This is a genomic window from Coriobacteriia bacterium, assembly GCA_003149935.1.
Classification (GTDB): domain Bacteria; phylum Actinomycetota; class Coriobacteriia; order Coriobacteriales; family QAMH01; genus QAMH01.
On record QAMH01000002.1, the window covers coordinates 1 to 82,026 of the forward strand.

Annotated in this window: 59 protein-coding genes and 2 rRNA genes; 21 read left to right on the top strand and 40 right to left on the bottom strand. The window is 59.5% G+C overall.

Going from position 1 to position 82,026, the window contains the following annotated elements; translation table 11 throughout:
* Both DBY20_00315 and DBY20_00320 read right to left on the bottom strand, forming a co-directional pair.
* A partial coding sequence (locus DBY20_00315; protein PWL80183.1) for an anaerobic ribonucleoside-triphosphate reductase occupies nt 1-369 on the bottom strand: 369 nt, incomplete at its 3' end.
* Between the two features lie 593 nt (nt 370-962).
* Entirely contained in the window at nt 963-2,300 is a 1,338-nt protein-coding gene (locus DBY20_00320) for an NADP-specific glutamate dehydrogenase (protein PWL80184.1), read from the bottom strand.
* Between the two features lie 200 nt (nt 2,301-2,500).
* Between DBY20_00320 and DBY20_00325 the strand changes: the two genes are divergently transcribed.
* From DBY20_00325 to DBY20_00355, 7 genes are all read left to right on the top strand, one after another.
* A complete protein-coding gene (locus DBY20_00325) occupies nt 2,501-3,835 on the top strand; it encodes a hypothetical protein (protein ID PWL80185.1) in 1,335 nt (444 codons plus the stop codon).
* A 6-nt stretch (nt 3,836-3,841) separates the two neighbouring features.
* Nucleotides 3,842-5,125, top strand: a complete 1,284-nt coding sequence (locus tag DBY20_00330; GenBank protein ID PWL80186.1) for a hypothetical protein — start codon at nt 3,842-3,844, stop codon at nt 5,123-5,125.
* A gap of 46 nt (nt 5,126-5,171) precedes the next feature.
* Nucleotides 5,172-6,608, top strand: coding sequence for a dicarboxylate/amino acid:cation symporter (locus DBY20_00335; GenBank protein ID PWL80187.1), 1,437 nt, complete (start codon nt 5,172-5,174; stop codon nt 6,606-6,608).
* The gene (locus DBY20_00340) at nt 6,373-7,425 is read left to right on the top strand and encodes a hypothetical protein (protein PWL80188.1); all 1,053 of its coding nucleotides are present in this window, start codon (nt 6,373-6,375) and stop codon (nt 7,423-7,425) included. Before DBY20_00335 ends, DBY20_00340 begins: the two co-directional genes overlap by 236 nt.
* Before the next feature lie 232 nt (nt 7,426-7,657).
* Complete coding sequence (locus tag DBY20_00345; GenBank protein PWL80189.1) at nt 7,658-8,521, top strand: molybdenum ABC transporter substrate-binding protein; 864 nt, start codon at nt 7,658-7,660, stop codon at nt 8,519-8,521.
* A 177-nt stretch (nt 8,522-8,698) separates the two neighbouring features.
* A complete protein-coding gene (gene modB / locus DBY20_00350; protein PWL80190.1) occupies nt 8,699-10,228 on the top strand; it encodes a molybdate ABC transporter permease subunit in 1,530 nt (509 codons plus the stop codon).
* Nucleotides 10,225-11,337 (top strand): ABC transporter, encoded by a 1,113-nt coding sequence (locus tag DBY20_00355; GenBank protein ID PWL80191.1) that lies wholly within the window; start codon nt 10,225-10,227, stop codon nt 11,335-11,337. Before modB ends, DBY20_00355 begins: the two co-directional genes overlap by 4 nt.
* Before the next feature lie 56 nt (nt 11,338-11,393).
* Here DBY20_00355 and DBY20_00360 read toward each other — a convergent pair whose 3' ends face one another.
* The 7 genes from DBY20_00360 to DBY20_00390 form a co-directional block, all read right to left on the bottom strand.
* A complete protein-coding gene (locus DBY20_00360; GenBank protein ID PWL80192.1) occupies nt 11,394-12,296 on the bottom strand; it encodes a polysulfide reductase in 903 nt (300 codons plus the stop codon).
* Nucleotides 12,297-12,310: 14 nt separating this feature from the next.
* The gene (locus tag DBY20_00365; protein PWL80193.1) at nt 12,311-13,273 is read right to left on the bottom strand and encodes a 4Fe-4S ferredoxin; all 963 of its coding nucleotides are present in this window, start codon (nt 13,271-13,273) and stop codon (nt 12,311-12,313) included.
* Entirely contained in the window at nt 13,243-16,440 is a 3,198-nt protein-coding gene (fdnG, locus tag DBY20_00370; protein ID PWL80194.1) for a formate dehydrogenase-N subunit alpha, read from the bottom strand. The genes DBY20_00365 and fdnG overlap by 31 nt, the downstream gene beginning before the upstream one ends.
* A 95-nt stretch (nt 16,441-16,535) precedes the next feature.
* The gene (gene narI, locus DBY20_00375; GenBank protein ID PWL80239.1) at nt 16,536-17,294 is read right to left on the bottom strand and encodes a respiratory nitrate reductase subunit gamma; all 759 of its coding nucleotides are present in this window, start codon (nt 17,292-17,294) and stop codon (nt 16,536-16,538) included.
* Nucleotides 17,295-17,299: 5 nt separating this feature from the next.
* Complete coding sequence (gene narH, locus DBY20_00380) at nt 17,300-18,898, bottom strand: nitrate reductase subunit beta (GenBank protein ID PWL80195.1); 1,599 nt, start codon at nt 18,896-18,898, stop codon at nt 17,300-17,302.
* Nucleotides 18,899-18,926: 28 nt separating this feature from the next.
* On the bottom strand, nt 18,927-22,715 hold the full coding sequence (locus DBY20_00385) for a nitrate reductase subunit alpha (protein ID PWL80196.1): 3,789 nt from the start codon (nt 22,713-22,715) through the stop codon (nt 18,927-18,929).
* A 100-nt stretch (nt 22,716-22,815) separates the two neighbouring features.
* The gene (locus DBY20_00390) at nt 22,816-24,108 is read right to left on the bottom strand and encodes an MFS transporter (GenBank protein ID PWL80197.1); all 1,293 of its coding nucleotides are present in this window, start codon (nt 24,106-24,108) and stop codon (nt 22,816-22,818) included.
* A gap of 243 nt (nt 24,109-24,351) precedes the next feature.
* Here DBY20_00390 and narJ point away from each other — a divergent pair, with 243 nt between their 5' ends.
* Nucleotides 24,352-24,990, top strand: a complete 639-nt coding sequence (narJ, locus tag DBY20_00395; protein ID PWL80198.1) for a nitrate reductase molybdenum cofactor assembly chaperone — start codon at nt 24,352-24,354, stop codon at nt 24,988-24,990.
* Between the two features lie 9 nt (nt 24,991-24,999).
* Here the strand turns inward: narJ and DBY20_00400 are convergent, their stop codons facing one another.
* Nucleotides 25,000-25,848, bottom strand: coding sequence for a formate transporter FocA (locus tag DBY20_00400; protein ID PWL80199.1), 849 nt, complete (start codon nt 25,846-25,848; stop codon nt 25,000-25,002).
* A 157-nt stretch (nt 25,849-26,005) separates the two neighbouring features.
* Between DBY20_00400 and DBY20_00405 the strand changes: the two genes are divergently transcribed.
* A complete protein-coding gene (locus DBY20_00405; protein PWL80200.1) occupies nt 26,006-27,025 on the top strand; it encodes a hypothetical protein in 1,020 nt (339 codons plus the stop codon).
* Nucleotides 27,026-27,096: 71 nt separating this feature from the next.
* Here DBY20_00405 and DBY20_00410 read toward each other — a convergent pair whose 3' ends face one another.
* The 3 genes from DBY20_00410 to DBY20_00420 form a co-directional block, all read right to left on the bottom strand.
* The gene (locus tag DBY20_00410; protein PWL80201.1) at nt 27,097-28,287 is read right to left on the bottom strand and encodes an IS30 family transposase; all 1,191 of its coding nucleotides are present in this window, start codon (nt 28,285-28,287) and stop codon (nt 27,097-27,099) included.
* Between the two features lie 121 nt (nt 28,288-28,408).
* Complete coding sequence (gene feoB, locus DBY20_00415) at nt 28,409-30,859, bottom strand: ferrous iron transport protein B (GenBank protein PWL80202.1); 2,451 nt, start codon at nt 30,857-30,859, stop codon at nt 28,409-28,411.
* 313 nt (nt 30,860-31,172) lie between these two features.
* On the bottom strand, nt 31,173-31,721 hold the full coding sequence (locus DBY20_00420) for a M48 family peptidase (protein ID PWL80203.1): 549 nt from the start codon (nt 31,719-31,721) through the stop codon (nt 31,173-31,175).
* A 251-nt stretch (nt 31,722-31,972) separates the two neighbouring features.
* On the opposite strand from DBY20_00420, the gene DBY20_00425 reads away from it, so the two are divergent.
* A complete protein-coding gene (locus tag DBY20_00425) occupies nt 31,973-32,869 on the top strand; it encodes a patatin family protein (protein ID PWL80204.1) in 897 nt (298 codons plus the stop codon).
* A gap of 3 nt (nt 32,870-32,872) precedes the next feature.
* Here the strand turns inward: DBY20_00425 and nrdG are convergent, their stop codons facing one another.
* The 3 genes from nrdG to DBY20_00440 all read right to left on the bottom strand — a co-directional run bounded on the left by nrdG (nt 32,873) and on the right by DBY20_00440 (nt 37,651).
* Nucleotides 32,873-33,421 (bottom strand): anaerobic ribonucleoside-triphosphate reductase activating protein, encoded by a 549-nt coding sequence (nrdG, locus tag DBY20_00430; GenBank protein ID PWL80205.1) that lies wholly within the window; start codon nt 33,419-33,421, stop codon nt 32,873-32,875.
* Between the two features lie 76 nt (nt 33,422-33,497).
* Nucleotides 33,498-35,720: an anaerobic ribonucleoside-triphosphate reductase gene (locus DBY20_00435; protein ID PWL80206.1), complete on the bottom strand. Its 2,223-nt coding sequence runs from the start codon at nt 35,718-35,720 to the stop codon at nt 33,498-33,500.
* Nucleotides 35,721-36,313: 593 nt separating this feature from the next.
* A complete protein-coding gene (locus tag DBY20_00440; protein ID PWL80207.1) occupies nt 36,314-37,651 on the bottom strand; it encodes an NADP-specific glutamate dehydrogenase in 1,338 nt (445 codons plus the stop codon).
* A gap of 200 nt (nt 37,652-37,851) precedes the next feature.
* Between DBY20_00440 and DBY20_00445 the strand changes: the two genes are divergently transcribed.
* The 4 genes from DBY20_00445 to DBY20_00460 are packed head-to-tail and all read left to right on the top strand — an operon-like array spanning nt 37,852 to nt 42,776.
* Nucleotides 37,852-39,186: a hypothetical protein gene (locus DBY20_00445; GenBank protein ID PWL80208.1), complete on the top strand. Its 1,335-nt coding sequence runs from the start codon at nt 37,852-37,854 to the stop codon at nt 39,184-39,186.
* Nucleotides 39,187-39,192: 6 nt separating this feature from the next.
* Nucleotides 39,193-40,476, top strand: coding sequence for a hypothetical protein (locus DBY20_00450; GenBank protein PWL80209.1), 1,284 nt, complete (start codon nt 39,193-39,195; stop codon nt 40,474-40,476).
* Between the two features lie 46 nt (nt 40,477-40,522).
* The gene (locus DBY20_00455) at nt 40,523-41,959 is read left to right on the top strand and encodes a dicarboxylate/amino acid:cation symporter (GenBank protein ID PWL80210.1); all 1,437 of its coding nucleotides are present in this window, start codon (nt 40,523-40,525) and stop codon (nt 41,957-41,959) included.
* Nucleotides 41,724-42,776, top strand: a complete 1,053-nt coding sequence (locus DBY20_00460) for a hypothetical protein (protein PWL80211.1) — start codon at nt 41,724-41,726, stop codon at nt 42,774-42,776. Before DBY20_00455 ends, DBY20_00460 begins: the two co-directional genes overlap by 236 nt.
* 127 nt (nt 42,777-42,903) lie before the next feature.
* Here DBY20_00460 and DBY20_00465 read toward each other — a convergent pair whose 3' ends face one another.
* The 3 genes from DBY20_00465 to DBY20_00475 are packed head-to-tail and all read right to left on the bottom strand — an operon-like array spanning nt 42,904 to nt 45,871.
* Nucleotides 42,904-43,641 carry a hypothetical protein gene (locus DBY20_00465; GenBank protein ID PWL80212.1) on the bottom strand — a complete coding sequence of 246 codons (738 nt, stop codon included), beginning with the start codon at nt 43,639-43,641 and terminating at the stop codon, nt 42,904-42,906.
* Nucleotides 43,638-45,125 (bottom strand): iron-sulfur cluster-binding protein, encoded by a 1,488-nt coding sequence (locus DBY20_00470; GenBank protein ID PWL80213.1) that lies wholly within the window; start codon nt 45,123-45,125, stop codon nt 43,638-43,640. The genes DBY20_00465 and DBY20_00470 overlap by 4 nt, the downstream gene beginning before the upstream one ends.
* Nucleotides 45,126-45,127: 2 nt before the next feature.
* Nucleotides 45,128-45,871, bottom strand: a complete 744-nt coding sequence (locus DBY20_00475; GenBank protein ID PWL80214.1) for a hypothetical protein — start codon at nt 45,869-45,871, stop codon at nt 45,128-45,130.
* Between the two features lie 184 nt (nt 45,872-46,055).
* Between DBY20_00475 and DBY20_00480 the strand changes: the two genes are divergently transcribed.
* Both DBY20_00480 and DBY20_00485 read left to right on the top strand, forming a co-directional pair.
* A complete protein-coding gene (locus tag DBY20_00480) occupies nt 46,056-47,390 on the top strand; it encodes a serine/threonine transporter SstT (GenBank protein PWL80215.1) in 1,335 nt (444 codons plus the stop codon).
* Between the two features lie 15 nt (nt 47,391-47,405).
* Nucleotides 47,406-49,010 carry a hypothetical protein gene (locus DBY20_00485; protein ID PWL80216.1) on the top strand — a complete coding sequence of 535 codons (1,605 nt, stop codon included), beginning with the start codon at nt 47,406-47,408 and terminating at the stop codon, nt 49,008-49,010.
* 319 nt (nt 49,011-49,329) lie between these two features.
* On the opposite strand, the gene DBY20_00490 is transcribed toward DBY20_00485, so the two are convergent.
* From DBY20_00490 to DBY20_00500, 3 genes are all read right to left on the bottom strand, one after another.
* Nucleotides 49,330-50,631 carry a hypothetical protein gene (locus DBY20_00490; GenBank protein PWL80217.1) on the bottom strand — a complete coding sequence of 434 codons (1,302 nt, stop codon included), beginning with the start codon at nt 50,629-50,631 and terminating at the stop codon, nt 49,330-49,332.
* Between the two features lie 124 nt (nt 50,632-50,755).
* Complete coding sequence (locus DBY20_00495) at nt 50,756-51,109, bottom strand: oxidoreductase (GenBank protein ID PWL80218.1); 354 nt, start codon at nt 51,107-51,109, stop codon at nt 50,756-50,758.
* A gap of 30 nt (nt 51,110-51,139) precedes the next feature.
* A complete protein-coding gene (locus tag DBY20_00500; GenBank protein ID PWL80219.1) occupies nt 51,140-53,545 on the bottom strand; it encodes a dehydrogenase in 2,406 nt (801 codons plus the stop codon).
* A 212-nt stretch (nt 53,546-53,757) separates the two neighbouring features.
* On the opposite strand from DBY20_00500, the gene DBY20_00505 reads away from it, so the two are divergent.
* The 3 genes from DBY20_00505 (at nt 53,758) to DBY20_00515 (ending at nt 56,257) form a co-directional block, all read left to right on the top strand.
* Entirely contained in the window at nt 53,758-54,963 is a 1,206-nt protein-coding gene (locus tag DBY20_00505; GenBank protein PWL80220.1) for a hypothetical protein, read from the top strand.
* A 629-nt stretch (nt 54,964-55,592) separates the two neighbouring features.
* Nucleotides 55,593-55,928 (top strand): AbrB/MazE/SpoVT family DNA-binding domain-containing protein, encoded by a 336-nt coding sequence (locus DBY20_00510; protein ID PWL80221.1) that lies wholly within the window; start codon nt 55,593-55,595, stop codon nt 55,926-55,928.
* Nucleotides 55,922-56,257, top strand: a complete 336-nt coding sequence (locus tag DBY20_00515; GenBank protein PWL80222.1) for a type II toxin-antitoxin system PemK/MazF family toxin — start codon at nt 55,922-55,924, stop codon at nt 56,255-56,257. The genes DBY20_00510 and DBY20_00515 overlap by 7 nt, the downstream gene beginning before the upstream one ends.
* An 85-nt stretch (nt 56,258-56,342) precedes the next feature.
* On the opposite strand, the gene DBY20_00520 is transcribed toward DBY20_00515, so the two are convergent.
* The 4 genes from DBY20_00520 to DBY20_00535 form a co-directional block, all read right to left on the bottom strand.
* Complete coding sequence (locus DBY20_00520; protein PWL80223.1) at nt 56,343-57,647, bottom strand: amidohydrolase; 1,305 nt, start codon at nt 57,645-57,647, stop codon at nt 56,343-56,345.
* A 105-nt stretch (nt 57,648-57,752) separates the two neighbouring features.
* A complete protein-coding gene (locus DBY20_00525) occupies nt 57,753-59,789 on the bottom strand; it encodes a DUF3641 domain-containing protein (protein ID PWL80224.1) in 2,037 nt (678 codons plus the stop codon).
* Between the two features lie 2 nt (nt 59,790-59,791).
* Nucleotides 59,792-60,940 carry a GTPase (G3E family) gene (locus DBY20_00530; protein ID PWL80240.1) on the bottom strand — a complete coding sequence of 383 codons (1,149 nt, stop codon included), beginning with the start codon at nt 60,938-60,940 and terminating at the stop codon, nt 59,792-59,794.
* A gap of 59 nt (nt 60,941-60,999) precedes the next feature.
* Nucleotides 61,000-62,151, bottom strand: a complete 1,152-nt coding sequence (locus tag DBY20_00535) for a methyltransferase type 11 (GenBank protein ID PWL80225.1) — start codon at nt 62,149-62,151, stop codon at nt 61,000-61,002.
* A gap of 274 nt (nt 62,152-62,425) precedes the next feature.
* Between DBY20_00535 and DBY20_00540 the strand changes: the two genes are divergently transcribed.
* Nucleotides 62,426-62,869, top strand: a complete 444-nt coding sequence (locus DBY20_00540) for a transcriptional regulator (GenBank protein PWL80226.1) — start codon at nt 62,426-62,428, stop codon at nt 62,867-62,869.
* Nucleotides 62,870-62,954: 85 nt separating this feature from the next.
* Here DBY20_00540 and DBY20_00545 read toward each other — a convergent pair whose 3' ends face one another.
* The 5 genes from DBY20_00545 to DBY20_00565 all read right to left on the bottom strand — a co-directional run bounded on the left by DBY20_00545 (nt 62,955) and on the right by DBY20_00565 (nt 72,904).
* Complete coding sequence (locus DBY20_00545; GenBank protein PWL80227.1) at nt 62,955-64,385, bottom strand: glutamate synthase subunit beta; 1,431 nt, start codon at nt 64,383-64,385, stop codon at nt 62,955-62,957.
* A gap of 1 nt (nt 64,386) precedes the next feature.
* Nucleotides 64,387-69,012, bottom strand: a complete 4,626-nt coding sequence (locus DBY20_00550) for a glutamate synthase large subunit (protein ID PWL80228.1) — start codon at nt 69,010-69,012, stop codon at nt 64,387-64,389.
* 170 nt (nt 69,013-69,182) lie between these two features.
* The gene (gene xerD, locus DBY20_00555) at nt 69,183-70,112 is read right to left on the bottom strand and encodes a site-specific tyrosine recombinase XerD (protein PWL80241.1); all 930 of its coding nucleotides are present in this window, start codon (nt 70,110-70,112) and stop codon (nt 69,183-69,185) included.
* 26 nt (nt 70,113-70,138) lie between these two features.
* Nucleotides 70,139-71,269: a peptidase gene (locus tag DBY20_00560; GenBank protein PWL80229.1), complete on the bottom strand. Its 1,131-nt coding sequence runs from the start codon at nt 71,267-71,269 to the stop codon at nt 70,139-70,141.
* 9 nt (nt 71,270-71,278) lie between these two features.
* Nucleotides 71,279-72,904, bottom strand: a complete 1,626-nt coding sequence (locus DBY20_00565; protein PWL80230.1) for a CTP synthase — start codon at nt 72,902-72,904, stop codon at nt 71,279-71,281.
* Between the two features lie 230 nt (nt 72,905-73,134).
* Here DBY20_00565 and mviN point away from each other — a divergent pair, with 230 nt between their 5' ends.
* Entirely contained in the window at nt 73,135-74,757 is a 1,623-nt protein-coding gene (gene mviN / locus DBY20_00570; GenBank protein PWL80231.1) for a murein biosynthesis integral membrane protein MurJ, read from the top strand.
* Nucleotides 74,758-74,851: 94 nt separating this feature from the next.
* Here the strand turns inward: mviN and DBY20_00575 are convergent, their stop codons facing one another.
* From DBY20_00575 to DBY20_00615, 9 genes are all read right to left on the bottom strand, one after another.
* Entirely contained in the window at nt 74,852-75,859 is a 1,008-nt protein-coding gene (locus DBY20_00575; protein ID PWL80232.1) for a hypothetical protein, read from the bottom strand.
* Between the two features lie 135 nt (nt 75,860-75,994).
* Nucleotides 75,995-76,498 (bottom strand): hypothetical protein, encoded by a 504-nt coding sequence (locus DBY20_00580; GenBank protein PWL80233.1) that lies wholly within the window; start codon nt 76,496-76,498, stop codon nt 75,995-75,997.
* A gap of 57 nt (nt 76,499-76,555) precedes the next feature.
* Nucleotides 76,556-77,419 (bottom strand): peptide chain release factor N(5)-glutamine methyltransferase, encoded by an 864-nt coding sequence (gene prmC / locus DBY20_00585; GenBank protein ID PWL80234.1) that lies wholly within the window; start codon nt 77,417-77,419, stop codon nt 76,556-76,558.
* Between the two features lie 4 nt (nt 77,420-77,423).
* A complete protein-coding gene (locus DBY20_00590; GenBank protein ID PWL80235.1) occupies nt 77,424-78,506 on the bottom strand; it encodes a peptide chain release factor 1 in 1,083 nt (360 codons plus the stop codon).
* 15 nt (nt 78,507-78,521) lie between these two features.
* A complete protein-coding gene (locus tag DBY20_00595; protein ID PWL80236.1) occupies nt 78,522-79,547 on the bottom strand; it encodes a glycosyl transferase in 1,026 nt (341 codons plus the stop codon).
* Between the two features lie 29 nt (nt 79,548-79,576).
* Entirely contained in the window at nt 79,577-80,578 is a 1,002-nt protein-coding gene (locus DBY20_00600; GenBank protein ID PWL80237.1) for a phosphate acetyltransferase, read from the bottom strand.
* A 236-nt stretch (nt 80,579-80,814) separates the two neighbouring features.
* Nucleotides 80,815-81,171 carry a hypothetical protein gene (locus tag DBY20_00605; GenBank protein ID PWL80238.1) on the bottom strand — a complete coding sequence of 119 codons (357 nt, stop codon included), beginning with the start codon at nt 81,169-81,171 and terminating at the stop codon, nt 80,815-80,817.
* A 301-nt stretch (nt 81,172-81,472) separates the two neighbouring features.
* Nucleotides 81,473-81,588: ribosomal RNA gene (gene rrf, locus DBY20_00610) — 5S ribosomal RNA — on the bottom strand.
* Nucleotides 81,589-81,677: 89 nt separating this feature from the next.
* Nucleotides 81,678-82,026 (bottom strand): 23S ribosomal RNA (locus tag DBY20_00615); the annotation flags it as partial.

Sequence of the window (82,026 nt, forward strand, 5' to 3'; positions counted from 1 at the left end):
AGGGTTCTTGTTGGAGTTCTCCTGCTTGACTTCCTCGTTGTTGCACTCGATAAGCGTGAGGATCTTGTCATCGGTGGTGTTGCTCTGACGCTTGAGGTTCTGGAGATAGCGGTAGATGATGTACTTGCGCGCGACCTCGAACTTGTCGAGCGCCATGATCTCATCCTCGACCATATCCTGGATTTCCTCGACCGAGACCGTGTGGCCTGCGGCCTTGCAGGCATCCTCGACGTTGAGGGCCGCATACTCGATTTGGCGCGCCGTCAGACGCTCGTCTTCGGGAACTTCCCCGTTTGCTGCTTCGATTGCGTTGGCGATCTTCGAAAGATCGAAGACTGCCTCCGAGCCGTTTCGTTTGATGATTTTCATGTTTCCCTCATGTCCCTCGTGTTCGAGTTTTTGTATGCAACGTTTTTGCGTGTGCAAGTGTGATTGCTCGATTCAGAATAGACCATATCTTGTGTTTGGGACGCCTGAAAATCCACAATATCTTGTGGATAAATTAGCTTGACATCACAAGATTTGGTATTTTCACAGGTAAAACGTATCAGGGAAGTAGATAAGCAACCTGTAACAGCTTGAAAAAAATTTCGACGAAATCCACCAACGGAAGCTCGAGTATCTTGGTCATTTACGGCGAAATAATAAGTTCCACAACTGACTAAGATATTTGGGCGTTTGAAGAATCTTGTTCGCTGTCGTGGATAGCTCATATTTTGCACGAGGCGAATCACGTAGAAAATCCGCAAGTTCGCGGTCAGAACACATCCTACCCGTGTGACCAACTTATAGGGCCCTAAAAAGGAGGGAAGACAATTGTCGCCGGAGCAGTTTTGTCTTGAGAATGAGGCAGTTGCTCTGAGCAACTGCCTCATTCTCGCCCCGGAACATTTCCCGTTTCAAAAAGAAGGGGGGGATGACGCACGCATCTCCCCTTCCCGCAAATCTCTATGGTGTCGTGACTAGACGATACCCTGGGCCATCATCGCGTCGGCAACCTTGAGGAAGCCCGCAATGTTCGCACCCATGACGTAGTTGCCCTCGTGGCCGTACTCGCGTGCGGCATCGTCAGCGGCATGGAAGATGCCCTGCATGATGCCCTTGAGCTTCGCATCGACCTCTTCGAAGGTCCAGGAGAGACGCTCGGAGTTCTGGCTCATTTCCAGGCCGCTCGTGGCAACGCCACCGGCATTGGCGGCCTTGCCCGGGAAGAACGCGACGCCGTTTTGCTGCAGGTACTGAGTCGCCTCGAGCGTAGTCGGCATGTTCGCGCCCTCGGTGAGAATCTTGCAACCGTTGGCGACAAGGTTCTTGGCATCCTCGATATGCACCTCGTTCTGCGTCGCACACGGCATGGCGATGTCGCAGGGGGTGACCCACACGCCGGCGCCCTCGTGGTATTCGACGGTCGCATGGTCGCAGCGCTTCGCGTACTCGCTCAGGCGACCGCGCTCGACTTCCTTGATCTGCTTGACAAGTTCAAGGTCGATGCCGGACGGGTCGTAGACCCAGCCCGTGGAATCGGACATGGTGACGACGGTCGCGCCGAGCTGCGTGGCCTTCTCGCAGGCATAGATGGCGACGTTGCCCGAACCGGACAGGCACACCGTCTTGCCCTTGTAGGAATCGTTGTTGCAGTTGAGGTACTCCTCGGTGAAGTACACGGCACCGTAGCCGGTTGCCTCGGTGCGAGCCAGCGAACCACCGTAGGAGAGGCCCTTGCCCGTGAGCACGCCAGTCCACTCGTTGCGGATGCGCTTGTACTGGCCGAACATGAAGCCAATCTCGCGCGCGCCCGTGCCAATGTCACCAGCCGGGACATCGGTATCGGCACCGATGTGACGCTGCAGCTCGGTCATGAAGGACTGGCAGAAGCGCATGACCTCACCATCGCTGCGACCCTTGGGATCGAAATCGCAGCCACCCTTGCCGCCGCCCATCGGCAGCGTGGTGAGGCTGTTCTTGAAGACCTGCTCGAAGCCGAGGAACTTGAGGATGGAGAGGTTCACGCTCGGATGCAGGCGCAGGCCACCCTTGTAGGGGCCGATGGCGCTGTTGAACTGCACGCGGAACGCACGATTGACCTGAACCTTGCCGTCGTCATCCACCCACGGCACGCGGAAGGTGATGATGCGCTCGGGCTCGACGATGCGCTCGAGCAGACCGGCCTCCTCGTACTCGGGATGGGCTTCGATGACGGGCTCGAGAGATTCGAGAACCTCGGTCACGGCCTGGATGAACTCAGGCTGGTCGGCGTCCTTTGCCTTGACCTGTTCGATAATGCGCTGTACGTAACTCACGGTTTTCTCCTTGTCTATGACGGGACGCGTGCATTATAGGTTTTGAAGTTCCCATAACGTTGCCGAATTAATGAAATCGAAACATTCGCGACACTACCATCGGATGGCAAACTGGACGCGTTATGGCACCCCGCATGTGCCATATCATGCAAAACTTGACACGCATGCTCAGACACGTGAAGTGACAGAGGACGGGGATAATGTCATCTGTCACCCGAGACCAGACAAAAGTGCTCCGGCGACAATTGTCTGGTCTCGCATCTGTCTGGTCTCGCCGTCCCTCGAGCATCATCCACCGTGGTAAAGTAGCAGAACATACGTTTTGGGGAGGAACCATGAGCCTGCTTCAATCTAGCGACGAATACTGGGAGTTCCTGGGACAGTGCACGCGGTGCGGACATTGCACGCAGGCCTGCGAGTCGCTCACCATGGCCGACATGACGCTCGGTGACATCGCCAAGGGTCTGCTGGATGCCCAGCGCAATGCCAGCTCAGCCGAGGAGCTTGCCATCGAGCTCGCCAGCAATCCACAGCTTACCCAGGCGGTGCGCAGCTGCTTCTTCTGCACCACCTGCAAAAACACCTGCTTCGCGCACAACAACGTCTCCGCCCTCATATACCACGCGCGTGACGACTACCAAAAGCTCGGTCTCATTCCCCGTGACACCTACTCGAGCGTCGAGGTCGATCGTGAATGGGATATCTTCACCGCCTATCGCGCCATCTACGGTATCGACCTTACCGACCTCACGCGCCATATCGAGACCGCGAACCATGACGCCGCGACGGACTGCGAAATCGCGTTCTTCCCCGGCTGCTCGCTTGCAGCCTACGCGCCCGAACTCACGCGCGAGATCTTCGAGACGCTCGACGAGTTGGGCGGCAAGGCGACGATGATCGACCATTGCTGCGGATCGCCCCTCAAGAGCGCCGGCTTCTTTGACCGCGCCGAGGCGCTCTGCGACCGCAACTGCGCCGAAATCGCCTCTTCGGGAGCCCACACGCTCGTCTGCGTATGCCCTGGCTGCAAAAACGCCATGCAGGCCGCCCTCGACCGCAATGGCATGGACGTGCGTGCCGTGAGCCTCTCGGCGTTCCTCCTCGAGCACGGCTTCACGCCCAAGCATCCGCTTCCCGAGGGGAATTACTGCATGTCCAAGGCATGCCAAGACCGTGATGGCAGCTGCTTGGATGCCACCCTGGAGGTGCTCGGCCTCGACGGAGACACCGTCGAAATCTTCCACGGCTGCTGCGGCGCCGGCGGTGCGGTCAACTCGTTTGAGCCCGACCGCGTGGACGGCCAGACCGAGCTGAAGCTCTCCTTCGCGCCCGAGGGTTCGACCGTCGTGACCATGTGCCCCACTTGCACCTATACCTATGCCTTCTACCTGATGAACCACCCGCGCGGGCTCGGCAACAAGCACTATGCCGAGCTGCTCTTCGACACCCAAATAGATTGGGACCTCGTCTACGCGCAACTCTCGGGCATGTGGACGGGCGAGTACGGTCCGTGGCTTTCGCAAGTCTTCGCATAGAAGGGGATGATGAGCATGAACGCACATGAGATGACAGACGCGGCTCCCGTTGCCATCATCGGCTTTGGCGCTGCTGGCTTCAACACCGCCGTCGGCTTGCGAACGAACGGGTACACGGGCCCCATACGCGTGTTTTCAGACATCGAAACGCTTCCCTACAGCCCCATACTCACTTCCTACTACGCGGGCGGAGAGCTCGATTACGAGGAATGCTTCCCGTGGAGCCAGGCCGAGATCGACGAACTCGGCCTCGACATCGTGCAGGAAGGTCCCGTCATCAAACTCGATACCAAGGACCATCTCGTATATACGAGCCAAAACTCCTATCCGTACTCCAAGTGCGTCATCGCGTCGGGCTCCGTCCCCACGCCCGTCGGCTTCCCACGCGATTGCGGCTATGCTCCCCTCATGCTCAGGACCATGGACGACGCCGAACGCCTCAAGGCCGCCATCACTAACTCCGGCTGCAAGCGCATGCTCGTGAGCGGTACTTCCATGGTCTCTCTCAAGACGGTCGAGGCGTGCCTCAACCGCGGCGTGGAGGTCACGCTTGTCGGCATCATGGACCACGTGCTCGACATGAACGCACTGCCCCAGGCAGCCGAGCGTTTCGAGCGGGGCCTCGTCGCGCAGGGCGTCACCCTCAAGCTCGCCAACCCCATCAAGGCGGTCGAGGTCATCGATGATGCCACCCACCCCCTCGGCCGTCGCCTCGAGGTCACGTTTGCCGATGGCGATGTCGAGAGCTTTGACGAAATCTTCGTCGCCCACGGCATGCGCAACAACCTCGGCTTCGTCGAGGAAGGGTCCCTCGCGATGGATCGTGGCATCATAGTCGACGAGTTCATGCGCTCAAGCGACCCGGACGTCTATGCCGCCGGTGACGTCGTGCAGGCGACCGAGCTCATCAGCGGCGAGAAGCGCATCGTCGGCATCTGGAAGAACGCTGCGCTCCAAGGCGCATGCGCAGGCCGGGCAATTGCCGCCGAGCTTGCCGGCAACGAGCCTTCACGGCCCTGTCTCGAATCGCTCGCGATGAACACCATCTGCGTACGCGAGACGCTTTTCATCTCAGCCGGCACCATCATGCTCGATGACAATAGTCGCGTGGAGACGGAAGTCGACGACACCATGACCGTCGTGCGCATCTTCGAGGGCGACGGCGACACGCGGCGCCTCATAGGCTTCAACATCGCATGCGATGTAGACGAGCCAGGCGGGGATGCCTACGACCTGGGCGCCATGCTCACCATGCGCATACGCGAGGACTGCTCCCGAGCGGGGAAATGAGACACTTGCTCAGAGCAAAGTCTCGTTTTGCAGAGAAGGATGAGAGATGACCGATAAGAAAGCCCGTCGCTTCAACCTGACCACGTGGATACTCATATCGCTTGTCGCGGGCATCATCGTGGGCCTCGCGTGCAGCTATCTCATTCCGGCTGGCTCACCCGCCGATGACATCTTCATCGAGGGCATCTGCTATGTCTGCGGCCAATGGTTCGTGCGCCTCATGCAGATGCTCGTCGTGCCACTTGTCTTCTGCTCGATCGTCTGCGGCGCGGCGTCCATGAGCGACCCCAAGATGCTCGGAAAGGTCGGCATCGGCACCATCGCAATCTACCTGCTCACCACGGCGCTTGCCGTCGTCATCGCCATCATGCTCGCCGAAGTCTGCAAACCGGGCATGGGGCTTGACATGGCAGCCGTCGTCACCGTCGAGCCAACCGTGACGACGACCGAGCAAACCTTCGCCGACATGCTCATCAACATCATTCCCAAGAACGTCGTGACGGCGATGAACAACGGCGACATGCTTCCCATCATCTTTTTCGCCCTCATGCTCGGCTTCATCTTGGGACGTCTTGGCAAGAAGGTCGCCACGGTCAATCGCTTCTTCACGCAGTTCAACGCCATCATGATGAAGATGATCGGCGTCATCTTGCGCGTCGCCCCCATCGGCATCTTCTGCCTCATCACGCGCACCTTCTGCAATCTGGGCATCTCGGGCGTACTGCCCATGGTCAAGTTCATCGGCACCGTGTACCTCGGACTTGCCGTGCAGCTGCTCGTCGTCTATATGCTCATCCTCTTCATCGGCACGCGCCTCAACCCCTTCCACTTCCTGCACAAGTTCTGGCCGGTCATGGCATTCGCGTTCTCCACGAGCTCGAGCAACGCCACCATCCCGCTCAACATGGAGACGCTCGAGAAGAAGATGGGTGTCGATAACCGCGTCGCCTCCTTCACCATCCCGCTGGGCGCCACCATCAACATGGACGGTACCGCCATCATGCAGGGTGCCGCCGTCGTCTTCATTGCCCAGGCATTTGGCATTGACCTCACGTTCGCCGCACTCGTCACCGTCGTGCTCACGGCCGTGACCGCCTCCATCGGCACGGCCGGCGTACCCGGCGTGGGCACTATCATGCTCGCCATGGTCTTCGACTCCATCGGGCTTCCCGCCGAGGGCGTCGCAATGATCATGGGCATCGACCGCCTCCTCGACATGGGTCGTACTGCCATCAACATCACGGGCGATGCCGTCGTCACAACCGTCATGGCGAACTTTGTCAGATTGCTCGACAAGGACGTGTACCGCAACAAAGACTACGGTGCGATCAGCGAGTCGGAGCTCGATGCGCCGACCGATCCCGTCGATTATGATGAGTTTACCGAACATGGCGATCCCACCGAGGTCGGCGAGCAGGGAGAGCCTGATCGATTCAAGGACATGGACTACCCACGTGTCGGCAAGGGAGCAGATGATGAGTAACTACCAAGTTGAGGACCTGATCCTCGAGCATGACGAGAAACGCATTTTCGGTCGCATCTATCTTCCCGACGAAGCCGCGAATGGCAAGCGCGTGCCGCTCGTGATCTGCGCCCATGGCTTCGGCGGCAACAACGAGTCCTGCGAAGCCTACGCACGCGAGTTCGCAAAACGCGGCTATGCGGCCTACTGCCTCGATTTCTGCGGTGCGGCTAACTCCAAATCGAGCGGCGATACGAGCGAGATGACCATCTTCACCGAGCAGGCTGATATGGAGGATTCCTACACGGAGCTTGCAGAGCTCGGCTACGTCGATCTCAATAACGTCTTCCTCTTTGGCATGAGCATGGGTGGCGCCGTTGCCGCACTTGCTGCCGCAAACAAGAGCAACCTCATCAAGGGTCTCATTCTGCTTTATCCCGCCTTCAGCATCCCCGGCGACGTACGACGCGCGTGGCCCAATCGCGATGAGTTTCCCGAGAGCTTTGGCATCTTCAACGCCGAGGTCGGTCGTGCCTTCATCGAGGCAATCTATGACTTCGACTTTTACGAGCACATCACCAAATACGCCGGTCCCGTACTTATCTTGCACGGCATGAGCGACGACATCGTCGCATCGGGCTATTCCGTACGCGCCGTCAACATCTACCCACGCGCAGATCTCGAGCTCATCGGAGAGGTCGGTCACGGCTTTACGGGCGGTGCCTTCAAGTACGCCGTACGCAAGATCGTCGGCTTCCTCGATGAAGAGGCCGATCTTCCCGACGAGTCAGGCCTTAACGGCGACCTGAACTTCAAAGGCGGCGGGATGTTCGGCTAAGCACAACGCGGGCTTGCTTTCGCACCCGATGAGACACATTGGACAGGTACATCTGTCTCATTGCATGCAATGAGACAGATGTACCTGTCCAATGTGTCTCATTCGCCATCGACCCGTCACCGAAAAGTTTATTCATCAGAAAAAATAATAATTGCCAAATTTATATCCTGCTGTAAATATAATCTCATTACAGAACAGTTATCTGTTCGTGAAGCACAGCAAGGAGGATTTCATGAGAAAAAGCAAACTCGCCAAGGTGCTGACATGCGGCGTGGTGGCCGCGGGCCTTATCGCCACCCTGGGCCTCACGGCTTGCGGCGGTTCGAACGCGAGCTCGTCGGCGAGCTCGAATGTGGAGTTGCAGGTCTTTGCAGCTAACTCGCTTTCCAAGGCCATGGACGAAGCCCAGGAGCTCTACACGCAGCAGACGGGCGTGACCTTCGCCGACACGCAGTACAAGGCATCCGGCGAGCTCAACGAGATGCTCAAAGCTGGCTCCTATGCCGACCTCGAGATTACCGCTTCCAAGGGCACCATGGATACGGCGGTGCAGGAAGGCTACGTGGATGAGTCCACGCGTACCGACATGTTCACCAACGAACTCGTCATCGTCGCCAAGGAGGACTCCGCCCTTCAAGATGTCACCCTTCAGCAAATCGCCAGCGGCGACCTCACCGTCTGCGTAGGCGATGACTCCGTTCCGGCCGGCAACTATGCCGCCCAGGCACTTTCCACCGTTGGCGCCTACCAGCCGCCCGCAGCTGACGCCAGCAAAAGTGGCAAGGACATCTCTGGCAAGGGCGGTCGGTACGTGGGCATCACCCCCATCCTGCAGACGTCGGTCGGCAACGTGTGCAAGCAGGCGGAAAACGGCGATGTTGACGTCGCCATCGTCTACAGCTCCGACGTATACCGCTTTGGCGGCGTGAAGGTTGTCGGCATCATCCCCGATGACACCCACAAGGCCATCGTCTATCCCGGTGCCGTGTGCAAGGACTCCAAGAACGCGCAGGCTGCCAACGACTTCATGCAGTGGTGCATCACCGACCCCGATGCCCAGAAGATCTTCCAGAAGTGGGGCTTTGACCTCTCCTAATCCATAGGAATCATTGCTGCGGCGCGGATGACCCATCGGTTATCCGCGCCGCTTGCGTATAACCTCGTTTCAGATTATTTGCAAAGGCATATAATCCTGTTATCCCATCAGGAAAAAGATTGGCAGTCGCACGGAGACGCCCTGTCAATCCCTTCGAGACGACAAGGACTGGCACCCATGGTTCTGGGGAGCTTCATACAACGTGGGCTTGGTTTCATGCTTGCCCTTGTGCTTGCGATCACCGCGCTCTCGTGCGTCATGCCGTGCCCGGCAGCCGCCACCGATGACGAGCTCGGCAGCGTGGACAGCCCTGCCGTCGACAACGCAGGCGAACAGCAGACCGTCAACGGGGTCACCGTCTCCGCCGAGGGGGACAGCGCTCTCATCGAAGGATGCAGCTTCGGCATCAACGATTTCTACCGTGCCCAGGCCGGCTCCAACAAGGCGGTCGGCGACAGGTACTGGGGCTATAACTACTACATCGGCACTGAGCCTGACAATCTCTCGGTCATATCAACCGGCGATTACGCCGTGGTCTACATTCCCAAGGCAACCCAGGAGGCCTTCGGCTTCCTCTACGATAACCACAACGACCAGGATTACATCAAGCGTTACTTCACCGCCTTGGACGACGCGAACGCGAAGGGTTCCTCGCGACTCTCCAACGTCTCCAAATGGTATTTCACCGAACAGCAGTCCTTCGAGGTGAATGGCGTCGTCTTCAACTTCGATCAGGAACTCGACGAAGGGCGCTACTACGCCTACATCATTGGCTCTGATGGCAGCGACGTGACCAGCAAGGCAAGCAGCAACCAGGTCAGACTCGACTTTGCCGACTTCGCTCGAGCCGTGCCGCCCTCGGACGTGCAAATCGTCCAGGCGAGCACGGGCCTTGCATGGCTTGCAAACTTCCTCGCGACCATGGACTACAGTCCGCTATGGGTTACCTTGCGCACGACGCTCATCGCCATTGTGTTCATCTTCATCCTGGGTCTCGCAGCCGCCTACTTCACGATGCGCATCTCGCCGCGCGCTCAGTCCATCTTCGACGCGATCTTCACCATCCCCATGGTGTTGCCACCCACGGTCTGCGGCTTCTTGCTGCTCCTTGCCTTCGGTCGTTCCACGCCCGTAGGCCAGTGGTTCATCGACGTGGGATTCCCCCTCGTCTTCAGCTGGCAGGCAACGGTCATTGCAGCAGTCGTCGTAGCCTTTCCGCTCATGTACCGCAGCTCGCGCGGCGCCTTCGAGAACCTCGATCCCAACATGCTCGATGCGGCGCGTACGCTCGGCTGGTCGAACCTGCGCATCTTCTTCAAGCTCATGCTGCCGCTTGCCTGGTCCTCCATCGCCGCGGCTACGGTGCTCGCCTATGCGCGTGCATTGGGCGAGTTTGGCGCGACGCTGTTCCTCGCGGGCAATTACGCAGGCGTCACACGCACCATCCCCATCGCCATCTACTTCGAGTGGATGAACGGTAACACGGACATCGCCATCTTCTGGACCATCGTCATCATCATCTTCAGCTTCATCGTCATCATGTTCATCAACCTGTGGTCGAGCAGGACGACAAAGTACCGTCGCAGGCAGACAAGCAAGAAGAAGCACGGTGCAGACCACGGCACGCACACGCCACACCTGGAAGGCGGCCTGGAGTCCGCCATCGCGACCGAAGACGCCGGACTGCCCGAGGGGGCGCGCTCATGAGCCTGCAGATGGACTTCAGAAAATCCCTTGGCGATTTCTCCCTCGACGTGAGCGTCGAAGCCGGTATGGAGACGCTCGGCTTCCTCGGTGCCTCGGGTTGCGGCAAGAGCCTCACGATGCGCTGTATCGCGGGTATCGAAACGCCTGACGAGGGACGTATCGTCGTGAACGACACCGTCTACTTCGACTCCGCCGCAAAGGTCAACCTGAGTCCCCAGCAGCGCAAAACGGCTTTGCTCTTCCAGAACTACATGCTCTTTCCCAACATGACCATCGAGCAGAACGTAGCAGCAGGCATACCCAAGACGGTGAGCAAGGGTGATCGTGACGCCATCGTCACGACCGAACTCAGGCGCTTCAGCCTCGAGGGCTTTAGCAAGCGCTACCCCGCCCAGCTCTCCGGTGGCCAGCAGCAGCGCGTGGCTCTTGCACGCATGCTCGCGGCACGGCCCGGCATTCTCATGCTCGACGAGCCGTTCTCCGCGCTTGACTCGCATCTCAAGAGTGTGCTCGAGCAAAACCTCGTTGACCTCTTCGAGGCCTTTGAGGGGACCATCCTCTACGTGAGCCACGACATAGACGAAGCGCTGCGCTTCTGCGACCGCATCGCCGTAGTCGATGACGGTCACATACTCGAGATCGATTCGAACGACGAGCTCGTGAACAACCCGCAATCCGAGGCGGCCCTCAAGCTCTCGGGCTGCAAGAACACCACGCCCGTCATCAAGGCCGACGAGCACGCCGTGTGGGCGCCCAAATGGGGCGTGCGCATCGAGTGCGAGCGGGAAGTGCCCGATGACGTGCGATTCCTGGGCGTGCGCGCATTCTACCTCGAGCGCGCGAGCGGGCCGGGCACCAACAACTACCGCGTGCGCGTCGACCGCATCAGCGACTCGCGCTTCGAGCGAAGCGCGCTACTCGGCTTCCTCGACCGCGACAGCTCGTTTGCGCCGGCTGTCGAGCGCAGCGATGACGAGATGAGGTTCTTGCACCAGCACCTGTTCTGGCGCATCGACAAGCTCAAGGACGGCCCGGAGGTGTGGCCCGAAATGGGCGAGGAGCTCTGGGTGCACCTTCCGCAGGAGAAGATCTACCTGGTGAGCAGATAGAACGTGCCAGGGGCCAGACCCCTGGCACGTCAATACCTTGCGTATTTCGCCGGCTCCTAGTGCGGGTGCGCCACGAAGATGATCCAGTAACGCTCCCAGATTCCCGCAAGCAGGCAAATCGCCCCGGCAACGGCGACTCCGATGGGCCCGAAGAAGCAGGCCGCGATGGCGCAAATGCCCGCGATGCCGTAGACGATCACCGCATTGAGCGCGAGGCGGGCCTTGGAATACATCAGCGAGGCACGCTCGTGGATGTTCATCCACACCAGCGCATAGGTGAAGCAACGGAACACGATGAGCACGACGAACGGGATGACGAGCGCCTCGACGGGAGCGAGCTGCCCGAGAACGAACGAGAGCACGATAAGGAGGCCCATTCCGATCGTGAGGGCATCGCATACCACCCAGCAGGTGAGCCAGCGGGCTCGCTTCACGCCCGGCTGCGACGTGCAGCTGAAGGCGACGCCCTTGTAGCAGATCACGGCACACGAGGCGATGAGCGCCAGGACGGCGAAGAGGCGGAAGAGCACGCCGAGGACGGCGGCGACCTCGAGCGGCAATCCTATGGTTGCCAGCAGCGCGAACGTCACCCAGTAGATGACGAGCGCGATGAACAGCATGATCGAGTAGAAGATCAGGCCCACCACGCCGACCGACAGGGGGGCCGTCGGGTGCATGACGCGCATGGCGTGCAGGAACCGGAAGTGATCACCGAGGTCGGCGACGAGCAGCATCAAATCGAAGATGACGATGAGAAACGCGAGCGTCAGCGCAATGGGCAACACGGGACCGAAGATATCCGGGGCGATGAGCCAGGTGATCATCGTCACGAACATGAACCCCGAGGTGAGGTTGTTGAAGAAGAGGTCCCATACGATGATGTTCTTCCAGTCGGGAAAATGAACTATATCGTGCTGTTGATAGGCAGATGGCTGGCCTTTGACCCATGTTCTATCCATGTCTGTCTCCCCTCCTACAGCAAGCAAACGATAATCGCGATCGTCGCGATCAAGAGCGTTCCGATGGCGTTGGCGTAATCCCCCACCATGAACCGCACGGGCAATTTCGGCTGATTGGGCAAGCCGTAGACCGCGGGCTCGTCCATCAGCAGGTAGAACGAATTGAGCGGCTTGTAATCCTGGAACGGGTCAACACCGTAGAGATTGGCCTTCTCGAAGCCCTGCTCGTGGAGGGTGGCGAGTCGCGCACGCGCCTTCTCGACCATCTCCTCGCGCGGCCCGAACTGGATCGCGGTCGTGGTGCATGCCGTGGCGCAGGCGGGCTTCAACCCGTCACGCAGGCGGTCGTAGCATCCCGCGCATTTCATGGAATGCCCGGTCTCCTCGCTCACCTCGGGAACGCCAAACGGGCACGCGGCCACGCACATGCGACAACCCATGCAGATGTCGGTCTGGTAGTAGATGCCGCCAAACTCGTTGCGGATGATCGCACCGGTGGGGCATGCTTCCTGGCAGGGCGATTCCTGGCAATGCTTGCAATGGTCGGACATGAAGAGCCACTCGCCTTGCTTCGGCTCGTTGAGCAGGTCGTCCATCGCCTTGGGGGCCGGCTTGTCCGTCTCGTTGACCTCCGAGAAGCGCTCGATGAACTTGACGTGACGCCAGCTCTCCGACGAGAGCACGCGCGTGTTGTCGTAGCTGTTCTTCGACCACTGGATATCCGTGGTCTTCAGCATGTTCCATTGCTTGCATGCGACCTCGCAGGCCTTGCATCCCGAGCAGACGGAGGTGTCGGTGAAGAAGGCCATCTCGGTTTGCGCCGCACGCGGCTCGTGGCGCTTGAACAGGGCGTAGATAACGTCGATGCGATGGTTCTTGTGCGGTTCCTTCGCATCGTACTTCCTGTCGGAAAGCTTGAGGATGTTCAGCGGATTCAGATTCATGGCTAATTCCTCGCTTCCGGTTGAGCCGGCCACGGTGTCTCGGGTATCGGCTTGTCGAATATGGGGTCGTACTTGAGCGGACGGGGATCCAGCCTCTTGATGTCTGAGGGGTCGCCCTTGGTGATGCGGACCGTGAAGCCCTTCGATGCCGGAATCAATCCGTCAGGTGCCATGATGGCGGGGCTCAGGTCGTTGGTGATGTCGCTGACCATGAGGCCCTTGTATCCCGATGCGACGAAGGTGCCCGCGATGGTCGCCTTCTTCCCGTAGACATCGCCGATGCGCAGGCGCGGCGTCACCAGGACGGGAATCTGCAGCTTGGCTCGCGCGCTCTCGACCGTGACGTAATCGCCCGTTTCCACGCCGATGCTCTCGGCTTGCTCGGGTGACAGCTCCACGAAGCGCACCGGTTGCAACCCGACGAGCCAGGGGATGTTGCGCGTCTGCGCACCCGACAGCCAGTGCTCGGTCACGTGATAGGTGGTCATGATCGTCGGGTAATCCAAATCCCCCGAAGGAGCGATGGGATTCTCGACGTCGTCGACGATGTGCAAGCCGGGGTCGCGCGTCTGCTCCCAGAGCTTGTTATCGTAAGGAGACTCGGTGGTCTCGTAGTAGATGGGCATGGGCCCTTCCTTGATGCTGTAGGGCACGAAGAGCCACGCCTTGCCATCCGAATGGGCACCGAAGGGACAGTCGCCGGCAAGCGCCATGTCGCCGGTGGCACCGGGCTCTGGCTTGTAACTCGGCGGCTTCTTCGCGTTGAACTGCGGCTTGTCGTAGCCCACCCACTGCTCGAGTTCCTCGTCCCACCAGACGAGCTTCTTGCGCTCGGACCAGGGCTTGCCCTCAGGGTCTGCCGAGCAACGGTTGTATAGGATGCGGGAGTTCTCCGGCCAGGTCACGCGATAATCCGAGAAGATCGAGCCGTTGTATATCTCGCCCGTCTCGACGCGGTTCATCAGGTTCTCGCCATCGGGGCCGAGTATTCCCGATAGCAGGCGGCACCCGCACACGGTGGAACCGTCGTCCTTGAGGGTTCCCGCGCCTTGGCAGACGGAGCCATCCTCGACGTTGAACCCGTTCATCTCCTTGACGATCTTCATCATGTCCGGATCGCCCTCGACGCTGGTCAGCTCGAACTCCTGATCGGTCTTCGTGGCGGCGTAGACCGGATCGTAATCCCAGTACAGCGCACGCATGCCCGCATCGCGCTCCTTATCGGACGCGTTTGCCTTGGCCTGCAGCCTCTTGCCCAGCTGGTAGATGTACCAGGCATCCGAGTGGGCATCGCCGGGCGCCTCCTGGAGGCGCTCGTGCCATTGCAGCAGGCGCTCGGTGTTCGTGACCGAGCCGGTCTTCTCGAGGCAGGTGCATACGGGCAGGTAGAACACCTCCGTGAGGCAATCCTCGGGTGCGGGACCGTCTGGGTCGGCGTACCAGACCGAAGCGCTCTCGTTCTCGAAGAGGTCGCACACCACGAGCCACTTGAGGTTGCGCATGGCATCGCGACTCCAGCCGGTGTTGGGGTTCGTCACCGCGATGTTCTGGCCGAACACCACCATGCCGTCCATGCCGCCGCGCAGCGCCTTTTCCATCGAGACGGTCAGCGACTCGTTGTCGCTGAGCTTCGGAAGCCACTGGTAGCCGTATTCGTTATCCTTCGTGGCGTTCTCGCCGTAGTATGCCTTGAGCAGGCTGATCATGTAGTTTGGCAGAGCCGCCCACGATCCGCGCTCCGTTTCCAGCTTCCACATGCCATCGCTCGTCTTGTCGAGCGCCCCGCTGAAGCCATGCCCGTTGGCGAGATAATCGGCCAAGGTGGCGTTTCCGGGATGGGCTTCCGGCTGGGGGATGTAGTTGGGCAGGACGTTGAACAGCGTCGGGACGTCAGTGGCGCCCTGTACGTTGGAGTGCCCGCGCAGCGCCAGGATGCCGCCGCCCGGACGCCCGATGTTGCCGAGGAGCAGCTGCAGGATCGCCGCGGTGCGGATGATCTGGGTGCCGCTGGAATGCTGCGTGAAGCCGGTCGCGTAGCAGAACGCCGTCGTGCGATCGCGGCCCGAGTTGCGGCCGATGAGCTCGCCGACCTTCACGATGTCTTCGGGGCGGCATCCGCAAATCTCGGCCACGACCTCTGGCGTGTAGTAGCTGAACTGCTTCTTGATGAGCTGGAACACGCAGTGGGGGTCTTGCAGCGTCGGGTCTTGCTTGGGTTGCCCGTAGCTGCCGTCGGGGTTCATCTCGTACTGGTAGTCCCAGGTCGTCCCCGCCTTGGCATACGATTCGGTCTCCGGGTCCCAGCCGTTGAAGAAGCCGGTCACGTCATCGAAGTTGAAGCCCGGGTCGATGAGGGTGGCCGCGTTGGTGTAGTGGATCACGTACTCCTTGAACCAGTAGTCATGCTCGAGGATGTAGTTGATGAGACCGCCGATGAACGCGATGTCGGCACCGGGACGGGTGTGGACGTAGTGGTCGCATACGGCAGACGTGCGCGTGAAACGCGGGTCCACGTGGATGGTGACGGCGCCGCGGCGCTTTGCCTCCATCGGCCAGTGAAACGCCACCGGATGTGCCTCGCCCATGTTGGAGCCCATGATCAGGATGCAATCGCTGTGGATGAGGTCGCGCGGCGGATTGGTGCAGGCGCCGAACCCGAACGTCGGCGAGAGCGCCGTAACGGTCGTCGAATGACAATAGCGAGCGGAGTTCTCCGTGGGCAGTATGCCCAGACCTCCCGTGAAGAGCTTTCTGATGAGGTAACACTCCTCGTTGTCGTTGGCGGAGCCGCCGATGAAGCCGACGTTCGTGGCGCAGTTGACCGTCATGCCGTTTTCGTCCTTCTCGACGAACCCGTTGTTGCGGGTCTCCCAGATGCGCTCGGCGATGGTGTCGAGCATCCAGTCGAGGCTCTTCTCCTCCCACGCAGCAGAGCCCGGCGCGCGATAGAGCGCGCGCGTCTCCCTGTAGGGATTGCGGTTCAGCATGAACGTCGACATGCCCTTCGGGCACTGGCGCCCGGCGTTGATGGGAGAACGGGGGTCGCCTTCGACCTCGATGAGCTCCTTGTCCTTGTAGAAGGCCAATTGGGAGCATCCCACCGCGCAGAACTGGCATACCGTCGTGCCCCGCTTCGCTTCGCGCAGCCTGGTGCACTTGTGGACCGTGCGGTCACTTAGAACGTCATTCACGTGAGCCATGGTCGTACCCCTTTGCTCTATCAACCGAGGCGAGCTGTCCGGCTCGCAAGCGCGAGCCGTTGCTCCCGAAAGCCGCAGGCGCGGCTATCGCGAGCTCAGTCCGCGCTCCTCTCCATCGTGCGTGCCGGGAGGTCATCCCCCATCGGCGCACCGTTCATGCGCATCTTCTGCATGTTTCGCAGCAGGTAGATCGGCGATGCGTAGCCACTCCAGATGTGTATGAGCCTCGTGAAGGGAACCACGAGGAAGATGCAAAGCCCGATGAAGATGTGAATCTTCTGGGGCGTCGCCGCATCGATCAGGTAGGTGTACGCGTCGGGCTGGAGCGTGACCAGGGCGATGGCCCAGTTCACGAAATCGAAGAGCCCCTCACCCGACTGGTCGAAGAGCATCGCGTTGATCACGCACGTCGCGCCCATGATCAGCACGCCGGCGATCAGGACCAACACGAGCCAATCGCTCGGACGCGAGGTCTTGCGGATGCGGGGGTTGGTGATGCGACGATGGATCATTAGCGCGATGCCGACCAGGCAGAGCACTGCGCAGGCGCCGCCTGCGACGATCTCGATCATCTGGTTCATGTGCGGCGTGATCCCGACATCCGCGAGGAATTGCTTGGGAACGAACAGCCCGAACAGGTGACCGAAGAGCAGGAATATGACGCCCACGTGGAAGAGGCGGGCGCCCCAGTTGATCTCCTTCTTGCCTCCGAGGAGCTCCGAGCTCTGGCTCTTGACCGTATAGGGATGCGTGAGGAAGCGGATGAAGCTTCCCACGAGCCAAACGGTAATGACCACGTAGGGAAACACCTGGTAGACGATGAAATAGAGGAGATGCGTGAGATTGGGATCCATGATCATCACCTTTGCTTCCTGGGCTTGTCGACTACCTCGTAGTCCTCGAACACGGGAGCGACCTTCCGATCCATCGGACCGCCGAAGATGCGCGATGCGCGATAGCGCTGGTCGCGACCGCCGCCCATGTTCATGCCCTGCTCGCCTTGGGCAAGGACGCTTGCCTCATGATTGCGATTGGCCGTGGGTACCACGAAGCGATCCTCGTAGTTCGCGATGGCGAGCAGCGAGTGCATTTCGCAGATGTCCTCGGGAAGGAGCCCGAGCTCATGGAGCCGCTCGGCCCCCGGAGCCTGCTTGACCGCATCGAGCGGCAGCTCGCTTCTCAGGTACTGCGCGAGCCCCGCGGAATCACTGTAGCTTCTCACGATGGTGCGCATGAGCAGCATCCTGGACAGCGCGTCTTGGACGACCTTCGTATTGCCGCCGGCAAGCAGGTTGGCGAGGTACTGAATCGGAATCCTGAGCTCGTTTGCCTTCGGCAGCACGCCGTCCATCGACACCTTGCCCGCATCGACGGCGTCGACAACGGGAGAGAGCGGCGGGACGTACCAGACCATCGGAAGCGTGCGGTATTCGGGGTGCATCGGGAATGCGAGCCCCCATTCGATGAGCTTGCGCACGGGAGACTTCTGGGCGGCCTCTATCCACTCGTCCGATATGCCGGCCGCTCGGGCTCCCTCGATGACGTCGAGGTTGAACGGGTCGAGGAAGACGCTTCGCTGCGCCTCGTAGAGGTCCTCGTCGTTTTCGATGCTCGCAAGGGCCTTGATCTTATCGGCATCGTAGAGGACGACTCCGATATAGCGGATGCGACCCGTGCACGCCTCGGAGCATACGGTCGGACAGCCGCTCTCGATGCGGGGATAGCAGAAGATGCACTTCTCGGCCTTGCCGCTCGACCAGTTGTAGTAGACCTTCTTGTACGGGCAACCGGTCATGCACATGCGCCAGCCGCGGCACTTGTTCTGGTCGACCAAGACGATGCCGTCTTCCTCGCGCTTGTATATGGAGCCCGACGGGCAGCTTGCCACGCAGCCGGGATTGAGGCAGTGGTTGCACAGGCGCGGCAGGTAGAACATGAAGGTCTGCTCGTATTGGGAGTAGATCTCGCGCTGGACGCCATCGAGGTTGGTGTCCTTCACCGTCTCGATGTCGACGCCGCCGAGGTCGTCTTCCCATGCGGCGCTTCCCTCGACCTTGTCCATGACCTCGCCGGTTATGGAGCTGATGGGGCGTGCCGTCGGCGATGTCTTCATGAGGGGTGCCTTCTGCAGCTTCTGGTAGTCGAAGGTGTAGGGCTCGTAGTACTCGTCGATGGTGGGCAGCAACCCGTTGCTGAAGATGCCGGCCAGCAGCCAGGGGCGATTGCCGCGCTTCAGCCGCAGCTTGCCGCCGTCTATCTGCCAACCGCCCTTCCACTTGTCCTGGTCTTCCCATTGCTTCGGGTAACCCGTACCCGGCTTCGTCTCAACGTTGTTGAACCAGATGTACTCCGTGCCGGGCTTGTTCGTCCACACGTTCTTGCAGGTGACCGAACAGGTGTGGCACCCGATGCACTTGTCGAGGTTCAGGACCATCGTTATTTGGGCGCGTATCTTCATGGTATCGGCTCCCTCTCAGAATCGTCGGCTAACAGTCTTTCTCGACGATGTGCTTGGTCAATACATCAGCTTCGCTGCGGGCCTCTTCGTCGAGCCAATCGACGGAATCGACCTTGTGAAGCCAGATGAAGTCATCGCGATTCGGGCAGATGGTCCCGTAGTAGTTCAAGTGGAACGAGAGCTGCGCATAGCCGCCGATCATGTGCGTCGGGTTGATCACGACGCGCGTCGGCGAGTTATGGTCGCCACCTCGGATGCCCGTGACCTTCGAAGCGGGCGTGTTCACGATCTTCTCGGTCGCGTGCTGGAGGATCGAGAGGCCCTGGGGCATGCGCGAGGTCAGAATAGCTCGGGCCACCATCGCGCCGTTGGCATTCCAGAACTCTACCCAGTCGTTATCCTCGATATCGGCCGCTTTCGCATCCTTGTCGTTGAGCCAGATTGTGGGGCCGCCTCGCGAGAGGGACAACATGCGCTCGTTGTCGTAATACGTCGAGTGGATTGCCCACTTCTGGTGGATCGTCGTGAAGTTGAGCATGATGGTCGGGTGACCGCTATCGGCCGCGTGCTGGTAGCCGGCAAGTGCTCGCTGGTCTGCGGGTGGGCGGTACTGCGGGAACTCCTGGCCAAAGGCGCGCATCCACTCGTGGTCCTGGTAGAAGTGCTGCCTGCCGGTGAGCGTGCGCCACGGTAGGTTGAGGTTGACGTTTTGCCAGAACGCGACGTAGGGAATCTCGTCGTTCTCGATGCCGGACCAATCGGGGCCCGTGAAGGTCTTGCGCGATTGGACTTGCAGATCGAAGAAGGTGAGCTTGTCGCCGCGATGCTCCTCGGAGAGCTGCTTGCAGGGAACGCCGCTTTGCTTCTCGACGAAGTCCCAGCTGTGGTAGGCAAGGCTGCCGTTGGTCTCTGGCGAGACGCGCATGATCATGTTGGCAGCCGCGATGTCGGAATCCATCTTCGGGCGACCCTCGGCGACGCCGTCGGCAACCGTGCCGTTCATGTCGGCCAGCTCGTCGATCTCCTGGGAGAGGTCCCACTTGATGCCGCGATTGCCGCCACCATGCTCCGAGAGCCTCGGGCCGACCGAGCAGTACATGTCGTGGATGTTGCCGTAGTTGCGCTCGATCTCGACGATGTGCGGGGCGGTCTTGCCCGGTATGAGGTCGCACTCGCCCTCGTACCAGCGCTTCACGTCGAGCGGCTGCCCGAGCTCCGAGGCCGTGTCATGACCGAGCGGCATGAGCAGGACGTCTTTCACCGCGGAGAAGCGCTCGGGATAGGCACCGCCCATCTGCGAGATGCGCTTGGACAGTAGCTCGAAGATCTCCCAGTCGCTCTTGGCCTCCCAAGGGCACGAGACGGCCTTCACGAAGGGATGGATGAAGCTGTGCATGTCCGTCGTGTTGATGTCGTTCTTCTCGTAGAACGTCGCCGCCGGAAGCACGATGTCTGCGTAGAGGCCCGTGGTCGAGATGCGGAAATCCAGGTTGACCAGGAGGTCGAGCTTGCCGATGGGCGCCTTTCGCCACTTGACGAGCTCGGGCTTGAGGTCTTCCTCGTCTGCCGACAGCTCCTCGCCGACGATGCCATCTTGCGCACCCATGAGATGCTTGAGGAAGTACTCCTGGCCCTTGCCCGACGAGCCCAGGATGTTCGAGCGCCAGACGAAGAGGTTTCGCGGCCAGTTGAACGGCTCGTCGAGGTCCTCGAGGCTGAAGTGAACCTTGCCGCTCTTGAGGGCATCGACCAGGTACTCCTCGGTCTCCATGCCCTGCTTCTTGGCCGCACTGGCAATGCCGGTGGGGTTGGTGTCGAGCTGCGGAACCGTCGGCAGCCAGCCCATCTTCGCGCTCTGGAGGTTGCAGTCGATGTAGGTGCCACTGTAGCGCTTGGCGTCTGCCAGCGGGGATCGCATGTACGACAGGGGCATGCGCTCGTAGCGCCACTGATCCGTATGCTCGTAGAAGAAGCTCGTCGCGTTCATCTGGCGCGAGGCGGGAACCCAGTCCTGCGCGAACGAGAACTCGGCCCATCCGGCCTCGGGACGAATCTTCTCCTGGCCGACGTAATGGCACCAGCCACCTCCGGTGACGCCCACCGTTCCGCAGAGCATGAGGATGTTCATGATGCCGCGATAGGCGTTGTCGGTCTGGTACCACTGGTTGAGGCCGGCACCCATGAGCACGCAGGCCCGGCCCTTGGTGTTGGAGGCGGCCGTCGCGAACTCGCGTGCCAGGCGTATCACGTCATCGGCGCGAACGCCGGTGATGTCTTCCTGCCAGCGCGGCGTGAAGGGGACGTTGTCCCGCTCGTTGGCCGCTACCTGGCCGCCTATGCCGCGGTCGATGCCGAGAAACGCGCCGAAGAGGTCGAAGACCGTCGCGACGAGGACTTCGCCATCGGTCGTCTTGATCCTCTTGACCGGCACGGCACGCTGCAGCACCGGGCCGTCGTCATCGTTGCCCTGGAACAGTGGGATGCTCTCGTCGCCGAAGTACGGGACGTTCAAGGTGACCACGTCGTCCGAGGAGTCGATGAGGGTCAGGCGCGGATGGATGTCCTTGCCGGTCTCGCCATCGACCTCGAGGGTGTTCCACTTGCCCTCGTCGCCGTTTTCCTCCTGCTCCCATCGGTATCCGATGGAACCACGGGGAACGGCGGGCGCATCGCTCGTGTCATCCCACACGACCGTCTTCCACTCGCCGTTGCCGGCGTTGGCGTACTGCGCAAGGTCGCTCGCGCGCAGCGTGCGCCCCGCGACGTAGGCATCCTTGCCGTCACGCTCGTCCAGGCGCACCAGTATGGGGAGGTCGGTGAACCTTCTCACGTAGTCGGTGAAGTAGGGATCGGGATTGTCGAGGTGGAACTCCTTGAATATGACGAAGTTCATCGCGAGCGCAAGGGCGGCATCCGTACCCTGTTTGGGATGCACCCACCAGTCGGCGTCCTTCGTGCTCTCGCAGTAATCGGGGCAGACGTTAACGAGCTTCGTGCCGTTGTAGCGCGCCTCGATCATGAAGTGGGCGTCGGGGGTGCGCGTCATCGAGATGTTCGTGCCCCAGCAGATGATGTAGTTGGAGTAATACCATGCCTCGGACTCGGGTACGTCGGTCTGCTCGCCGAAGGTCTGGGGAGACGACGGCGGAAGGTCGCAATACCAGTCGTAGAACGAAAGGGGCGCGCCGCCTATCAGGGAGAGATAGCGAACGCCCGCGCCGTAGGACACCATGGAATAGCCGGGGATCGGGGAAAAGCCCGTGATGCGGTCGGGGCCGTACTTCTCGATCGTGTAGAGGTTGGCGGCGGCGATGATCTCCGTCGCCTCGTCCCACGTCGTGCGCACGAGATCGCCCAACCCGCGAACCTTCACGTAGCTGTCGCGGGTCTCTGGGTCCTCGACGATGCGCCGCCAGGCTTCCAGCGGCTCGTTGTGGACGCGCTCCCTGCGCCATGCGTCACGGAGCTGGGCGCGGATCAGGGGATGCTTGACGCGTGCCGCGCTGTAGAGATACCACGAGTAGCTCGCGCCACGGGGGCAGCCACGAGGCTCGTGATTGGGGACGCCGCACGGCGTGCGCGGATAGTCCGTCTGCTGGGTCTCCCACGTGACGATGCCATCCTTCACGAAGATTTTCCAGCTACATGACCCCGTGCAGTTGACGCCGTGGGTGGACCGCACGACTTTGTCATGCGCCCAGCGATCGCGATATGCATCTTCCCAATTGCGGTTCTCGTCGGTTACCTCGCCCCATCCATCGGCGTAGCTTCCGACGCGCTTCTTGAAGAACAGCGAACCTTCTGAGAACTTCGACATGTGAACCCCTAACCATCATGACTGCGCATGGCAGAACTGCTCGGACACGATGAGCCCACCCTCCGACGTTACGAAGACGCCGGGCTCTAAAACACGCTTCCTAACAACGATTCGGAGCGTTCTTCCTGTCGTAGAAGACGACGTTGATCACCAGAATGGCCACGAACACGACGACGGACACGGCAAACATCACGGTGGCGTTGGTCGATGCCAGCAGCACGCCAATGGTGAACGGACCATAAGCGCCGATAGCCGAAGTCCATCCGACGACCGCGCCGCCTTGGACCGGCGGGAAGAGCACGGCCATTTGCTGCGTGGTCGACGCGTTGCCGCAACCCGTCCAGAAGAACACCCAGAACATGGCGATCATCCAGATCCAACAGCCCATGACGGAGTCGGGCTTGTAGATGATCAGGAAGACGAGGCCGACGATGATGGCGGCGGCCATGATGGTGGTCACGCGGCCACCACGAATCTTGTCGGATACCTTGCCGGCAATGACGCGGGAAATCGCGCCGATGGCCGGACCAACCCACGCGAAGGCGATCGCCGAAGGCGCGCCTGCGACATTGGCAAAGACGCTATCGCCCATCAGGGCAAAGTGGGCGCCCAGACCGGCGAACGTAGCGAACGTGCCGTAGTAGAACAGCGTCATGAACCAGGTGTGCTTGCTCTTGAAGATGGAGAGCTGCGTCTTGAAGTTGGACGTGACGGGAACCGACCGGAGCAAGACGATGGCGAGGATGGCGAGGATTATGACAAGCGGAACCCACACCCAGCCGGCGTTTTGCAGCCAGACGTCTCTCACGTGACCGTCCACGACCTCATGCTGCGGGGAGCCGAGGATACCGAACACGGAAAACGTGATGACGATTGGCGTGACAAACTGAACGAGCGAAGTGCCGAAGTCGGACAGACCGCCCTGGACGCCGAGCGCGAAGCCGCGCTTGGACTTGGGGAAGTAATAGTTGGTCGACGCCATGAGACCCGAGAAGGTACCGCCGCCAATGCCGGCGAGGAATGCGAACAGCATCAGCACCTCGAACGGAAGCCCCGGATTGGTCACCGCGTAGATCCAGCATGCAAGCGGGATGAGCAGCAGGGCCGTGGACATGAAGACCAACTTGCGCGTGCCCATGATGGGCGGAAGGAACGTCCAGACGATGCGCAACGTGCCGGCCGACAGACCGACCATGGCCACGAGCCAGTAAAGCTGTTGCGAGTCGAGGTGGAATCCGACGGCGTTGAGATGTGGCGCCAGTGACGGCACCAGGTACCATGCGCAGAAACCAAATGTCAGAGAGAACGTGGATATCCAAACGGTGGTCCAGGCCAGACGCTTGTCCCACTTTTTCGGATCTTCGGGATCCCATTCCTTGATGTCAGCCTTCATAGCTCTCCGCCCCCATCCCTATGACGACACAACATTCTTAGGTTTTCCTTTATTCTAATACGAGACTATAACCCAACACGGACTAAATTTGTACGTCTATCGGAAATTTTCTTGACATTTTCTTTTATATAAGATGCAAATTTCTTTCTGTCAGGCTATCCGCGATCCTATATTGCCTATAATGGACCGGACGTCATTGCCGGCGCGGACGCATGCGCTCGTGGCCAATCCGAAGGGAACGAGATGATCTGGGAACTGAAAGCCCTCGCCTGCCTGCTGCTCTATCCGGACGAAGAGCTCCTGAAGAGCCTTCCGGAAATCGAATCGACGCTACGGGATAGCGCCGAGCTCGACGCGAACTCGAAGGAGCAATTGGAGGAGCTCATCAAGTGGATTCGCGAAACGGACATGTCGTCTCTGCAGGCCGCATACGTCTCGACCTTCGATATCGGAAAGCACGGAAGCCTGAACCTCTTCGAGCACACGCAGGGCGATTCGCGTGACAGGGGCCATGTCATGGTGGAGCTGAACAGGCTCTACAAGGAGCACGGGCTCGAGCTGACGACAACGGAGCTACCCGATCACCTGCCGGTGTTCCTCGAGTTCCTCTCGGGCCTCAAGCGCGAGGATGCCCAGCTCTGGCTCGAGAGCGTCATCGGCCCCATCAAGAAGATCGACCACGAGCTCCAGCTCGATGCAAGCCCCTGGGAAGCGGTGACCGCAGCTCTTCTGGACTTCGCAGGTGCCGAGCGCGAAGTCGTCTCGGAGCGCACGCCCGACGAGATGATCCCGACACTCGACGCGGAATACTACGAGGCCCCCGTCACCTTCGGCGGCTCCGTCGACCCGGTTTCGTCCCAGCCGTCTTCTTCCATGTTCTAGATCGGCGCGTTACGCCTGCTTCTTGCGGTAGCCGAACCAGTAGACGAAGCCGACGAAGACGCACCCGCCCACGATGTTGCCCAGCGTGGCAAGGCCGATGTTGTAGAAGGCACCACCCCAGGTGCACAACGCCATCTGCGTCTCGGTGCCAAAGCCACATGCGGCCGCGATGACGCCCATAGGCAGCAGGAACATGTTCGCCACGCAGTGCTCGAAGCCCATGGCGACGAATGCCATGACGGGAAAAATCGTCGTGAAGATCTTGTCGATGACCGTGCGTCCGGCAAAGCCCATCCACACCGCCAGGCAGACGAGAAAGTTGCACATGATGCCGCGGAAGATGATCTGCATGGGATCAAGGCCGATCTTTCCCGATGCGACCGTGACCATCTGGGCGCCGATGGTATTGTCCCCCGCCTTGATGGCCATGATGGAGCAGCCGAAGACGATGCCGACGAGCACGAGCGATCCCGCGAAGTTGCCGAGCCAGACGACGACCCAGTTCTTCAGAACCTTGGTCCAGGCAAAGCGCTTGCTCGCCGCACCCATGACCATGAGGCAGTTACCCGTGAAGAGTTCGGCACCGGCGACGATGACGCAGATGAGACCGAGCGAGAAGCAGAAGCCACCGAGGATGTTGGATGCGGCAAAGCCGAGCGTTGGGTCTGCCTTCACGCAGGTCATGAACAACGCGCCGCTACCGATGAGCATACCGGCCATGAGCGCGAGCACGATGGTGCGGCCAACCTCCATCTGGGTCTTCGCGAGGCCAACGGCCTCGGCCTTCTGCTCGAGTGCCGTACCTGACAGGCAATCCGGCTTGATTGCGTTTATCTCCTCGGGCTGTAACTCGGCCATGCGCCTCTCCTCCCGCCTCGTCTTGCGCCCCGTACCCACGAGGCAGTTGACGAGTTGTACTCATTTCCTGTCGGTTTACAGAACAGGATTTTACATGAGCTATCATGAGCGAGATTAATTACGTCACTATGTATTCGCATACGGAAACGGACACACCATGCACGACGAAGTAAACGATGAGCCGCGTCTCGCGCTCCTCATCGACGCGGACAACATCTCCGCCAAGTACCTCCCCGTCATCCTCAACGAGATTCCACGCTACGGCGTGGCGACCTATCGCCGCATCTACGGAGACTTCACCGACCCGCAGGCGGCCAAGTGGCGCCCCAAGTTGCTCGATAACTCCATCACACCCGTCCAGCAGTTCAGCAACGTCAAGAGCCACAAGCCGGGCGAAAAAGCGGGCAAGAACGCGACCGACTCCACGCTCATCATCGACGCGATGGACATCCTGTACGCCGGCAAGGTCGATGGTTTCGTCATCGTCTCCTCCGACAGCGACTTCACGCGCCTGGCCGCCCGCCTACGCGAGAGCAACATGATCGTGGTCGGTATGGGGCGCAACCAGACCGCAGTGTCGTTCAGACACGCCTGCACCAAGTTCGTGAACATCGAATACCTCTACAAACTGCAGCGCAGCAAGAACGGCGATGACGCAGACATCGAGACCGACGACGTCGAGGAAATCGAGGAGCAATCCCCCATCGATGCGGAGAACATCGAGACCACGGTCTCGCTGCGTGACGTGGGTGCCGTCATGGGTGGCATCATCCACACGAACGACAACCGCGGCAGGACGACCTCGCTCGCGGAGGTGGGCGCCGCTCTCAACAACAAGTTCCCCGACTTCGACGTGCGCAATTTCGGCTATAGCCAGCTCTCCAAGCTCATCGAGGACTTCGACCGCTTCGAGCTCGTGAAGACTAACGTGGGCTACGACGTGCGCATCGCCGACACACGCGATGACATCAAGCAGGTCGAGCAGTTCATGGTTCTCGAAATCGGCCGTCACAAGAACAAGTCGATGAGCATCACGTCACTTGCCTCGAAGGTGCACGACACGTTCCCGCAGTTCAACGTCAAGGACACGGGGTATTCGCAGTTCTACAAGTTCGTCGACAGCATCAAGGGTATTCACGTCACCGGCGGCAAACGCAAGTACGCGCATCTGGATTAGAACGGCCATTTCGAGCGAAGCGGCCGCAAGTCCTCCCATCGTCATTTCGGGTGACGCAGGACGGGGCGGGTTCAGGCGATCATTGCACCTTCCGCCAACACTTCCTGCATAGCCTCGGAAGGGAACTTCCAGCCCAGGACCTTCCTCGGACGGTTGTTGAGCAGCCACCGCACCTTGCCCACCTCTTCGTCCGACACCTCCGTGAAGTCAGTCTCTTTGGGGAAGAACTCCCTGATCAGCCCGTTCACATTCTCATTGGTGGGCCGCTGCCAAGGAGAGTGCGGATCGCAGAAATACACCTCGAAGCCAGAGGAGAGCTTGAACCTGTCCACGCATGCCATCTCCGACCCCTGATCCCAGGTGAGCGTGCGCCTGAGCTCCTCGGGGATCCCCTCGGCCATCTGCGCCATGCGCTCTGCGACCGTGTCCGCGTCATGGCAGGCCAGCCTCGACATCAAAAGGAAGCGCGACCTTCTCTCCACGAGGGTTATGAGGCAGCTCGACAGGTCGCTTCCAATGATCAGGTCCCCTTCCCAATGCCCGGGGATGGAGCGGTCACCCGCCTCCGGGGGCCTCTTGGATATATGCGCATCCTTAAGCCAGGGCCTGTTCTTTGCGGGGAGCTTGGATGCCGGTTTGCGACCGCGGCGCTTGGTGCGCAAGGCGTACTCGACGCCGAGCTCATGGCGCAGCGTCCCGTAGCCTTGCACATAAAGGGACTGGTATATCGTCTCGTGGCTTATGCGCATCTCCTCGTCATCCGGGAAGTCTTCTTCGATCCGCTTGGAGACCTGCTCGGGCGACCATCTGCTGGCAAGCATCTGCAGCACATAGGCCCTGAGGGGGCCTCGGGCATCGAGCTTGCGGGGTTTTGGCCTTTTCGCCTTCTTCCTCGCATCAAGCTGGGCGTGCCTCGGATCGTAGGGTCCTTGCACCCGGGAAAGCTCGCGAGCGACGGTCGTCCTGCTGATGTTCATTTTATCGGCAATCTCTTGGTTGGTGCGCCCGACATCGAGAAGGGCCGCGATAAAGCAGCGGTCCTCGTATGTCAGGCGCTGCTTGGGCGATGTTCTTGCGCTCGGGGTCGGGCAGCTCGCGGCGTCCATTGTAAGCACCATCCGATCCGGAGGGCGGTCCATTCGGCTCCACTTGAAAACGGCACCACGTCCGATTCCGGTCCGCCTTGCGCACTCCCTGATCGAATCACCCGCGCGAAGCCTCTCTTTGACCGCCGTCCAATCATCGATAGAGTATTTAGCCATTGCACCACATCCTTTCCATGCGTGCAATGACCGCTAGAATCCGCCCGGGGATAATGTCATCTTAATAAGATGACATTATCCCCGTCCTGCGTCACCCGATGCGTCACCCGACAAACAGCCGCTAGCCCAGTCCCAGCAACAATCCGATGCCGTGCACGATGAAAGCGACGATCCAGGCAACGGCACACTGCATCACGACGATAACCGCCGCATACTTGCCACCAAGCTCGTTTCTCACCGTGATAATCGCCATCACGCACGGTGTGTACAGCAACACGAACACGAGAAACGTGTAGGCAGCTAGCGGGGTAAACAGCGTCGTGAGAAGCGCCAGATTGCCACCGACAAGCTGCGTGATGGTCGAGATGACATTCTCCTTGGCCATGAAGCCCGTGAGCACGGCCGTCGCCGCACGCCAGTCCCCGAAACCGAGTGGCTCGAAGATGGGAGCGAATATCGCGCCGATACCCGCGAGCATGCTCTGCGACTGGTCGGCGACCACGTTGAAGCGCGCGTCGAAGGTCTGCAGGAACCAGATGATGAGCGTCGCGATGAACACGACCGTGAACGCCTTTTTCGCAAACTCCTTCGCCTTGTCCCAGGCAAGTCGACACACGGTGCCCAGACTCGGCAGCCGATAGTTGGGAAGCTCCATCACGAAGGGAACGGGCTCGCCACGAAACACCGTGCGGCTCAAGACGAACGCCGCGATGATGCCGACAACGATGCCGAGCAGGTACAACGACAGCATCGCGAGCGCGGCGTACTGGGCGAAGAAGAAACCGCAAAGCAATGCGTAGACCGGCAATTTCGCCGAACAGCTCATGAAGGGCACGAGCATGATGGTCATGCGACGGTCATGCTCGGAGGGAAGCGTACGTGTTGCCATGATCGCGGGAACGCTGCATCCAAATCCCATGATGAGCGGCACGAAACTACGTCCCGACAAGCCGAGCTTGCGCAGGAGCTTGTCCATGAAAAATGCGACACGCGCCATGTAGCCCGTATCCTCGAGAGCGGAGAGCAAGAGGAACAGCACGACGATGATGGGCAGGAACGAAAGAACCGTACCCACGCCGGGAAACACGCCATCGCAGACGAGCGAGACGACGAGCGGGTTGATCTCGAGCGATTCGAGCCCGTCGCGCACGGCCTGCGTGAGCCACTCGATGCCCTCGCCCAATAGATCCGAAAGCGGCTGCCCAACCACGTTGAAGGTCAGCCAGAAGACGACGGCCATGATGAGAATGAACATCGGGATGGCCGTGTACTTGCCCGTCAGGATGCGGTCGGCCTTGAGGGAACGCTCGTGTTCGCGCGATTCACGCGGACGCCAGACGCACTTCGCGCAGGCTTTCTCGATAAAGGTAAAGCGCATGTCGCTGATAGCCGCCACGCGGTCAATGCCGGCCTCTTGCTCCATCTGCGCAACGATATGCTCGACGGCATCCAGCTCGTTGGCATCGAGGTCAAGCGCCTCTGTGACGAGCGAATCGCCCTCGATGAGCTTGGTTGCGGCAAAGCGCAGGGGCAGGTCGGCACGCGCCGCATGATCTTCGATGAGATGCATGACGCCGTGTATGCAGCGATGCACCGCCCCGTTATCGGGTCCGTCGGGTTCGCAGAAGTCGACGCGGCCGGGACGCAGCTGCTTGCGAGCGACGACGAGCGCATGCTCGACAAGCTCGTCGATGCCTTGATCGTTTGCCGCCGAGATGGGCACGACAGGGACGCCAAGCTCGGCCTCGAGTACGTTGACGTCGATGCTGCCCCCACTCGCGGTAACCTCGTCCATCATGTTGAGCGCGATGACGAGCGGCACGTCAAGTTCCATGAGCTGCAGGGTAAGGTAGAGATTGCGCTCGATGTTCGTACCATCGACGATGTCGATGATGGCGTTGGGCTTCTCGTCGAGCACGAACTGGCGCGAGACGATTTCCTCGCTCGTATAGGGCGAGAGCGAGTAGATGCCCGGCAAGTCCGTCACCGTGACCTTGGAATGATTGCGTATCTCGCCGTCCTTGCGATCGACCGTCACGCCCGGAAAGTTACCGACATGCTGATTCGATCCGGTCAGCGCGTTGAAGAGCGTCGTCTTGCCCGCATTCTGATTGCCGACGAGAGCGAAGTTGACGGGTCTTCCCGCCGCGATCACATGCCCGGTGGGGCGCGGACGGTAACGCTCGTTTGCGCCATCCTTGAGAGCGCCATCGATATCCTCCTCGCCAAAGGAGGGATGTAGTGTCTCCGATGCCATGACAGGGTCGGAGGTGTTTTCCTTGGCGATGGGCTCCTCGCGGTCGGCAGGATTCTCGTCAATATCCCCAATGGAGATTTGCGCGGCATCGGCTTTGCGAATCGTGAGCTCGTAGCCACGCAGGCAAAGCTGGATGGGATCGCCGAGCGGAGCTTCCTTGTGCGCCGTGACACGCACGCCAGGCGTGAGCCCCATGTCGAAGATATGCTGGCGCAGCTGGTTTGACTCGCAATCGACACTCGTGATGACGGCCGATGCGCCTATGGGCAGCTCGTCGAGCGTGCGCGACGTATCGCGCCCGGCCGGGTCAATCATCGAATATGAGGTCTGTTCGTCTGTCAACTTTATCTCTCCGAAGTATCAAGTTCATGATAGCAGCTTGTACCGCATAGTGGGCATGCAAGAAGCTTTTACATGCGACGGCGAGAAACTTGTAACAAGCTTTCGAGCATGACACGTTTTTGGACTTGTGGCACATTAGATGTACCACAAGTCGTTAAACTTGGCCGTCGATGTGCCAGAGGAAGCAAAACTTGCCATCTCATGTGCCATAAGAGACGATTCGTGCCATACAGCGGCAACTGTCACTGACGTACCGAGAACATCGCAGCATGTCGCAAGATATTTTTTAGCGTAGCAGCCTGCGGCGCTCACGCCAGTCGGGCAGAAAGCCGTCCATGAGCTCGTGGAAACGGGCGTTGTGGCTCGGCTCGAGCATGTGCACGAGTTCGTGGACCACCACGTATTCCAGACAACGCGGCGGATACAACGCCAGACGCGTATTGATGCACACGCGTCCCGTCGCCGGTTGGCATGAACCCCAGCGGCTCTTCATGTTTCGGAAGGCGAGCTTCTTTACGCGCACGCCAATGATGGGCTCCCAGACCTCGAGCAGCACGGGAACCGCCGCCTCGACGAGCACGCGCCAGGTACGCTTGTCCTCATCGCTCGCATAGGCGGCTTGGGCCATGGGGGACTCGGCGAGCCGGGCACGCTGGCGCTCGATCCAGGCGGCATGGCGTTCCACGGCATCACGCATCTCATCCATTGTCGCCGATAGCGGTGCGGAAACGACGAGCGTACCGTCGCCCTCAACGCGCAGCCGGATGTTGCGCATGCGCGCGCGGCGCCTGATGCGCACATGGTATCCCGCCAGCTCCGTAATCTTCTCGTCCATGCGCCCATGATAAGGCAAAAGTGTCCAGACGGGCTTTGCCGAGGCTCCTCGGCGAGATCTCTCCATTTCGCGGTCTAACGACCGCTTCAGTCGAGATGACAACGCTCCGCAGCCTGACGGCCGCCTCAGTCGAGATGACAGCAGCACCATTTCAGACGAAGCGATCGAGCGCGTCTCCTCCTGTCATTTCGAGCGAAGCGACTGAAAGTCGCGAAGTCGAGAAATCCCCGGGGCAGCGCTACAATAGCCTCATGCAACAGGAACTCACAAGCAACGTGTTCGATACCGCCCTCATCTTCGAAGGTGGCGGCATGCGCGCGAGCTACACGAGCGCACTGGCAAACGTGCTACTCGAAAACGGCATCTTCTTCGACAACGTCTACGGGCTATCCGCCGGGGCGAGCAATACGGTCAACTATGCCTCGCGTGATATCGACCGTACGAAGCGCTCTTTCGTCGACTTCGTAGAGGACCCCGATTTTGGCGGCATCAACACCTTGCTGCAACACAAGGGCTTTTTCCACGCCGAGCACATCTACGAAGAAGCGGGACTGCCCAATGGCTTTCTCCCCTTCGACTTCGCCACCTTCACGGCCAATCCCGCGAAGGTCACCATCGAGTCATTCGACCGCGACACGGGCCAGAGCGTGTACTGGACCAAGGATGATATGCAGACCATCGAGGACTTGATGGTGCGCGTACGCGCCTCATCGACGCTTCCGCTCGTCATGCCCTCCCCCAAGATCGGTGACAGCCACTACTACGACGGTGGCCTGGGCGAAGGAGCGGGCTTTTTGCTTCCCCGCGCACAGCGAGATGGCTTCACGCGCTTCCTTATCGTGCGCACGCGTCCGCGTGAATACCGCAAGGCCCCGCCCCTGGGCCTGGGCGATAAAATCACCAACGCCATGCTTTGGGGCCGTCCCTACGTGGTAAACGCACTCGAAAACCGCTGGTGGAAGTACAATCGCATGTGCGATGAAATCGAACGGCTCGAGACCGCCGGCAATGCTTATGTCTTCTACGCCGAGGGCATGGCCGTCAGCAGCGGCGAGACCGACCTGGGCAAGCTCCAGGCGAGTTATGACGCCGGCTATGCGCAGGCAATGCGCGAGCTGCCTGCAATCAAGGAGTTCCTGGGAGTGTAGCCCCTACATCGTATGCGTGGCGTAGACGGGATCGTCTGACCACATGACGACCTCGCCGGCAGCGAGCGTCGCGGGCATGTCAATGATACGCTGATTGGACGAGCCGCGAAAACGCAGCGAGATATCGTGAAGCTCCTTGACGTAGGGGCCATCGACAAGCACATCGATGCAGGCAAGCATGCGATCGGTGACCTCGGTACGCCGCAGGTTCATCTCGTCGAGCAGGTCCTCAAGCAAATCGCCCGTAAAGCACCAGATGGTCTTGTTCGGAAGCTCGGCCTTCACGCGCTCGAGAAAGACCACGAGACCACGCTGATTGTCCGGCTCCATGGGCTCACCGCCCAAAAGCGTGAGCCCGCGTATGTACGAGGGTTTCATGCTCTCGATGAGCTCGTCTTCCACCTCACGCGTGAACGGCTCGCCAAAATCGAAGCTCCAGGTCTGGGGCTGAAAGCACTCCGCGCAATGATGCGTGCAGCCGCTCACGAACAGCGTCGTGCGCGTGCCCGACCCATTGGCGATGTCACAGTATTTGATCTCGGCGTAGTTCATCGAAGCGTACTTTCAGTCAAGATGAAAATGAGACAGTTGCTCAGAGCAACTGTCTCATTTTCGGATGCGGTGCGTTTTAAAGATGCATGACCCTGTCGCGGATTTCCTCGGTTCTCCCCTGGTTCCAGTATTGCGTGCCGATGTAGCCGCAGGTGCGACGCGCGACGTTCATCGTGGCCTGATCGCGGTTGCCGCAGTTGGGGCACTCCCACTCGAGCTTGCCGTCCTCCTCGACGATCTGGATCTCTCCGTCGTAGCCGCAAATCTGGCAGAAGTCGCTCTTGGTGTTGAGCTCCGCGTACATGATGTTGTCGTAGATGTAGCGCATGACATCGATGACGGCCTCGAGATTGTCCTGCATGTTGGGTACCTCGACGTAGCTGATGGCGCCACCCGGGGAGAGACGCTGGAACTCGCTCTCGAACTTGAGCTTGGTGTAGGCGTCGATTTCCTCGGAGACGTGCACGTGATAGCTATTGGTGATGTAGCCCTTGTCCGTGATGCCCTTGATGATGCCGAAGCGCTTCTGCAGGGCCTTGGCAAACTTGTAGGTGGTGGACTCGAGCGGCGTGCCGTACAGCGAGTAGTCGATATCCTCGGCAGCCTTCCACTCGAAGCACTTGTCGTTCATGCGCTGCATGACCGCAAGCGCAAACGGCGTGGCCTCATCGTCGGTATGGCTGTGACCCGTCATGTACTTGACGCACTCGTAGAGACCGGCATAGCCGAGCGAGATAGTGGAGTAACCGCCGTAGAGCAGCTTGTCGATGGTCTCGCCCTTCTTGAGGCGGGCGAGCGCGCCGTACTGCCACAGGATGGGCGCGGCATCCGAAAGCGTGCCCTTGAGGCGGTCGTGGCGGCAGCGCAGGGCACGATGGCACAGCTCGAGGCGCTCCTCGAAGATGTTCCAGAACTTCTCCTCGTCACCGCCGCTGGACAGCGCCACGTCGACCAGGTTGATGGTCACGACGCCCTGGTTGAAGCGGCCGTAGAACTTGGGCTTGGTGGGATCGTAGTTACCGGCGTTGGCCACGTTGCCATACCCATTGCCAGAGCGATCCGGCGTGAGGAAGCTGCGGCAACCCATGCAGGTATAGCAATCGCCCTCGCCTTCTACCTGACCGGCGGAAAGCTTGTACTCCTTCATCTTCTTCTCGGAGATGTAATCGGGGACCATGCGCTTGGCCGTGCATTTGGCGGCAAGCTGCGTGAGGTAGAAATACGGGGAGCCCTCGTCAACGTTGTCATCCTCGAGCACGTAGATGAGCTTGGGGAACGCCGGGGTGATCCAGACGCCCTCCTCGTTCTTGACGCCTTGATAGCGCTGACGCAGCGTCTCCTCGATGATCATGGCGAGGTCGTGCTTCTCGGCCTCGTCGCGTGCCTCGTTAAGGTACATGAAGACGGTGATGAAGGGAGCCTGGCCATTGGTGGTCATGAGCGTGACGACCTGGTACTGAATGGTCTGGACGCCGCGCTTGATCTCCTCGCGCAGGCGACGCTCGACGACCTGCTCGATCTGCTCCTTGTCGGCCTCGATGCCGAGCATCTCGAACTCCGCATAAGTCTCGCGGCGAATCTTCTTGCGGGAGACGTCGACGAAAGGCGCGAGATGCGTGAGCGAGATGGACTGGCCGCCGTATTGGCAGCTCGCCACCTGGGCGATGATCTGCGTGGCGATGTTGCACGCGGTGGAGAACATGTGCGGACGCTCGATGAGGGTACCCGAGATGACCGTGCCGTTCTGGAGCATGTCCTCGAGGTTGACGAGGTCGCAGTTGTGCATGTGCTGCGCGAAGTAGTCGGAATCATGGAAGTGAATGATGCCGTTGTTGTGGGCTTCGACAACCTCGCGGGGCAGGAGCATGCGCATGGTGAGGTCCTTGGAAACCTCGCCCGCCATGTAATCGCGCTGCACGGAGTTGACAGCAGGGTTCTTGTTGGAGTTCTCCTGCTTGACTTCCTCGTTGTTGCACTCGATAAGCGTGAGGATCTTGTCATCGGTGGTGTTGCTCTGACGCTTGAGGTTCTGGAGATAGCGGTAGATGATGTACTTGCGCGCGACCTCGAACTTGTCGAGCGCCATGATCTCATCCTCGACCATATCCTGGATTTCCTCGACCGAGACCGTGTGGCCTGCGGCCTTGCAGGCATCCTCGACGTTGAGGGCCGCATACTCGATTTGGCGCGCCGTCAGACGCTCGTCTTCGGGAACTTCCCCGTTTGCTGCTTCGATTGCGTTGGCGATCTTCGAAAGATCGAAGACTGCCTCCGAGCCGTTTCGTTTGATGATTTTCATGTTTCCCTCATGTCCCTCGTGTTCGAGTTTTTGTATGCAACGTTTTTGCGTGTGCAAGTGTGATTGCTCGATTCAGAATAGACCATATCTTGTGTTTGGGACGCCTGAAAATCCACAATATCTTGTGGATAAATTAGCTTGACATCACAAGATTTGGTATTTTCACAGGTAAAACGTATCAGGGAAGTAGATAAGCAACCTGTAACAGCTTGAAAAAAATTTCGACGAAATCCACCAACGGAAGCTCGAGTATCTTGGTCATTTACGGCGAAATAATAAGTTCCACAACTGACTAAGATATTTGGGCGTTTGAAGAATCTTGTTCGCTGTCGTGGATAGCTCATATTTTGCACGAGGCGAATCACGTAGAAAATCCGCAAGTTCGCGGTCAGAACACATCCTACCCGTGTGACCAACTTATAGGGCCCTAAAAAGGAGGGAAGACAATTGTCGCCGGAGCAGTTTTGTCTTGAGAATGAGGCAGTTGCTCTGAGCAACTGCCTCATTCTCGCCCCGGAACATTTCCCGTTTCAAAAAGAAGGGGGGGATGACGCACGCATCTCCCCTTCCCGCAAATCTCTATGGTGTCGTGACTAGACGATACCCTGGGCCATCATCGCGTCGGCAACCTTGAGGAAGCCCGCAATGTTCGCACCCATGACGTAGTTGCCCTCGTGGCCGTACTCGCGTGCGGCATCGTCAGCGGCATGGAAGATGCCCTGCATGATGCCCTTGAGCTTCGCATCGACCTCTTCGAAGGTCCAGGAGAGACGCTCGGAGTTCTGGCTCATTTCCAGGCCGCTCGTGGCAACGCCACCGGCATTGGCGGCCTTGCCCGGGAAGAACGCGACGCCGTTTTGCTGCAGGTACTGAGTCGCCTCGAGCGTAGTCGGCATGTTCGCGCCCTCGGTGAGAATCTTGCAACCGTTGGCGACAAGGTTCTTGGCATCCTCGATATGCACCTCGTTCTGCGTCGCACACGGCATGGCGATGTCGCAGGGGGTGACCCACACGCCGGCGCCCTCGTGGTATTCGACGGTCGCATGGTCGCAGCGCTTCGCGTACTCGCTCAGGCGACCGCGCTCGACTTCCTTGATCTGCTTGACAAGTTCAAGGTCGATGCCGGACGGGTCGTAGACCCAGCCCGTGGAATCGGACATGGTGACGACGGTCGCGCCGAGCTGCGTGGCCTTCTCGCAGGCATAGATGGCGACGTTGCCCGAACCGGACAGGCACACCGTCTTGCCCTTGTAGGAATCGTTGTTGCAGTTGAGGTACTCCTCGGTGAAGTACACGGCACCGTAGCCGGTTGCCTCGGTGCGAGCCAGCGAACCACCGTAGGAGAGGCCCTTGCCCGTGAGCACGCCAGTCCACTCGTTGCGGATGCGCTTGTACTGGCCGAACATGAAGCCAATCTCGCGCGCGCCCGTGCCAATGTCACCAGCCGGGACATCGGTATCGGCACCGATGTGACGCTGCAGCTCGGTCATGAAGGACTGGCAGAAGCGCATGACCTCACCATCGCTGCGACCCTTGGGATCGAAATCGCAGCCACCCTTGCCGCCGCCCATCGGCAGCGTGGTGAGGCTGTTCTTGAAGACCTGCTCGAAGCCGAGGAACTTGAGGATGGAGAGGTTCACGCTCGGATGCAGGCGCAGGCCACCCTTGTAGGGGCCGATGGCGCTGTTGAACTGCACGCGGAACGCACGATTGACCTGAACCTTGCCGTCGTCATCCACCCACGGCACGCGGAAGGTGATGATGCGCTCGGGCTCGACGATGCGCTCGAGCAGACCGGCCTCCTCGTACTCGGGATGGGCTTCGATGACGGGCTCGAGAGATTCGAGAACCTCGGTCACGGCCTGGATGAACTCAGGCTGGTCGGCGTCCTTTGCCTTGACCTGTTCGATAATGCGCTGTACGTAACTCACGGTTTTCTCCTTGTCTATGACGGGACGCGTGCATTATAGGTTTTGAAGTTCCCATAACGTTGCCGAATTAATGAAATCGAAACATTCGCGACACTACCATCGGATGGCAAACTGGACGCGTTATGGCACCCCGCATGTGCCATATCATGCAAAACTTGACACGCATGCTCAGACACGTGAAGTGACAGAGGACGGGGATAATGTCATCTGTCACCCGAGACCAGACAAAAGTGCTCCGGCGACAATTGTCTGGTCTCGCATCTGTCTGGTCTCGCCGTCCCTCGAGCATCATCCACCGTGGTAAAGTAGCAGAACATACGTTTTGGGGAGGAACCATGAGCCTGCTTCAATCTAGCGACGAATACTGGGAGTTCCTGGGACAGTGCACGCGGTGCGGACATTGCACGCAGGCCTGCGAGTCGCTCACCATGGCCGACATGACGCTCGGTGACATCGCCAAGGGTCTGCTGGATGCCCAGCGCAATGCCAGCTCAGCCGAGGAGCTTGCCATCGAGCTCGCCAGCAATCCACAGCTTACCCAGGCGGTGCGCAGCTGCTTCTTCTGCACCACCTGCAAAAACACCTGCTTCGCGCACAACAACGTCTCCGCCCTCATATACCACGCGCGTGACGACTACCAAAAGCTCGGTCTCATTCCCCGTGACACCTACTCGAGCGTCGAGGTCGATCGTGAATGGGATATCTTCACCGCCTATCGCGCCATCTACGGTATCGACCTTACCGACCTCACGCGCCATATCGAGACCGCGAACCATGACGCCGCGACGGACTGCGAAATCGCGTTCTTCCCCGGCTGCTCGCTTGCAGCCTACGCGCCCGAACTCACGCGCGAGATCTTCGAGACGCTCGACGAGTTGGGCGGCAAGGCGACGATGATCGACCATTGCTGCGGATCGCCCCTCAAGAGCGCCGGCTTCTTTGACCGCGCCGAGGCGCTCTGCGACCGCAACTGCGCCGAAATCGCCTCTTCGGGAGCCCACACGCTCGTCTGCGTATGCCCTGGCTGCAAAAACGCCATGCAGGCCGCCCTCGACCGCAATGGCATGGACGTGCGTGCCGTGAGCCTCTCGGCGTTCCTCCTCGAGCACGGCTTCACGCCCAAGCATCCGCTTCCCGAGGGGAATTACTGCATGTCCAAGGCATGCCAAGACCGTGATGGCAGCTGCTTGGATGCCACCCTGGAGGTGCTCGGCCTCGACGGAGACACCGTCGAAATCTTCCACGGCTGCTGCGGCGCCGGCGGTGCGGTCAACTCGTTTGAGCCCGACCGCGTGGACGGCCAGACCGAGCTGAAGCTCTCCTTCGCGCCCGAGGGTTCGACCGTCGTGACCATGTGCCCCACTTGCACCTATACCTATGCCTTCTACCTGATGAACCACCCGCGCGGGCTCGGCAACAAGCACTATGCCGAGCTGCTCTTCGACACCCAAATAGATTGGGACCTCGTCTACGCGCAACTCTCGGGCATGTGGACGGGCGAGTACGGTCCGTGGCTTTCGCAAGTCTTCGCATAGAAGGGGATGATGAGCATGAACGCACATGAGATGACAGACGCGGCTCCCGTTGCCATCATCGGCTTTGGCGCTGCTGGCTTCAACACCGCCGTCGGCTTGCGAACGAACGGGTACACGGGCCCCATACGCGTGTTTTCAGACATCGAAACGCTTCCCTACAGCCCCATACTCACTTCCTACTACGCGGGCGGAGAGCTCGATTACGAGGAATGCTTCCCGTGGAGCCAGGCCGAGATCGACGAACTCGGCCTCGACATCGTGCAGGAAGGTCCCGTCATCAAACTCGATACCAAGGACCATCTCGTATATACGAGCCAAAACTCCTATCCGTACTCCAAGTGCGTCATCGCGTCGGGCTCCGTCCCCACGCCCGTCGGCTTCCCACGCGATTGCGGCTATGCTCCCCTCATGCTCAGGACCATGGACGACGCCGAACGCCTCAAGGCCGCCATCACTAACTCCGGCTGCAAGCGCATGCTCGTGAGCGGTACTTCCATGGTCTCTCTCAAGACGGTCGAGGCGTGCCTCAACCGCGGCGTGGAGGTCACGCTTGTCGGCATCATGGACCACGTGCTCGACATGAACGCACTGCCCCAGGCAGCCGAGCGTTTCGAGCGGGGCCTCGTCGCGCAGGGCGTCACCCTCAAGCTCGCCAACCCCATCAAGGCGGTCGAGGTCATCGATGATGCCACCCACCCCCTCGGCCGTCGCCTCGAGGTCACGTTTGCCGATGGCGATGTCGAGAGCTTTGACGAAATCTTCGTCGCCCACGGCATGCGCAACAACCTCGGCTTCGTCGAGGAAGGGTCCCTCGCGATGGATCGTGGCATCATAGTCGACGAGTTCATGCGCTCAAGCGACCCGGACGTCTATGCCGCCGGTGACGTCGTGCAGGCGACCGAGCTCATCAGCGGCGAGAAGCGCATCGTCGGCATCTGGAAGAACGCTGCGCTCCAAGGCGCATGCGCAGGCCGGGCAATTGCCGCCGAGCTTGCCGGCAACGAGCCTTCACGGCCCTGTCTCGAATCGCTCGCGATGAACACCATCTGCGTACGCGAGACGCTTTTCATCTCAGCCGGCACCATCATGCTCGATGACAATAGTCGCGTGGAGACGGAAGTCGACGACACCATGACCGTCGTGCGCATCTTCGAGGGCGACGGCGACACGCGGCGCCTCATAGGCTTCAACATCGCATGCGATGTAGACGAGCCAGGCGGGGATGCCTACGACCTGGGCGCCATGCTCACCATGCGCATACGCGAGGACTGCTCCCGAGCGGGGAAATGAGACACTTGCTCAGAGCAAAGTCTCGTTTTGCAGAGAAGGATGAGAGATGACCGATAAGAAAGCCCGTCGCTTCAACCTGACCACGTGGATACTCATATCGCTTGTCGCGGGCATCATCGTGGGCCTCGCGTGCAGCTATCTCATTCCGGCTGGCTCACCCGCCGATGACATCTTCATCGAGGGCATCTGCTATGTCTGCGGCCAATGGTTCGTGCGCCTCATGCAGATGCTCGTCGTGCCACTTGTCTTCTGCTCGATCGTCTGCGGCGCGGCGTCCATGAGCGACCCCAAGATGCTCGGAAAGGTCGGCATCGGCACCATCGCAATCTACCTGCTCACCACGGCGCTTGCCGTCGTCATCGCCATCATGCTCGCCGAAGTCTGCAAACCGGGCATGGGGCTTGACATGGCAGCCGTCGTCACCGTCGAGCCAACCGTGACGACGACCGAGCAAACCTTCGCCGACATGCTCATCAACATCATTCCCAAGAACGTCGTGACGGCGATGAACAACGGCGACATGCTTCCCATCATCTTTTTCGCCCTCATGCTCGGCTTCATCTTGGGACGTCTTGGCAAGAAGGTCGCCACGGTCAATCGCTTCTTCACGCAGTTCAACGCCATCATGATGAAGATGATCGGCGTCATCTTGCGCGTCGCCCCCATCGGCATCTTCTGCCTCATCACGCGCACCTTCTGCAATCTGGGCATCTCGGGCGTACTGCCCATGGTCAAGTTCATCGGCACCGTGTACCTCGGACTTGCCGTGCAGCTGCTCGTCGTCTATATGCTCATCCTCTTCATCGGCACGCGCCTCAACCCCTTCCACTTCCTGCACAAGTTCTGGCCGGTCATGGCATTCGCGTTCTCCACGAGCTCGAGCAACGCCACCATCCCGCTCAACATGGAGACGCTCGAGAAGAAGATGGGTGTCGATAACCGCGTCGCCTCCTTCACCATCCCGCTGGGCGCCACCATCAACATGGACGGTACCGCCATCATGCAGGGTGCCGCCGTCGTCTTCATTGCCCAGGCATTTGGCATTGACCTCACGTTCGCCGCACTCGTCACCGTCGTGCTCACGGCCGTGACCGCCTCCATCGGCACGGCCGGCGTACCCGGCGTGGGCACTATCATGCTCGCCATGGTCTTCGACTCCATCGGGCTTCCCGCCGAGGGCGTCGCAATGATCATGGGCATCGACCGCCTCCTCGACATGGGTCGTACTGCCATCAACATCACGGGCGATGCCGTCGTCACAACCGTCATGGCGAACTTTGTCAGATTGCTCGACAAGGACGTGTACCGCAACAAAGACTACGGTGCGATCAGCGAGTCGGAGCTCGATGCGCCGACCGATCCCGTCGATTATGATGAGTTTACCGAACATGGCGATCCCACCGAGGTCGGCGAGCAGGGAGAGCCTGATCGATTCAAGGACATGGACTACCCACGTGTCGGCAAGGGAGCAGATGATGAGTAACTACCAAGTTGAGGACCTGATCCTCGAGCATGACGAGAAACGCATTTTCGGTCGCATCTATCTTCCCGACGAAGCCGCGAATGGCAAGCGCGTGCCGCTCGTGATCTGCGCCCATGGCTTCGGCGGCAACAACGAGTCCTGCGAAGCCTACGCACGCGAGTTCGCAAAACGCGGCTATGCGGCCTACTGCCTCGATTTCTGCGGTGCGGCTAACTCCAAATCGAGCGGCGATACGAGCGAGATGACCATCTTCACCGAGCAGGCTGATATGGAGGATTCCTACACGGAGCTTGCAGAGCTCGGCTACGTCGATCTCAATAACGTCTTCCTCTTTGGCATGAGCATGGGTGGCGCCGTTGCCGCACTTGCTGCCGCAAACAAGAGCAACCTCATCAAGGGTCTCATTCTGCTTTATCCCGCCTTCAGCATCCCCGGCGACGTACGACGCGCGTGGCCCAATCGCGATGAGTTTCCCGAGAGCTTTGGCATCTTCAACGCCGAGGTCGGTCGTGCCTTCATCGAGGCAATCTATGACTTCGACTTTTACGAGCACATCACCAAATACGCCGGTCCCGTACTTATCTTGCACGGCATGAGCGACGACATCGTCGCATCGGGCTATTCCGTACGCGCCGTCAACATCTACCCACGCGCAGATCTCGAGCTCATCGGAGAGGTCGGTCACGGCTTTACGGGCGGTGCCTTCAAGTACGCCGTACGCAAGATCGTCGGCTTCCTCGATGAAGAGGCCGATCTTCCCGACGAGTCAGGCCTTAACGGCGACCTGAACTTCAAAGGCGGCGGGATGTTCGGCTAAGCACAACGCGGGCTTGCTTTCGCACCCGATGAGACACATTGGACAGGTACATCTGTCTCATTGCATGCAATGAGACAGATGTACCTGTCCAATGTGTCTCATCGGCTCCATCCCCATCCTCGGGCGACTATGACTGACTATGCAGGCCGCGCCCCTCGATGACGATGTAGTGAACCGCCATCGGACCATGAACGCCCTCGACGCGCACGAGCTCGATGTCCGCCGTCGCTGACGGGCCGCTGATGAAGCAAATCTGCGAGGGAAGGTTCTCGCCCGCCGGCGCACCCTCTTCGTCGAGCACCGCAAGCCAGTCGCCCATGGTCGCCTTCACATCGGCCGCGTTGACGATGGCGATGTGAACGGTTGGCAGCAGGCTGATGGAACGGCCGCATTTCTCGCTGCACGGCTGAACAATGGTCGCGGTCTCTGCGATGCCGCCCTGGGCAAACGTGATGCCGTAGCGTGCGACATTGCATGCATCGACCATGGCATCGCGACCGGCCGTCGCATCCCAGCGCGTAAGGTCCGTGACTGCATCACACTTCTCGAGCGCATCGGGGATGTGCATTTTCTCGATGCGGTGATCGTCTGCATAGACGACCGAACCGGCCTCGTCATCCGCCTCGATGATATCGACGATCGCCTGGGCAACCTCCGCCGACTTGCAACGACGCACGCTCACTTGCACCTTCTGCGCCTCGTCGACAAACATATCGACGAGCTGCGGATGGTCGAGGCCATCGGTGAGGCGCGCGGGAGGGTTCTTCTCGTAGTCGAGCGGCTGCACATCCTGCGGAACAGCCTCGTGTCCCAATTGCCGGGAGATGGGAGCCAGGAAGCTCTCGAGTGTTGCGCGCTCCATCATGCACCGCCCTTCTGGTCCTTGTCATCATGCTCGGCTTTGCGTTCCTTGGCACGGGCCGCATTATGCTCGGCCAGCCAGGTGCGGAAGCGATACGGCGCGATGACATCGAAATCACGTGACGAAGTCCAGCTGCCGAGCACGGGAATCCAGGCGCTGCGCTCGTCGAGTGATGATTTGCCGCGGGTAAGGATGTTCATGACGGGACGCCCGAGGCGCATGAGCGCCATGTACAGCGGACTGCTCGACCACATGGCTTGCATGGCCTTGAAGATGGGCACCTCGATCTTGTTGTTCTTGCCCTCGTCGACAATCGCGATGCGATGGTCGCGCACGAGGTCGTGTATGGGGATGCGCACCGGGCAGTGCTCGGTGCAGGCGCCGCAGAGGGTGCAGGCAAAGGTCATCGCCTTGGCGTTGGCATCGTCATAGCCCACGAGCTCGGGCGTGAGCACGAGACCCATGGGGCCCGGGTAGATGGACCCGTAGCCATGTCCGCTGATATGGCGATACACGGGGCAGATGTTGAGGCAGGCACCACAGCGGATGCAGCGCATCATGGGCTCGAACTCGGTATCGAGCAGCTTGTGACGCCCGTTATCCATGATGATGCAGTGGACCTCGGCCGGTCCATCCAGCTCGCCCTCATGGCGCGCGCCGGTATCCACGCTGAAATACGCCGTCATCTTGGAGCCTACCGCGCTCTTGGGCAGCAGGGCCATGAAGATGTCAAGGGACTCGAGTGTAGGGACGATGCGGTCGATGCCGACAAAGACGATCTGCACTGGCGGGAAGCTGTCAACCATGCGGCCGTTACCCTCGTTGGTGACAAGCGTGACAGAGCCGGTCTCCGCCACCGCAAAGTTGCAGCCGCGTATGCCCACCTGAGCACTCAGAAATTCGGGGCGCAGCATCTTGCGCAGGAAGTGCGTGATGTGCTCGGGGACGTTATCGCCATCATATCCGCACTCCTTGCGGTAGAGCTCGGCGATGTCATCGCGCGTATGGTGAAGCGCAGGCACGACGATGTGCGAGGGCATGTCACAAGCCGTTTGCAGAATGTTCTCGGCACAATCGGTCTCGATGACCTCGACGCCCGCCTCCTCGAGCACGTGGTTGAGGCCGATTTCCTCGGTCATCATACTCTTGGATTTGACGGCCTTGAAGGCGCCGTGGTTCTCGAAAATATCGAGCGCCTCCCAAAGCGCCTGATTGCCCGTCGATGCAAAGTGCACGTTCACGCCATGATCGCTCGCGTTCTGCGCGAACTGCTTCACGTAGTAGTCGAGGTTCTTGGTGACGTGATCGCGTATATCCATTGCCGTCGTACGCAGACCCTGCCAATCCGGCTCCGCCTCGACGAGCGCGGCGCGCTTCTGATAGAAAGTCTCCTGCGCCGTCTGGATTGCCTGATGCTTGAAGTCGTCCTCGATGCACTTTGCGACGCGCTGCCGCAGGGACTCCTCGGTATCGTACAGAATTGCCATGGTTACTCCCTCGCATCCAAAATCTGCGCGATATGCATGACGCGGATGTCGCGGTCAATCTCACCTCGCGCGTACAATCGCGCAAGTGCTCCCTTGATGTTCATGAGACAGGGCACGTCGGCACCGCACACGACATCGGCACCCGTCTCGGCGATGGTCATGCACTTCTCCTTGACGATTTCCGCCGAAATCTCCGGCTCCTTGAAGGAGAAGGTTCCGCCAAAGCCACAGCAGCGCTCGGCATGCACCATCTCGATGTATTCGAGCCCCTTGACGGCCTTGAGCAGCTGGAGGGGTTGTTCCTCGATACCGAGAAAGCGCGTGACGTGGCAGCTCTTGTGATAGGTGACCTTGTGATGGAAGCTCGCGCCCACATCGGTCGTGTTCAACTGATTGACGATGAAGTCCGTGAACTCGAACATGCGCGGCCTAATGCGCTCGAGCTTGTGCAGGTACTCCACGTCCTCGAGCACCGTGGGATAATCGTTGATGATGGCGTTCATGCACGAGCCCGTGAGCGAGACGATCGTCTCGTATTGATCAAGGTCGTACGCGTCGAGTATGTTCTTGGCGACGGGTATGGTCTCCTTGGCGTATCCCGAGTTGAGAAGCCCCTGTCCGCAGCAGACTTGCTCTTCGGGCATCTCGACCTCACAACCGAGGCGCTCGAGCACGTTGACCGCGGCAATGCCGATTTCGGGATAGAACATGTCGACCATGCAACCGGGGAAAAACGCAACCTTCATGCGATTCGTACTCCCTCCAGAAATTCTCGCGGGATTTTGTCCCTCCCATTGTATTCGTTTTGAAGAAGAATTTGCGCACGTTGCACACGCCGTAGACGCAATTGTCGTGCATGGACGTCCAACGATGCCCCCTGATTTGCGGTATCATGCGAAAAGTTATATGTGAATTATGTTGGGAGAAATCATGGAGCTCTTGAGAAAGTGGAATTCGATCAGCCTCATCTGGCGCATCGTCATAGGCCTGGTCATCGGTGCGGTCCTGGGCGTGTGCTCCCAGGCATTTGCATGGGACCAGATCATGATCATCGACCTACTGGGCACGCTGTTCGTCAGTGCGCTGAAGGCCGTCGCCCCCATCCTCGTCTTCTTCCTGGTTCTGAGCGCACTTGCCAACGCCAAGACCGCCGGCTCCATGAAGACCGTCATCCTGCTCTACATCGTGTCGACGATTCTCTCGGCGTTCATCGCCGTGCTCGTGAGCTTCGTCTTCCCCGTCGACATCACGCTGGCCAATCCGCCCGAAGACGTCGCCGCCTCCCCCGAAGGCATCGGCGCCGTGCTTCTCACGCTCGTGACCAACATCTTCTCCAACCCCGTCGATGCGCTCATGAAGGGCAACTTCATCGGCATCCTGGCATGGGCGATCGTCCTCGGCATCGCGCTGCGTAGTGCCAGGCAGTCCACCAAGTCCGTCTTCGAGAACATCTCCGAGGCAATCACGCGCGTCGTGCGCTGGATCATCAATCTCGCGCCGTTCGGCATCCTCGGCCTCGTCTACACGTCCGTATCCACGAGCGGTCTCGAGATCTTCACCTCCTACGGCGCGATCATCCTGCTGCTCGTCGGTTGCATGCTGCTCATCGCCCTCGTGGTCAATCCCATCATCGTCTTCGTCTGCATCCGCAAGAACCCCTATCCGCTCGTCCTGCGTTGCCTCAAGGACTCGGGCATCACGGCGTTCTTCACGCGTAGCTCGGCGGCAAACATCCCCGTCAACATGGAGCTGTGCCAGAACCTCGGCCTGAACAAGGATAACTACTCCGTCTCCATCCCGCTCGGCGCGACCATCAACATGGCGGGCGCGGCCGTCACCATCTCGATCATGACCATGGCGACCGTGCACCTGCTCGGTATCCAGGTTGACTTCCCCACGGCAGTCGTCCTGAGCATCCTGTCCGCCGTTGGTGCCTGTGGTGCATCGGGTGTCGCTGGTGGCTCGTTGCTGCTCATCCCGCTTGCCTGCTCGCTGTTCGGCATCGGTCAGGACATCGCCATGCAGGTCGTCGCCGTCGGCCTCATCATCGGCGTCATCCAGGATTCCTGCGAGACTGCGCTCAACTCCTCCTCCGACGTGCTGTTCACAGCATCCGCCGAGTACATGGTACGCCGCAAGAAGGGCATCGAGTTCTTCCCCGGCAAGGACGCTCCGCTGCCCGTCGAGGAGATCGAGGCTGACAAACTTGACGAGGCGCAGCTCGAGGGTACCGAGGACACCTGGGCCGCCAAGGAGATTGGTTAGAGGGAAGCGAGTGCAATGTCTTTCTCCGACTCGCTACTCGAAATACCCGCGAGCAAAGACCTTTTGCCTCACGTCACGCCCGCCATGGTGCAAGATGAGCTGGCTCATAAAGACCGCATCCCCAAGCTTCATTTCACGCACGATAGGCCGTTTCGCTGGTTTTGCGCCATCGACGACATCGGCCAGATCGAAAAAACAGACCTCACGCATCTCGCCAGCCAGATGCTCATGATGGTGCGGCTCGATGATGTGGAAGCACTGGAGCAGATCCTCCCCAACGCTTCCTATATCGCCTGCATTGATGACATCGATACTGTCATGTGCATCCAGAATCTATTCGTAACCATGTACATGTGGGAGAATACCCTCGACTACATCGTCATGAAAAACGGAGCCATTGGCGAGCTCCTGGACGCAAGTACTTCCATTCTGCGCAACTTCGTCTTTGTTTCCGACAACAACTTCAATGTCATTGCTCGTACTACTGAGATTGACCCACCAGATGATCTACATCGCTCCATAATCGAAAACGGTTGCCTCACCCAAGTCACCATTGCCGAGGAGCGTTTTCGCCTCCCGGAAGAGACCTTCTATACGCGCGGGGCATCAGACATCACGCCATTCGACCGCGTTTCATTCCCCATTCACATCCACCACGCATACTTCGGGTCCATCTCGATGTCGTGCAACGAGAAATCGGATACCCCCGGCCTCCGAGATGCGTTTCTCATCCTCGCAAACCACGTGCAAATGGCTTGTGAGCGTCTATGGGCAAAGGAAACGATGCGGGAAACACCCTCATTCTTCTTTTTCGAAAGGTTGCTACGTGGCAATGCAGTCACCGACGAATATGTTACAGCACAACTGGAGGAAAACGGTCTTCCCGAAAATGGCCTGTACAAGGTCGTGCTCTTCGATGTGGATCCGAGCATTGAGCCCGAAAAGGCTTATACGCTCAACAAAACCGCATCGACCCTCAATAACGGACATGTACGATGTTTCCCCTTCGAACATGCCGTCATCGCCGTCCTGTATGGCTCTCGTATCGATGGGGAGCTATCTCACCGCAAAACCATAGAAGAGGTAACCGAGCGCATATATGGGGGACTTGACATCGTAAGTGCAGTGTCCTCAGTCTTCTCGGGTATCGAGAATTTGGCCTTCGCCTATCGGCAAGCGCAAATTGCCCTCGGTTTTAGACTCTCCATTGACCGAGAGAGAAGTATCGACGGAATCACGGACCCTCGCGGCATATACATGTTCGAGGATGCACTCCTCTACTACCTGATAGACGCTACAGAACGAGACGAAGCCTTCATGGAGTTCACCTTCAACACGTCTATCGTCAACATCCTCTGGGAAGAGGATGTGAATAATGGCACCGATTATCTGAAGATTCTCTGGTTCTATCTGAAAAACGAGCGCAATGCCACGAATACCGCCCAGGAGCTTCACATGCATAGAAACACGGTGCTCTACCACATAGACAAGATTCAGCAGCGTTTCGATTTCGACATGGGCCTCAAATCGGCCCGCGATTGGATGCTTGTCTGCTTCAAATCGCTCTTCTCGCGTCTTTCCGGCGAATCTCTCTCGACAATCTTCAGCGTAAACCGCTAGATTCACAAAGAACGGCCTGCATCCGGGTCATGCAGCTCGCCTGATTCTCCAAGTCGCGATTTACCCTTCTTGTAAACATGGGCTGGATCCATGAGCAGGCTCGCTCCGCACGCCGCGCATACATGCGAGCCAGTGACGTTTTTGAAACGGCATTCGGGGCACCGATGCACGTAGACAGCCGGAGGCGTCTCACCTCGACATCGTCCACAGTTGAAGCAGTAATGGCACGATCCCATGCATCCCCCCTCAGGATATCTCTCAAAAAGACAAGGAGCCCCTCCGTATAAAAAGGGGCTCCTCGCTTAATGCATGATCGGTTCTACAGGTGGTCACCCTCGAGGATGCCCTCGGCGTCATCCTCGGCAATTTCCCTGGCACTTGCCTGGTCATCGGCAATCTTGCCGGCAACACTTGAGCGCACGTTGGGAAAGAGGAAGAGCGAGACGATGGCCGCGACGCAAACGCAGGCGGCGCCCACGTAGATTCCCTGGTAATAGGGCAGACCATCAACCATGCCCGTAGCGGCGATGGCCAAAGGCGAAACAATATAGGATGCGATGAGGAACATACCGAAGTTCTGGAACGTCGCCTGAATTCCGCCGATGATGCCATAGTGCTCGGGCTTCACGCCGGGAAGCAGCGTTGGCAGCATCTTGGTAAAGGGCATCACACATGCCATGAGCACGGGTTGCAGGCAGAACAGAATCCAGGTATAGGGACCGTAGGGCAGGAAGAACACCAAAGCGAAACAGATGGCTGTGCCCAGCAAGCAGATAATGAAGGGTGCACGCATATTCTTGAACAGCTTGGCAAACACCACAGGCAGGGCCATTGACGCAATGCAGGCGATAACCGTGTTGATCGTGGACATATCGCCAGCAACAGGCGCCATAGCAGGATCACCCATAAGCGTCGTTACGGCGGGAACCATGTACGAGCCGTTGATATTGGTCATGCCAAATACCAGGAACGCGGTGATGCCGATGGCCCAAACACGCCAGTCCTTGAGGACTTCCTTAGCATACTGACCGACTGGTTCCGAGGACCTGTGCTCATTGGGATGCTTGCGATACACGGCGAACCATGCAATCAGGCCTATTACAATGAGGCCAAAGCTAATCCACCAAGCTTGGTGGATTTCGGGAAGGTGAGAACCGACGTAAATGGCAAGTGCCGCACCGGCCGACATGCCAGCGGTGTACACACCCATGGCAAAGGAGTTGGCCGTCCCGGGAAACCACAGGCGCAGAAGTTTGGCAGAGTTGGCGTTGAGCGCCGCAACTCCCGTGCCCATGAAGAAGCTCGCGATAAAGAGGCCCCAGTAATCAACGACAAAGCAGCGAGCCAAGGCTCCAAGAGCCGCCACGGCAAAGGCAACGAAAAACACCTTACCCAAGCCGACACGGTCAGCGAGTACACCACCGGCGATACAGAGCAGCACACCCGAAAAATACGGAATGGACATGATCATGGAGAATGCCATAGGCTCGCATTGATACTCCTGCATGACCATCAGCGCGGCACCGCCGGGAATGATGAATGAAAATTGAAGCGCTATGAGGAGAATGGTCATTCCTATGAGAATGGCCCATCTCCACGGAAGCAGCTTTTCCTCTTGCATGTTCCCTCCTTGTTTGCAAGCTCATGCTCGCCATAAGTCAAAAGCCGACCTTGAAGCCAGCACGAACGAACGTTTTGTATTCCCGGGGATGCCCGTCTGGACACCCCCGGGCTCTCGATCTTCCCTAGCGCGGGAAAATAACCATCTGAGACTTCATTTCAGCCTCAGCCTTCTTGGCCTTGGCCGCGAGTTCCTCGACAGGACCGTAAACCATCACGCCTGCCTGGCAGTGATGCACGCAAGTCGGAAGTTTGCCAACGGCCGTGCGTGCCGCGCACAAGTCACATAGATGGGTAGGGACGGGAATGTTATTGAACTCCCACTTCCCGTCCGACGTCTCGAACGGGCCCATGGTGACGAGCCTGATGCCAAAGTCGCCCTTGGGCATGTCATGCTCCTTCTTGCAGGCTACCTCACAGGCATGGCAGCCCGAGCAGTACTCGTAATCGATCATCAGACCATATTCGCCTCTGGTCATTGCTTGTTCCTTTCTCCTTGTGGCTACCAGCTACCTGATGCCGTCATAGAAGCTCGGCGTATCCGTCTTATGAGACGGGCCGTGCGTATAACCGCTTCCACGAGTCACTTGATAAGTGGGCTGGTTCTCCTTCGTCATGGTGTCGGGTGTGGCCGGATACACCTTGGCAATGGAGCTCTTAATGGGGGCACCGTAACCCGACGGGCCGTTCTCGCCCATGGGAATGAGGTTGTTCGGATTGCAGTCAAACACGCCGAACAGCTCCGGCTCGGCGGCCTCTTTCTCCGGGAACCACCAGCCATGCTCCGTGGAGATGACGCGCGGGTCGAGCGTATCGTTGTACCGAGCAACCTGGCGGCACTTGCCCATCTGGTTCTCGATCCAAGCCCACTGCCCCTCGGCGATGCCGTATTTTGCGGCGGTGTCCGGATGAATGTCGAAATACGGGACCGGATGCAGCTCGCGGCTCGTCGTATCGGGCTGGCGCCACTCGGAGTGGAAGAACTCGAACGAGCGCTTACCCGTGGTGAGGACCAGCGGATATTCCTCAGATAGCTGAGGGGTGCTGTAAGGACTCGAGGGAGGTTCCTCGTAGAAGGGCAGCGGATCCATATCCCACGCATCAAATAGCACGGGGGCCAGTTCGTAGAGACCGGTAACCGTATTGAAACCGGGCTCGCCATCAGGACGCAGCAGGCCGTTCTCGTGCTTGAAATAACGGAAGGGATGATAGTACCAACCGCCCGCTTCCTCGAGCTCTTCCATTGAGTCAAAACGGCAATCCGGCGCCGTCTGCATACGCCAGTTCATGTAATCGCGCGGCGTTTGCACCCACTCCGGCCACAGCTCAGGCGCAAGACGATGGCCAAGGTCAATCATAATCTGCTCGTCTTCCTTGGCCTCGTAGTAGCTACCCGTCTTGGTGAGAGAACGAATCGGGTCGAACCATACGCGGACGCAATCACGCTCGTTGGACATGGCACAGGGCAGAAGCAAATCGGCACAGGCACTCGCAAACGGAGTCATGAACATGTCGATATCGCAGATGAAATCGACCTTGTCCATCGCGCGGTAGATACGCGGGGCATCCTGGCCCATATTTGCGATGGGATTGGAAGATTGAATCCAGAGCATGCGCACCGGACGCGGGTCGCCCTTTTCGTCCTTGCCTGTCTCGATGGCATCGAGAATTGCATCAGATTGCGAGCTTGCCGTGAAACCAGACTTCTTGAGCGGATACTTGGAATTGCCGAGGCGCTTCTCGACCATGCCCTCTTTAAGATACTCAATGCCGGAGTTGTAGCCAAACTCGAGACCACCGGCCTGATCAATAAGGATGTTACCGCCGGGATTGTCAATGTTGCCGGTAATGCCTGCAAGGTCGGCGATGGCAAGAGCCGTCTGCGTTCCGATCTTGGACATGTCAACGGCAAGACCCCACTGGATGGTGGAGGGGTTCGACTTCGCATAAAAGCGCGCAGCCTCAATAAGCGTGTCCTTGTCGACCCAGCAGATTTCGGCGACCTTCTCAGGAGGATACTCTTGCACGCGCTCCTTGAGCTCTTCGAAGCCATAGCACCATTTCTCGACGAACTCATGGTCATAGAGGTCTTCGTTAATGATGACGTTCATCATGCCAAGAGCCAGCGCCGCATCAGTACCAGGACGCAGGCGCAACCAGTATTTGGCACGGCTGCCAATCCAGGTGAGCTGCGGATCGACGCTGATAAGCTCACTACCACGCTTCATAGCCTCGACAATCCAATGCCCGAGGAATGCATCCGAATTGCATACGACCGGATTCGTGCCCCAGAGGACGATGCACCCGGGAACCTTCCAATCCTCATCCTCCTCATAGCGCCTATCGCGGAACTGCGACATATCCGCAACCCACTGGTTGCCCATAACCACATAGCACAGCGCCGTACGAGGCAGCATGCAGCTATCACCAGAGAGGAAGCACAGGGTGAGATCCGGACCACCGAAGTTCGCGTACTGATTATGGGCGATAACCTGAGAAACATTGCGCCCGGTACCAATCATCGAGATGATGGACTCCGGTCCGCTCTCTTCCTGGAACTTACGAACGTTCTTCTCGATGATTTCGTAGGCCTCGTCCCAGCTAATGCGCTCCCAGGTATCCTGGCCGCGCTCATTGCGAGCACGCTTCATGGGATACTTCAAGCGGCTCTCATGATTCACGAGCTCGGGAAGTTCAAGGCAGCGCATGCAAAGCCTGCCCTGGTTAAACGGGGAGTTGGGATCACCCTCGACCTTGACGAGCTTATCGTTCTCGTCGGTATAAAAGATGACCTGGCATCCCTCGTGACAACCAGGGCCCGACCACATCGTAGTTCGCGTGGCAGTAAGGTCGCCCTCTTTCCATCGCAGCTTCTTAGGGTACAGATCAAGGTTGTACTCGTTGTTGTACTCCATTCCTTCTCCTCTCTAACGCCTCTTTCAATGCCGTCATGCAGATTTCTGACATGCTGGCCACACTGGCTTCATGCTATGAAATTGGCCTATGGGGTCGTAATGGCAAAAGCTCCAAAGATTGAGTCGCGCTTTTGGAACATCCTCCATAGGTACGACAAAAGCACTGCCCATATACTCACGGCACACGTTCGTAAAAGATTCAGGGGAGTGCAATGAGCAAGGCGTATGTCAAAACAGCAATAGCGGCGTGCCTCATCATGAGTGCAATGATTGCCGGCACGGTAAGTTTCGGGTTCTTCATGGACCCCGTTACAAACAGCATGGGGTTCGAGCGCGCGACGTTTTCGCTATACTTCAGCCTCATCACCATTGTCGGAACCATCACCTTGCCGATTTACGGTCGCCTAATAGAGCGGTTCGGCACGCGCCCGTTCGTAATCTTTGGCGGAATATGGACGGGTGTCGCGATGGCCGCGCTCTCGCTTTGCCAGTCTCTTCCCGCGTTCTATATCGTGGGTTGTCTCGTCGGGCTCGGCTTCTTCGGGTGCAGCTACGCTGTCGTACCCGTCATCGTTTCGGAATGGTTCGTCGAGAAAAACGGTTTCGTTATGGGCTTGACCGCAGCATGCGGTGGCATCGTCGCCATGATATTGAGTCTCGTGTTTCCCGCTTTCATCATCCAATTCGGCTGGTCTAATGGTTATGTACTCCTGGGAGTCATCGTCTTCGCACTTACCACCCCGGTAGGCTTGTTTCTCCTTCGCTCGAAGCCGAGCGACGTTGGCCTTGCCCCCTATGGTGCAAATGCGACTCCCGCACAATCCTCAAATACCGATGTGTCTGGATTGAGCTTTGCTCAAGCACTGAGAACCCCTCAGCTCTGGGTGGTTGCTCTGGGGTTCATGGTGCTGGCAATCACGGTCACGGTCACCCAACACCTCGCGGCCTTCTTCGTGAGCATCGGCTTCGATGCTGTCATGGCGGGTATATTCATGTCTGTCATATCCGCTGGCATCATCGTCACAAACTTCGGTGCCGGCATACTCGCCGACAAAATGGGATTGATGCGCGCCTTTATCCTATGCTCTGTTTTGTTAGCGCTTTCATTCGTGCTCCTACCGATCACGGCGTCCATTCCGCTCATCTGTATCGCACTTGTGTTGATGTCGATTGGCAACGCTAACACCACGCTTTTTGCGCCCATGATGACCCAGACTATTTTCGGTATACGTGATTACGCCTCAATTTGGGGTGTCATCAGCATGGCATCTGTGCTCGGGCAGGCCGTAGGTGCTCCTTGTTGGGGTCTTGCCTATGACCTTACCGGCGGATACGAAATCGCCATGTTCATCTCAGCTGTCCTAGTCTGCGTTTCCGCTATCGCACTTTTCGGAGCAAGCAAGACAGGGCGCGCGTGACCCCCCCCCTCGCCTCTGCCCTCCCAGAGGCAAATGAAGGCGGGTTTCGCATTATTATGCGGGGCCCGCCAAATTTATTGCCGTTCGTAAATTCCTGTCAGACAAGGATGCCTGGGCCACCAAGGAGATTGGCTAGAGGGAAGCGAGCCCTAGCGGAATGATCTGCCAGCCATCGCATACGCACTGCCAAGGATCCCTAGTCGCTGACCGCAATCCGCGCCCAGCTGCCAAGGATTCCCGGCCCCTGACCGTCAGATGCCAAGAACAGCGGTCACTGACCGCAAAGTATGGCGAAATAGCACGGCTTAACGGGTTATATCGGTCACAGGCCGGCAATGAGAAATGCGGTCGAAATGAATTTCTCATCAGACCGTCTAGCAAGCATCGAGAAACAATTTCATGTGCTCGCACGCTGCGTTTGTCCGGACTTTGCCGCAAGATGGCCCGATTCCGCTCTGGTTTCACTCCGATTTCGTACAGATTCTGGGGGTGGATGGCCCGGACGACTCCGTCCTAGTATGTGCGCTCGACGAACTAAGCCGTCATGTGCGGAAGGTGCGCACGGCACATAACACGAGGAGATCGGATTCGAAGCACAGGCCCCTGCGATTATTGAAATAGCAGTCAAAATGTTTATACTATGTTTTAACATTTTGATGAGTGTCAAACAGGGGGCAGTCATGGAAGCTACGCTTAAAAAGTGGGGGAACAGCCAGGGAATACTCATTCCAAAAAGCCTCTGCGAATATCTTGGCATCAGCATCGGCGATCATCTCGAAATTGAAGAGTCAAATGGAGCAGTCACCATGAAGCCTATCCAGAAACGATACACACGATCTAAAAAACTTTCGGCATCTGATTTGTTTTCCGATTGGGATGGACCATATCAAGCACCGGCAGATTGGAATTTGCAAGGCGCAGAAATTGACTGGGGCAAGCCAACTGGCGAGGAATTGCCATGGTGAGCATTTTCGATCAGGGAGATATCATCGAGGTCAACCTCGATCCAACCCTCGGCCATGAACCTCAAAAAACGAGGCCTGTTCTCGTGATAAGCGCGAGCGATTTCAACATGAGGTCGAGTCTCACGGTGGTAGCCCCCATAACATCAATCAATAATGGCTATCCAATGCACGTGTGCCTATCTGGCGATGAAAGCGCCAAGGGCTATGTATGCGTCGAACAATTGCGCGCCATCGATCTCATAGCACGAAAAACCACATACATTGGCACCGCCTCGCCTGAAACAATGGATGCCGTGCTCACGCGCGTCGGCGCAGCATTCGGAATCTAACTCCATCAAAACATGAGGCGGCTCTGAATTGAACCGCCCCGTCTTCATTATTCAGCCCTACGTGCATGTTGCAGCGATGCGCTTCCTACAGCGCCGCGAGCACCTCGCCAACGCTGCGTTTGACCTCGGCCTTGGCCTTCTCGACGTCGATGGTCTTGTACTCGCCATCTTCGTAGAGCACCTCGCCGTCGCACATCGTGAGCACCACGTCGGCGCCGTTGGCGCTGTAGACAAGGTTAGTCGCGATGTCGTGCACGGGCATCATCCATGGCGTGTCGATGTCCATGACGACAAGATCGGCGCGCTTGCCCTGCGCCAGCACGCCGCAATCATGGCGACGCTGGGAGCGTGCGCCATTAACCGTGAGCATGCGCAGGATCTCCTTGGGCGTGATGATGGCTGGGTCGAGCGCGTTACCCTTCTGGGCGCAGGCGAGCAGATAGGCGCTTTGCAGGATGTTGTGGGTATTGTTCGACGCCATGCCGTCCGTGCCGAGCGAGCAATGCACGCCGGCATCGATCATGGCCTGCACTGGCGCAAAGCCGCTCGCGAGCTTCATGTTACTCGCGGGGTTCAGACTCACGTTCACGCCCTTGGCCGCCATGAGCTCGATATCGGAGGGCTCTACCCATACGCAATGAGCCGCAGTGACCGGAATATCGAAGGCACCCAGATGGTCGAACCAGGCCGCCGGCGTCATGCCGTCGTGTCGCTCCTTGCACTCGTCGCACTCGAGCATGGTCTCGGCCAGGTGGATGTGCAGGCCCGTATCATGCGCCTTGGCCTCGGCAACGCAGCGCTCGATCATGCCCTGGGGCGTGGTGTACTCACCGTGCACGCACATGTCGATCTTCACGCGACCGTCGCCGGCATTCTGGTATTCGGCGAAGAGCTGCTCGTTCACCGCGGCCACGGGCAGCGTGTCATAGTCTGTCTCGACGAAGCACATCGTGCCGCCATCGCAGTGGTTGGCCTTCATGCCCGCCTCGAGGGTCGCCTTGCAGCGGTCGACGGTGGCGAAGTACATGTCGGTGTAGCCCACCACGCCATAGCGCAGCATCTCGGCCTGGCTGAGCATGCAACCCCAGTAGTGGTGCTTTCTCTCCATGTCCATCTTGCCCTCGAAGGGCCAGACCGTGTCGTTGAGCCACTGCTGGAGAGGCTGGTTCTCGGCGTATCCGCGTAAAAGCGTCATGGGTGTGTGCGCGTGCGTGTTGTAAAACGCACTCATGAGCAGCTTGCCCGTACCGTCGTAGCGCTCGCCAAAGCGCGCGGTGTCAACGGGCTCCTCGGCACCCACGTAAGTGATGTGGCTTCCCTCTGTACCCACGAACATGCCGTGCTTATGATCGAGGTTCTCGTCAAGGATGTCGATGTTGGCAAAGAGCATGAGTTGATCCTTTCCGGTTTTAGGATGAGACACATTGGACAGGTACATCTGTCTCATTATGGAGCAAATGAGACAGATGTACCTGTCCAATGTGTCTCATCCATCTCACTTCGCGTACTTCTCGAGCAGGCTGCCACCGCAGCTGGAACCACAGCCCGCGGCGCACGAATAGCAGATGGGACTTGTCTTGATGCGGCGTTTAGGCAGCGGCGCATCAACGATGTCGCGCACGTTGGCCGGTCCGTCCAGCGGCAGACCCAGGACATGGTTGACCTCGCAATCGTAAAGGCCGCCATCGTAATCGACGTTGAGCTGCGTGCGGCACATGATGTGGGCGACGGTCGCGCCGTTGTAGTTGTCCGCGAGCAGCTTGTTGTACGCATCATAAGTGCGTGCGGCGAGCAGCTTGCCGGCAAAGCGTCCCATGTTCCAGTTGTTCATCGCGTACAGCCCGTTGAACTTCACGCCCTCGGCATGCTCGAGCTCGTAGCGGTAGAAGTCCTCCAGGTCGGCCTGGTCGGGCGGCAGGAAGGGCCCGTCGACGTTGTAGGCCAGGTCGATCTGTAATTCCGGATCGACACCGTAGCCAAGCGCGTTCATCTCGCGCAGCACCTTCATGATGCTCGCAAAGCTACCGGCTCCGCGCTGCTCGTCCACGCCGGCGGCATCAAAGTAGGGCATCGAGGTGACGAGCTTGACCTTGTTGTCGACATAGACGTCCTTGAAGTGCGCGTATTCGGAATCGTCCAGGATGACGAGGTTCGTGCGCACGATGACCTGCTCGGCGATCTTGCTCGCCTCGCCGATGAACCACTCGAGGTCCGGGTTCATCTCCGGAGAGCCTCCCGTGATGTCCATGACCTTGAACCCGCCGGTCTTGAAGGCGGCAAGCACCGCCTCCATGGTCTCGAGCGACATGCACTCCTCGTTTTTGGGCGAACATCCCAGGTAGCAATGATTGCAAGCAAGGTTGCAGCGGTAGGTGACGTTGACCTGCATCGTGTCGAGCCTTGCGCTCTCGAGCAGCGCCTTGTCGTGGATACGCCTCTCGAAGGGCTCGATGTCGAGCCTGGCGCATGAATCCTCGATCCACTCGAGGTCGACACTGCGCTTGCCACGCGTCACCTGCAACGCGGCGTTGGCCACCTCGAAGTCGAACGGACCGACGTGATCGCGCCGCGGCGTGACCTTGAAGTGGGGCGCATAGCGGCTGTTCTCGAGGAAGGTCGCCATGTTGCCGCTGATAGCCACAGGACGGTCCTTGATGAAGCGTACCTCGCTATCAAGGTCGAAGTAGCGCTTGTTCTCGGGCATCGTACCCAGATAGGTCGCCGTCTGCTGGTAGTCCTCCTCGCGGTCCTCGAACTTATCGCACTTGATGGCGCGCATGGTGCGCGACGCGAAGCCGATGCTGCCGAGCTTGGTCGCAATCTGGAAATCGCCGACCTCGAGCGGCTCATGCGCGACGTCGTAGCAGACCTGCGTGCCACAGTCGGCGAGCATGCGGCGGAAGTCCTCGATGTACATGGCACCCGAAAGGCACTCGCCGCGCAAGATGGGGTCATCGTAGAAGCCTTCGGGCACGCGACGGTCCGAGAAGATGTCCGAGAAATAGAGCTCGCCACCCGGCTTGAGCACGCGGAAGATCTCGCGAAAGAGTTCTTCCTTGAACGGTGAGAGGTTGATGACGCAGTTCGAGATGACCACGTCGACGCTGTCATCGGCGATCATCGACATGTCCTCGATGTAGCTCTCGATGAACTCGACGTTGCTCTCGGGCAGCCCGAGGCGCTCGATCTGCGCGGCCTCGTGACTGCGCGCGAACTCGAGCTGGCTCGGCGTCATATCGATGCCGATGACGTGGCCTTGCGGTCCCACAAGCTTGGCGGCGATGAAGACGTCACGGCCCGTGCCGCAGCCCAAGTCGAGCACCGTGGCACCTTCGAGCGCGGGTGGCAGGGGGCTGCCGCAACCGTAGAAGTGCTCGACGATCTCCGGGTCGAGCTCCGGGAAGATGTCGAGCACGTACTTGGGTGGCGCCGTGGTCGCGCAGGTGCACGCATCGGTGCGAAGGTCGTCACTGCTGGAAAGCGTCTTTCCGTAGTACTCGCGCACCATCGCGCGGATGTCGGCCTGGGCCATGTCTACCTTCCCTCGTCACCCATGTTGAAGCATTCGGTGAAGAACACCTGCGCATCCAGATTGTACTTGTCGCAGACGAAGTCGACGGCGTCGTCGACGATGCGCGCGAAGGGACGCGACTCGCACACGGCGCGCGCGTTGATGATCATCGACATCTTCTTGTGCTTGCGCAGGAAGGGCTGCGTGTGCTCGATGTCGTAGTCGATGCCCAGAAGCGAGCACTTGTTGAAGTCACCCGCGCCGGCCGTCGCGAAGGTCTTGAGATGCGGGGCGTTGCGCTTCCTCTCGATGAGCCCCATGCGAATCTCCTCGATGAGGTCGTCGATGACGGCGTTGCAATCGATCTTCTCGTCGTCGAGCTGCTTGAAGAACAGGCGGCGATTGTACCAGGTGAGCGTCTTTTCGGCTTCCTGGAACTTCTCGTCGTCACGCACCGAGAAGTTCTTGAGCAGGGTCTCGTGCGTCTCGAGATATTCCGCGAGCTTGGGGATTCCCTCCCTGGTGAGCGCGGATATTTTCATGACCGGGATATCCGGGCATGCCTCCTCGAGAAAGGCGACGTCGCGCTCGATCTCCTCGGGCGTCATGAGATCGATCTTGTTGAGGACGATGAGGTCGGCTTCCTCGAGCTGGAGCTGCATGAGGTACTTGATCTCCTCGGGCAAGTTGATGTCCTCGCCCTCGGGCAGCAGCAGCTTGATGCGCTCGGGATCGACGAGCACCGTGAACGGCGACAGCGTGATCCAATCCGCGCAGTCATCGACCAGACGATGGTAGACGTGATCGAGCGCGCCGACCCCCAGGCCCGGGATGTCGCTCATCACGAAAATGGCACCATCGCGGTCGCGCAGACGGCGAATCTTGTCGATGGTGTTGTCCATCTGATAGCAGATGCAGCCGCTCGCGATCTCCTCGACCGTGCAGCCACTCGTCTGGGTGAGGTTGGTATCGACGAGGTTCGCGCCCAGGTCATTGGCGATGATGCCGACCTTGCCGTAGCTCTTGTTCATGTGCTCGCCCAAGGCGATCATCGTCGTGGTCTTGCCCGCGCCCAGAAAGCCGCTCATGACCATGAAGCGGATCTTATCGGGAGTGCCACCTTCTGCCGCGTCCTTCGAGACGGCCTTCGTAGTGGCCGTGTCCTCGTGCATGGCGGCAGCACCACCATAGGTGTTGAAGGTATCGTATGGCATCTCGTGCCCCTTCCCGGCTAGCAGCAGCTCGCGTTAATCGGCTGGTCATCCTCATCGTAGACGCCCTCGTAGTCGGGTGCCGTCTTGATGATATGGTCACCGTGCGTATCGCCGATGTGCTGGTCGCGGTTGCCCGTGGTCTCGAAAGCCGAACTATAGCGCGAGTGCATGGCAATGGAGGTGACGTTACCGCAAACGGGGCAGGTCTTTCCGGTCGCGAACTTGATGTTGGAGTCGAAGAGGAACGCGTCGGGATAATCGGGAAGGTTGCCCTTGTAGGTCACCGTCTCGCCGTAGGACTCGCAGACGTCCTCGGCCCAACGCGACTTCATCGCACGCACGGTAATGGTCGCGAAGGCGATGTCGGGGAACAGCCCCTGCTCGCTTGGCGTGAGCGGCGTTTTGAATGTCATGAGATAGCGCGGGTCCAAGAACTCGTAGTGCTGCACGAGGCGGCGGAAGTCGCTGATGTACATGGCACCACTCAGGCGCAAGGCGCGCAGCTTGATATTGTGGGCCTTCTCGAGCGGGATGCGGCGGTCGGTGAAGACATCGGTGAAGTACCATTCGCCGTCTTCCTTGAGGATGCGCTTGACCTCGCGTACGTATGCGTCCTTGTCGGGCGAGAGGTTGAAGGTGCAGTTCGAAATCACGATATCGACTGACTCGTCGGGAATCATCGAGAGGTCCTCGGGAACTCCGTGAATAAGCTCGACGTTGGGGGCGTCATAGTCGAACTGCGCGATTTCCTGGTCGAGGTACTTCTCGGCCTTTGCCAGACGATTCGCATCGGGTTCGACGCCGATGACCTTACCCTGCTCTCCCACAAGCTGGGCGGCAAGATAGGTATCGCGACCCGAGCCACAACACAGATCGACGACCGTGCAACCCTCCATGAGCGGCGGCATGGGAGAGCCGAACTCGTGGAAGTGGTTCTTGATCTCGGCCGAGATGTTGAAGAGAAGCTCGCGGGCAGAGGCGGGAATCGTGGCGTCCGTGTCGCGGGTACGAGCCGTCGCCTGCGGATCGGGATCTTGCACGGCGGCGATCTCGGCATAGTACTTCTTGGGTTCGACATCGAGCGTATACCAATTCTTGTAATCCTCGTAAAGCATGGCACGTCCTTTCATCGTACGCTGGAGGTGAATCCGGGTGACATCTTCCATCATGAAATTGCCCGTTGCGGAAAATATTCCTAGAAACCATATTTACACTTGCACTAGTAGCAGACTATATCCTATAATTGTCAATGTCAACTCGCTTCGCGAGTAAGCAAATGGTTTCCTCTACCGTTGCGGGCAGATGTCTGAGACGTGCTTCTAGGCCGGCGCGTCCCAGACATCTCGCGAAGTATCCTTCTCAGGGTATTCATCTTTTGCCCTTTGGTCACATTTTGGCGTATCATGGACTCTCCATTCATCTCACATGTAAGGGAGCCTGTCTATGTGGTCTGCCTGCCATCCCAAGTCCGAGAAGGAGCTCAGCGAGTGCGGTCAGCTCGGAAAAAGCCTGAGCCGCCTCACGCAGCCTTCGATTCTTTCCGTACTTGCCAAGGCAGATAAGCCCGTCCACGGCTATCTCATCATCCAGGAGATGTCGAGCGGTCCGATGTTCAATGGAAACGCCCCCGACCCAACGGGCATCTACCGCATCCTCAAGCAGATGGAGAACAACGGGCTGGTCACGAGCGAGTGGGACACGTCCGAATCCGGCCCCGCTAAGCGTTGCTATAACCTGACTGACGAGGGTCGGGCCTGTCTTCGTCGCTGGGTCGATGCGCTGGCATGCTATGCGGCAAGTATCCAGGACCTGCGCATTCTCGCATGCGATGCCCTTGACATCCCCGTTCCCGAGCAGCCAACCTGCATGAAGGAGCTCGAGGTCTAGGACCTCCTGTCATTTCGAGCGAAGCGGCGAGATTCCTCCGCTTCGGGACCTTACGGCCGCTCCAGTCGAGATGACATCTCGTCGCCTATGCGAGCGCCGCACACACCTCATCGGCGCATGCGAGCGCATCGGCAATCGCCGTTGCGACAAGCGTCGATCCCATGCGCACGTCACCAGCGGCAAAGACGGGCGCGACTCCATCGGCACCCGCGTGCAACAGATGCACCTGATCTCCACGTAAAGGCTGCTCGGCGCCAAATGCATCGAACAGGCTGTCTTGTGCCCCGAGGAAACCCTTGGCAATGAGCACGAGCTGCGCAGGGATGTCGCGCTCCGTGCCTTCGAGAAGATGTCGTCCATCCTCGTATGAGAGATCCTGGATGCGCACGGCCTCAACCGCGTCGTCTCCGACAAAGCCAATCGTATCGGTCGCCCAAAGACGCGGGTCCTCGCCGAAGAGCTCCTCGGCCTCGCGATGCCCGTAACCCTGCTCGTAGGTCTTGCGTGGCGCTGGCCAGCACTCAAAGGTCTCGCAATCTGCCGGCGGACGCTGCGCGCGAATGACCTGGGTCACGCTTTTGGCTCCCTGCCGCAAAGCGCAGGCAACGCAGTCAACGCCCGTGTCGCCGCCACCGATGACCACAACGTCCTTGCCATCGGCATCGATGCTTGCCTCACGGCCCTCAAGCTGGGAGCGCGTAACCTCGCCCAGGTATTCGAGCGCGAAATGGATGCCCGTAAGGTTTCGACCCGCAATGCCGATGTCGCGTGGAACATTGGCACCGGCGGCCAAGATGACCGCATCGGACTCGGCAAGCAACTTGTCTGCATGCCCGATCGCATCCACATTGCAGATGAACTCGATGCCGCTTTGCTCCATGAGCTCGATGCGTTGCCGCACGACCTGCTTGGGAAGCTTCATGCTGGGGATACCGTAGCTGAGCAAGCCGCCGGGACGCTCGTCCCTCTCGTATACGCGCACGCGCAGACCACGCCGCGTGAGTTCCCAGGCAAGGGCAAGCCCCGCGGGACCAGAACCGACGACGCTCACGAGGGGCGCCGACGCATCTGCGGGCGCAAGCGGCTGCATGTCATGCTCCCATGCGTAATCGGCAAGCAAGCGCTCGTTATCGTGAATGGTGACCGCATCGTCATGCAGCCCGAGGTTACAGGCGGTTTCGCACGGCGCCGGGCACACACGCCCCGTGAACTCCGGGAACGGATTCGTGAGCTTGAGACGCTCGTACGCCTCGTCGAGACGCCCGCGATAGAGCAAGTCGTTGACCTCGGGGACGAGATTACGCAACGGACAGCCCGTCATGGCGGCCATGTCATCGAAAAGGCCGCCACTCTGACAAAACGCCACGCCACAATTCATGCAGCGACTCGCTTGCTCACGCTGCTCGTCGGCGGAAAGCGGCAGCACGAACTCCCCGTAATCCGTCACGGCCTCGTTCGCGGAACGCACGCCATGCTCTTTGCGTGCGACCTGAAGGTATGCTCCCGTGCGTCCCATCCTACGCCCCCGCTCTCAGCAACTCGAAGGCACGCTCCTGTGCCTCCTCATGAGCGCAGCCCTCTTCCTCGAGCTGCGTCGTCATGGCAAGCATCTTGCGATACTCGTCCGGTATGACCTTCTTGAAATGATGTGCGATGTCCTCGAAACGGTAGAGCATCATCACGCCGAGCGGGCTCATCGTCACGCGCACATGCGCCTCGATAAGCTCGCGTATCGCCGCAAGCTCGCTGCGATCGGGCTCGAGGATATCGACGAGGTCCCGATTGCAATGGGACTCGAGCGTATGCGCCGCATCGTAGACATAGGCGACGCCGCCGTTCATGCCCGCCGCGAAGTTGATGCCGACCTCGCCCAGAATGAGAACGAGCCCGCCGGTCATGTACTCGCAGCCGTTGTCACCGATGCCCTCGACGACGAGCGAGGCGCCCGAATTACGCGCGGCGAAACGCTGCCCCGCAAGGCCGTTCACGAACCCCGTGCCCGACGTCGCGCCATAGAAGGCGACGTTGCCGACGATGACGTTCTCCTCGGGCCTGAAGTTCGCCCGGCTCGAGGGCGCGACCGCGACCGTGCCTCCCGAAAGGCCCTTGCCGAAGTAGTCGTTTGCCTCCCCGGCAATCGTGAGCATGATGCCCTTGGGCAAGAACGCGCCAAAGCTCATACCGCCCGAACCAGTGCAATTGACCCTGATGAAGTCGTAGGGCAATCCTTCCGGGTGCTGTGCCGTCACCGCCGAGCCAAGCATGGTGCCCACGCAGCGATTGACGTTCGTTATGTCCACATGGAACTCGATGGGCTCGAGCCTTTCGCGCGCGAAGCTCGTATAGGGAATGAGCAGCGTCGCATCGAGCGTCTCGAGAAGCGTGTTGGGTGCCTGGGCGCTTTCGAGGAAGTGCGGGCAATGCGCATCGGGAATCGCCCGCCCGAAGTCGACGTGCGGCTTGGCGAGCAGGGGCGAAAGGTCGAGCAAACGCGCCTTCCACGATCGCACGGCGCGCGTCTGTCGCAGGCACTCGACGTGTCCGACCATCTCGTCAATCGTGGCAAAGCCAAGGCTTGCCATGATCTGTCGCAGCTGCTCGGCAACGAACATCATGTAATTGACCACGTACTCGGGCTTGCCCGTAAAGCGTTTGCGCAGGCGACAATCCTGCGTGGCGATGCCCACCGGACAGGTATCCTTCTGGCAATCGCGCTGCATGAGACAGCCCATCGCGATGAGCGGCATGGTCGCAAAGCCGAACTCCTCGGCTCCGAGCAGGCAGGCGATGGCGACATCACGGCCATCCATGAGCTTGCCGTCCGACTCGAGGACCACCCGCGATCGCAAACCGTTTTGCATGAGCGTCTGCTGCGTCTCAGCCAGCCCCATTTCGAGGGGCAAGCCTGCGTGATGGATGGAATCGCGCGGTGCGGCGCCGGTGCCGCCATTGGCACCCGAAACCAGAATCTTATGTGCGCCGCCCTTGGCGACGCCCGTCGCGATGGTCCCGACACCGGCCTCGGAGACGAGCTTGACCGAAATACGTGCCTGCGGATTGGCGTTCTTCAGATCGAAGATGAGCTCGGCGAGGTCCTCGATGGAGTAGATGTCGTGATGTGGCGGCGGCGAGATGAGGCTGATGCCCGGCGTGGAACGACGCGTGCGGGCGATCCACGGCCAGACCTTCTCACCGGGAAGATGACCGCCCTCACCCGGCTTGGCGCCCTGTGCCATCTTGATCTGCAGCTCGTGTGCGCTCATGAGATAGCGGCTCGTCACGCCAAAGCGCCCCGAGGCGATCTGCTTGATTGCCGAGCGTTTGCTGTCACCGTTGGCAAGCAACGGCTCGCGCGCCGGATCCTCGCCGCCCTCACCCGAGTTGGAGCGACCACCGAGGCGGTTCATGGCGATGGCGAGGCATTCGTGAGCCTCCTGCGAGATGGACCCGTAACTCATGGCGCCGGTGTTGAAGCGCTTGACGATCTCGCTTGCCGGCTCGACTTGCTCGAGGGGAATTGCGGGCCGCTGCGCGTCGAAGTCGAGCAGGTCGCGCAGGACGATGGCACGTCCCTGCTGGTGCACGGCCTCGCTGTACTGCTCGAAGAGCTCCGGATCATCCTCGCGTACGGCACGTTGCAAGAGTCTGATGACCTGCGGCGTGATGAGATGCTCCTCGCCGCGCGGACGCCACGAGGTGATGCCCGCACTGGGAAGTTGGCTGGGTGAAGGAGATTGGGCCTGCGCGAGCGCCAGCGCATAACGCTCGTCGCATTCGCGCTGCACGTCGTCGAGCGCGAGGCCGCCGATGCGACTCACCGTGCCCGTGAAGTGCCGATCGACGAGATCGGAGGACAGGCCCACCGCCTCGAACACCTGGGCGGCGTGATAGCCCTGCATGGTCGAGATGCCCATCTTCGACATGATCGAAACGATGCCTGAGACGACGGCCTTGTTATAGCGTGCGATGGCTTCATCGGGATCGCCGTCGATGACATGACGATCGCACAGCGAGCGAATCGTATCGTGCGCGAGATACGGATAGATGCCCGACGCCGAATAGCCCACGAGCGTCGCGAAATCGTGCGGTGTCACCGCATCGCCGCACTCGACGATCAAGTCGACCTGCGTGCGTATCCCGCAGCGCAGCAGATGATTATGCACGCTCGCGACCGACAGAAGCGATGGCACCGGAACGAAGCCACGCCCGGCGCGATCCGAGAGCACCAGAATATTCACGCCCGAGCGCACAAGCTCCTCGGCTTGCTTGCCCAGCTTCTCGACGGCATCGGCAAGGGCATGCTCACCGTCATCGGGACTGTAGGCGGCCACGATTCTGGCAGCCTTGAAACCCTTCCTTCCAATCGTCGCAAGCGCGGCGAACTGCACCTCGTTCAGCAGCGGTGTCTCGAGTCTCACGAGGCGGCAGTTGGCACGCGCATCTTCGAGTAGGTTGCCATGGTTGCCCAGGTAGAGTAGCGTCGAAGTGATATATGATTCGCGCAATGCATCGATAGGCGGGTTCGTCACCTGCGAGAACAGCTGGTTGAAGTAATGATAGAAGCGGCGGGGACGTTCCGACAGGCACGCGAGCGGCGTATCCTCGCCCATGGATGCGAGTGGCACGGCACCGATGTCGGCCATGGGAATGATGGCCTCCTCGATGTCCTCGAAGCAAAACCCGTGCACCGCCTGACGCTCCGTCAGGGACAAATCCTCGTCATCAACCGTTAGCGTGCTGGCCCCGGCACCCTCGATCAACGACGAGAGCGCGAGTGTCTCGGACTTGATCCACTCGCGATACGGCTTCTCGTTGGCGAGCTCGTCCCTGATTTCATCATCGTAGAGAACGCGTCCTTGCTCGGGGTCGACCATGAGCATTTGCCCCGGTCCCAAGCTACCGGATACGAGAATCTTGGCCGGGTCGATATCGAGCGCTCCTGCCTCGCTCGATAGGATGAGACGGTCGTCGGAGGTCACGCAGTATCGAGCGGGGCGCAAGCCATTGCGGTCGATGACGGCGCCCAGCATGGTGCCATCCGAAAACGCGATTGCAGCCGGGCCCTCCCACGCCTCGGTGAGCATGGACTGGTATTGGTCCCAGGCGCTGCGCTTGCTCGTCAGGACCTCGTTCTTGTCCCAGGGCTCGGGCAGGAGCATCGATACGGCACGCATGAGGGAGCGTCCGTTCATGGAGATGAACTCGAGCATGTTGTCGAGCATCGCCGAATCGGAGCCCTCGCCATTGAAGACGGGCAGGACCTTCTCGAGAGCCGCGCCCATGACGGGCGAGTACAGATGCGGCTCGCGTGCGCGGGCCCAGTTCACGTTGCAGCGCAGCGTGTTTATCTCGCCGTTATGGACGATGTAGCGCTGAGGATGGGCGCGTTCCCACGACGGTGTCGTATTCGTCGAGTAACGCGAGTGCACGAGCGCGATCGCGGAGTCGGTCATCGCGTCGTCGAGATCGCAGAAGAAGCCGCGCATCTGCGTGGAGACGAGCATGCCCTTGTAGACGATTGTCCGTGCGCTCATCGAGCATACGTAGAACACCTTGCCCGCAAGCGCGGGTGTCACCTGCGCTTGCTTCTCGATGGTGCGTCTGCAAACGTAAAGCGCGCGCTCGAAATCCTCGCCGGGATTGACGTGCGAGGGACGCCCCACGAAGGCCTGCTTGATGACGGGCATGCATTCGAGTGCCGTCGTTCCCAGGTCATGACAATCGACAGGGACATCGCGCCAGAACAAAAGCGGGATGCCCTCGGCAGCGCAACCATCCTCGAAGATGCGCATGCCTGCGGTCATGCCCTCCTCGTCCGTGGGCAGAAAGAGCATGGCGACGCCGTATTCGCCCTCATCGGGAAGTATGCTGCCGCATTTCTGCGCCTCCTTGCGAAAGAAGCGATGCGGCACCTGGATGAGTATGCCCGCGCCATCACCCGTGTTGGGTTCGAGGCCAACACCACCGCGATGCTCGAGATTGACGAGAACCGAAAGCGCGTCGTCGATGATCTGATGCGAACGCACGCCCTTGAGGTGTGCCAGCGCCCCGATGCCGCACGCGTCATGCTCGAACTCGCTGCGGTACAGCGTCGGATCTGCACACGGGCGCCTCTCGGCCCAATCCGTCATCTCAGCCTGCATACTCATACCTCTTCTTGACAGTAGTTGGTTCCCATAACTGCTGAGTAGGATAAACGGGACACGTTACGCCCATGTTTCGAATGCGAGTTTTTTCGGATGAGACACATTGGACAGGTACATCTGTCTCATTTAGCTTTGCAAATGAGACAGATGTACCTGTCCAATGTGTCTCATCGCAGCCGCGCCCGCGGGTGCGTCGAGAGATACTCTTCGCGGATATGGCTCCTGTCAACGTGCGTGTAGATCTGCGTCGTCGATATGTCGCTATGGCCGAGCATCTCTTGCAAGACGCGCAGGTCGGCCCCTCCCTCGAGCATGTGCGTCGCGAAGCTGTGGCGCAAGGTGTGCGGATGCAGACCCTCGATACCCACGTTGCGCCCGTACCTCTCGACAAGCTTGCAGACGCTGCGCCGTGAAAGCCGGCCGCCACGCGTGTTGACGAAGATGGCCTCCGGGTCCTGTGCAGCCGCACTGCCCTTGGCATGCAAGTGCGGGCGACCATCGCGCAGATACTCGTCAAGAGCCTGGCGCGCAGAGCCCAAAAGCGGGAGCAGACGCTCCTTGCTCCCCTTACCACGCACGCGCACAAGCTCATCGTCGAGCAGAAGGTTGCCAAACCCCAGGGAGGTAAGCTCGCTCACGCGCAAACCGCAACCGTAGAGTATCTCGAGAATCGCCCGGTCGCGAAGGCCGGCAGGTGTCTCGGGAAAGGGTTGGTCAAGCAATGCGGCGATTTGCCCGATGGAGATGGCCTGTGGCAAACGCTCGGCTTTCTTGGGTAGCGGGACTGATGCGGCAAGATCGGTCTGGGCAAGCCCCTCGCGCACGCAAAAGCGATGAAAGCCCTTAAGGGCCGCGACATGGCGCTCCATGCTACTCGAAGCATAATCTCGCTTGTGGAGGTCTTCGATGTAATCGGTGATGTCGTCACGCTCAATGCCATCGAGCGAGTCAATGCCCGCGGCGCGCATGAAGGCGAGATAATCGCGTAGGTCACGTTCGTACGCTTCGACACTTGCCGTGGAAAGTCCCCGCTCGACGGTAAGACAGGTGAGATACTCGTCAAGGACGTCTCCGTACGCACCGATATCGGCGTGCATGTTTGCTTTTATGACGCGAGGCGCCATTACGAGCACCGCGCCCTCTCGCGTACGAGCGCACAGGCAAGACGTGCCGTGTTCTCGAGGTCCGCGACCTTGAGGCATTCGTCCACCGAGTGGAACTTGGTCATGCCCGTCGAAACGACGAGTGGATCGACACCGAGCTTTACGTACTGGTTGGCATCCGTGCCTCCTGTCGACATGAAGGTGCGCGGCTTGAAACCTGCAGCCCGAGCGGCGCGACAGAACATCTGGACAATGGGTGCATCCTCGGCAATCTTGAAGCCCGGATATTCGAGCTCCCACGCTACATCGACCTGGGCGCCAAGTTGCGCGGCCGCACCACGCATGGCATCGTCCATGGCCGCACGGACACGCTCGACGTCTGCCGCATCGACCGCGCGGCACTCCCCCGTCACCTCGCAGCTCGGCGCCACGACGTTGTTGGCGCTGCCACCGGAAATGGTGCCGATATTCGATGCGCAGTACTCTCCGACAGCCCCGAGGACGCCGGCACGGCGCATGGTCTCGACCGCAAGACTTGCCGCCTCGATTGCGCTGATGCCCTCTTGGGGGGCAACACCGGCATGACTTGCCTTGCCCGTGAACTGCGCCCTGAAGGTGTAGTGGTAGGGAGCGGCCAGGCACGCACCACCCACATCACCTGCATCATCGAAGACGAAGCAGGGCTCGCCAGTCTCAAAGTGCGCCGCGCTGAAGTTTGCCGCGCCGCGACAACCGGTTTCCTCCTGAACGCTGAAGATGACCTTGACGGTGGGATAGGCCCCGCCTTCCTCGACAAGCGTGCGAACGGCCTCGATGATGGCCGCCACACCGACCTTGTCGTCTCCACCCAAGACGGTCGTGCCATCGCTGTAAATCACGCCATCAACGATCTGCGGATTGACGCCTTCGCAGGGCTGCACGCAATCGAGATGGGCCGTGAGAATAATCGTGCCGTTAACGGTGCCCGCGAGCTCGGCATAGAGATTGCCGGTATCGGAGCCGATCTTATCCCCCGCATCGTCGATCGTCACTGTGCAGCCACAGTCCTCGAGGGCGTCCTTGCAGTATGCGGCAGCACGTGCCTCACGCCCCGATGGGCACGGAAGGCGCACGAGGTCAAGGAAGGTATCGAGAAGGCGCTGCTCGTTCACGAGGACTCCTTACGCGTTGGAAGCTGCTGCGTGGGCATCGGCCTGCGCGATTGCAGCGCGGACGAGCCCGAGGAAGAGCGGATGCGGACGGGTGGGGCGCGACTTGAACTCGGGGTGCCCCTGACTCGCGATGAAGTAGGGATGATCGGGAAGCTCGATGATCTCGACCAGGCGCTCGTCCGGAGAGGTGCCGCTCACCACCAGACCTGCATCGATGAGCTGCTGGCGATAATCGTTGTTCACCTCGTAGCGGTGACGGTGGCGTTCGCTGATGAGCTCCTCGCCATACACGCGCGCGGCAAGGGTGCCGGGCTCTACCTTGCAGGGATACGAGCCGAGGCGCTGCGTGCCGCCCTTGGCATCGACGTTTGCCTGGTCGGGCATGAGGTCGATGACGGGATACGCGAGCTCCGCGTCGAACTCGGCCGAAGACGCCTTGGGCATGTTGGCCACATTACGCGCAAACTCGCACACGGCAGCCTGCAAGCCAAGGCAAATGCCCAGGTAGGGAATCTGATGTGTACGGGCGTAGTGTGCGGCGGCGATCTTGCCCTCGAAGGCGCGCACGCCAAAGCCACCGGGAACGAGAATGCCATCCATATCGCCGAGAACGTCATCGACCGTTGACTCGTCAAGCTCCTCGCCGTCTATAAGGTGCACCTGCACATCGCGCTCGAGCGCGACACCGGCATGATGCAGGGCCTCGATGACGGAGAGGTAGGCATCGGGAAGATCGGTGTACTTGCCGACGATCGCGATGTTGCACTCCCCGTGCGCGGCGTCTTTCTTGGCAAGATATTCGTTCCAACTGCTCATGTCAGCATTGCATTGCTTGAGCCCGAGGCGATCGAGCACTTCGACGTCAAAGCCCTGGTCAAAGAGCGAACGTGGAATCTCGTAGATGCTCGGGGCGTCCTCGCACGCGAAGACATGGTCGAACTCGACATCGCAGAACATCGCGATCTTCTCGCGCAGCTTGGAGCTGATCTCGTGATCGCTTCTGAGCACGAGGAAATCCGGCTGGATGCCGAGCGACTGAAGCTCTTTGACCGAGTGCTGGGTGGGCTTGGTCTTGAGCTCGTGCGCGGCAGCAATATAGGGAACGAGGGTCACGTGGACGAAGCACACGTTCTTGGCACCTTGCTCGCCACGCCACTGACGCACGGCCTCGATGAAGGGTTGGGACTCGATATCGCCAACCGTGCCGCCGATCTCGGTGATGACGATGTCTGCCTGCGTGCTGTCTGCCAGGCTGCGGATACGGTCTTTGATGGCATTGGTGACATGCGGGATGACTTGCACGGTACCGCCGAGGAAGTCGCCCCTGCGCTCCTTGGCGATAAGGCTCTGGTAGATGGAACCCTGCGTAACGTTTGAGTCGTGCGTGAGGTTCTCGTCGATGAAGCGCTCGTAATGGCCAAGGTCCAGATCACTTTCGAGGCCATCGTCGGTGACGAAGACCTCTCCATGCTGGAAGGGGCTCATCGTGCCGGGATCGACATTGAGGTACGGATCCATCTTCTGCATGGTGACTTTGTAGCCACGGGCCTTGAGCAGCGTGCCAAGCGAGGCAGCGGTAATGCCCTTTCCGAGTGACGAGACAACACCGCCGGTCACAAAGACGAACTTGGTCATGTGCAACGCGCCTCCTTGGCATGCCGGGCTTCAAACGCGATTCATTGTACGGCAGCCCTGTGACATAGGTTCTCGTAATCTCCGTGATTTAACGGACTCGAAATACGACGCCGCCGGGCCGGGATGAGACACATTGGACAGGTACATCTGTCTCATTGGCGTAGCCCAGTGAGACAGATGTACCTGTCCAATGTGTCTCATCGTGCCTCGATACCCCGTTTTGCGCTACCATGACCATCATGAAAAACGCGGACACCACAAAGTCAATCGCCCGCTCGACCGCCATGATGTCGGCACTCACGCTCATCTCGCGTGTGACCGGCTTCATTCGTACCTGGGCCATGGCCTTCGCGCTGGGAAACACCATCCTCGCCGCATCTTTCTCGCTCGCCAACAACCTCCCCAACATGATCTACGAGCTCGTTGCAGGCGGTGTACTTTCGACGGCCTTTCTCCCCATCTACCTGCAGCAGCGTAATACCCGCTCACGCGAGGAGGGCAATCGCTACGCATCTAACCTGCTCTCGCTTGCCCTCATCTTCCTCGGCGTCATCGCATTGCTTGCCTCGATCTTCTCGCCTCAGGTCATGCTCACGCAGACGCTTTTCAGTTCGAACTCGAGCGAGACCGTCGAGAACGCCGTCTGGCTCTTCCGTTTCTTCGCATTTCAGATCGTCTTCTACGGCGTGAGCGCCATCTTCGGCGGCCTCCTCAACGCGGAGCGCGAGTACTTCTGGCCGGCAATCAGCTCGGTCTTCATGAACCTCATCATCATCGTGACCTTCTTCGCGTACCCCTTCGTGAGCTCGCTGAGCGGCCAGGCGGGCTTGCTCCTGCTCGCCATCGGCACGACGCTCTCCATCGCCGTCATGGCTTGCGTGCAGATACCCGCCCTCGTGAAGGCGGGCTTTCGCTTCCGTTTCCACATCGACCTGCATGACGAGGGACTGCACGAGACGGTGCGTCTCGCGCTTCCGGCCATCCTATGCACGGTCATCAACCTCGTCTCCCTCTCGTTCATGAACTCCTGTGCATTGCATGTCGCGCCCAACGGCCCGGCGTCCGTAAGCTACGCATGGATGTGGTATCAGTTCCCCTATGGCGTACTCGGCGTCGCGCTCTCCACGGCATTGTTCACGGAGATGAGCGATCGCATGTCCCGCGGGGACGTCTATGGCTTCAAGCAACACCTCAACATGGGCCTGCGCACGACCTGCCTGCTCATCATCCCCATGGCCGCCATGCTCTTCGTGTGCTCCGACGAGCTCATCGGCCTCTATACGGCTGGCAAGTTCACGGCCTCCGATATCGCGCCCATCGCCGACCTGCTACGCGGCTGGGCATTCGCGCTGCCCCTCTACGCATGCTACATGTTCGTCTATCGCGCCTACTCGTCCCTCAAGAACCTCAAGACCGTCGCCATCTGCAACCTCGTATTCACCTGCGTGCAGGTCATGCTCTATATGCTCTTCACCGGCGTCATTGCCGTGCCTGGCTTTGGTTCGCTCGGGCTCGTGGGCATCGCGTGCGGTGACATCGTCTTCTACGGTCTCATGCTCGTTGTGCTTCTCGCCATCTTGGTCAGGCGCAGGGGCGGCTTCGGCCTTGGCAAGCTCGTGATTGCCTGTCTCAAGGTCACCATCGCGACCCTCATCGGCGGCGTTGTTGCCGAGCTCGCATCCTGGGGCATCGCAAGCGTCATCGACATCTCGAACATTTTCGGCAGCTTCATCGCGCTCGTGATTACGGGCATCATCGGCCTGAGCATCATCTTCGTGATGTGCCGCATCCTCGGCGTAAGCGAGGTCACGGATTTCGCGCATCGTCTTGTCCGCCGCCTCGGTCGCAAGTAAGAAAACTGCGATTTTGTGAAGCAGGGTAGAATCGCATGCACGAGTTCGCCGTACGCCACACATAATCGAAAAAACGTGCATGCGGCCCCGAGTCTTATCTATCGATCTCGCTGCGGTCGTCACGCAGCTCGTTGGGCATGATGCGGATATCCGTGTACCCCATATCGCGCAGGGCGGCAGCCGTGCGGTACGGCGGCGTGATGTCGTCCTGGAACCGCGCGCAGTACTCGAGTGCCTGCACGAGCGTCATGTTGTGGTTGAGGTCGGCGATCGTATCGACATCGGGAACATCGGGCAGATAGAGCGCGGGAAGACCCAGGCGGTCAGCCTTCTGGATGTAGGCAGGCAGCACGGTCAGGCCATCGGCGTTGTAGAAGACTCCCGTGTGGTCGAAGTTCGTCTCACGCGTCCAGCCCACCACCGAGACGCCCATCTCCTGATCGGGGGCAAGCACGATGCCGCCGCCAGGGCGGTCGCACAGCTCGTGCAAGCGCTCGAAACCCTCGATGATGATGCTGCGACGCAAGCCGGGCATATCGCAGCCCATGGACAGAATGGTCTCGTACCCGAGGTCCCAGACCTGATCGAAGGCGCTGTTGTAGTGCGCGTCGAAGCTCTCGCCATCATCGTGAATAAAGACGATATTGCGTGGCCAGGTGCCGCTTTCTGCAAAGAGCGCACGCATCTTCTCTTCCTGCTCGATGCCGGGCGAGGAGATGAATAGCGTGTATGTATCGCGCAGGGGCTGGTACTCGCAGGTGCTCTCGAGCGCGTGTCGCCCGGCATCGGCGCACTCGAGGTCACGCAACGCGTCGCAACAGCACTCGGTGACGTCAAAGAGCATGCAGTGATAGAGCGCGCTTGCCACCTCGGGGTCGAAGAACCCGTCCTTGATCGGCGTGAGTCGCGTCTTGACCTTTCCCGCTTCGGGGACCTTGCTGAAAAGCAACAGTGCGTTTTTTCTCGTATCCATGCCCCTATTGTAACTGACCATAGATATGCAAAAAGCCGGCGCTTCAAGCGACCGGCCCTTTGCAACAAGAAGGGAGGGAGAGGAGAAGGATGGGGTATCCTTACGCTCCCTATCATACAGAGCACTCATGGCAACGGGGTTTCACGCACGTTGCGGTCTGGTGGCAAAGATAACGATATGGTACGAAACGGTTTCGAATTGGCAACGCGGCCGCATGCGTCGAGGGGTCTGGCCCCCTGACATACGAGCCGCGTAATCCCGTCCTTACGCCTTGGGCGCGATGAGCGACATGACGATGACGGTGATGCCCTCGATGAGCAGCGAGGCCCCGATGAACTGCATGACGAACGGGGGCCAGATCAAGGCCAGGATGCCGCAGATCACCACGATCAGACTGCCGAGAACGCCCACGAAACGGCCATTGATATCACGGGTCGTGATGAGGCTGATGATCTGGGCGATGCCAAAGACGATGACGGCAATGGCGACAAACCAGATAACGGCCTCGGCAAAGGCGAGAGGAAACAGCAGGCAAAGCAGACCGAAGATGATACTCAGTATGCCCGTAGCCAAGACGCCAGAACCCATACCCGTGCCACGCAAGGTGCTGAACCAAGTGTATGTCGCGTTGATGCCCACGACGAGGATGCCGAAGCCAACGAGCATGGCGAAGACCATCGTGGACAACGTGGGAAACGCAAAGAGAATGATGCCGATGATGGCAAGGATGATGCCCGAACCCAGGCCCATACCGCGAAACGAATTCATGGCGAACCTCCTTGGTCGATTACCTCAGGACGGTTCCATTATTCCCTTTCGAACATATTATTGCAAATCACGACAAACGCCGCTCACGATGCGATCGCGACCCACGAGGTCCTTCGTCACCTTGACGTCAACGCAGCCCGCCTCGCGCAGGCGACGTGCAGCCTCGTCAAGACAGGTCTCGTGAAGCTCGCAGGCAAACAGGCCGCCGTCTTTCACGAGGGGCAGTGCCTCGGTGATGAGTCGGTCGAAGAACGCGAGACCATCGGGGCCACCGTCAAGTGCAAGACGCGGTTCGAAGCCCGCGACCTCATGCGGAAGCTCGGCGAGCTCGGCTGTGGGAATATAGGGCGGATTGCTCACGAGGCAATCGAAGCTTCCCGCAATCTCGGCGACACAATCGCATTCCACGACCTCCACGAGCTCTTCAAAGCCCAACATCTCGACGTTTGCCTGGGCACACGCCACGGCCTCGGGCGAGATATCCGTCGCCAGCACCTGCGCGCCAGCCTCCTTGGCAAGCGAGCACGCGATGCAGCCCGTGCCGCAGCCCACCTCGAGCACGCGCGGGGCGTCAGTGTCTGCGAGCCCGTCGAGCACAACATCGACGAGGACTTCGGTCTCGGGACGCGGGATGAGCACGCCCCGACTCGTCTTGACGACGATGTGCCGGAAGGCCGCCTCTCCGGAGATGTATTGGAGCGGCTCGCCGGCACCGCGCCGTTTGAGGGTCTCGCGCAGCACGTCGCGCTCTTCCATCGTGAGCGGACGGTCGAAGTGCATGTAGAGCTCGATGCGCGTGAGTCCCGTGGCGGCGGCGAGCAGCCACTCGGCCGAGAGCTTGGGATTCTCGTCATCGTGATGCACGAGGTACTCGCGGCACCACGCGAGCGTGTCGCCGATGGTCCAGACTTGTTGGCCCATGGGACTATTCGGCTGCCGAGGCGGTCGCCTGCTCAAGGCGCTCGGCGCGGTCGGCCGCAGCAAGGTTCTCGATGAGCGCGGGAAGGCCGTCGCCCTCGAGTATGCCAGCATAGCTGCCGTTATACCCGATGCGATGGTCGGTCACGCGATCCTGCGGGCCGTTGTAGGTGCGGATCTTCTCGGCGCGGTCGCCATGCCCGATCTGCCCGCGCCGCTCGGCACCGAGAGCCTCCTGCTGCTCCTGGAGCATCTTGTCGTAGAGGCGGGCACGCAAAACCTGCAGGGCGGCCTCGCGGTTCTGGATCTGGGACTTCTGGTCCTGCGACTGCACGACGAGTCCCGTGGGAAGGTGCGTGATGCGCACGGCAGAGTCGGTCGTATTGACGCATTGACCACCGGGGCCACCAGCGCGATACACGTCGATGCGCAGGTCCTCGGGCTTGATGTCGACCTCGACCTCGTCGGCCTCGGGCAGCACGGCAACGGTCGCCGTCGAAGTGTGAATGCGGCCCTGGCTCTCGGTCTTGGGGACACGTTGCACGCGATGCACGCCACTCTCGAACTTCATGGAGCTGTAGACGCGGTCGCCCAGCATCTTGAACGATATTTCCTTGAAACCGCCCATGTCGGACGGCGATGCGTCGATGACCTCTACCTTCCACTTCTTGCCCTCGGCGAAACGCTCGTACATGCGGAAGAGATCGCCCGCGAAGATGTTTGCCTCGTCGCCACCGGCACCACCGCGAATCTCGACGATGATGTCCTTTTCGTCGTTGGGGTCAGCCGGCAGGAGCATGAACTTGATGTCTTCCTCGAGCTGGGGCAACTTGCCCTCGATGTCCGAGATCTCCTCCTGCGCAAGTTCCTTGAGCTCGGGGTCGCTCTCGTTCTTGAGCTCGTCTTTGGCCGCGACGAGCTGATCGGACAGCGAGATGTACTCACGCGCGGCGGTCGCGAGCTCGCCCTGGCGTGCATGTTCCTTGGCAAGGCGCGTGTACTCCTTCTGGTCGGCGAGCACGGCTGGGTCGCCGAGCTTCGTCTCGAGCTCCTCGTAGGCAGCGATTATCTTCGTAAGCTTGTCGTACATCTCTTTATCTCCGCGTCAGTTGAACTTGAATACCTTCTGGGCGATATGGTAAGCGCTGAGCAGGACCCTGTCGCCGGCCTTGCCGGGCAGATGGGTGCCGACACCCATAACCGAGCGCCTGATCTTGACATAGGTCTCGTGATCATGCTCACGCAGGTACTTCCAGATGTCGGCCCTCATTTGCTCCTTGTCCTCGCGATCGCTCATCATCGAGAACACCGTGCAAATCACCATCATCATCGTGAGGTAATTGCGCATGTAGGAGCGCAAACGCGAACTCTTGACGTCGCGTTCCAGCAAGAACGAGTCGATCATAATGCGCGTGACGCGCAGCTGCTGGTCGATGCGGCCGATCATCACGGTTTCGTTGACGCTCTGGTCCTCGCGCCCGATGAAATAGCGGTACAGGTCGACATCCATATAGTAGATGCGCTTGCATTCGGGAAGCGGCACGTACACGAAGATGTTGTCAACGTAGAAGGTATGACGCGGCAAGGTGAGGCCGCAGTCACGCAGCATCTGCGTGCGATAGATGACCGAGTGCATGAGTATGTACTTGGTCAGGCCAAAATGCCCGCAGTCATCCCAGGTGAAGAGCTGCTCAACCGGCAACATGCGCGTGTACTTCATGACCTCCTGCGTGTTGTCGGCCGTGTGCTCGTACACGTAGTTGACAAGCATCAGGTCAATCGGCTCGTCGAACGACGCAAGCTTGTCGAGCATCGCGACGTTGGCATCGTTGTCGAGCCAGTCATCGCTATCCACGACCTTGAAGTAGAGGCCACGCGCATTCTCGAGCCCCGTCATGACCGCTGCACCATGACCACCGTTTTCCTGGTGGATGGCACGCACAACGCCTGGGTTGGTGGACTCCCACACCTGGGCCTTTTCAAGGGTGTTGTCCTTGGTCGACCCGTCATCGACGATGATAATCTCGATATCGTCCGGACGGTTGCACGCGAGAATCGACTCGATGCAGGCATCCATGTATTCCGCCGAGTTGTAGCAGGGAATCGCGTATGTGATGAGCTTCGTATCCATAGCCGCCTATTGTATACCAGCAAGCGCTTCTAGGCTTGTGCCTTGCGCGCCTGGGACTGCACGCAGGTCACCGCGACAGTGCCAACGATATCCTGAGCCGAGCAGCCACGAGAAAGGTCATTGACCGGCTTGGCCACACCCTGCAGGATGGGACCGAAGGCATCGGCCTTGGCCAGGCGCTGCACGAGCTTGTAGGCGATATTGCCCGCATCGATGTTGGGGAAGATGAGAACGTTTGCCTTACCTGCGACCGGGGAGTCAGGTGCCTTGAGAGCCGCGACCGTATCGACGATGGCGGCATCGACCTGCAGCTCGCCATCGAGTTGGAGCTGCGGCGCGCGCTCCTTGGCGATACGCGTGGCCTCGGCCATCTTCTCGGCGCTCTCGCCCTTGCCCGAACCGTAGCTCGAGTACGAGAGCATCGCGACGCGCGGTTCGCCACCGCAGAGCTGCTCGAAGCTGTTGGCAGATGCGATTGCAATCTCTGCCAGCTCTTCTGCCGTAGGATAGATGTTGAGCGCGCAGTCGGCAAAAACGAAGAGCCCGTCGTCGCCGTAGAGGCAATCGGGCACGTCCTCGACGAAGAACGAGCTCACGAGTTCGGTGTCCGGAGCGGTCTTGAGAATCTGCAACGCGGGACGCAACGTGTCGGCCGTGGAGTGGCAGGCACCGGAGACCATGCCATCGGCATCATCCATGTAGACCATCATCACGCCGAAGTAGCTCTCGTCCTTCATCTGCTCACGGGCTTCGTTGATGGTGACGCCCTTCTTCTTGCGCAACTCGGCGAACTTCTGCGCGTACGGCTCAAGCAGCTCGCTCGTACGCGGGTCAATGACGATGGCATCGCTCACGTCGATGCCGTGCGCCGTGACCTCGCTCTCGGAGCCGAGAATGATGACGTCAGCAATACCGGCGTCCATGATGTCACGCGCTGCCTGTACGGTGCGGATGTCGCTTCCCTCGGGCAAGACGATCTTCTGCTTGTCGGTCTTGGCTCGCTCGATAATCTTGTCCAGAAACTTGCTCATCGCGCACATCCTCTCAAGTGGCTCGTGCAAATACAGTTCCCAATAGCTTATCGGATATGGGCAGCATGGACTAGCCGGATTGCGGGAACGTAAGAAATCTATCTGGGATGTTCCATTTGGACGCCGGCAGACCCGTCACATGGGTCCGCGCGAGGTCATCTGGGCACTTCCGTCCCATTTGGACGTCGGCAGACCCGTTACGTGGGTCCGCGCGAGGCCATTATGACATGAGGAAGTTACTGCCCAGCAGGCATGGAGCTTTCCTCGATGACGTTACCGTCATCGTCGAGGCGGATTACATGCACCGAATTCTCGAAGGTCTGGTCCTCACCAGTCTCGTTGTTATGGATGAGCGTCTTTTGCATATCGGGCAGGACCTTTTGAACACCGGGAACATGCTCGACGAGCACGCGCTCGACACCCTCAGACAGGGTAAGCGCGGATAACGGGCAATCGACGCAGGCACCGCGAAGCGCCACGTAGACAACACCCTTCTCGTCATCGATTTCCGTAACGTCGAGATCACCGCCATCAGCCTGAATCTGGGGCCGGATACGGCTTATGACGTAATCAAGCATGCCTCTATCGATCATCGAGCGACCTTTCACATACAACGAATCATCCGCATTGCAGACTACCACTCGAAAGTACGGATGGAAACAACAGCAAGTTTACGATTGATAAAAGCGTAAACCGCAACGTAGCATCAGTTGCCCCTGCGTGTTTGAGTGCGTGAGATTGGCATGAAGTAGTGGGCGAAGCGTGTTAGTTGCTCCTGCGTGTTTAGACGCGTGAGATTGATGTGAAACGGAAGGCGCCGCGTATTCAAACATACGCAAGCCTTCCGATGAACATCAAGATTGCGCGTATAAACACGCAGGAAGCCCCTGGAGAGCTCAGCATCGTCCTAGTCTCCCACGGCCTTCCGCCGTAGTACCTTCGGCGATGGAGGGCTTAACTGCCGGGTTCGGAATGGGACCGGGTGTACCCCCTCCTCCATAAACACTGAGCTCACCAGGGGCTTCCTGATGGAGCACCCTGAAGGTCGCATAGCGCGTAGATCGAAGCGTTCTATCGATGCAGCGAATGAATGATTAATAAGAAGAGCTCGGCCAATTAGTACTGCTCGCCTGAAATGCTCACACACCTTACAGCTGCAGCCTATCAACCTCGTAGTCTACAAGGGGCCTTACCACAAAGAGAACTCATCTTGGAGCCGACTTCCCGCTTAGATGCTTTCAGCGGTTATCCGATCCGAACGTAGCTAACCAGCGGTGCTGTTGGTCAACAACTGGTACACCAGAGGTTCGTCCACCCCGGTCCTCTCGTACTAGGGGCAGATCTCCTCAATTCTCTTACGCCCACGGAGGATAGGGACCGAACTGTCTCACGACGTTCTGAACCCAGCTCGCGTACCGCTTTAAATGGCGAACAGCCATACCCTTGGG

Excerpts from the sequence above, each read along its gene's own strand:
- DBY20_00450 (PWL80209.1), top strand. The coding sequence starts at position 39,193 with ATGATGAGCATGAACGCACATGAGATGACAGACGCGGCTCCCGTTGCC.
- DBY20_00345 (PWL80189.1), top strand. The coding sequence starts at position 7,658 with ATGAGAAAAAGCAAACTCGCCAAGGTGCTGACATGCGGCGTGGTGGCC.
- DBY20_00410 (PWL80201.1), bottom strand. The coding sequence starts at position 28,287 with ATGGCTAAATACTCTATCGATGATTGGACGGCGGTCAAAGAGAGGCTT.
- mviN (PWL80231.1), top strand. The coding sequence starts at position 73,135 with ATGACCATCATGAAAAACGCGGACACCACAAAGTCAATCGCCCGCTCG.
- feoB (PWL80202.1), bottom strand. The coding sequence starts at position 30,859 with ATGATTGACCCGGCCGGGCGCGATACGTCGCGCACGCTCGACGAGCTG.
- DBY20_00605 (PWL80238.1), bottom strand. The coding sequence starts at position 81,171 with ATGATCGATAGAGGCATGCTTGATTACGTCATAAGCCGTATCCGGCCC.
- DBY20_00500 (PWL80219.1), bottom strand. The coding sequence starts at position 53,545 with ATGGAGTACAACAACGAGTACAACCTTGATCTGTACCCTAAGAAGCTG.
- DBY20_00525 (PWL80224.1), bottom strand. The coding sequence starts at position 59,789 with ATGGCCCAGGCCGACATCCGCGCGATGGTGCGCGAGTACTACGGAAAG.
- DBY20_00340 (PWL80188.1), top strand. The coding sequence starts at position 6,373 with ATGCCGTCGTCACAACCGTCATGGCGAACTTTGTCAGATTGCTCGACA.
- DBY20_00325 (PWL80185.1), top strand. The coding sequence starts at position 2,501 with ATGTCATCTGTCACCCGAGACCAGACAAAAGTGCTCCGGCGACAATTG.
- DBY20_00465 (PWL80212.1), bottom strand. The coding sequence starts at position 43,641 with ATGATGGAGCGCGCAACACTCGAGAGCTTCCTGGCTCCCATCTCCCGG.
- DBY20_00355 (PWL80191.1), top strand. The coding sequence starts at position 10,225 with ATGAGCCTGCAGATGGACTTCAGAAAATCCCTTGGCGATTTCTCCCTC.
- DBY20_00390 (PWL80197.1), bottom strand. The coding sequence starts at position 24,108 with ATGAAGGCTGACATCAAGGAATGGGATCCCGAAGATCCGAAAAAGTGG.
- fdnG (PWL80194.1), bottom strand. The coding sequence starts at position 16,440 with ATGGCTCACGTGAATGACGTTCTAAGTGACCGCACGGTCCACAAGTGC.
- DBY20_00580 (PWL80233.1), bottom strand. The coding sequence starts at position 76,498 with ATGAATTCGTTTCGCGGTATGGGCCTGGGTTCGGGCATCATCCTTGCC.
- DBY20_00425 (PWL80204.1), top strand. The coding sequence starts at position 31,973 with ATGCAACAGGAACTCACAAGCAACGTGTTCGATACCGCCCTCATCTTC.
- DBY20_00575 (PWL80232.1), bottom strand. The coding sequence starts at position 75,859 with ATGAGTGCTCTGTATGATAGGGAGCGTAAGGATACCCCATCCTTCTCC.
- DBY20_00455 (PWL80210.1), top strand. The coding sequence starts at position 40,523 with ATGACCGATAAGAAAGCCCGTCGCTTCAACCTGACCACGTGGATACTC.
- DBY20_00485 (PWL80216.1), top strand. The coding sequence starts at position 47,406 with ATGTCTTTCTCCGACTCGCTACTCGAAATACCCGCGAGCAAAGACCTT.
- DBY20_00475 (PWL80214.1), bottom strand. The coding sequence starts at position 45,871 with ATGAAGGTTGCGTTTTTCCCCGGTTGCATGGTCGACATGTTCTATCCC.
- DBY20_00460 (PWL80211.1), top strand. The coding sequence starts at position 41,724 with ATGCCGTCGTCACAACCGTCATGGCGAACTTTGTCAGATTGCTCGACA.
- DBY20_00360 (PWL80192.1), bottom strand. The coding sequence starts at position 12,296 with ATGGATAGAACATGGGTCAAAGGCCAGCCATCTGCCTATCAACAGCAC.
- DBY20_00490 (PWL80217.1), bottom strand. The coding sequence starts at position 50,631 with ATGCAAGAGGAAAAGCTGCTTCCGTGGAGATGGGCCATTCTCATAGGA.
- DBY20_00335 (PWL80187.1), top strand. The coding sequence starts at position 5,172 with ATGACCGATAAGAAAGCCCGTCGCTTCAACCTGACCACGTGGATACTC.
- DBY20_00530 (PWL80240.1), bottom strand. The coding sequence starts at position 60,940 with ATGCACGAGGACACGGCCACTACGAAGGCCGTCTCGAAGGACGCGGCA.
- narH (PWL80195.1), bottom strand. The coding sequence starts at position 18,898 with ATGAAGATACGCGCCCAAATAACGATGGTCCTGAACCTCGACAAGTGC.
- DBY20_00550 (PWL80228.1), bottom strand. The coding sequence starts at position 69,012 with ATGCAGGCTGAGATGACGGATTGGGCCGAGAGGCGCCCGTGTGCAGAT.
- DBY20_00595 (PWL80236.1), bottom strand. The coding sequence starts at position 79,547 with ATGGATACGAAGCTCATCACATACGCGATTCCCTGCTACAACTCGGCG.
- DBY20_00545 (PWL80227.1), bottom strand. The coding sequence starts at position 64,385 with ATGGGACGCACGGGAGCATACCTTCAGGTCGCACGCAAAGAGCATGGC.
- narI (PWL80239.1), bottom strand. The coding sequence starts at position 17,294 with ATGGATCCCAATCTCACGCATCTCCTCTATTTCATCGTCTACCAGGTG.
- DBY20_00535 (PWL80225.1), bottom strand. The coding sequence starts at position 62,151 with ATGATGGAAGATGTCACCCGGATTCACCTCCAGCGTACGATGAAAGGA.
- DBY20_00445 (PWL80208.1), top strand. The coding sequence starts at position 37,852 with ATGTCATCTGTCACCCGAGACCAGACAAAAGTGCTCCGGCGACAATTG.
- DBY20_00420 (PWL80203.1), bottom strand. The coding sequence starts at position 31,721 with ATGGACGAGAAGATTACGGAGCTGGCGGGATACCATGTGCGCATCAGG.
- DBY20_00540 (PWL80226.1), top strand. The coding sequence starts at position 62,426 with ATGTGGTCTGCCTGCCATCCCAAGTCCGAGAAGGAGCTCAGCGAGTGC.
- modB (PWL80190.1), top strand. The coding sequence starts at position 8,699 with ATGGTTCTGGGGAGCTTCATACAACGTGGGCTTGGTTTCATGCTTGCC.
- DBY20_00385 (PWL80196.1), bottom strand. The coding sequence starts at position 22,715 with ATGTCGAAGTTCTCAGAAGGTTCGCTGTTCTTCAAGAAGCGCGTCGGA.
- DBY20_00495 (PWL80218.1), bottom strand. The coding sequence starts at position 51,109 with ATGACCAGAGGCGAATATGGTCTGATGATCGATTACGAGTACTGCTCG.
- DBY20_00480 (PWL80215.1), top strand. The coding sequence starts at position 46,056 with ATGGAGCTCTTGAGAAAGTGGAATTCGATCAGCCTCATCTGGCGCATC.
- DBY20_00600 (PWL80237.1), bottom strand. The coding sequence starts at position 80,578 with ATGAGCAAGTTTCTGGACAAGATTATCGAGCGAGCCAAGACCGACAAG.
- DBY20_00400 (PWL80199.1), bottom strand. The coding sequence starts at position 25,848 with ATGGCCGAGTTACAGCCCGAGGAGATAAACGCAATCAAGCCGGATTGC.
- DBY20_00435 (PWL80206.1), bottom strand. The coding sequence starts at position 35,720 with ATGAAAATCATCAAACGAAACGGCTCGGAGGCAGTCTTCGATCTTTCG.
- nrdG (PWL80205.1), bottom strand. The coding sequence starts at position 33,421 with ATGAACTACGCCGAGATCAAATACTGTGACATCGCCAATGGGTCGGGC.
- DBY20_00505 (PWL80220.1), top strand. The coding sequence starts at position 53,758 with ATGAGCAAGGCGTATGTCAAAACAGCAATAGCGGCGTGCCTCATCATG.
- DBY20_00470 (PWL80213.1), bottom strand. The coding sequence starts at position 45,125 with ATGGCAATTCTGTACGATACCGAGGAGTCCCTGCGGCAGCGCGTCGCA.
- narJ (PWL80198.1), top strand. The coding sequence starts at position 24,352 with ATGATCTGGGAACTGAAAGCCCTCGCCTGCCTGCTGCTCTATCCGGAC.
- xerD (PWL80241.1), bottom strand. The coding sequence starts at position 70,112 with ATGCACGCCGATATCGGTGCGTACGGAGACGTCCTTGACGAGTATCTC.
- DBY20_00405 (PWL80200.1), top strand. The coding sequence starts at position 26,006 with ATGCACGACGAAGTAAACGATGAGCCGCGTCTCGCGCTCCTCATCGAC.
- DBY20_00330 (PWL80186.1), top strand. The coding sequence starts at position 3,842 with ATGATGAGCATGAACGCACATGAGATGACAGACGCGGCTCCCGTTGCC.
- DBY20_00520 (PWL80223.1), bottom strand. The coding sequence starts at position 57,647 with ATGCTCTTTGCCAACATCGACATCCTTGACGAGAACCTCGATCATAAG.
- DBY20_00565 (PWL80230.1), bottom strand. The coding sequence starts at position 72,904 with ATGACCAAGTTCGTCTTTGTGACCGGCGGTGTTGTCTCGTCACTCGGA.
- prmC (PWL80234.1), bottom strand. The coding sequence starts at position 77,419 with ATGGGCCAACAAGTCTGGACCATCGGCGACACGCTCGCGTGGTGCCGC.
- DBY20_00515 (PWL80222.1), top strand. The coding sequence starts at position 55,922 with ATGGTGAGCATTTTCGATCAGGGAGATATCATCGAGGTCAACCTCGAT.
- DBY20_00590 (PWL80235.1), bottom strand. The coding sequence starts at position 78,506 with ATGTACGACAAGCTTACGAAGATAATCGCTGCCTACGAGGAGCTCGAG.
- DBY20_00510 (PWL80221.1), top strand. The coding sequence starts at position 55,593 with ATGTTTATACTATGTTTTAACATTTTGATGAGTGTCAAACAGGGGGCA.